Origin of the sequence: Pseudoalteromonas porphyrae (genome assembly GCF_001298125.1) — a bacterium.
In the GTDB taxonomy this organism is placed as follows: domain Bacteria; phylum Pseudomonadota; class Gammaproteobacteria; order Enterobacterales; family Alteromonadaceae; genus Pseudoalteromonas; species Pseudoalteromonas neustonica.
Genome location: NZ_LHPH01000011.1, coordinates 1 through 115343, shown reverse-complemented (window position 1 = coordinate 115343; position 115343 = coordinate 1). Strand labels below are relative to the sequence as shown.

At 40.2% G+C, this 115343-nt stretch carries 103 protein-coding genes and 2 tRNA genes; 36 read left to right on the top strand and 69 right to left on the bottom strand.

What is annotated here, in order from left to right:
• Positions 1 to 33 precede the first annotated feature (33 nt).
• From hemB to ADS77_RS11275, 11 genes are all read right to left on the bottom strand, one after another.
• Positions 34 to 1041: a porphobilinogen synthase gene (hemB, locus tag ADS77_RS11325; RefSeq protein ID WP_054205304.1), complete on the bottom strand. Its 1008-nt coding sequence runs from the start codon at positions 1039 to 1041 to the stop codon at positions 34 to 36.
• 9 nt (positions 1042 to 1050) lie between these two features.
• Entirely contained in the window at positions 1051 to 2907 is a 1857-nt protein-coding gene (locus ADS77_RS11320; protein WP_054454484.1) for a diguanylate cyclase, read from the bottom strand.
• 2 nt (positions 2908 to 2909) lie between these two features.
• Complete coding sequence (locus ADS77_RS11315; RefSeq protein ID WP_054454482.1) at positions 2910 to 3692, bottom strand: TatD family hydrolase; 783 nt, start codon at positions 3690 to 3692, stop codon at positions 2910 to 2912.
• Complete coding sequence (locus ADS77_RS11310; RefSeq protein ID WP_054454480.1) at positions 3692 to 4207, bottom strand: hypothetical protein; 516 nt, start codon at positions 4205 to 4207, stop codon at positions 3692 to 3694. Before ADS77_RS11310 ends, ADS77_RS11315 begins: the two co-directional genes overlap by 1 nt.
• A gap of 1 nt (position 4208) precedes the next feature.
• Positions 4209 to 4952, bottom strand: coding sequence for a twin-arginine translocase subunit TatC (gene tatC / locus ADS77_RS11305; RefSeq protein ID WP_054205300.1), 744 nt, complete (start codon positions 4950 to 4952; stop codon positions 4209 to 4211).
• A gap of 46 nt (positions 4953 to 4998) precedes the next feature.
• On the bottom strand, positions 4999 to 5331 hold the full coding sequence (tatB, locus tag ADS77_RS11300; RefSeq protein ID WP_054205299.1) for a Sec-independent protein translocase protein TatB: 333 nt from the start codon (positions 5329 to 5331) through the stop codon (positions 4999 to 5001).
• Between the two features lie 5 nt (positions 5332 to 5336).
• Positions 5337 to 5576: a Sec-independent protein translocase subunit TatA gene (tatA, locus tag ADS77_RS11295; protein ID WP_054205298.1), complete on the bottom strand. Its 240-nt coding sequence runs from the start codon at positions 5574 to 5576 to the stop codon at positions 5337 to 5339.
• Between the two features lie 80 nt (positions 5577 to 5656).
• Positions 5657 to 7267, bottom strand: a complete 1611-nt coding sequence (gene ubiB, locus ADS77_RS11290; RefSeq protein ID WP_054205297.1) for a ubiquinone biosynthesis regulatory protein kinase UbiB — start codon at positions 7265 to 7267, stop codon at positions 5657 to 5659.
• A 17-nt stretch (positions 7268 to 7284) separates the two neighbouring features.
• Complete coding sequence (locus ADS77_RS11285) at positions 7285 to 7890, bottom strand: SCP2 domain-containing protein (protein ID WP_054205321.1); 606 nt, start codon at positions 7888 to 7890, stop codon at positions 7285 to 7287.
• Between the two features lie 38 nt (positions 7891 to 7928).
• Positions 7929 to 8684 (bottom strand): bifunctional demethylmenaquinone methyltransferase/2-methoxy-6-polyprenyl-1,4-benzoquinol methylase UbiE, encoded by a 756-nt coding sequence (ubiE, locus tag ADS77_RS11280; RefSeq protein WP_054205296.1) that lies wholly within the window; start codon positions 8682 to 8684, stop codon positions 7929 to 7931.
• 103 nt (positions 8685 to 8787) lie between these two features.
• Positions 8788 to 9774 (bottom strand): GGDEF domain-containing protein, encoded by a 987-nt coding sequence (locus ADS77_RS11275; RefSeq protein ID WP_054205295.1) that lies wholly within the window; start codon positions 9772 to 9774, stop codon positions 8788 to 8790.
• A gap of 355 nt (positions 9775 to 10129) precedes the next feature.
• Between ADS77_RS11275 and ADS77_RS11270 the strand changes: the two genes are divergently transcribed.
• The gene (locus tag ADS77_RS11270) at positions 10130 to 11908 is read left to right on the top strand and encodes a DUF885 domain-containing protein (RefSeq protein ID WP_054454478.1); all 1779 of its coding nucleotides are present in this window, start codon (positions 10130 to 10132) and stop codon (positions 11906 to 11908) included.
• A 116-nt stretch (positions 11909 to 12024) separates the two neighbouring features.
• Positions 12025 to 13506 (top strand): FMN-binding glutamate synthase family protein, encoded by a 1482-nt coding sequence (locus tag ADS77_RS11265; RefSeq protein WP_054205293.1) that lies wholly within the window; start codon positions 12025 to 12027, stop codon positions 13504 to 13506.
• An 85-nt stretch (positions 13507 to 13591) separates the two neighbouring features.
• Here the strand turns inward: ADS77_RS11265 and mtnK are convergent, their stop codons facing one another.
• Entirely contained in the window at positions 13592 to 14809 is a 1218-nt protein-coding gene (gene mtnK / locus ADS77_RS11260; protein WP_054205292.1) for an S-methyl-5-thioribose kinase, read from the bottom strand.
• 134 nt (positions 14810 to 14943) lie between these two features.
• On the opposite strand from mtnK, the gene mtnA reads away from it, so the two are divergent.
• Positions 14944 to 15966 carry an S-methyl-5-thioribose-1-phosphate isomerase gene (gene mtnA, locus ADS77_RS11255; protein WP_054205291.1) on the top strand — a complete coding sequence of 341 codons (1023 nt, stop codon included), beginning with the start codon at positions 14944 to 14946 and terminating at the stop codon, positions 15964 to 15966.
• Here mtnA and ADS77_RS11250 read toward each other — a convergent pair.
• The 5 genes from ADS77_RS11250 to ADS77_RS11230 form a co-directional block, all read right to left on the bottom strand.
• Positions 15963 to 18128, bottom strand: coding sequence for a winged helix-turn-helix domain-containing protein (locus tag ADS77_RS11250; protein ID WP_054454476.1), 2166 nt, complete (start codon positions 18126 to 18128; stop codon positions 15963 to 15965). The two genes, mtnA and ADS77_RS11250, sit on opposite strands and share 4 nt — an antisense overlap.
• Positions 18129 to 18229: 101 nt before the next feature.
• A complete protein-coding gene (locus ADS77_RS11245; RefSeq protein WP_054205289.1) occupies positions 18230 to 18571 on the bottom strand; it encodes a gamma-glutamylcyclotransferase family protein in 342 nt (113 codons plus the stop codon).
• A 31-nt stretch (positions 18572 to 18602) separates the two neighbouring features.
• Positions 18603 to 19145, bottom strand: coding sequence for a 1,2-dihydroxy-3-keto-5-methylthiopentene dioxygenase (locus ADS77_RS11240; protein WP_054205288.1), 543 nt, complete (start codon positions 19143 to 19145; stop codon positions 18603 to 18605).
• The gene (gene mtnC / locus ADS77_RS11235; protein WP_054454474.1) at positions 19142 to 19828 is read right to left on the bottom strand and encodes an acireductone synthase; all 687 of its coding nucleotides are present in this window, start codon (positions 19826 to 19828) and stop codon (positions 19142 to 19144) included. The genes ADS77_RS11240 and mtnC overlap by 4 nt, the downstream gene beginning before the upstream one ends.
• Complete coding sequence (locus ADS77_RS11230) at positions 19825 to 20454, bottom strand: methylthioribulose 1-phosphate dehydratase (protein ID WP_054205286.1); 630 nt, start codon at positions 20452 to 20454, stop codon at positions 19825 to 19827. Before ADS77_RS11230 ends, mtnC begins: the two co-directional genes overlap by 4 nt.
• A gap of 98 nt (positions 20455 to 20552) precedes the next feature.
• Here ADS77_RS11230 and ADS77_RS11225 point away from each other — a divergent pair, with 98 nt between their 5' ends.
• Positions 20553 to 21695, top strand: a complete 1143-nt coding sequence (locus ADS77_RS11225; RefSeq protein ID WP_054454473.1) for a methionine aminotransferase — start codon at positions 20553 to 20555, stop codon at positions 21693 to 21695.
• Positions 21683 to 22459: an amidohydrolase gene (locus ADS77_RS11220; protein WP_054454471.1), complete on the top strand. Its 777-nt coding sequence runs from the start codon at positions 21683 to 21685 to the stop codon at positions 22457 to 22459. Before ADS77_RS11225 ends, ADS77_RS11220 begins: the two co-directional genes overlap by 13 nt.
• A gap of 222 nt (positions 22460 to 22681) precedes the next feature.
• On the opposite strand, the gene ADS77_RS22155 is transcribed toward ADS77_RS11220, so the two are convergent.
• From ADS77_RS22155 to ADS77_RS22510, 5 genes are all read right to left on the bottom strand, one after another.
• A complete protein-coding gene (locus ADS77_RS22155; protein ID WP_152960611.1) occupies positions 22682 to 22828 on the bottom strand; it encodes a maltose acetyltransferase domain-containing protein in 147 nt (48 codons plus the stop codon).
• 255 nt (positions 22829 to 23083) lie between these two features.
• A complete protein-coding gene (locus ADS77_RS11215) occupies positions 23084 to 23560 on the bottom strand; it encodes a hypothetical protein (protein ID WP_054454469.1) in 477 nt (158 codons plus the stop codon).
• A gap of 444 nt (positions 23561 to 24004) precedes the next feature.
• Positions 24005 to 24097, bottom strand: a tRNA-Ser gene (locus ADS77_RS11210).
• 52 nt (positions 24098 to 24149) lie between these two features.
• A tRNA-Ser gene (locus ADS77_RS11205) sits at positions 24150 to 24240 on the bottom strand.
• A 211-nt stretch (positions 24241 to 24451) separates the two neighbouring features.
• Positions 24452 to 24592: a hypothetical protein gene (locus ADS77_RS22510; RefSeq protein WP_200909646.1), complete on the bottom strand. Its 141-nt coding sequence runs from the start codon at positions 24590 to 24592 to the stop codon at positions 24452 to 24454.
• Positions 24593 to 24914: 322 nt separating this feature from the next.
• Between ADS77_RS22510 and ADS77_RS11200 the strand changes: the two genes are divergently transcribed.
• Positions 24915 to 25805 (top strand): diacylglycerol/lipid kinase family protein, encoded by an 891-nt coding sequence (locus ADS77_RS11200; protein ID WP_082355671.1) that lies wholly within the window; start codon positions 24915 to 24917, stop codon positions 25803 to 25805.
• Between the two features lie 59 nt (positions 25806 to 25864).
• Here ADS77_RS11200 and ADS77_RS11195 read toward each other — a convergent pair whose 3' ends face one another.
• Positions 25865 to 26794, bottom strand: coding sequence for a DMT family transporter (locus ADS77_RS11195; RefSeq protein WP_054454465.1), 930 nt, complete (start codon positions 26792 to 26794; stop codon positions 25865 to 25867).
• A 124-nt stretch (positions 26795 to 26918) separates the two neighbouring features.
• Here ADS77_RS11195 and ADS77_RS11190 point away from each other — a divergent pair, with 124 nt between their 5' ends.
• The gene (locus tag ADS77_RS11190; RefSeq protein ID WP_099458982.1) at positions 26919 to 28361 is read left to right on the top strand and encodes a PLP-dependent aminotransferase family protein; all 1443 of its coding nucleotides are present in this window, start codon (positions 26919 to 26921) and stop codon (positions 28359 to 28361) included.
• A gap of 56 nt (positions 28362 to 28417) precedes the next feature.
• On the opposite strand, the gene ADS77_RS11185 is transcribed toward ADS77_RS11190, so the two are convergent.
• Positions 28418 to 29215: a YggN family protein gene (locus ADS77_RS11185; protein ID WP_054454463.1), complete on the bottom strand. Its 798-nt coding sequence runs from the start codon at positions 29213 to 29215 to the stop codon at positions 28418 to 28420.
• A 398-nt stretch (positions 29216 to 29613) separates the two neighbouring features.
• Between ADS77_RS11185 and ADS77_RS11180 the strand changes: the two genes are divergently transcribed.
• Complete coding sequence (locus tag ADS77_RS11180) at positions 29614 to 29802, top strand: PA3496 family putative envelope integrity protein (protein WP_082355672.1); 189 nt, start codon at positions 29614 to 29616, stop codon at positions 29800 to 29802.
• Between the two features lie 42 nt (positions 29803 to 29844).
• Here the strand turns inward: ADS77_RS11180 and ADS77_RS11175 are convergent, their stop codons facing one another.
• Both ADS77_RS11175 and ADS77_RS11170 read right to left on the bottom strand, forming a co-directional pair.
• The gene (locus ADS77_RS11175; RefSeq protein ID WP_054454461.1) at positions 29845 to 30327 is read right to left on the bottom strand and encodes a glutathione peroxidase; all 483 of its coding nucleotides are present in this window, start codon (positions 30325 to 30327) and stop codon (positions 29845 to 29847) included.
• Positions 30328 to 30489: 162 nt separating this feature from the next.
• Entirely contained in the window at positions 30490 to 31359 is an 870-nt protein-coding gene (locus ADS77_RS11170) for a LysR family transcriptional regulator (RefSeq protein WP_054205277.1), read from the bottom strand.
• A gap of 158 nt (positions 31360 to 31517) precedes the next feature.
• Between ADS77_RS11170 and ADS77_RS11165 the strand changes: the two genes are divergently transcribed.
• Positions 31518 to 32672: an iron-containing alcohol dehydrogenase gene (locus tag ADS77_RS11165; RefSeq protein ID WP_054454460.1), complete on the top strand. Its 1155-nt coding sequence runs from the start codon at positions 31518 to 31520 to the stop codon at positions 32670 to 32672.
• A gap of 39 nt (positions 32673 to 32711) precedes the next feature.
• Here ADS77_RS11165 and ADS77_RS11160 read toward each other — a convergent pair whose 3' ends face one another.
• The 3 genes from ADS77_RS11160 to ADS77_RS11150 are packed head-to-tail and all read right to left on the bottom strand — an operon-like array spanning position 32712 to position 34575.
• Positions 32712 to 33011 (bottom strand): AzlD domain-containing protein, encoded by a 300-nt coding sequence (locus ADS77_RS11160; protein ID WP_054205275.1) that lies wholly within the window; start codon positions 33009 to 33011, stop codon positions 32712 to 32714.
• Positions 33008 to 33694 (bottom strand): AzlC family ABC transporter permease, encoded by a 687-nt coding sequence (locus ADS77_RS11155; RefSeq protein WP_054454501.1) that lies wholly within the window; start codon positions 33692 to 33694, stop codon positions 33008 to 33010. Before ADS77_RS11155 ends, ADS77_RS11160 begins: the two co-directional genes overlap by 4 nt.
• A gap of 29 nt (positions 33695 to 33723) precedes the next feature.
• Positions 33724 to 34575, bottom strand: coding sequence for an AraC family transcriptional regulator (locus ADS77_RS11150; protein ID WP_082355670.1), 852 nt, complete (start codon positions 34573 to 34575; stop codon positions 33724 to 33726).
• 172 nt (positions 34576 to 34747) lie between these two features.
• On the opposite strand from ADS77_RS11150, the gene ADS77_RS11145 reads away from it, so the two are divergent.
• Entirely contained in the window at positions 34748 to 35419 is a 672-nt protein-coding gene (locus tag ADS77_RS11145) for a cytochrome b/b6 domain-containing protein (protein ID WP_054454458.1), read from the top strand.
• Positions 35420 to 35483: 64 nt separating this feature from the next.
• Here the strand turns inward: ADS77_RS11145 and ADS77_RS11140 are convergent, their stop codons facing one another.
• Together ADS77_RS11140 and ADS77_RS11135 are read right to left on the bottom strand one after the other, a co-directional pair.
• Positions 35484 to 35936 (bottom strand): c-type cytochrome, encoded by a 453-nt coding sequence (locus tag ADS77_RS11140; protein ID WP_054205273.1) that lies wholly within the window; start codon positions 35934 to 35936, stop codon positions 35484 to 35486.
• A 139-nt stretch (positions 35937 to 36075) separates the two neighbouring features.
• Positions 36076 to 36546: a DUF2721 domain-containing protein gene (locus ADS77_RS11135; protein WP_054205272.1), complete on the bottom strand. Its 471-nt coding sequence runs from the start codon at positions 36544 to 36546 to the stop codon at positions 36076 to 36078.
• A 232-nt stretch (positions 36547 to 36778) separates the two neighbouring features.
• Between ADS77_RS11135 and ADS77_RS11130 the strand changes: the two genes are divergently transcribed.
• The 3 genes from ADS77_RS11130 to ADS77_RS11120 all read left to right on the top strand — a co-directional run bounded on the left by ADS77_RS11130 (position 36779) and on the right by ADS77_RS11120 (position 46557).
• Entirely contained in the window at positions 36779 to 40468 is a 3690-nt protein-coding gene (locus ADS77_RS11130; RefSeq protein WP_054454456.1) for a S8 family serine peptidase, read from the top strand.
• A 200-nt stretch (positions 40469 to 40668) separates the two neighbouring features.
• Entirely contained in the window at positions 40669 to 44160 is a 3492-nt protein-coding gene (locus tag ADS77_RS11125) for a S8 family serine peptidase (protein ID WP_054454454.1), read from the top strand.
• Between the two features lie 216 nt (positions 44161 to 44376).
• Entirely contained in the window at positions 44377 to 46557 is a 2181-nt protein-coding gene (locus ADS77_RS11120; protein WP_054454452.1) for a S9 family peptidase, read from the top strand.
• Positions 46558 to 46581: 24 nt separating this feature from the next.
• Here ADS77_RS11120 and ADS77_RS11115 read toward each other — a convergent pair whose 3' ends face one another.
• From ADS77_RS11115 to ADS77_RS11095, 5 genes are all read right to left on the bottom strand, one after another.
• Positions 46582 to 48063 carry a sensor histidine kinase gene (locus tag ADS77_RS11115; RefSeq protein ID WP_054454450.1) on the bottom strand — a complete coding sequence of 494 codons (1482 nt, stop codon included), beginning with the start codon at positions 48061 to 48063 and terminating at the stop codon, positions 46582 to 46584.
• A 67-nt stretch (positions 48064 to 48130) separates the two neighbouring features.
• On the bottom strand, positions 48131 to 48859 hold the full coding sequence (locus ADS77_RS11110; protein WP_054205267.1) for a response regulator transcription factor: 729 nt from the start codon (positions 48857 to 48859) through the stop codon (positions 48131 to 48133).
• Between the two features lie 71 nt (positions 48860 to 48930).
• Entirely contained in the window at positions 48931 to 49635 is a 705-nt protein-coding gene (locus ADS77_RS11105; protein WP_054454447.1) for a spondin domain-containing protein, read from the bottom strand.
• Between the two features lie 10 nt (positions 49636 to 49645).
• On the bottom strand, positions 49646 to 50347 hold the full coding sequence (locus tag ADS77_RS11100) for a spondin domain-containing protein (RefSeq protein WP_054454446.1): 702 nt from the start codon (positions 50345 to 50347) through the stop codon (positions 49646 to 49648).
• A gap of 100 nt (positions 50348 to 50447) precedes the next feature.
• Positions 50448 to 50978: a TlpA family protein disulfide reductase gene (locus ADS77_RS11095; protein ID WP_054454444.1), complete on the bottom strand. Its 531-nt coding sequence runs from the start codon at positions 50976 to 50978 to the stop codon at positions 50448 to 50450.
• Between the two features lie 89 nt (positions 50979 to 51067).
• On the opposite strand from ADS77_RS11095, the gene ADS77_RS11090 reads away from it, so the two are divergent.
• Both ADS77_RS11090 and ADS77_RS11085 read left to right on the top strand, forming a co-directional pair.
• Positions 51068 to 51439 (top strand): DUF4870 domain-containing protein, encoded by a 372-nt coding sequence (locus ADS77_RS11090; RefSeq protein WP_054205263.1) that lies wholly within the window; start codon positions 51068 to 51070, stop codon positions 51437 to 51439.
• 94 nt (positions 51440 to 51533) lie between these two features.
• Positions 51534 to 51968, top strand: coding sequence for a YqaA family protein (locus tag ADS77_RS11085; RefSeq protein WP_054454442.1), 435 nt, complete (start codon positions 51534 to 51536; stop codon positions 51966 to 51968).
• Here the strand turns inward: ADS77_RS11085 and folX are convergent.
• The 6 genes from folX to ADS77_RS11055 form a co-directional block, all read right to left on the bottom strand.
• On the bottom strand, positions 51965 to 52324 hold the full coding sequence (gene folX, locus ADS77_RS11080) for a dihydroneopterin triphosphate 2'-epimerase (RefSeq protein WP_054205261.1): 360 nt from the start codon (positions 52322 to 52324) through the stop codon (positions 51965 to 51967). The two genes, ADS77_RS11085 and folX, sit on opposite strands and share 4 nt — an antisense overlap.
• 4 nt (positions 52325 to 52328) lie before the next feature.
• The gene (gene folE / locus ADS77_RS11075; RefSeq protein WP_054205260.1) at positions 52329 to 52883 is read right to left on the bottom strand and encodes a GTP cyclohydrolase I FolE; all 555 of its coding nucleotides are present in this window, start codon (positions 52881 to 52883) and stop codon (positions 52329 to 52331) included.
• 25 nt (positions 52884 to 52908) lie between these two features.
• The gene (gene folM / locus ADS77_RS11070; RefSeq protein WP_054205259.1) at positions 52909 to 53628 is read right to left on the bottom strand and encodes a dihydromonapterin reductase; all 720 of its coding nucleotides are present in this window, start codon (positions 53626 to 53628) and stop codon (positions 52909 to 52911) included.
• Between the two features lie 240 nt (positions 53629 to 53868).
• On the bottom strand, positions 53869 to 54705 hold the full coding sequence (gene nadE, locus ADS77_RS11065; protein ID WP_054454440.1) for an ammonia-dependent NAD(+) synthetase: 837 nt from the start codon (positions 54703 to 54705) through the stop codon (positions 53869 to 53871).
• Between the two features lie 61 nt (positions 54706 to 54766).
• Positions 54767 to 55396, bottom strand: a complete 630-nt coding sequence (locus ADS77_RS11060) for a YceH family protein (RefSeq protein ID WP_054205257.1) — start codon at positions 55394 to 55396, stop codon at positions 54767 to 54769.
• A gap of 189 nt (positions 55397 to 55585) precedes the next feature.
• Positions 55586 to 58948: a response regulator gene (locus ADS77_RS11055; protein WP_054205256.1), complete on the bottom strand. Its 3363-nt coding sequence runs from the start codon at positions 58946 to 58948 to the stop codon at positions 55586 to 55588.
• A gap of 224 nt (positions 58949 to 59172) precedes the next feature.
• On the opposite strand from ADS77_RS11055, the gene ADS77_RS11050 reads away from it, so the two are divergent.
• A complete protein-coding gene (locus ADS77_RS11050; RefSeq protein ID WP_054205255.1) occupies positions 59173 to 61494 on the top strand; it encodes a penicillin acylase family protein in 2322 nt (773 codons plus the stop codon).
• Here the strand turns inward: ADS77_RS11050 and ADS77_RS11045 are convergent.
• Entirely contained in the window at positions 61476 to 62558 is a 1083-nt protein-coding gene (locus ADS77_RS11045) for a GGDEF domain-containing protein (protein WP_235575766.1), read from the bottom strand. The two genes, ADS77_RS11050 and ADS77_RS11045, sit on opposite strands and share 19 nt — an antisense overlap.
• 119 nt (positions 62559 to 62677) lie before the next feature.
• Here ADS77_RS11045 and ADS77_RS11040 point away from each other — a divergent pair, with 119 nt between their 5' ends.
• The 3 genes from ADS77_RS11040 to ADS77_RS11030 are packed head-to-tail and all read left to right on the top strand — an operon-like array spanning position 62678 to position 65437.
• Positions 62678 to 63526 (top strand): MBL fold metallo-hydrolase, encoded by an 849-nt coding sequence (locus tag ADS77_RS11040; protein WP_054205253.1) that lies wholly within the window; start codon positions 62678 to 62680, stop codon positions 63524 to 63526.
• A 57-nt stretch (positions 63527 to 63583) separates the two neighbouring features.
• The gene (locus ADS77_RS11035) at positions 63584 to 65116 is read left to right on the top strand and encodes a carbon-nitrogen hydrolase family protein (protein WP_054205252.1); all 1533 of its coding nucleotides are present in this window, start codon (positions 63584 to 63586) and stop codon (positions 65114 to 65116) included.
• Between the two features lie 3 nt (positions 65117 to 65119).
• On the top strand, positions 65120 to 65437 hold the full coding sequence (locus ADS77_RS11030; protein ID WP_054205251.1) for a DMT family transporter: 318 nt from the start codon (positions 65120 to 65122) through the stop codon (positions 65435 to 65437).
• Between the two features lie 65 nt (positions 65438 to 65502).
• On the opposite strand, the gene ADS77_RS11025 is transcribed toward ADS77_RS11030, so the two are convergent.
• The gene (locus ADS77_RS11025; RefSeq protein ID WP_200909645.1) at positions 65503 to 66384 is read right to left on the bottom strand and encodes a DMT family transporter; all 882 of its coding nucleotides are present in this window, start codon (positions 66382 to 66384) and stop codon (positions 65503 to 65505) included.
• A gap of 292 nt (positions 66385 to 66676) precedes the next feature.
• On the opposite strand from ADS77_RS11025, the gene ADS77_RS11020 reads away from it, so the two are divergent.
• Positions 66677 to 67060 (top strand): MAPEG family protein, encoded by a 384-nt coding sequence (locus ADS77_RS11020; protein ID WP_054454434.1) that lies wholly within the window; start codon positions 66677 to 66679, stop codon positions 67058 to 67060.
• A 127-nt stretch (positions 67061 to 67187) separates the two neighbouring features.
• Here ADS77_RS11020 and ADS77_RS11015 read toward each other — a convergent pair whose 3' ends face one another.
• From ADS77_RS11015 to ADS77_RS11005, 3 genes are all read right to left on the bottom strand, one after another.
• On the bottom strand, positions 67188 to 68399 hold the full coding sequence (locus ADS77_RS11015; protein ID WP_054454432.1) for a TonB family protein: 1212 nt from the start codon (positions 68397 to 68399) through the stop codon (positions 67188 to 67190).
• 9 nt (positions 68400 to 68408) lie between these two features.
• Positions 68409 to 68783 (bottom strand): BlaI/MecI/CopY family transcriptional regulator, encoded by a 375-nt coding sequence (locus ADS77_RS11010; protein ID WP_054205247.1) that lies wholly within the window; start codon positions 68781 to 68783, stop codon positions 68409 to 68411.
• An 81-nt stretch (positions 68784 to 68864) separates the two neighbouring features.
• The gene (locus ADS77_RS11005) at positions 68865 to 69557 is read right to left on the bottom strand and encodes a pseudouridine synthase (protein ID WP_054205246.1); all 693 of its coding nucleotides are present in this window, start codon (positions 69555 to 69557) and stop codon (positions 68865 to 68867) included.
• Between the two features lie 85 nt (positions 69558 to 69642).
• Here ADS77_RS11005 and ADS77_RS11000 point away from each other — a divergent pair, with 85 nt between their 5' ends.
• Complete coding sequence (locus ADS77_RS11000; RefSeq protein ID WP_054205245.1) at positions 69643 to 69948, top strand: DUF6482 family protein; 306 nt, start codon at positions 69643 to 69645, stop codon at positions 69946 to 69948.
• 341 nt (positions 69949 to 70289) lie between these two features.
• On the opposite strand, the gene ADS77_RS10995 is transcribed toward ADS77_RS11000, so the two are convergent.
• The 8 genes from ADS77_RS10995 to lptM form a co-directional block, all read right to left on the bottom strand.
• A complete protein-coding gene (locus ADS77_RS10995; RefSeq protein WP_054454430.1) occupies positions 70290 to 70649 on the bottom strand; it encodes a HopJ type III effector protein in 360 nt (119 codons plus the stop codon).
• Between the two features lie 12 nt (positions 70650 to 70661).
• Positions 70662 to 71783: a retroviral-like aspartic protease family protein gene (locus ADS77_RS10990; protein WP_054454428.1), complete on the bottom strand. Its 1122-nt coding sequence runs from the start codon at positions 71781 to 71783 to the stop codon at positions 70662 to 70664.
• A gap of 7 nt (positions 71784 to 71790) precedes the next feature.
• On the bottom strand, positions 71791 to 72513 hold the full coding sequence (locus ADS77_RS10985) for an HAD-IA family hydrolase (RefSeq protein ID WP_054205242.1): 723 nt from the start codon (positions 72511 to 72513) through the stop codon (positions 71791 to 71793).
• Positions 72514 to 72522: 9 nt separating this feature from the next.
• Positions 72523 to 73488 carry a tyrosine recombinase XerC gene (locus ADS77_RS10980; protein ID WP_054205241.1) on the bottom strand — a complete coding sequence of 322 codons (966 nt, stop codon included), beginning with the start codon at positions 73486 to 73488 and terminating at the stop codon, positions 72523 to 72525.
• Positions 73485 to 74114, bottom strand: coding sequence for a DUF484 family protein (locus tag ADS77_RS10975; protein WP_054205240.1), 630 nt, complete (start codon positions 74112 to 74114; stop codon positions 73485 to 73487). The genes ADS77_RS10980 and ADS77_RS10975 overlap by 4 nt, the downstream gene beginning before the upstream one ends.
• A complete protein-coding gene (gene dapF, locus ADS77_RS10970; protein WP_054205239.1) occupies positions 74111 to 74941 on the bottom strand; it encodes a diaminopimelate epimerase in 831 nt (276 codons plus the stop codon). Before dapF ends, ADS77_RS10975 begins: the two co-directional genes overlap by 4 nt.
• Positions 74942 to 75004: 63 nt before the next feature.
• The gene (gene lysA / locus ADS77_RS10965; RefSeq protein ID WP_054454426.1) at positions 75005 to 76258 is read right to left on the bottom strand and encodes a diaminopimelate decarboxylase; all 1254 of its coding nucleotides are present in this window, start codon (positions 76256 to 76258) and stop codon (positions 75005 to 75007) included.
• 3 nt (positions 76259 to 76261) lie between these two features.
• Positions 76262 to 76453 carry an LPS translocon maturation chaperone LptM gene (gene lptM, locus ADS77_RS10960; RefSeq protein WP_054454424.1) on the bottom strand — a complete coding sequence of 64 codons (192 nt, stop codon included), beginning with the start codon at positions 76451 to 76453 and terminating at the stop codon, positions 76262 to 76264.
• Positions 76454 to 76587: 134 nt separating this feature from the next.
• Between lptM and cyaY the strand changes: the two genes are divergently transcribed.
• The 8 genes from cyaY to add all read left to right on the top strand — a co-directional run bounded on the left by cyaY (position 76588) and on the right by add (position 86242).
• A complete protein-coding gene (gene cyaY, locus ADS77_RS10955) occupies positions 76588 to 76911 on the top strand; it encodes an iron donor protein CyaY (protein ID WP_054205236.1) in 324 nt (107 codons plus the stop codon).
• Positions 76908 to 77564 (top strand): alpha/beta hydrolase, encoded by a 657-nt coding sequence (locus ADS77_RS10950; RefSeq protein ID WP_054454422.1) that lies wholly within the window; start codon positions 76908 to 76910, stop codon positions 77562 to 77564. The genes cyaY and ADS77_RS10950 overlap by 4 nt, the downstream gene beginning before the upstream one ends.
• A 24-nt stretch (positions 77565 to 77588) precedes the next feature.
• Entirely contained in the window at positions 77589 to 78425 is an 837-nt protein-coding gene (locus tag ADS77_RS10945; protein WP_054205234.1) for a DUF2914 domain-containing protein, read from the top strand.
• Between the two features lie 50 nt (positions 78426 to 78475).
• The gene (gene hemC, locus ADS77_RS10940) at positions 78476 to 79414 is read left to right on the top strand and encodes a hydroxymethylbilane synthase (RefSeq protein ID WP_054454420.1); all 939 of its coding nucleotides are present in this window, start codon (positions 78476 to 78478) and stop codon (positions 79412 to 79414) included.
• Positions 79415 to 81262, top strand: a complete 1848-nt coding sequence (locus tag ADS77_RS10935) for a uroporphyrinogen-III synthase (protein WP_054454418.1) — start codon at positions 79415 to 79417, stop codon at positions 81260 to 81262.
• The gene (locus tag ADS77_RS10930) at positions 81259 to 82368 is read left to right on the top strand and encodes a heme biosynthesis HemY N-terminal domain-containing protein (protein ID WP_054205231.1); all 1110 of its coding nucleotides are present in this window, start codon (positions 81259 to 81261) and stop codon (positions 82366 to 82368) included. Before ADS77_RS10935 ends, ADS77_RS10930 begins: the two co-directional genes overlap by 4 nt.
• A 39-nt stretch (positions 82369 to 82407) precedes the next feature.
• On the top strand, positions 82408 to 85089 hold the full coding sequence (locus tag ADS77_RS10925; protein ID WP_054454416.1) for a CHASE domain-containing protein: 2682 nt from the start codon (positions 82408 to 82410) through the stop codon (positions 85087 to 85089).
• A gap of 151 nt (positions 85090 to 85240) precedes the next feature.
• Positions 85241 to 86242 carry an adenosine deaminase gene (gene add, locus ADS77_RS10920; RefSeq protein ID WP_054454413.1) on the top strand — a complete coding sequence of 334 codons (1002 nt, stop codon included), beginning with the start codon at positions 85241 to 85243 and terminating at the stop codon, positions 86240 to 86242.
• A gap of 16 nt (positions 86243 to 86258) precedes the next feature.
• Here add and ADS77_RS10915 read toward each other — a convergent pair whose 3' ends face one another.
• The 5 genes from ADS77_RS10915 to ubiD form a co-directional block, all read right to left on the bottom strand.
• The gene (locus ADS77_RS10915) at positions 86259 to 86672 is read right to left on the bottom strand and encodes a CBS domain-containing protein (protein WP_054454411.1); all 414 of its coding nucleotides are present in this window, start codon (positions 86670 to 86672) and stop codon (positions 86259 to 86261) included.
• Between the two features lie 119 nt (positions 86673 to 86791).
• A complete protein-coding gene (locus tag ADS77_RS10910) occupies positions 86792 to 87505 on the bottom strand; it encodes a helix-turn-helix transcriptional regulator (protein WP_054454409.1) in 714 nt (237 codons plus the stop codon).
• A 77-nt stretch (positions 87506 to 87582) separates the two neighbouring features.
• The gene (locus tag ADS77_RS10905; protein ID WP_054205226.1) at positions 87583 to 87903 is read right to left on the bottom strand and encodes a hypothetical protein; all 321 of its coding nucleotides are present in this window, start codon (positions 87901 to 87903) and stop codon (positions 87583 to 87585) included.
• A 126-nt stretch (positions 87904 to 88029) separates the two neighbouring features.
• A complete protein-coding gene (gene fre / locus ADS77_RS10900; protein ID WP_054205225.1) occupies positions 88030 to 88743 on the bottom strand; it encodes an NAD(P)H-flavin reductase in 714 nt (237 codons plus the stop codon).
• A 106-nt stretch (positions 88744 to 88849) separates the two neighbouring features.
• Positions 88850 to 90316, bottom strand: a complete 1467-nt coding sequence (ubiD, locus tag ADS77_RS10895) for a 4-hydroxy-3-polyprenylbenzoate decarboxylase (protein ID WP_054454407.1) — start codon at positions 90314 to 90316, stop codon at positions 88850 to 88852.
• 168 nt (positions 90317 to 90484) lie between these two features.
• Between ubiD and ADS77_RS10890 the strand changes: the two genes are divergently transcribed.
• On the top strand, positions 90485 to 93118 hold the full coding sequence (locus ADS77_RS10890; protein WP_235575764.1) for an EAL domain-containing protein: 2634 nt from the start codon (positions 90485 to 90487) through the stop codon (positions 93116 to 93118).
• On the opposite strand, the gene ADS77_RS10885 is transcribed toward ADS77_RS10890, so the two are convergent.
• Both ADS77_RS10885 and ADS77_RS10880 read right to left on the bottom strand, forming a co-directional pair.
• Positions 93108 to 95129 carry a methyl-accepting chemotaxis protein gene (locus ADS77_RS10885; RefSeq protein ID WP_054454405.1) on the bottom strand — a complete coding sequence of 674 codons (2022 nt, stop codon included), beginning with the start codon at positions 95127 to 95129 and terminating at the stop codon, positions 93108 to 93110. The genes ADS77_RS10890 and ADS77_RS10885 overlap by 11 nt on opposite strands.
• 76 nt (positions 95130 to 95205) lie before the next feature.
• Positions 95206 to 95493, bottom strand: a complete 288-nt coding sequence (locus ADS77_RS10880) for an MliC family protein (RefSeq protein ID WP_054205222.1) — start codon at positions 95491 to 95493, stop codon at positions 95206 to 95208.
• A 118-nt stretch (positions 95494 to 95611) separates the two neighbouring features.
• Here ADS77_RS10880 and ADS77_RS10875 point away from each other — a divergent pair, with 118 nt between their 5' ends.
• Both ADS77_RS10875 and ADS77_RS10870 read left to right on the top strand, forming a co-directional pair.
• Positions 95612 to 96532, top strand: a complete 921-nt coding sequence (locus ADS77_RS10875) for a DUF808 domain-containing protein (protein ID WP_054205221.1) — start codon at positions 95612 to 95614, stop codon at positions 96530 to 96532.
• A 469-nt stretch (positions 96533 to 97001) separates the two neighbouring features.
• Positions 97002 to 98960: an alpha/beta hydrolase family protein gene (locus ADS77_RS10870; RefSeq protein ID WP_054454403.1), complete on the top strand. Its 1959-nt coding sequence runs from the start codon at positions 97002 to 97004 to the stop codon at positions 98958 to 98960.
• Between the two features lie 48 nt (positions 98961 to 99008).
• Here the strand turns inward: ADS77_RS10870 and ADS77_RS10865 are convergent, their stop codons facing one another.
• From ADS77_RS10865 to ADS77_RS10855, 3 genes are all read right to left on the bottom strand, one after another.
• On the bottom strand, positions 99009 to 99950 hold the full coding sequence (locus tag ADS77_RS10865; protein WP_054454401.1) for a tetratricopeptide repeat protein: 942 nt from the start codon (positions 99948 to 99950) through the stop codon (positions 99009 to 99011).
• A gap of 84 nt (positions 99951 to 100034) precedes the next feature.
• A complete protein-coding gene (locus ADS77_RS10860; protein WP_054205218.1) occupies positions 100035 to 101432 on the bottom strand; it encodes a M20/M25/M40 family metallo-hydrolase in 1398 nt (465 codons plus the stop codon).
• Positions 101433 to 101561: 129 nt separating this feature from the next.
• Positions 101562 to 103640 (bottom strand): TonB-dependent siderophore receptor, encoded by a 2079-nt coding sequence (locus ADS77_RS10855; protein ID WP_054454399.1) that lies wholly within the window; start codon positions 103638 to 103640, stop codon positions 101562 to 101564.
• A 190-nt stretch (positions 103641 to 103830) separates the two neighbouring features.
• Here ADS77_RS10855 and dbpA point away from each other — a divergent pair, with 190 nt between their 5' ends.
• Positions 103831 to 105219 (top strand): ATP-dependent RNA helicase DbpA, encoded by a 1389-nt coding sequence (dbpA, locus tag ADS77_RS10850; protein ID WP_054205216.1) that lies wholly within the window; start codon positions 103831 to 103833, stop codon positions 105217 to 105219.
• A 3-nt stretch (positions 105220 to 105222) separates the two neighbouring features.
• Here dbpA and ADS77_RS10845 read toward each other — a convergent pair whose 3' ends face one another.
• Positions 105223 to 105819 (bottom strand): DNA-J related domain-containing protein, encoded by a 597-nt coding sequence (locus ADS77_RS10845; RefSeq protein WP_054454397.1) that lies wholly within the window; start codon positions 105817 to 105819, stop codon positions 105223 to 105225.
• 79 nt (positions 105820 to 105898) lie between these two features.
• Between ADS77_RS10845 and ADS77_RS10840 the strand changes: the two genes are divergently transcribed.
• On the top strand, positions 105899 to 108721 hold the full coding sequence (locus ADS77_RS10840; RefSeq protein WP_054454396.1) for an ATP-binding protein: 2823 nt from the start codon (positions 105899 to 105901) through the stop codon (positions 108719 to 108721).
• Here ADS77_RS10840 and ADS77_RS10835 read toward each other — a convergent pair.
• The 3 genes from ADS77_RS10835 to trxA all read right to left on the bottom strand — a co-directional run bounded on the left by ADS77_RS10835 (position 108718) and on the right by trxA (position 112096).
• Positions 108718 to 109977, bottom strand: coding sequence for a methyl-accepting chemotaxis protein (locus ADS77_RS10835; RefSeq protein ID WP_054205213.1), 1260 nt, complete (start codon positions 109975 to 109977; stop codon positions 108718 to 108720). The two genes, ADS77_RS10840 and ADS77_RS10835, sit on opposite strands and share 4 nt — an antisense overlap.
• A 353-nt stretch (positions 109978 to 110330) precedes the next feature.
• Positions 110331 to 111590, bottom strand: a complete 1260-nt coding sequence (gene rho / locus ADS77_RS10830; protein WP_054205212.1) for a transcription termination factor Rho — start codon at positions 111588 to 111590, stop codon at positions 110331 to 110333.
• Between the two features lie 179 nt (positions 111591 to 111769).
• Positions 111770 to 112096 carry a thioredoxin TrxA gene (trxA, locus tag ADS77_RS10825; protein WP_054205211.1) on the bottom strand — a complete coding sequence of 109 codons (327 nt, stop codon included), beginning with the start codon at positions 112094 to 112096 and terminating at the stop codon, positions 111770 to 111772.
• Positions 112097 to 112187: 91 nt separating this feature from the next.
• Between trxA and rhlB the strand changes: the two genes are divergently transcribed.
• Positions 112188 to 113465 (top strand): ATP-dependent RNA helicase RhlB, encoded by a 1278-nt coding sequence (gene rhlB, locus ADS77_RS10820; protein ID WP_054205210.1) that lies wholly within the window; start codon positions 112188 to 112190, stop codon positions 113463 to 113465.
• A 47-nt stretch (positions 113466 to 113512) separates the two neighbouring features.
• Positions 113513 to 115006 carry a guanosine-5'-triphosphate,3'-diphosphate diphosphatase gene (gene gppA / locus ADS77_RS10815; RefSeq protein WP_054454394.1) on the top strand — a complete coding sequence of 498 codons (1494 nt, stop codon included), beginning with the start codon at positions 113513 to 113515 and terminating at the stop codon, positions 115004 to 115006.
• The last annotated feature ends 337 nt before the right edge of the window (positions 115007 to 115343 follow it).

Genomic DNA, 115343 nt, shown 5'->3' with positions numbered 1-115343 from the left:
AGAGCGAGGGCTCACTCTTTTCAAAGGGAAAGCTTATTTTTTAAGCCACTGGGCTGCTTGTTTTGCGAAGTAGGTCAAAATACCATCAGCACCAGCACGTTTAAATGCCAGTAATGATTCCATTATGGTTGCCTCTTCAGCGAGCCAGCCGTTATCAATCGCTGCTTTGTGCATCGCGTACTCACCACTTACTTGATAAGCAAAAGTTGGCACACCAAACTCATCTTTTACGCGGCGCACAATGTCTAAATACGGCATACCAGGTTTTACCATGACCATATCAGCGCCTTCTTGCAGATCAAGGGCAACTTCACGGATAGCTTCATCTGAATTTGCAGGGTCCATTTGATAGGTTTTTTTATCTGCTCCTTTTAAATTCCCTGCTGAGCCAACTGCATCACGAAATGGGCCGTAGTAGCTAGACGCATATTTTGCAGAGTAAGCCATAATACGGGTATGAATAAAGCCATCCGCTTCGAGTGCTTCACGAATAGCGGCAATACGGCCATCCATCATGTCTGAAGGTGCAACTACATCGGCGCCAGCTTCTGCATGTGAAAGTGCTTGCTTAACAAGTATTTCAGTTGTGACATCGTTAATGACATAGCCTTCATCATCAATGATGCCGTCTTGGCCATGCACAGTGAATGGGTCAAGCGCTACATCGGTGATCACACCAAGCTCAGGGAACGCAGCTTTAAGTGCGCGTACAGTGCGTTGTGCAAGGCCATCATCGCTGTAGGCTTCTTCTGCGAGCAATGATTTTTTGTCTACAGGTGTAACGGGAAAAATGGCGACAGCAGGAATGCCTAATTCAACCAACTCTTTTGCTTCGTCTAGAAGTAAATCGATAGATAGGCGTTCAATGCCTGGCATTGACTCAATTGCTTCGCGGCGGTTCTCACCCTCAAGCACAAAGACAGGGTAAATTAAATCATTGACGCTGAGTTGATTTTCAGCCATAAGACGACGAGAAAAATCACTACGGCGCATTCTACGCATGCGTGTATAAGGGAAAAGGTCGAGACCTGATTGGGCCATTGTTTGCTCCTAGTCTAAAATTGGAAAGCTAACCACGCGATTTCTGCCACTTTGTTTTGCGTGATAAAGCGCTTTATCTGCACAATCAGTGAATAATCCCGGGTTATTTATATCTTCAGCGACGGCACAGTATACCCCCGCACTAATGGTAAATTTTATCTCTGTGCTTGCCACTTTTATCGCAGCATCCATGATTGCTTGGCGTACATTCTGCGCTATCTCAAGGGCACCATCGAGAGGTGTGTTTGGCAGTAATACAACAAATTCTTCACCACCATAGCGGGCGACTTCATCAAGCGGACGCTTTAGATGGCTTTTGATTATTTGTGCAACGGCTTGTATGGCCTGATCGCCGGTTAAATGTCCGTATGTGTCATTGATTTTTTTAAAGTGATCTATATCGAACATTATCACGCTCAGTGGGGTTTGTTCTCTGCGTGAGCGGCGTAAATCCATGACCAGTTTTTTATCGAAGTAGCGGCGGTTTTTTACTTGCGTGAGTGCATCTTCCATATTCATCTGTTCTAATGCGCGGTTTTTTTCTTCTAGCTCTCGCAAGGTAACTTGTAATTCAAAAGTACGTTCTTCTATGTTTGCTTCAAGATCTAAATGAGCCTGTTCTTGCAGCTCAATACGCTCTTGTAATAAGGCATCTTGCGCCTCGCTTTGGGCAATACGTGCTTGCTGAGAAGCAATTTGTGCATCACGTTCAATTAAAAAGTATTTAATGGTCGCAAAGCTTAAACTCAAAGCGCACACTAAAAAGCTGATAAACATGAAGGGCAGGCCGCGGGTATTAAAATCAAACAAACCAAAAACCACAATATTGAGATAAACCAGTGCGGCAAAAAATGAGATGGCACCACATAATAGGGCACTAGTTGGATGGCTGCGGCTTTGCTTTACGTCATATACGATTGCGGTGCAATGGATTAACATGATTAAAGAGCTAGCTATTAGGGTGTAACTTACTAATAAACTTGTTGGTAGTAGCCAGATAACCAGTAGGCTGCTTAATAATAAGTGATTGCTCCATCGTTGCAGAGACTGTATAGGAGACTTGTTAGATTGGCGCATGCGATTAAATAAAGGTTGGAACAAACCTGTTGTAATTATGAGCATGCAAGGAATAGCAAGTTGTTGTAAGCTCGGTATTGATGGGTGAAAATAGCGATAACCAAAGCCATACAAGTAAACGAGTTGCAACCATAAAGTAATTAATATACAGCCACTCAAGGCAAAATAGCTTTTTCGAGAAAAACCAAATAATACAAAACATGTAATAGCCAGAGATAGAACAAAACCAATTAACAACCCATACAACAGGTTAAATTTACTTTTATATTTTAGATATTCATCGTGCTGCCATACGCTAATTGGAACGCGAACACCGCCTTTAGTTTCAACCCGAAGAAATACTTCACTGCTGCTTAATGGTGGCAAGCTTAATTTAACCAGTAAAGATTCGTTCTTAATTTGGCGATTATCCAGCGGCAGTGCATCACCAATTTCTTTAAATAATAGAGTGCTACCTTTGTGATAATGAAACACAGTTACTTTATCAAGTAATGGGTTATCAATAGAGAGCAAAGCTGGTAATTCATAACTCTCAGCGTTAGTCATTATAAACTTAATCCAAACAGCGTGATTAGCAATGCCAAGGTTTAGGCTCTGTTGATTAAGTTGTTGCCATGATTTTGCGGGTAATAGTTTAGCTTGCTCAGGCGTGAGAGGCTGCTGTGTGTAAGCAAAAGAAATGTCTTGAAGGTGTTTAAAGTGTTTATCTAAAGTGATGCCTTTAGCGTGAGAAGCAACTGATATTAACAGCAGCGTAAAACCACCAAAAAACAACCAAGCACACTTCATTGCTAGCCCTTGCGGTTGAACAATTGTTGAAAATTAAGTGTAGTTTGCTCTGCAACGGCTGTAAATTCAATGTTTTTCAGTGACGCAATAGTTTGGCAAATATAAGGTAAAAAACAGGGCTCATTACGTCGAGATTTGGGCTTAGGTGTTATAGTGCGCGGTATAAGAAAAGGTGCATCTGTTTCAATTAATAATTTATCAAGTGGTATCAATGGCACTAGCTGCTGTAACTCTTTGCCTCTTCTTTCATCACATACCCAACCAGTGATCCCTATGTGTAAGCCTAGTGCTAAGTATTGCTCTAATGCCTGCTGATCACCGGTAAAGCAATGGAGTACACCACGAACAGAATACATTTTTAAAATAGCGAGCATATCCTCGCTAGCATCACGTTCATGTAGGTAAACAGGTAAATCAAGTTGTTCTGCTAGCGTTAATTGACGATGTAAAACTGAACGCTGAACATCCCGAGGTGAAAAATCACGATTATAATCTAAACCACACTCGCCAATAGCAACGACTTTCGAGTTTGCTGCTAAATGACGAAGTTGAGTCTCTAGCTGCTCATCGACAGATTTAGCATCATGCGGATGAACGCCCGCGGTAGCAAGCAGCTCATAATCTTGAGCTAACGTAAGTGCTTGTTGGCTGGTGCTAACATCGCATCCAATTAACAGCATTTGGCCAACATCATGCGCTTTCGCGCGTGTGATGATAGCTTCATGCTGAGCATCAAATTGGTGATTTGTGAGGTTTACACCCGCATCAATAAGCATTGTTGACATTAATTTGTTCGTTTAACGCGAATTGAACGATTATAACCTGCTTTTTTCAATAGGAATGAATTGAACATACCGCGTGTGATTTCGACTGTATCGTTAGCCCTCAGGCGTATGCTATCAGAGCCCACTTGACGCCATTGCTGGCCATTTTCCAAGTTAATGATTAATTCACCATACGGCGCTTCTTCTATGCTGCTAATCACTGCGGTAATTTCATCATCATTGTCTTTAGCCGCTTCTTTGTGCTCTAAGCCAAAATCTTCATTTTTTGCTTTTGCCGTATTTTTAGACTCAGCTATTGAGGCGGGTGCTGCGTCTTTTAACGATTGTGACGTTGTTACTGGTTTACTCAATGGTTTACCAGCCATGATATTGTCGTAGCAAAGTAAACGATTAAAGTCATTTTCAACAAAAGTACACGCTTGCAATGCTTGTAGATTAACTTCATTAGCATTAGCATTAGCATTAGCGATAGGGACACTTAACAGAGCTAATAATGGTAGTAGTTGTTTTTTCATTTTATTCCTTAGACTCATGTTGTTCAGGTTTAGCGGTGTAAAAAGTCGCTAAAATTAAACCAATTTCAAATAATACTAGCATCGGAAGCGCTAATAATGATTGCGAGAGTACGTCAGGTGGCGTTAAAAACATAGCAACGACAAATACACCAACGACAATATACGGTCGTTTTTCTTTTAAACTTTGCGTGGTTGTCGCACCACTCCAGCATAGCAGCATAATAGCGACTGGGATTTCAAAGGCGACGCCAAAAGCAAAGAATAACTTTAATGCAAAGCTCAAGTAACTGCTGATATCGGGTGCAAGTGTCATCATTTCGGGACCGGCACTGGTAAAAAAACCAAGAATAATCGGCAATACGATAAAATAACAAAATGCGATACCACCATAAAAAAGTATAATGCTTGATGCTAAAATAGGCATCAGCATACGTTTTTCATGTTGATACAAACCTGGTGCAATGAACCCCCAGATTTGATGTAATATCAGTGGTATAGAAGCAAATAAAGCAACAAATAAAGTTAATTTAAATGGTGCAAAAAATGGTGCCGTTACATCTGTTGCGATCATTGTTGCTGTACTTGGTAAGTGAGCAACTAATGGTGCAGCAACAAAGCTATAAATATCATTGGCAAAGTAAACGAGAGCAATAAAAAATAATAAAATAGTTAATAAAGCTTTCATTAGACGATTTCGTAACTCAATTAAATGACTCACGAAGCCAGATTGTGTTTGTTCAGCCATAACTTAACTCGCTACCAATGAGTAGACCAAAGACAACAAAAATAATTCACTTTTGTTCATCGTTACTCACTTTATTGTTTTGATCTGAAGATTCTTTTTTATAACTATGAGTGACAGAATCGGCCGCTTTTTGCAGTTCATCAACAGAACTTTTGAGCGCAGGACTTAAATCTTGCATACTTTGTTGCTCTGCTTTTTTTAAATTTTGATGCAGTTCGTGTACGCGAAGCTCTTCGTTAACTTCAGCTTTGACTGAGTTAGCTAATGATTTTATAGTTTTTATCCAGCGACTTACTGTGCGAATAGCAACGGGCAAGCGTTCAGGCCCCAGTACAACGAGCCCAACGATTAAAACAACAACAAGTTCCCACATGCCCATTTTAATTAAGCCTTATGGTCTTCTTTGCTTTTATCAATAGACTCTTTATTTTGAATGGGACTATTACTTTGTTCTATGTTATCAGTAGGTTTAGGTTGTTCTTCTTCAGATACTGCTTTTTTAAACCCTTTTACAGCATTCCCTAAATCACCACCAATTCCGCGTAATTTTTTTGTACCAAAAAGTAACACAATGATTGCCAAAACAATCAGTAATTGCCAAATACTAATACCGCCAAAACCCATGATGTTCTCCACTTAATTAAATACTGTGAATTAAAGTTATTGTATTGATTATACTCACCGAGCACTAAATAGCACTTAGTTTATGACGCATTGCGCCAAGCGAGGATAAAGCCACTTAGCGAGCAAACTGCTGCAATACTTGCTGCTATCATATCGTGCTGTAAATAGCATAGTCCCGACACTATCATTGCAGCTCCCGCAAATACACCAAGTAATAATGGCTTGTGCGACGGCTGAGTGATTGGAGTCTGTACTTGATACTGCTGTTGCTGCTTTAAATTATGGTAAATTAAATCAGGCAATTCGGGCATTTTTTCTGCCCAAAAAGGTAAATTTGCATATACCTGCTTAAGTACCGACCAAGGGCCGACTTGTTGCTTTACCCAGTCTTCTAAGAAGGGCTTTGCTGTTTTCCATAAATCTAATTGTGGATATAACTGACGCCCTAATCCTTCAACATACAGTAAGGTTTTTTGCAGTAGAACTAATTGGGGTTGAACTTGCATATTAAAGCGACGAGCTGTATTAAACAAGTTGACTAAAACGTGACCAAATGAGATTTCAGCTAATGGCTTATTAAAAATCGGCTCGCACACTGTACGAATCGCAAACTCAAACTCTTCAACGCTGGTATCCTTTGGAACCCACCCTGAGTCAACATGCAGCTGGGCGACTTGACGGTAGTCACGATTAAAAAAGGCAATAAAGTTCTCTGCAAGGTAACGTTTATCTTCTTTGTTTAAGGTGCCAACAATCCCGCAGTCGATCCCAATAAATTTGGGGTTTTCAGGCGTGTCGTATGATACAAACACGTTCCCTGGATGCATGTCAGCATGAAAAAAGCTATCACGGAATACTTGGGTGAAAAACACTTCCACGCCTCGTTCAGCTAGCAATTTCATATTGGTGTTTTGCGCAACTAATGCGTCAGTATCCGAAACTGGAATACCGTAAATACGCTCCATTACGAGTACATTAACACGACTGTAGTCACTGTAAACATAAGGGATATAAAGCGAATCTGAACCTTCAAAGTTACGCTTTAATTGAATAGCATTAGCGCCTTCACGCATTAAATCTAGTTCATCGAGTAAGGTTTTTTTATACTCTTTAACCACTTCTACAGGGCGTAATCTTTTTGCTTCATTTACTAATTTAGCCACGACTTTAGCAAATTGCTCCATCAAGGCTAGGTCGGCATCAATTTGGCCTTTTATATCTGGGCGAATTACTTTTATCACCACATCTTGCGGTTGTTGATGTTCATCGATTAAGGTCGCTGTGTGAACTTGTGCAATAGATGCAGAGGCTAAAGGAGTTTGTTCAAAGTCACTAAAGCATTCACTAATGTCATTGATCTCTAATGCTTCTTCAATGAGCTTTTGTGCTAATGCACTTTCAAAAGGGAGTACTTGATCTTGTAGGTGCGCAAGCTCTATTGCTATATCGAGCGGTAATAAATCGCGACGCGTAGAGAGCATTTGGCCAAACTTAATCCATACAGGGCCTAACTGTTGCAGCGCCAAGCGCAGTCGTAATCCAGCTGGTTTATCTGTGTGTTTGTTTTTAAGCCAGAACAAGCATGAGCGGCCAGCTTTAGCATACCAAGGTATTTTATTGGCAGGGATCAGTTCATCTAAACCATAGTTGAGTAGGGTTTGGGTGATGTAATATAACCGAGCAGCTGACACAAATAATCCTTACAGATTTAGTTAGATTGAAGTAATTGGTTTATACGCATTTCAAGCTGAGCAACTTGGCCTTTTAATTGGCGGGTGTGTTGTTTAAATTGTTCAAGCTCTATCGGGTGAATGGTGACCGCTAACTCATCTTGGCATAAATGAGTAATCGTATTGTTAAGCTTAAGCTGTGTTTTATCGCCTTGGCTTTTCAATTGCGTAATAAGCTGCCAAACTTGTTGTGCAGGGACATCACCAATATAACGAGAAAGGTGTTCAGGCCAGTCAATATCCATTGCAGCAAAAGCATTACTGTAGCCTTGAGCAATATTTAAATCACCTTGGAGATCGAGTTTGTCCTGGCGGATCAGCTGCGTCAACATCGCTGGATTTTGTAATGCCATTAAGGTATCGATATTAGCGCTGATCATGCAGTCATACAGTGTTTCTTTGGTATTGTATAAATGTAAATTTTGGCCGGTGAACACCACTACAAATTGTTGTTGCCAGTCACGTATATCAATTAATAAACGCTGTTGAGTGACAGGTTTTAGCTTGGCTATTAAAGTACTATCAAGCACTAGCGCTGTATTTAAAATACGCTCAACTACAGCGACTAGAAAATTCGTTAACATAACAGCACCTTTACCTTTTTCAGTGTCCAAGCTAGCGCTTAATATTTAAAACCACGATGTAACGCGACAATGCCACCAGTTAGATTTTGATACGTTGTTTGTTCAAAGCCGGCATCATTCATCATGGTTTTGAGTGTTTCTTGATCTGGATGCATGCGAATTGATTCAGCCAAATATTTGTATGATTCGCCGTCGTTAGCAACCAATTCACCCATTTTTGGTAGCAGGTTGAATGAGTAAAAATCATAGGCTTTATTGAGCAACTCATGTTCTGGTTTAGAAAACTCTAATACCAACAACCGACCACCTGGCTTTAAAATGCGGTACATTGAGCGCAGCGCTTTATTTTGATCGGTCACATTACGCAAACCAAATGCGATAGTAATTAAATCAAAGCTATTATCAGGGAAAGGCAGTGCTTCGGCATTCATTTGCACGTAGTCGATATTTCCTACAAGACCTAAGTTGTGCAGTTTTTCACGGCCTACTTTGAGCATCGATGAGTTAATGTCACCTAATACCACTTGGCCTGTATCACCAACGAGTTGGCTAAATTTAGCTGTTAAATCACCCGTGCCGCCGGCTAAATCAAGTACATAATGACCTTTACGTACACCAGAGCTGGCAATAGTTTGGCGTTTCCATAAACGATGAATACCAAAAGACATAAGATCATTCATTACGTCATATTTAGTCGCAACGGAGTGAAATACATCGGCGACCATGGAAGCTTTTTCGGTTTCGGCAACAGTTTTATAGCCAAAATGCGCGGTCTTTTCTGGATTCTCGTTCATGATTAATCTCTATCGTGGCAATAAAGACTAGTGTACTTGATTGTGACCGTGAGGTGCAATTTGAATATGGTTAAATTGTTCGCAGGTAACAACTTTATATGGTTTATTGACCAGCGATAAAGCTGCTTTGACCAAGAGATTTTGCTTTATATGCAGCATTCGATGCTTTGCGCGCTAATTTATTAAAATCTTTCTCGTCGTGATGCTTAGCAATACCAAGGGATAAACTAATTGGTGGAAGTTTAATACCATTTTTTGAGCTTACAAAGCGTAACTTCTCGACTCCATTGCGGACTTTTTCAGCTATAACATTGGCTGTTTCTGGGTCAATATCAGCAAGTAAAATGGTAAATGCATCTTTACCTGTACGTCCGGGTAAACCGCTTTCAAATACGTACTTTTGAATTTGTTTAGCAACTTTATTTAAAATAACTTCACCAATCATATCGCCGTAGTTATCAATAAAGTGATCTAAATTATCAATTTGAATGGCGATTGCACATACTGATTTGTTTTTACCTAACCATAATTGTGTTTGCTGGTTTAAGTAGTGGCGCTTATACAGACCAGTTTGGTGATCAGTGATGTGTTGTTTACGTAATTGTAGGAGTTGTTGCTGGGTTCTTTCTTGTAATCGTTTAGCTTTGATAAGCTCTCGCTTAAATTGCTTATGCTGTGTGAGTAAATGGGCAGTCTGTTTGCTTAGCGTCTCTAATGCTAAGCGGCTTTGCTTAACGTTATTTTCATCAAGTGAATGAACGCAGTCACTCACTTGGCTGGCAAAACGAATTATTTCTTTTTCAGTGGAGTGTGCTGAGCGCGACAATGAATTAATAACACCATCGACATTGCGAACCATGGAGGTTTCAGCTTTGTGAGCCTGATCGATGTAGTCAAAATAAAGTTGTTCGATATAAACAGAATCAATTATTTGCCCTTGGGCAATTGCGCGATCAATCGTTGTGCTTAGGTCGGAATTGACTTGGCTAACGAAAGTGTAAACTACCTGATAATTTAGAGGTGACGGCGGTAAACTATGATGTTCTAAAAAGATACATACCTTGGTCATTTTTTCTTGAGCAATAGCCATGGAATCATGGAACATCATTGTTTATACCAACTAAATACGCGTAACAGCTAAATTAAATAACTCAATCCATGAGACATCTGGGCTATCCTAGCATTTATTTCCTCAATACATTAATCTGTATCGAGTGAATTTAAAAGCTAAAAAACACAATTTAGAAGCAAAAGTTGCATTTTTGCTTTCCAATCGCTGATTTTCTCAACAATAGCACTAATGTAAAAAAATACTGATTAAGTACTAGGCAATAATTGCTGTTAATTTAGCCTTATTTTAAAGTCTCTTAGTCGCATTTTTTTGATTGTTTTAGTCTTACTGGGTTAGCTTAGCCTTACTATTAACGCCACAGAGCTCTAAAACTATGAAAAAACCACGCTCAAATATTTTCCATCACTCATTATTGAGCCTAGCTCTTGTGTGTTCGTTGAGTGCGTGTCAAATGACCGATATAAACAGCGACCAACAATTTACGGATGCCGCTGAAGCGATTGTTGACTATCGTAAAAGTATTAGCCCGTACAGTAACCCCGCAGGAGTAGATGGCTACTTATTGAGTAATTTATCAGCTGAGTTTCTTGAAAAAAAATACCAAGAAAATATTCAGCTATTAGCGCAATTAGACGCGATAGATAAAGATAAACTCAATGAAGAAAATCGAATAAACCTCACTATAATCCGCGCTCAAGTGCAAAACAGTGTCGATGAATATGTGTTTAATGCACACTACATGCCACTGACATCTGAATATGGTTTTCATTCGAGTTTGTCGTTTATGGTATCGCGCTCAGATTATAAGACAGCTGCTGACTACCAGCTTTACCTTAAACGTTTGCAGCAAGTTCCCCGCTTTTTTGAGCAAAATATTGGCTGGATGCGTAAAGGCTTGCAAGCTGGTTTAACACAACCGAAAGCCGTCTTAATCGGGTATCAAGACTCAATTAACGCCTACATTGTTGACGATGTAACGCAATCGGAATTTTATAAGCCATTTTTAACTAACACTGCCGGATTAAGTGATAATGAGTTTTCAGTTTTACAACGACAAGCCAAAAAAATAATTAAAGATCAGGTGATTGTCGCTTACAAGGGGTATTTAACGTTTTTTAATGAAGAGTATCAACCGGGTGCGCGTAGCGAAATAGGCATTTCAACTACACCAAATGGTGAGGCGTTTTATGCTAATCGCGCCAAGTATTACACCACCACAGATATGACGCCAAAAGAAATCCATGAGCTTGGTTTAAAAGAGGTTGCGCGTATCCGTGGTGAAATGTATGAGGTGATTAAACAAGTTGGTTTTGAAGGCACGTTTGCCGAATTTGTGCATTTTTTGCGTACGGATCCGCAATTTTACGCAACAACTCCCGAAGAGTTATTAAAAGAAGCATCGTTTATCGCTAAAAAAATGGATGCACAATTACCTAAACTATTTCATACCTTACCGCGTATGCCTTACGGTGTAGCCCCAGTACCTGCGAGTATTGCGCCAAAATATACAACCGGACGTTATTCTGGTTCAAGCCGTGACGATCAAGCCGGTTTTTATTGGGTAAACACCTATGCGCTGGATAAACGTCCTTTGTATGTATTAGAGGCGTTAACTTTGCACGAAGCAGTGCCAGGCCATCACTTACAAATATCGCTCAATGCAGAGTTAGAGTATTTACCAAGTTATCGCCGCGACGCTTACTTGTCAGCATTTGGTGAAGGCTGGGGTTTATACTCTGAATATTTAGGACTTGAGGCTGGTTTTTATCAAGACCCATATAGTAACTTTGGCCGTTTAACGTATGAAATGTGGCGTGCTGCACGTTTAGTTGTTGATACGGGTATGCATATGTATGGCTGGAGCCGTGAGCGTGCAATGAACTTTATGAGTGAAAATACGGCCCTGTCGTTACATAACGTTAAAACAGAAACTGACCGTTATATATCATGGCCAGCGCAAGCGTTATCTTACAAAATCGGTGAGTTAACCATTAAGCGTTTACGCCAAGAAACAGAGCAAGCACTAGGGCAGAACTTTGATATTCGTGAATTCCATCATCAAATACTTCGCCATGGTTCAGTCCCTCTGTCAGTTCTTGAGGAACAAATTCGTTTGTATATTCAAGCTGAATTAGCTAAACAGAAAAGCTAACCGTTATTCAGTGTAGGCCCAACAATTTGAAGTCCTAGGGTATAAAACTCTTTGCTTGAAATTTGATCTGCTTATATGCTCTTTGCTGGAATAAAATAACCAGCAAGGGGCGTTGGATGAGTGATTTTATAATTTTTAGTATAGATGTGTTTGCCAGTTTATTTATTGTGGCATTGGGTTTGTTTGTATTAGTGGTTATTTATTTTTATATTGCAGATGTAACTCAATCAAAACAAGCTATTAGGCGTAACTACCCGGTGATTGGCCGGTTTCGATATTTTTTTGAGCGCCAAGGCGAGTTTTTTCGTCAGTATTTCTTTGCCATGGATCGTGAGGAAATGCCTTTCAACCGTGCTGATCGCAGTTGGGTGTACAAAGCGGCTAAGAATGTTGACCGTACATCAGCGTTTGGTTCAACACAGAGTTTAGAAGTCACTGGTACAGTTATGTTTATGAACTGTGCGTTTCCTACCTTAGACGAAGAAGCCCTCGAGCCAAGCGCTGTAATAATTGGGCCTTATTGTACTGTACCTTATGCAACAAACTCCTTATTTAATATCTCAGGTATGAGTTTTGGTGCCTTATCTAAACCTGCAGTGCGTGCTTTATCAAAAGGTGCAAAGCTTGCAGGATGCTGGATGAATACAGGCGAAGGCGGTTTAAGCCCTTATCATTTAGAGGGGGGCGCAGATATAGTTTTCCAAATAGGCACGGCTAAGTATGGTGTGCGTGATGGGCAAGGCAATTTGAGCATTAAAAAGCTTCAAGAGATTGCGGCTTATGAGCAAGTTAAGATGTTTGAAATAAAAATGAGCCAAGGAGCAAAACCGGGCAAAGGAGGCATGCTACCCGGTAAAAAAGTTAATGCTGAAATTGCAGCTATTCGGGGCATTCCACAGGGGCAAGATTCAATCAGCCCAAATGGTCATCCAGAGGTTAAAAATCCGTCAGACTTACTTGATATGATTGCAAAAGTCCGTGAAACAACAGGTAAGCCTACCGGTTTTAAAGCCGTTATAGGCGCTTATGCATGGCTAGAAACCTTGTTTGCAGAAATAAACCATCGCGGTATCGAATCAGCGCCCGATTTTATTACTATCGATAGTGCTGATGGTGGCACCGGCGCGGCACCTCAACCTTTAATGGACTCGGTTGGATTACCCTTAAAAGAGAGTCTACCTTTAGTCGTTAGCATGCTTGAAAAACATGGCTTACGAGAGCGGGTTAAGGTGATTGCATCGGGTAAATTAATTGTGCCGTCAAAAGTGGCTTGGGCACTGGCGCTTGGCGCAGATTTTGTTGTTTCTGCACGTGGTCATATGTTTGCCCTGGGCTGTATTCAAGCATTGCAGTGCAATAAGGACACTTGCCCAACAGGTATAACAACACACGATGAACGCTTGCAGCGCGGCCTTGATGTAGCTGACAAGGCGCAGCGTGTCGCTAATTACAACAAGTATATTCATTATGGGGCGGGGTTAATTGCGCACTCATGTGGTGTATTTAGTGCTCGAGAACTCAGCCGTGAACATGTTCGGGTTGTGCAGGAAAATGGCTTATCAGAACCACTAGATAAAATGTATGAAAATTATCAGTAATTTAAAGGGGCTAGGTAATAGGGCCCGCCCAAAGTAGGTTGATAAAAAGGCACTTAATAAAGTGCCTTTTGCTATATTTATACACTTAATTTAGTTGGCTTATTAATAAAGAGAAAAATTCCTCTTTGTTATTGCAGGTATGGGCGTTGAGTACTAACTGCTCGCCCAGCGCTAAGGTGTGACGCTGTACATCTAAGCGGGCTTGTTCATCTTCAATACCATCAATATCGGCAACATGAGCCAAGCCAATCGTACGGCGAATAAGCTCAACACCACAGTAGCCAATAGCATCTTGCAAAACTTGTTGCATAAAGTGTTCAGCGTAGCCATTTGCTTGCAAATTCAAATCAGTACTTTGCTTTACAATTAGCGCAAGCCACTGTTGTTCAAATAAGCTATAGCTTTCTTGCAGGCAAGTCAGTAAGTGGCTGTGATAGTTGCGGCGAATAACAAACTCACTAATGCGGGCGTTTTGAGCGCAGTAATTTAATAATAAGTTGCCGATAAATGAGCCGATATCAAAGCCTATAGGGCCAAAAAAACCAAACTCAGGATCGATTATCTTAGTGGTGCTTTGATCTGCAAAAATGCTGCCGCTATGCATATCACCGTGGAGCAGAGTTTGCGGGCATGATAAAAATTGCGCTTTGAGTTTTGCGATTGCTAAATGTAGCGCAGCGTTACTTTGTAATTTACTCACCGTGCTTTGTAATTGTGCAGGGTAGTTATTTCGCTCATGCTCACGCAGAATATCGTTAAAAAATAAGTCTTCAGTAATTTGGCAAAGTTCAGGGTTGGTAAACTGAGTGACTTTCGCTTTTTTATCCTGAGCGGCTAAGTAAAAATCTGAATTATAAAATCCCGTATAACTTAAATAGCGGGCTACATGCTGGCCAAGCAATGGAAAGTGTTCTGCGTTAATTTGTGCGGTGCGTAAAATTTGTAAATGACCCAGATCTTCTAAAATAGTTAACGCTGATACGGGGTTATAATGCAATACATTGGCTGTGTGTTCAGGGCAAATAGCGCCATGATTAACTAACACTTCAGCTTCAATTCGTGCTCTATCAAGTGTTAATGGCCATGATTCTCCTACGCAGCGAGCATAAGGCAGTGCTTGTTTTAATATAACGCTGTTATTTTGCTCATCACTGATTCTAAATACTAAGTTTAAATTACCATCACCAAACTCATACGCAGTTAAAGTTTGATCTGGCTGAAAAAAATCATATCCCTCTTCTTTTACAAGATTTTTAATATAATCAATCGCATGCTGGGCATTAAACGCAAAGTATTTGGCCATCGGGCTTCTCTTATTAATTCAGGAACAATAGCATTCTATACCTTTAACCGTTTGGAAGTCTACACTTCCGCCTTGTGGGTTTTTAAAACTGATGTAAAATAGCAGCAGATTTTATATTGGTAGGTCCAACTCATATGCAAGATTTAATCGCTAGCAGCTTAAAATTCCAAAATAATACCTTAATGGTATTGGATCAGTATTTATTGCCCCATCAACAGGTGTGGCATGAATGCCGTGATGTAAAAACCATGAGAGAGCTAATTTTGAGTTTAAAAATTCGTGGTGCTCCATTGATTGGTTTAGGTGCTAGTTTATTAATTGCTTATTTGGCTGAACAAGACACAACCAAAGCTGTTTTAGCGCAAGCCATTGATGACCTTGAAGCTACGCGTCCCACCGCTGTTAATTTAATGCATTGCATGGCGAAACTAAGGGTGGCATTACAGCAGCAAGATTATGTAGCTGAAGTTATAAACACAGCAGTAAAGCTGTTCAACGAAGACATTGCTCTGTGCGAGAAAATGGCAACTCACGGAGCAAAACTCGTTAACAGTGGCGATAATATTCTGACTCATTGTAATACGGGAGCGTTAGCTACTGCAGGCATAGGCACTGCGCTTGGGGTGATTTATAAAGCGCAGCAGCGCCATGGTGACATTCATGTGTGGGTAGACGAAACTAGGCCATTGTTACAAGGTGGGCGGTTGACTGCATTTGAATTAGAGCGCTGGCAAATCCCTTATACTTTAATTTGCGACAACATGGCTGCAAGTTTAATGGCCGCGGGCAAAGTGGATAAAATTTTTGTGGGTGCAGACCGTATCGCCGCCAATGGCGATTTTGCAAATAAAGTAGGTACTTACAATTTAGCTGTGCTTGCGCACTTTCATGATATTGAATTTTATGTTGTTGCGCCGCTAACCACATTAGATATAAACACGGCGTGCGGCAAAGAGATAGAAATAGAGCAGCGTAATGGAGCAGAGGTACGCGGTGTCAGCGGCAGTTTTGGCGAGGCGCTTTGGGCACCGACTAACGCAAAAGTTTACAATCCAGCATTTGACGTAACGCCCGCAAAGCTTATCACGGGCTGGGTACTGGATACTGGAGTGTATAGCCAAGCCGATATTAAGCGAGGCGCTTTGAGGGGCTTTTAGTCATTTGGTTTATGCTCTGTGTAAAGTTCAATACTATTTGGGTTGTAGGTAGATACAAGTGAAATAGCTAACTTATCATTCTGGGCATTTAGCTTCATTACATAGTTTGTTGGCTTCATTTTTACTAAACTTTTAACATCTTGCATTGTATCTAAAGTCGTACTGTATATTTCTAAATCGGTTGCCACAAATAATGTTTTATCATTGCTTGCTATAGCCACTATAGAGGGTTTGATTGTCGTTAGTTTATCTGGTGTTGCAAATTCTTTATAAGTATTGGTTTGGCTATCAAGTATTAAAAATTGCGTGTTTTTTGTATGCACAATTAACTGATCGTCATCAAGCCAAGCAAGCGCAAGTGGAGTGTCGATGTCACTCATTACAGTGTTTTCATTATCAGTATTTAACAGCATTATTTGGTTGTTTTGATTAGTGGCATCCGTATAGATTATAGCCACTTTATTGTTACGCATTACAGCACTGTGAATATGGCCAGGCATCGTCCATTGTTTTATCACATGGTAATCAGTGGCATTCAAAATGGAGAGTTGATAACTACTTTTGTTGTAGCTCAATAAATGCGAGCTATTAGCATCAGCAGCTATAATTATATTATCAGTGCCTAACTGATCAGTAATGTTGATAAATTGGTTGCTCGTTTTTAACCAATGTTCGCGTTTATCGTGGTAATAAGCATCGGCAAAGTAGATATCACCATTTTTCAGTGCTACGCCCTCGCGCTCATGTTTATTTGCTGTGGCAATATGCTCCATGCTTGCCGTTTTAAAATCAAAGATATTGACATCTAAATCGTGTAAGTCGGTACTGATTAATATGGTTTGCTTATCAAGTGGGTATGCGTAATTTGCCGCTTTTACAGGGGCTTCAATCACTTGCCCTAGCTGCATAGTATCGAGCGAAAATGACTCAATTGTCGAATTAAAGCGGTTGTACCAAATTAGAGTGTTGTCATCTTTGTCATAGGTAGCCGCCCATGCTCTGTGGGTGTACGTCGTTAATAACTTCAACGAACTCCCATCAAGGTTAGCCATGTAAATCTCAGATTGGCTAACGTTATGGCGCTCAAAGATAATTCTATCGGGATTTGAGAGCGATGTTAATAAGTAGTCACCAGTACCTGTTATATTGGGTGTAGTAATACGCAGCTCCTCACCTGTTTTTTTATCATAGGCATAGAGTGCATTGAGGTGGGTAAGTCCACGATAGTTATTTCTACGAAATATTGCTGTATCGCCAATTTCCGTGTACTGAGTTAGTTCTTCACCCCCTGTAATGCTATACGGTAGGGGCATCTTTTTTATCTCTTTAGAAATAAAATTACTGGCTTGCCATTGCTGGCACTGGTATTTATTATTTTTCTTACACTTGATGTAAAATAATCGTTCACCATCACTTGACCAACCTTGAATATAAACTTTGCCAGCATCAATCAAATATTCTTTTTTACTGCCCAAGTCCATCACATACATGTTGCTTGTTTCGCTTGTTACGCTTGGTTTGGCAGTGGTAACCATATAAGCCAGCTTACTTTTATCAGGGGGAAGCAATAAGTTATAGTAACTTCCCTTATGCCAAGAAATAGTTTCAGCTTCTAAAGTAAGAAAAGGCATGGAGCTTTGTGTTTCATTGCTGGCAGATGGTTGCTCTTGATAAAACCAAAAAAGGCAAATCACTAAGAGCAGCAAGACCATAGTCCAAGGCCAATATACTTTTATCGGTGTTCTCGTCGGTTGCAGTGTTGGTGGAACTAAAGGGGTTATAATAGGTTTGGTTACCGCAAGTTCTGGTTCAGCGCTAATTGCGCTTGAGTTCACTGAAATAAATAAACTGTAGCCAGCTCGGTAATGAGTTTTGATACTCTGGCCGGGCTGTTTTGCTGACTTGAGGGCTTTTCTTAACTCAGAGATGGCGCGGTTAATAGCATTATCATCTACATGACTTTGTTGCCAAATATTTTCAGCAAGTTCTTGGCGAGGAATTATTCGTTCATTATGTTCAATAAAATAGCATAATAGTTTGAACAGTAGGGGTTCTAATTCCCTAACGTTATCACCGTCACTAATACTTTGCTGATCAATATTTAGTTGCCACTCGCCAACTAATATTAAGTTTCCTTGAGTGAGAAAACGCGCCAGCCCCATATCTAATCCTTTAATTATATATTGCTTTTATCACAAAGAATAATAACAGAAGTTGTTTGTCTTTAGGGTATTTTTGTTGGGTGTTTGTAAACTAATGTAAGCTATATTAGGCTTTTAGCTACATACACCCACGCATTAATACCGCTGCTAAATATCTCTTCAACTCGTACGTAATCATTAACTTCGTAGTTGTCTGCGTTGGCGAGTTCTTCTGCGGTGATAGTAAAAATGGTGCCGGTTACTGTATCTGTCGCCAGTCCTGTTTTAATTAATGCAGGATGAAACCGTTGGCCGCTGCTTTTCAGCACGGCGGCATCGGAGATCTCAACTTCACCTATTACGTAACCTTGTAGTGTATCGGCTTGGCCTTCAAGCAAACGGCCAAAGGTATCAAGCTGTACTTGCTCTAATTGCAGCGTACCGTATGAGAATAGCTTTTCCATTTTTAGCCTTTTGGTTTTAAATAACAGGTCGTTAATCTAATAACGGAAATTGCTTGGCAATCTCTGATTCTGTGCTTTGTGCAACCCAGCCCTCAGTGTTATTGAACAAACGAATCGCGGTAAACTCAGGATCGCTGCCCATATCAAACCAATGCGGCGTGAGTTCAGGGACTGAAATCAAGTCACCCTGTTGGCACAGCACTTGGTAAACTTTGTCGTTAATGTGTAGGCAAAACAACCCTTGGCCTTTCACAAAAAAGCGTACTTCATCTTCACTATGGGTGTGCTCAAATAAAAACTTAGCGCGTAAATCCGCCGCTGAGGGGTTACCTTTAGCCAATGAAATTACATCAACAGTTTGATAGCCCCCTTGTTGCTTTAGGCGCTCGATATCGGTGTTATAAGATGCAATGATCTCCTCATTATTAGTAGTGGCGGTGATCACTGCACTTGCTTGCCACTGCTCAAAACGTACACCGACCTTATTTAACTCTGCGGCTATCTCGTTGTTGTCATGACTTGTAAAAAGCGCATTTTCGCCATTACAGTCAGCAAAAATAGTTAATTGGCTCATGCTAAATACTCCGCTGTAAACTGGCTAAAATCGTTAATGTAATTATGTTCAACCGAGCAGGCTTGACCATCACGGATTAAGTGCAACGTATTTAGGCCTGCGGCTTTAGCTGCATCAAGCTCGCTAACCACATCGCTCAAAAATAACACTTCATTTGCGTCAAATGGCAGTTGCGTAATAATGCTTTCATACGATGATTGCTCTTGTTTTGCACCAACCTTGGTATCAAAGTAATCAGTAAATAGTGGGCGGATGTCACCAAAATCGGAGTATTGAAAAATCAAATGTTGTGCTTTTACTGAACCTGACGAATACACATAAAGCTGCTGACCTGCGAGTTTTTGCTGTTGTAAAAACTGGTAGGCATCAGGATATAAGTGACCAGTAAAATCACCATTTTCGTAACCCGCCTGCCAAATCAAACCTTGCAGTTGCTTAAGTGGGGTAATTTTTTTATCGTCGGCAACCCATTTGAGCAAGGTGCTAATAACCGTATCTATAGGGGCATCTGGCTGCTCGATAAATTCTTTTACGGCATTTAATTGTTCAGCTACGGCGTCTTGTTGCTGGTTTGCTTTTACAAATTCGGGTAACCGCGCAGCGGCATAAGGAAACAGCACTTCTTTAACAAATGAAATTCGGGTAATTGTGCCTTCAATATCAGTTAATAATGCCTTGATCATACTTTTGCCTCTGCTGAAATACCTTCTAATTTTAAACGCTCAAGCTCACAACTAAATAAAAACTCTAAGCCTTCTAAGTGGCGACGTACTTCACGAATATCACGCCCTACAACATATAGACCATGGCCGCGAATAAGCACTGCATACTCAATCGGCGTATGTAAGTGATGGTCACTTACTAATAAGCTTAGGCGATCAATATCTTGGTCGTTATCAAAAATAGGAATACTAAGTGTGTCTAAATGTGACGTATTGCCTGCAATTGACTTTTGCATTTCGTAGCCTTGTAAATCAAGGCTGTGGCCTTTAACTACCCGCGATAGTACCGTGGCTGCAACAGAGTGGGTATGCAATACAAAGTTAGCTGAAGGAATGAGTTTGTACATGCATAAATGCAGCTCTGTTTCGGCAGAAGGTTTGGCTGAACCCGCGCTGCGATCACCATTATGGTCTAACTGAATAAAGGTATGAGTACCGAGCTGACCTTTATCAAAGCCGCTGGCAGTTACAACAAATCCGGTGGTTGTACGAGCTGAAAAGTTGCCACCTGTTGCAGGAACCCAACCACGTTGACTGATCCATTTTCCTGCTTCTATAAGTTCTGAAATAGCGGTATTGTTATGCATATAATCCTCGAGCTACTAAAACGATTTAGACGGCTATACTTCTTTTATAAGCAATGATAGCATCGCTTTGGGCGCAAAACCATCATTAAGGGTAACCAGTGTTTGAAAGTAAATTGCCAAATTTAGGCACCAGTATTTTTAGTCAAATGACCACTTTAGCAAATCAATATGAAGCAATTAATTTATCGCAGGGTTTCCCTGAATTTGACGCGCCAGAGCTGCTAAAAAAACAGCTGAACCATTATGTATTAGAAGGAATGAATCAATATTCGCCTTCAAGTGGTGTGCCGCGACTACAGCAACAAATAGCTGAATTAGCACAGCGAAAATACGGTGCAGAAATTAATGCCGATCAGCAGGTAACCGTTACATCAGGCGCCACAGAGGCATTATTTGTTGCAATTCAAGCTATTGTACGTCGCGGCGATGAGGTCATTATATTTGACCCCGCTTATGACTCTTATCAACCGGCAATAGAGCTGGCAGGCGGTAAGTCGGTTAATATTGCGCTACATGCGCCAGATTATGTGATTGATTGGCAAGCTGTTGCCAGTGCCGTAAATAAAAACACCCGCGCAATAATTATAAATACCCCACATAATCCCAGTGGCAAAACATTAAAGCAGCAAGATATAAATGCCCTTAAAGCGATAGTTTCAGCGCATGATTTATATGTCATCAGCGATGAAGTATACGAGCACATTACCTTTGATGGGCAGCCTCACTTAAGTGTACTGCGTGATAATGCGCTATTTGCAAAAAGCTTTGTTATTTCAAGTTTCGGTAAAACATTTCACAGTACGGGTTGGAAAATGGGATATTGCATCGCACCAGCAAGCTTGGCTGTGGAGTTTCGTAAAATCCATCAATATGTGACCTTTTCAAGTTTTACGCCTGCACAACATGCATTAGCCGATATGTTAGAGCAACAAGGAGAGCATGTGGATGAGCTTAGTGAGTTTTATCAACAAAAACGCGATGTGCTCAGTAATGCTCTTAAAGGTAGCCGCTTTACTATTTTGCCCAGCGAAGGCACTTACTTTTTGCTACTCGATTACAGTGATGTGTCTGAGTTAAATGATGTTGAGTTTTGCCAATGGCTAGTTGAACAGGCGAGCGTTGCTGCTATCCCATTGAGTGTGTTTTATCAACAACCAAGTCACGATAAAGTAATTCGTTTGTGCTTTGCTAAAAGCGATGAAACTTTGCTGCAAGCTGCGGAGATTTTATGTCAACTTTAACGCTCGCTTTGGTGCAAACCTCGCTTAACTGGTTAGATAAAGCTGCTAACTTGGAAAATTTTGGCAATAAAATAGCTAATATAGATAAAGCGGTTGATCTTATTTTATTACCCGAAACGTTCGCCACCGGCTTTGCGATAAGCCTCGATTGCGCTGAACCGGAAAACGGTCAAGTACTTGCTTGGTTAATCGCGACAGCTAAATCGGCCAATGCAGTGGTTGCAGGCTCCGTATTAGTAGAGCAAGGTGACAAAAAAGCCAATCGTTTTTACTGGGTGTGGCCCAGTGGTGAGGTTAAGTTTTACGACAAACGCCACCTATTTTGTTTGGGTAAAGAAGGTGATTTTGTAAAAGCTGGGCAGCAGCGGCAAATATTCACCATTAATGGTTTTAGGGTTTTACCGCAAGTGTGTTATGACCTACGCTTCCCGGTTTTTCAACGTAATCGTAACGATTACGATGTGATGATAAATGTCGCCAATTGGCCCGCAGCAAGGCGTAATGTATGGGATACCCTATTAATGGCGCGTGCGATGGAAAACCAGTGCTATGTGGTTGGTGTGAACCGTGTGGGGGAAGATGGCAATGGCGTTGTGCATAATGGCGGCACTGCAGTGTATGATTTCAAAGGTGATGTGCTAGTCGCTGCAATAGACAATGAATCAGACATTGTAATTACCACTTTAAAGAAAGAGCCGCTTGAACTATTTAAGCAAAGTTTCCCCGCGCATTTAGATGCAGATGGGTTTAGTTTGCAAGATTAACCTGCGTTAACAACCAGGGCGACTATTTAGTTTTTATCGCCCTAATCACTTTGCAGGGATTACAACGGCCACCGAATTGGCCGGAATATCTTTTGTCACTACACTGCCTGCGCCAATCACACAATTATCGCCAAGCTCTATATTAAAACCAAAACCGCAATAAAACATCGGTTCAAGGTAGGCCTTACCTTTAAACTTTAATAAGGCACCAAGAATTTTAACTCACTCATACGGTGTTGTTGGATCGGCCAAATTAAACTGATGGCATACCAGTTTGGCGTGAGTTTGCGTGTTTGCTAGTTCTGGATCTGAGGCAATATAAGATAAGCCCAGCTGCATTTTTTCAAGTTCGGTCATGGTGTTAGTCATAGTTTCTAGTGCTTAAATTGAGTTATCTAAGCACACTAGCAAAAAGAAGTGGTAGGGCATAGTTTTCGTTATAAATGACGTATCTACAGAATCACGGTAGATACTACTTGTAGGCGAGTGGCTTACCACCGTGAATGTCATAAAGCTTGGAGAATTTATACTGAGATGCGAGTTAAACGTGGGGATGGGCTTGCTTACGTCCATGTAATCAATCGCGGGAGGCGCTTGCAGCGGTTAATCACTATAGTGAAATATTTAGTTATCAGATTTTTTATCTGAATTGTGATCATATGATTGGCAGAACATTTGAATTTCGTGATGCCCTTCATATAATTTAAATAACTCATCGCTTCCAGTTTGGTTAAAAAATTGTGAGAGGGTTATTTTGTCCTGCTCATATTCTATTAGTAACCAAAAGCCGTAAAAACCTTTAAACCAAAAATAATAGAATACTGCTGCAACAAAAAATATTAGATAGGCTGCTTTACCTACCTTCTTTTTATATTTTAAACAACTAAGGAACAACCAAATACAACTTAATATTGCTAAAATTAAGAATGCAGAAAAAGGAGTAATAACTACTTCAATGTTGTCCCAGTGAGAGCTTAGACAAGAAATATGTCTATCTGAAACTATTGTGTAAATTAAAGTAATTTTGAAAAGGAAGTACAATAATACAGTTGTAAAAACTGCATATAAAATACCACTTTCTTTGTCCTCTTTGTTACTCAACTTGTAGCCTTAGGAAATATTTTGGTGTTTCTGAAAAGAAAATGAGAACGATTTTTGAATTTGGTTTAAAAGTTGATGCGTTGTATTTGTTATTACATTACACAATTTAGCGGAAAGGAGCTAGAGTTTAGTTTTTTGACCGCACTGCGCGCGTTTAACTTTGTTCCCGATAAAGTTTGGTCGAACTCTGGTCGAGGGTTCTCACCCGCCTTCATTGGTGTAAAGGCCATAGTTATACAGAACGGGCTTTTCATACTGTTATTTAAGTCAAACGTGGGGATGGGCTTGCTTACGTCCATGTAATCAATCGCTTCGCGACGCTTGCAGCGGCCTAAAATGTTCCTGACATTTTATCGAACCCTAGTCGAGGATTCTCACCCTCCTTCATCGGTGTAAAGGTTACGGACATAAAAAAACCGCAATTAAGCGGTTTAATTTAATAAATGGCGGAGAAGGAGGGATTCGAACCCTCGATAGAGCTACAAACCCTATACTCCCTTAGCAGGGGAGCGCCTTCGGCCACTCGGCCACCTCTCCAGCGCATAAACTTTTCATTTTGATAGTCGAGTGAACCACCAAAAAGTAATAATGGTGGAGAGATAGGGATTTGAACCCTAGAGGGGCTATAAACCCCTGCCGGTTTTCAAGACCGGTGCATTCGACCACTCTGCCATCTCTCCGTTGACGCAAGATAATACTTAGGTGTGTGGGCTGTGTAAATAGGAAAAAGATCGTTTGCTGGTTTTTTGTTCTAAAAAGTGGTTTTTTTTTGAAATTAAGTGTTTTTGAGGTGTTTTAAGAAGGGGTTGCAGCAAACGAGGGAGCTAAATAAGTGTTTTCATTTAGTGGTTGGGTGTTTGCTGCACCGCTAAAGTAACCATGGTTGGGTGGTTACTTATATTGAACTGCGCCGCCAAGTGCTAGCTTTTTACCATAACGGTTAAGTTTAGCGAGCATTTTTGCTTTGCGATTGGCTGGTTTTACGGCAACATGCGTTGCTGCATTTTCATTTAATGTATTTACTGGGTTCATTACTTTGCTCCGGGTTATGTCTGTTTTGACAACAGGGCTATTCTGACGCTTAATTGCACAAAAATAAAACGATAAAAATTAGGGTGGTCAGATAGAAATAACTAATCCGAATATGTTTTTTTAACGTGCAGTTCAGATTTTATGATCTGTGATAACTGCATGGTTATGAAGGTTGGGTGGTGTTTTTGGTCTGTATTTAAAGGGTTTTAATTTTATTTTTTATTTTTTATGCATTGTGAAATAGAAAAAGTGACTAATTATTCAGATTAATTTATCTTTTGTTAATGTGTTTTTTTAAATAGGTGGGTAGATTGGTATTACGATGTTGATAATTATTAAACCAAGTACAAATAAAAATCATAAAAAAGTATGTGATTGGTTACTCCATGAGTGCAATCAACGACAAATAAGTACTGAAATAATATATACCACGGGAAATTTTCATCCAGATTGCAAAAAAATAACTCAACGCGCGGAATATTATCAACGTGCAGTGGTGGTTGGAGGGGATGGTACACTCAATTTAGCTGTTAATGCACTTGTGGGACTTTCGTGTTCGTTGGCGTTATTGCCATTAGGTACAGGGAATGATTTTTCACGAGGCTTTGGCTGCTCTGATAAAGAGTGGCGCACGGCGGTTTTTAGTCAAGGTGATGTCAAAATAGATGTTGGGCAAATAAATGACCGTTATTTTGTCAATATTGCAGGGGTTGGTTTTGACGCTCATGTTGTCAAAGCATTGCAGACAAAACCTGCTCGGTCCTCGCTTGGTTATAGCTTGGCAGGATTTAAATATCTATTAGGTTATAAAGGTACGCATATCACCAGTGATTTTTCAGGGCGTGAGTATGCGTATAAAAATCTAATCACTGTATTTGCGAACCATCGTTATTTTGGTGGTGGCTTGGCTATTGCACCTAAGGCACGATTGAACAGTGGTTACTTGGAATGCTATGCCATGCCTGCGCGTGGGTTGTTGGGCAACCTATATAGTTTTATGCGTTTATTACTACGCAATCACCATACAATGACAGGGCTTGAGTATCAACGCGTGACGGTTGCAACCATTAATACACCTAATTTACCTATTGAAGCCGATGGCGAGTTGATTGGTGTAACACCTGCTTCTATTCAAGTGCATCCACGAGCCCTACGTTTTTGTGTGCCAACGTGTACCTCTATACAGTTAGAGATAAAAAAAGTATGCAGTTAAAAATAAAAAAAGCGCCTAACAAGTAGGCGCTTTGGGGTTAGTTACGTTTAAAACGTATTCTAACCGGGGATGGAGCTTTTTTGCTGCAATGACCGCGCTGCAAAAAATGCTTTAATTCGTTTTGTTGGGGTTAGTACAATGGCGTTACCTACCAGCACTAAACTAAAGCCTATAAACGTATTCGTTTGCCAGATAAACCCTTCAAATAATGTGCTCAGTGCAACGGCAACTAAAGGAAATAATACAATCACATAACTGGCGCGTTCTGGGCCTATGTTTCTTAGTAATGCAAAGTAACAAGCAAATGCGATAACAGTGCCAAATACAGATAAATAAACTAATGAATACCAATAGCTTGCAGGTGCCGACAAGCTAAACTGAGCATCGCTAATAATGACGTAAAATAATAGCCCAATCGCGCTATATAGCATGCCCCACGCATTACCTTGCATAACACCTATTTGCTGGTGAGAATTGCGAACACTGACCATATTCCCTAATGAAGCCACAAAGGTACCACTTAGAGCAAGTAGTAACCCGACCAACACCCCGTTACTCAAGTCGAACTGCTGTAACTGTGGCCAAAACAAGCAAATGATGCCTAAAACACCTAAAATAGCGCCGCTGTAAATACGTTTGGCGATAGGTTTACCAAAGAATAAGCGGGTATTAATAATATTCATTATGAGCAGCATTGAAAAAGCAATGGATGTCATGGCTGACGTTAAGTAATTTTGTGCCCAGTAAAGAACCAAATAATTAAGTCCAAAATTACACAGCGCTAATAAAACAAAAAAACCATGGTCTCGGCGGGTGTAATTCATGGGGAGTTTTTTTACGCCCACCCACATCCACATCAAAATAGCTGCAAGGCTAAAGCGATAGAATAGCGAAACTTCAACGGCGATGTCACCTAATTGAAATTCAATAGCGAGCCAAGTAGAGCCCCAAATCAAAACGGTGAGAGTGTACAGCGCGATACTTTTCATGGCCTTGGTCCAAGTGTGAAGATGAAGTGTTCATTTTAGTTCGCTTCTGTATACTTAACATACACAGAAAACTATAAATGCAACCTATACAGATTTGGGGTGCTTTGAGTGAAAGGTAAATGCAATGTCGTTAGTGATCAGTAAAACTAATCATGATTTTTTATACCAGCAAGTCATGCAACTTGTTCGCGATTTAAGTGAGCAGGGCACACTGCTCCCTGGTGAGAAACTTCCTTCATTACGCAAAATGGCCGAAAAACTCAATGTGAGCATCCCGACTGTAAAATTGGCTTATCAGTCACTTGAGGCACAAGGTCTTGTTGAAGCGCGGGAAAAGTCTGGTTACTTTTTAAAAACAGTTAATACACAACTTGCTCGGCCTAAACGAGTAAAGCTGAGCCGCGCGCCTGTATCAGTTAATATGCAGGTGTTAATTGAGCAAGTATACGATGCCATCCATCAAGCGAATGTGGTGCCTTTTGGTATTGCAAACCCTGTTGCGGCAGCCCCAACCGATAAAATGCTTAGCCGGACCATGCGTCGGGTAATGTCGATTGCAGGGAGTCGTGCAATAAACTATGGGGCGATGGATGGTTTTGCGCCGCTTAAAAAGCAGTTGATCCATCGTTATTTAGATTTTGGTATTGGGGTTGATAGCCATGAATTAGTGATCACCAATGGCGCACAAGAGGCTCTAGCGATCGCGTTAAAATGTGCGACAATGCCGGGAGATGTGATTGCGATCGAGTCACCTTGTTATTTTGGGATCATTGAATTGATCGAGAGTTTAGGCCTTAAAGCACTGGAGATCCCGCTATGTCCTGATGATGGGATCTGGCTTGATGATCTGAACCAAGCTTTGCAAGATCACGATATTAAAGCCTGTGTGTTTTCAACTTCGATCAACAATCCGGTTGGCAGCTTTATGCCGGATCATAAGCGTAAACAATTAGTTGAGCTATTAGAATCACAAGATGTAGTGCTTATTGAAGATGATGTGTACGGCGATTTGCATTTTACTCCCGAGCGAGGCATACCTGCACAAGCGTATTCAAAAAAGGGGCTCGTGTTAACGTGTTCTTCGTTTTCAAAAACAGCGGCTCCGAGTTATCGTGTTGGTTGGTTAATTGCGGGAAAGTTTGCAGCGCGCGCAAGGCGTTATAAACGAGCACTAAGCTGCTCAACATCTTTAATTAATCAATGGACGTTATATGAGTTTGTGGCCAGTGGTGATTATGAGCGTAACTTAAAATTACTTAGGCAGCGTCTGCGTACCAATAAAGAGCGGATGATTTGGTGTTTGCAGCAAGCTTTTCCTGCCACTGCACGTATTAGTGATCCGCAAGGTGGCTGCGTGGTCTGGGTTGATTTAGGGCCAAGCTTTGACAGTATTAAGCTATTTCAACTCGCGCTAGAGAATGGTATTAGTATTACACCGGGTTATATATTTTCGGCAACGAATAAGTATCGCAGCTGTATACGGTTAAGTTATGGCTTGCCTTGGAATGAACGAGTCGAGCAAGCAATTATTAAACTTGGTGAGTTAATACATTTAGCTAAAAAGTAAAAAAGCAGCACGTTTAAAAGAGTGCTGCTAAAGGGATATCAAATTGTTATATGAGTTTAGTTGTTTTGTTTGTAGCTAAATAATTGATAATTTTTTAGCTCTGGTACTAATTTAACAAGTTGCTGCTCTTGCGCTGCAATCGTTGAAAAATTATCACATAATGCATCAGCACGTTTTTCCAGTGCGTTTGCTTGCAGTTCTACCTTTTCTTCTATTTGTGCACCCATATTTTCCATACGCTGTTCAAAGGCTTGCATATCGCCGCCGGCACCCATTAACTCAGACCCTAATGCCATCAAAATACTGCCCATTGATTGCATCATTGCTGATTCAACGGCACTTTCAATTTGTTCATCAAAATGGCTTTCAAAATTTTCGCCAAAGTCATTGAAACTTTGCTGGCCCATTACAAAGGCACCTTGTTGATAAAAGGTATTTTCTACCTCAACCTGAATCTCTGCCATTAGGTCATTAATACTGTCTAGACCTTGGATGTTAAATGCATTGGCGACTTCTTCAATTGCAACGCCGGCAATTTTTACACCTTCAAGTGCAATGTTAGCAACTTCAGGTAGCTGGCCTCGTAGGCTGTCTGAGTAGTCGCTGATTGCTTGACGCTGCTGCTCATCTAATGTCAATGTTTGGCCATCAACAATGAGCTCGCCATTGTTAGTGAAAGTCATGGTGTGATCGTTAGCGGTAAAAATTTCGAGTTCGTTTGGTTTAATGCGAACATCATTTTGAAACTCTACTTTGCACGAATCGCCGCTAAATGAAATATGCGAGTCGTTATCATTGTGCGCCATTGCCCCTGTGGCAATAAATAAAGAACCTACTAAAAGTAATTTTTTCATTTTTATATCCTGCTAATGTGTTGATTATAACGAATGCTTACTTAGTTGTTATCAAGTTTGATGCCAAAAAAAATTAATATTAATAATCATGTTGTTAGGGTCTTTTCTTTATTTTTTGATTGGTCTATTAAATGATAAAAAAACTAATTTTTAGTCAAAATGACTAAAAAATTTATAAGCATAAATAATGTTTATCGTTTCGATAAAAAAGTCTCACTTTCCAGAATTCAAATTTAACGCTATTTATTCACATTACTGACATAACATCATTTTAGAATGGGTTGTGGCTTTACTTTGGTGCGCTTCACTATGTTGAATAAGCGCACTGAACATTTTAATTTTACCAATGGCAGTGATAAAAATCCTACATTGGTCTCAAACACTTTATGGAGTGGGTTGTGGGTAAGACATTTAGTTACGATGCGCTAGATGACGCTTTTGTTGAAGACGAGTACGAAATGGTTGGGCGTAATCAACACGACAAGAATAAGCAAAAGGTGAAGAAAAAGTTGGAAGACTACCTGGAGCAAAAACGCTTGCGTAAAAACTTAGGTGATGATGACTTTGATGAGTACATGAATCACTAAGCAACAGTTTAAAATAAAGAGGCGTATGCCTCTTTATTGCTTTTAGTTTTTAAGTGCTTTAATGATCGTGCTTTCGATTTGTTGCGGCTTGGTAAAAGGAGCGAAACGTTTAATAGGTTCGCCATTGCGGCCGATTAAAAATTTTGTGAAATTCCATTTTATTTTACGACTCAAAAACCCTGGTAAGGCTGATTTTAAATGCCTAAACACGGGGTGTGCATGTTCGCCGTTTACATCTACTTTGCCCATCATCACAAAGTCAACGCCATAATTAATTAAACAGCCCTGCTCGATATCCTTAGCGTTTCCAGGTTCTTGTTGACCAAATTGATTACATGGAAAACCAATAATAACCAATCCTTGCTCGGCGTATTTTGCATGCAATTGTTGCAGGCCTTCGTATTGCGGTGTAAAGCCACATTTGCTGGCGGTATTAATAATTAAAACCACTTTGCCTTCAAGGTTGCTAAAATCAAATGTTTGGCCCTGTAAGTTTGTGGCTGAAAGTTGGTGAAAGTCGTTCATGATGCTCACTTTATTATTGTTGTTTGGTAAATTCTATCCTGAGTTGTGACAGACATACAGCTTAAATCTAGCTTTGCTCGATTTTTACTTAGCCCACTCGGTTACAAACCTCGCGCCGCGATTAAATCGCCTTTGGATTGAACGAATTTTAATCTGCAAAGGTCAACACGCCCTAAAACTTGTGAGTAAATATTCAATCAATAAACGTACTCTATACGGCATTAAATCTTTGCGTGGGTATACTAACCAAGATGCATTATCAGTGACTTGAAATTCATCAAGCAGCGTTACTAATTGGCCTTGTTGCACGTATTGTTCAACAATATCGCAAGCTAAGTGGGCAATCCCTAATCCACCCAATGTTGCACTGAGTAATGCGCGTGGATGATTACTGCGCCAGTTTCCAGTAATTTTTACTTCTTTGATTTCGCCATTAAAATTAAATCGCCAGCGTTTACCCATTGCCACTAAGCAATTATGTTTAGTGAGCTGGTGAGGTGTTGTAGGAGCGGGGTTTTGTTGTAAATAGTCAGGGCTTGCAACGAGCGTCATGATGCGAGGGCATAGTGGTCTCGCGATTAAATTCGAGTCTTGCATACGCCCAAAACGAATGGCTAAATCAAAACCTTCTTCTACGAGGTCAACGTTGCGATTATTAAAGTCCATATCGACTTCCACGTCAGGGTAGCGTTTTACGAATTCAACAATTTTGGGTGCTACATTAGTTGCGACAAATTCCCCCGCGCCGGTAATGCGAATAAGGCCTTTGGGTCTGCGTTGTTCGCCTTGTAATTGATTATTAGCGTCTATAAGTTCTTGTTTTATGGCTTTGAGTTTAACTGCGTATTCACGCCCTGCGTCAGTTAAGCTTATTTTACGGGTGGTACGTTGAAACAGCACTGAGCCTAAGCGGTTTTCTAATTGTTGTACTTGGCGACTAATATGAGATGTTGACACTTCCATAGCTTTTGCTGCATGGGTAAAGCTGCCATGTTCAACGACATGTAAAAATTCATCAAGGCCTTGCCACATATATTATGTTCTCAAAATATTAAGTAATTATAGTTTATATCATTCATTGTTGCAGCTGTGCAAAAGTGATTGCCTGATCTTAATCTTTAATTTAAACGTTAAAAGTCTACAATCATTTGGTCACCACGCATTATGCATAATCAATTAATGGAGCAAGCATGTTAAATTTTAGTTTTGCAAACCCAACAAAAATTCATTTTGGCGAACAACAAATCGCATTAATTAAAAGTGAGATCCCAACTGACGCAAAAGTACTGGTTACGTATGGCGGCGGCAGCATCAAAAAAAATGGTATTTATGAACAAGTAAGTAATGCGTTAAGTGAGCATACTTGGTTTGAATTTGCAGGTATCGAGCCAAACCCAAGTTATCAAACGTGCATGAAAGCGGTTGCTTTAGTTAAAGAGAAACAGATTGACTATATTTTAGCTGTTGGTGGCGGTTCTGTTATTGACGGCAGTAAATTTATTGCTGCAGCGGCAAATTATGAAGGTGAACCGTGGGATATTTTAGCTAAAGGTGGTGAAATTAAGTCAGCGATTTCGTTAGGTGTAGTGCTAACTTTGCCAGCAACGGGGTCTGAGTCAAATACCTTTAGTGTTGTATCTAACCTTGATAGTCATGACAAATTGCCATTTGCTAGCCCATTTGTACAACCGCAATTTGCTGTGCTTGACCCTGCAGTGACTTACTCATTGCCTAAACGCCAAGTAGCTAACGGTATTGTTGATGCGTTTGTTCATACTATGGAACAATACTTAACGTACGATGTAGACGCTAAGTTACAAGATCGTTTTGCTGAAGGTATTTTAATGACCTTACTTGAAGAAGGCCCAAAAGCATTCAGTGAGCCAGACAACTACAAAGTGCGCGCTAATATTATGTGGTCGGCAACGATGGCCTTAAATGGATTAATTGGTGCTGGTGTGCCGCAAGATTGGTCAACGCATATGCTAGGGCACGAAATGACGGCAGTGTATGGCCTTGATCATGCACAAACGTTAGCGATTGTATTGCCACGTATGATGGCTGAGCAAAAAGAAACGAAACGCGGTAAAATTTTACAATATGCACAACGTGTTTTAGGCCTTGATATTAGCGATGAAGATGCCGCTATTGAGCAAGCAATTGCTGCAACAGAGGCGTTTTTCCATAGTGTAAACATGCCAACTCGTCTAAGTGATTACAACTTAGGTGAAGAAGTGGCAGATAAAATTGTTAAGCAGCTTGAGCGCCACGGCATGACGGCGCTCGGTGAGCGAGAGCAAGTTACTCTTGAAAAGAGCCGTGCTGTTTTACTTGCCAGTGTTTAGCGCCAGTATCGGCAATTGAATTGGCGCATTGATTTGGCGCTAATTCAAAATTAAAAACAGGCCCATACCAGCCAGCGTTGTGTAGTAAATGTTATGCGTTTTATACGCGACAATAATTGCGACAACTGCAGCGCTGAGGTATGGGTTTTGCCAGTTTAGGTTAATACCATTATCTGTTACAAATACGATAGGCACCCAAATAGCAGTGAGCACTGCAGGGGCGCTAAAGCTTAAAAATTGCTGCATTTTTGGTCCGACTTTAAAGGGCAAAGCGCGGTGTAAAAATAAGTAACGGGTAAAAAAAGTAATACAGGCCATTAATAAAATAGTTGTCATCATGATTTAGGCGCCTGTTTTATATGTATTTGGCTATTTATGCGACTAATAACACGGCTAATAATATACCCCACGGTCATAGCACTCAGTGCAGCAACAACCAACCACAACTCAAACCCTTGGCTTTTTAAAACGCTAGCAACTATGCCTGCGGTTACAACCGTTGCTAAGGTTGCAAGGTTTTTTATGCCAGGAATAACCAGCGCTATAAATGTTGCGGCAATGGCAAAATCTAAACCGAGGGTGGTTAAATCGGGCAATAAACTCCCTGCTACAATGCCAATAAAAGTCCATAAATTCCACGCTATATAAAAACTAAATCCGGCACTTAGCGCATAGGTTAAACGCGTTTTTGTACGGTAGGCTTTGCGGTGGTGAGAAAATGCAAATAATTCATCAGTGAGTACAAAGCTTACAGGTAGGCGCCAACGCAAAGGTTGATCTATTACTTTGTGGCGTACCGCTAACCCATATAAAAAATGCCGTGAACTAATAATAAAAGTAGTAAATAAAATAGTTAATAACGGCGTATTACCAGCCATTAGTTCAATGGCAACCAGTTGCGCTGAGCCTGCAAAAACCAATAGTGACATAGCTTGTGTTTCGAGAGCTGTAAAACCATTCTGTACCGCTAACGATCCACATAAAATACCCCATGGGATCACCGCTAAACACAGCGGTAGCATATCTAAAAAACCTTTAAGTAATGCCTTTTTCACTGTGTATCCTTCGTTAATGAACTGCTAAATAGATTTCTATATTGGCCAGGCGTAATGCCAATGCGAGATTTAAAGTGATGATGTAAGTGACTTTGATCATGAAAGCCACATTCGTTTGCTGTTTGGCTGACATTTAAACCATGTTTTAACAATGTCTTTGCATGGCGAATACGGCGCTGTATTTGGTATGCATGAGGAGTTAAACCATATTGTTTTTTATATTGGCGAATAAAATGAAATGGACTCATGTGACTCAGGGCGGCTATTCGCTCAAGGCTTATCTCTTCACAGCAATATTCATCAAGGTATTGCTGTGCATGTGTAAGGTTTGCTTTGGGTTTTAGTTGTTTTAATTGTCGGTAATCTTGTTTAAATGACAGCATTAACTGAGTCATCACACTGTAAAATAAGCTTTCAGTGTGCAGTTGGTTATTATTTTTCACTGTAGTTGTTAAGCAATTAAGTAGTTGATTTAATTCGTGTGTAAGTGAGCGATTGTTGTAAACAGCAAAATCAAAATAAGGTGCGCCACAGCGAATACCTATTAACTCTTGAGAAAGTGCGTCAAATTGCTCTGGATGCGGATACATTGCTCTGTATGACCAGCCTGCTTCGGTTGCTGTTTGGCCATTATGAATTTGGTCGGCATTGACTAAAATAATACTATTTTTTGGTGCGATATGGTCACTGCCACTGCGATAAAACTTTTGCGCGCCGCAATCAATTAAACCAATGGTGTAGCCTTCATGGCTATGGCGTGAAAAATTCTGATGAGTAAAGCGTGCTTGTAAAGCCTCTAACCCGCCTAATTTCTCATGGTGATAAAAAGTTGATTGTTCATCTTTCATTGGCGCCGCTTTTGTTATTTTAGCTCTTATAGCTTTGAGTATATCTAAACCAATATACAAAGCTTGTAAAAAATTGCGCGTTATACCTGCGGTTATTCGCCGCGTTGAAATAGTCGTGTAAAGCAGTCTGTGGCATTATTATAGAGTATATATTTAAGAGGTAGTTATTACGATGGATGATCAAGTGGTTAAACGTATTAAAGTATGGGATGGGTTTATTCGTAGCTTTCACTGGCTACTCGTAATAGCAATTGCCACACTGTATTTTAGTGCTGAAGAAGGCATGATGGAACTGCATTTTATCGCAGGTTTTTTTACATTAGCGCTGCTGTTAACGCGTCTTATATGGGGCTTAATTGGTAGTAAAACGGCGAAGTTAAGTGCATTACTACATTCTCCTATTGCGGCAATCAAATCGTTTAAACAAACTAATGAGCCAGTGGGTCATGGTGCTGCGGGCAGTTATATGGTGCTCGCTTTTTTTGCATTGTTATTGGTGCAGTTAGTGAGTGGCTTAATGACCACGGACGATATTTTAACCGACGGACCATTGGTGCAATATGCCTCTAATAATGTGGTTGAGTGGGCGGGCTGGTTGCACCACACAAATTTCGACTTATTATTTTATGCGATTATTTTACACGTTGTGGCAATTGTTATTTACCGCATTAAAGGCAAAAGGTTAGTTAAAGCGATGGTCACCGGGTATACGGACAAAGAAGCAGGTAATGCAGAGGTTAAAGTAACCAAATCGCCTTGGTTAGCAATTGTTATTTTTGTTGTATTACTAGGTGGACTATTGATGACATGGGGCGCAGAGCCGCTAAGTTATTTAGTTAGTTAGCAATTAAAAAACAAAAATGGCGCTGATTGAGCGCCATTTTGTTTAAAGCTTATCGGTTCAAAGATTAATCTTTAAATGATGTGTGGCAATCTTTACAGCCTTTAGCCCAAGGACCAAACGCTTTGGCAATTAGCTTTTTATCACCAGATTGTGCAGCAACGGCTAGCTCATCAGCATATTGCTGAAATGCAGTTGCTTTTTTCATAAAGGTTTCGTTATCACTCCAAATTGCTGGAAGGGCAGATGTATCGCCTTTATCAGTGCCAGCGCCAAATGCTTCCCATGGCATTTTAGACAATGCTGCTGCATTATTTGCACGCTTTTGAAAGCGTTGTGCATCAAACTCTACTTTGCCTTTTAGCATGTCGCCCATATCACCAATTTGTACACGGATCATTGAAAATGCAGCTTGGCGATATTCAATCGCATCACTTGGCTCTTCAAATACAGATTCAGCTGATGCGCCCAGCGCTAATGTTGATAATACTGTGCCTAAAAATAGCTGTTTTAATTTCATTCCTTTCGCCCCTTAATTGTATTCATAGCGTTAACAACCGTTGTTGTATATCAGTAGGTCATATTATTCAAGTTTATTGCGGTTAAACTTAACTTAGCTTTAACCATTAAACTTAAGTTATCGTTTTTGATTCATATTTTTAGTCATTGATATCTATGTCGGCAAATATCATTCCTCTGCGCATACTGCGCGTGGCTAAGAATACTTCACCAAGGAGTGACATAAACGCACAAATCAGTAACGCCATGGCGCCGACAAAACAACTACCGATAGTGACTCCTAAATTAACTGCCTGAATATGCGATAAAAACAGCAGCATAACCACGGCACACACAAGTACAGCACTTAATACACTTAAACTAAATGCGATATGGATAAAGCGAGATCGTTTTAGTAGTGCTCTGAGCTCTGTGGTTAGCGAGGTATTAAATTCCTCATCGGTACTGACCTTCAATTTACGTTCAAGTTGGCGGGCTCTGTCAGTTATTCGTGCTAAACGATTTGATAATACGCCCAACGTTGCGGCAATACCTGTGATCAAAAATACCGGCGCTACAGCTGTCTGTATTACCTTAGCCATTGTTAATATATTGATAACTTCATTGTTCATTAGTTTCTCTTTTGGGTATTGTTGCGTTTGTGTTTACATTCATTTACAAGGGTGAATATTTAAAATTTCATTATAATCAGCGTTTTGAGATTTATTGTTTTGTTTGTAGAAACAAAGTGTAAACGGTAAGTAATAAAATAGTTGTTATTTACGACATTATGGTTTTATATTGTACATGACTTAAAGTCTCGAATAAAAACAATCATAACCATTATATATCCAGGGGAATACTATGAATTCTAATTCAATTAAGCGAACGGCGGTTGCTCTTGCTGTCGCAAGTGCTTTTTGCGCATCAGCTCATGCTAATAATTTTGAAAAATATAATCTGACGTCTCAAAAAAATGTCCAATCTACAGCTGGCGTAAAAAAAGAACAGGTTCGCGGCGAAGCATCTAGCTGGTTGATTAAACTGCATGCCCCTGCAACAGCTCAAGTAGTAAGTACTGACGTTTCAGCTGTTCGTACGCAAGCTTTAGTAGCGCAAACAAGTGTTGAGCAAGCTATTTCTTCTATGGATTTGCAGCTACAAGTCATTGCAAAAACGTCTACTCTAGTGAGTTCAATCGTCGTTAACGGTAATCAAGAAGACGTAGCACGTTTATTGAATAATCAACAAGTAGAGGCGATTTACCCAGTATATGATTACGAGCTAAGTGTTGCAGATAGCGCTGATTACATAATGGCGACACCATTAGTTGAAAGTGGTGTTGCATCAGGCCAAGGCATTAAAGTTGCTGTGCTTGATACTGGTGTTGATTATACCCACGCAGCATTTGGTGGGGCGGGCACTAAAGAAGCATATGATGCTGCAGTGGCAGATCCAGCAAGTGTTGATTGGCCGCAAGCGCAAATCAAAGGCGGCTATGACTATATAAATGATGATGCCGATCCAATCGATGTTAACACTAACCACGGTACACACGTTTCTAATTCAGTAAATGGTATTGCCCCAAATGTTGATCTTTACGTATATTCAGTATGTAACAGTGGTTGTCCTGGTTTAGCCCAGTTACTTGCTCTTGAAAATGCAATGGATCCGAATAAAGATGGTGACATTTCCGACCGTGTTGATGTTATTAACATGTCACTGGGTGGTGATTATGGTGACTTTGCAAATGACGCGGTAGGTCTATTTATTAATAAAGCGGTTAAACTAGGTACTAACGTTGTTATTTCAGCGGGTAATGACGGCGCATATCCATTTATTGTTGGCGGACCTAGTACATCTGAAAATGCACTGTCTGTAGGTGCAATGACTCACCCAACGGGCGACCAAGGTATCGGTAATGGCATGGTTGATGGTAAAGATGTCACCGTGCAACCAGCTAGTTTCGGTCCTCAAACAGCATTTAGTTTTGCCACGGGTGATATTGAGCTGGTTTACCCAGCTGAAAATCAAACTGCGTGTGTCGACTTTGCTGAGGGTATTGATTTTACAGGTAAAGGCGTGATTATTGACCGCGGTGGCTGTGCATTTACAACAAAAGTATTGGCAGCACAAGCTAAAGGCGCTGCATTTGTGATTATCGCCAATAATTCAGATGATGGTACACCGGCACCTATGGGGGGCTCTGATGCTGCCGTAACGATTCCATCAGTTGGTGTTAACTTAGAAACGGGTATGGCACTTAAAGAAGGGAAAGAATTTACCCTTGCTGTAGAGCGCCTTGTACTAGCTGGGGCAATTGCTGACTTTACATCACGTGGTCCTTCAATGGGTGGATTACTAAAACCTGAAATTACCGCTCCAGGTGTAAATATCATGACTGCTCACCCAGGTTTAGGTGATGGCTTGACAGGTGCTACTGGTACTTCATTCTCTGGCCCTATAACCGCTGGTGCGATGAGCCTTCTTAAAGAAGCACACCCAGAACGCAATGCATTTGAGCTTAAAGCGACATTAATGAATGCTGCTAATCTTGATGTAACAATGGAGCCTCGCGCAATTAATCCAGATGCCGAACTTGCGCCAATTAGTTATATCGGTGCTGGCTTGGTTGATGTTAAAAAAGCAGCTGAATTACCAGTTGCAGCCTGGGCTAAAGACACTAAACAAGCTGCGCTTTCGTTTGGTTTAGTTAATGCCGCTGAAATGGTAGAGCTGACTAAAACGGTTCAAGTGAAGAACTTCTCAAACGTTGATAAAGTTTATACACTTTCATTAGAACAGCGTTATGCAAATGATGTAGAGCGTAACTCGTTAACAATGCAATACCCTGCAACAATCACTGTGCCTGCAGGTCAAACAATGTCATTTGACGTAATGGCAAAAATTGATCCTTCAACCTTGCCAGAGTGGACATTGGATGCATCTAATGTTGGTTCTGAGGCTGTCACAGCAGATTTAACGAACCTTGAATTAGACGGTGCGCTTGTTTTCTCTGAAGGGGATATGAAAGCGTTCCACCTTGTGTATCACGTATTACCAAAAGCAAATGCACAGGTAACGGTAACACCTGAAATGACTGAGAAAGGTCCAATGCATAAATTGACAAATACCGGTGCGACAGTGCTTAAACCAGTATTTGCGCCAGTTGTAGCAACAGGTGAGGTTGATGAAGATCAGCGCTTTGATATTGTCGGTGGATCAATTGAAACATTCGCAGTTTCTACTGATATATGTGCAGACGGTTTTGTAACACTAACAACAATGATCTTCAATGAAGGTATTACTCACACATACGTGGGTGGGTTCATGGCTGATTTTGACTTAGATCAAGATGGCACTTATGACATCACGGTTCAAAATGGTAAAAACGAATGGTTTTCTGACGATGTAGAACCAGGAAGTGCACTTACCTTTACACATGGTTATGGTTCAGGCAGTGGTAATCTAAATAATATCTATCAAGTTATCGGTAATAATCATTTCACAATGCAAAGTTGTTTAGGTGCATTTGGTTTAACTGCTGAAAGCATCGATACAGTAACAGCCAATGTTCGCTTTAGAACAGAAGAAGCGACATGGACACCTATCGCGACGGGTTCTGGTGATACCGTAATGGGTACTTATACATTTAGAGACGCATCTAACGACGTGTTAGCAGCTGTGGTTGACAGTAATGAAAATCAAATCACTGAGTTGCAACCTGGCGAGTCAGGAACATTGATGAATGCAGGACAAGACTTTATGGTCCTGTCTAGTTCAGGTTCAGCACCTTTAGTTGCGACACCTCGCGCAGACAGTGGTACAGCACCAATGGTTACTGATGCAGCGTTCTCGGTTGATGAAAATACGGTAAATGGCACTGTTATCGGTATGCTTGAAGTAACATATGGCGCTGACTTAGCTAATCCAGTGTCGGAGTTCATTGTTTTAAGCTCTACTTCTACGGCTATATCTGTTTCAAAAATGGGTGAAGTTACTGTGATGAATCAAGATATGCTTAACTACGAAGCAGGTCTGATGATGGTTGAACTGGAAGTCGTTGCGACTGATACCGCTGGAAATATTTCTGAGTCGGCGATGGTTACTGTCACTATAAATAATATTGCAGATGAAGGCGCTGAAGTAACACCTGTTGTTGATGCAGAACAAAGTTTCTCTGTGCAAGAAAATGCAGCAGTGGATACTGTCATTGGTTCAGTAACAGCAACAGACCCTGATGCGGATGCGACACCAATTGCTAGTTATACTGTGACGGGCAGTGAGCTTGTAAGTATTTCAGCTACAGGTGAACTGAAAGTCGCAGGCAGTATTGACTATGAAGCAATAACTGAGATTAAAGTAATGGTAGTTGCGGTCGATTCCATGGGTCATACATCTGAAGCTGTGGAGGTCATTATTGCAGTGACACAAGACCCAGCCGAAGATGTTGTTGTACCAACACCAGAGAAGAAAAGTTCAGGTGGTTCACTTGCTTGGTTGACGTTATTTGCTGCGCCATTTGCATTTATGCGTCGTCGTAAGCAAAAATAATCTGGTTTTTATTAGGTAATATTTACCTGAATTAAAGCACCGCCAATTGGCGGTGTTTTTGTTTTAACCTGTAATCATAAGTAACGACTGTTACATTTATTGTTTAGATGTTGTTTTTTTGTTTATTGATGGTGTAGTATTCGGAACTGTCAGTTCCTTTTAAGGAACACTTAATAACAATAATCTCGTCTGGGGAATTTATGTCTAACAAGTTAATTACAAAAACAGCCTTATCTCTTGCTGTCTCATCAGCGTTAATGGCAACAGCTGTGAACGCACAAACAGTAAACAGCGTAGCTGCATTAAATAACTACACAACAACAGCTTATACAGCTGATAATGTGCAAGAGCAGTCACCTTCGGCTCACATGATTGTGTTAAATGCAACGACAGCTGCAGATTTGATGACACAAGGTATTTATCAAGCAGGTGATAGCCGCGCAACAATGGCGCAAATTGAGCAAGTACAATCAGAAGTAACACTTGAACTTAGCAGCTTTGATTTCGATGCAAAAATTATCGGTCGCACTAAAGTGTTAGCACCTACACTAATAGTAGAAGCAACTCCTGAAGCTTTAGCTAAAATTGCATTAGATCCACGAGTAGCGAAAGTGCTACCTATGTATGACTATGAATTACATGTAGCTGCATCGGCTGATTATTTAAATGCCTCTCCTTTAGTTAGCACTGGTGTAGTGACAGGTAAGGGTCAAACAGTTGCAGTATTAGATACTGGTATTGATTACACTCACAAAATCTTTGGTGGTGCTGGTACTGTCGAAGCTTATGACGCTGCACAAGCAGATCCTACATCAGTTGCATGGCCACAAGGTCAAGTGCAAGGTGGTTACGATTACGTGCGTGATGATGCCGATCCAATTGAAAATGATCCGGCTGAACCAACGGAGGCAAATGCACCTACAAGTCACGGTACTTCGGTTTCTCATTCTGTAACAGGTATAGCCCCAGAAGTTGAGCTTTATGTTTATTCAGTATGTGGTGGTGGGTGTTCTGGTGCAGCACAGGCGGCTGCTTTAGAATCTGCAATGGATCCAAATGGTGATGGCGATATTTCTGACCGTGTTGATGTAATAAATATGTCACTTGGTGGTGAGTTTGGTGGCACTTATATTGATGGTGGCGCACAGCTTCTTATCCAAAAAGCTGTAGATTTAGGTGTTAATGTTGTTATTTCAGCGGGTAATGATAGCGACCATCCTTTCCGTGTTGGTGGACCAAGTACTACGCCTAATGCTTTATCTGTAGGCGCGATGACGCACCCAACATTAGAATCAGACGTATTAAGTGGGACTGTTGATGGTGCCGAAGTTGAATTAGGTTCTGCAAGCTTCGGTGCGCAAGGTGAATTTACATTTGGTAGTGATGACGCTGAATTAGTTTACCCTGATGCAAATCAAAATGGTTGTGATGCATTTGCTGATGATGTTGACTTTACGGGCAAAGCGGTGGTTATTGACCGTGGCGGTTGTGGTTTCTCAGTTAAAGCATTAAATGCACAAAAGAAAGGTGCTGCGTTTGTTGTTTTAGCTAACAATGCGGCGGGTGCAGCTCCAGGAATGGCCGCAAGTCCAGGTGCTGAAGCAGTAACAATTCGTACTGTTTCTGTAACACAAGAAGTGGGAGTGTTGTTAAAAGAAAAATTAGCAGCAGGTGAGCAACCAGTTTATAGTTTTACTGGTAAAAAAGTAATTAAAGCTGGTGCAGTAGCTACTTTCTCTTCACGTGGTCCTTCTATGGATGGTCTATTAAAGCCAGAAATTACAGCGCCAGGTACAAGTATTATGGTTGCTGCGACAGGTACGCAAGATAAGTTGGCACCTGCTTCAGGTACTTCATTCTCAGGACCAATCACAGCGGGTGCCATTGCATTAGTACGTGAAGCGCACCCAGAGCGTAATGCGCTTGAGATTAAAGCAACATTGATGAACTCAGCAAACTTAAATGTTACAAATGAGCCAGTTAGCATAGCACCTGACAGCGAGTTGGCACCAATCAGTATGATCGGTGCAGGTCTAGTTGACGTTGAGAAGGCAGTTAACTTACCAGTAGCAGCATGGGTTGATAGTGTTGAATATAGCACTCAACAAGCAGCTTTATCATTTGGTCTTGAACGTTTCAGTGAAGTAACATCATTCACAAAAACTGTAACAGTTAAGAATTTTTCAAATAAAGCGAAGACATATAACTTACGTACAGAAGCACGCTATACGAACGATGAAGATAGTGGCGCGATTAGCTGGGATATCCCTGCGAGCGTAACAATCGTCCCAGGGCAAGTTAGTAAGTTTGATGTAACGTTAACTGTTGATCCAAGCAAATTACATGCATGGACACTTGATAATCCATTTAGTGCTGAAGATATTACAGCGCGCAGTCCAGCATTGACGCTAGCTGAGTTTGATGGTGCATTAGTATTTGATGATGTAGACGATGCAGATTCAGATCATGCTTTACACATTGTTTACCATGCACTACCGAAAGCGGCAACTGAACTAAGTCTTGCTTCAGAAGTTGTAGGTAATTCAATGCAGCTAATTGTTGAAAATACAGGTGCAACAACTGTCTCTACATTAGCTGAAAACATCGTAGCTGTAGGCGTTGAAAAGTCAGTAGAAGAAGCGCCATTTAACATTCTTTCTACGACATTCAATGCATTGGCTGCTTCAGGGTGTGAGTCAGGCGTATTGTTTACAGCGTCAATTCAATTGCGTGATGAGCTTACACATGTGTTCCAAGCTGGCTACCGTTTAGATATTGATACTAACAACGATGGCGCTTATGACTTTTTAGTGCAAAACTACAATGACCGCGGTCGTGCTACGGCAACTCCAGGTCGTGCAAGAACAGTAATTGGTACTATTGGTGCTGATGGCGTGGAAACCTTACAGTATGTAACACCTCTTTATCAGTCAGCTGGTGAAGATACTATTACTTTTTCAGCATGTAGTAACTTAATTGGCCTAACGCAAGATAACTTAGGTGATACGTTAAATATTAAAGCATCTGCTGGTTATGCATCATATAGAGGTGGTGTATATTATGAAACAGATAGTATCGTAGGGTCTACGCCGTTCAGTACTTCTGCACCTGTTAGCCTAACTACACTTGATGGTGAAAATACACCTGTTACTGAACTTGCTCCAGGTGAAAGAGCTGTCGTGAATGCAACAGCACCATTTGCATTTACATCTACATCATTAAAAGATGTAGTTAAGCTTGTTACTACTGCAGATCTAGCGGTTCCTAGCATTTCAGCTCCAACGCTTGAAAATGCGACGTTTAGCGTAGTTGAAAATTCTGAAAACGGTTTAGTTATTGGTACAATTGCTGTTGTTGAGTCAAATAAAGATTTAGCTATTTCAGAGTTTTACGTTAAATCTAAAACGCACCAAGGGTTTGATGTTAATAATGATGGTGAAGTTGTTGTTAGCAACAGTGAGATGATTGACTTTGAAACAGGCGTTCAATCAGCTGAATTAGTAGTTGTTGCTATTGATGTTCAAGGTAACGTATCAGCACCTGCACTTATCACAGTTAATATTACTGACCTCGATGAAAATGTTGTTGTTACACCGGTTCCAGAACCTAAGAAGAAAAGTTCAGGTTCTTTAGCTTGGTTAACTTTATTAGCGGCACCATTCGCATTTATGCGTCGTCGTAAACAAAAATAAGAAGTTATAATTAACAATTACTAATGAGTAATTGAGAATTAAAAAATAAAAGGGAGCTTAGGCTCCCTTTTTACATTCTGTTACAAAGCAATATAGTAAGTTCTCTGTAATCAGATATATTGCTTAAGGAATAAAAATAATAAGACCAATTCAATAGCAGTGAAGCTTAAAGAGCCTGCCTAATTGGTTTATATAACTTAAGGGAATTTATTTATTATGAAAGTTGTTCAATCTTTTGCGCTGGCAGCATTATCTTTGGCTGTACTAGCGGGGTGCAATAAAGCACCAGAGCAAAAAAATGCTAGTGAAGCTAGCGTATCTCAGGAAATTAATATGGCAGGTGTAACGGCGCCAGTGGCTAATAAAATACCATTTGCAATGGAAATTCATGGTGATACTCGTACCGATAATTATTATTGGATGCGTGATGATGAGCGAAAAGATCCGGCTGTTATTGCACATCTGAATGCTGAAAATACGTATACAGACGCAATGCTAGCACACACTAAAACGTTGCAGGCTACGCTGTTTGAAGAGTTAAAAGGGCGTATTCAAAAAGACGATGATTCAGTGCCTACTAAAAGTGGTGACTTTTATTATTCATCGCAAACGCGTGGTGAAAACGAGTACCCAACTTATGTTCGCAGTAGCGATGCTAAAGGTACTGATCAAAAAGTTATATTAGATGTAAATGAGCTTGCCAAAGATCACGATTATTATTCGGCTACAGGTTTGTCTGTAAGCCCAAATGGTAATTTGTTAGCGTACGGTGAGGACACGGTAAGTCGTCGTATTTACACTATTTTAGTGAAAGATTTAAACACGGGTAAATTACTAGAAGATAAGCTCGAAGGGACCGATGGCGATATTGTCTGGGCTAACGACAATAAGACCTTCTATTACATTAAAAAAGACTTACAAACGTTGCTTGGCTATCAGGTCTACCGCCATACCTTAGGTACGCCACAAGCACAAGATGAATTAGTGTACGAAGAGACAAATACCAGCTATTACACTGGCCTTGGTAAAAGTAAAGACAAGCAAGAAATTTATATTTGGCATGGCAGTACGAGTGCCTCAGGCGTCTCTGTGATTGATGCTAACGATGCCAAATCAAAACCAACACGCTTAATCGAACGCGAAGAAAACCTTGAGTATGACATTGCCAAACATGGCGATACTTATTATATCGTCACTAATCTTAACGCGGTGAATTTTCAGCTTATGACTGTGCACAAAGACAAAGCACATGATAAAGCGAATTGGCGAACGCTGATCCCGGCACGTGATGAGATTAAACTTGAAGGTATCGACTTGTTTGCCGATCACCTGGTGTATAAAGAGCGTGAAATGGGTCAGTCTCGTTTAACGATACGTAATTTAACATCTGGCGATGAGCAACAATTGAGCTTTAACGATAGCAGTTATATGATTCATGCTTACGGCAATAATGAATTAGATAGCCAAAGTTTGCGTGTATATTACGCCAGTATGACAACCCCTGGTTCAACGTATGATATTGACTTAAATAGCACCGCTAAAACACTGTTAAAACAACAACAAGTTATGGGGGATTTTGACGCAGATAACTACGCATCAGAGCGACTATTTATTACCGCACGTGATGGCGTAAAAGTACCCGTAAGTTTGGTTTATCGTAAAGATAAATTCAAAAAAGACGGTACTAACCCATTATTGCAATATGCTTATGGATCATATGGCGCAACAATGGACCCAAGTTTTTCAAGTGGTCGCTTGAGCTTGCTTGATCGTGGTTTTGTATTTGCAATTGCGCATATTCGTGGTTCTCAAATGCTTGGTCGCCCTTGGTATGAAGACGGCAAGCTACTAAATAAAAAGAATACCTTTAATGACTTTGTTGATGTTACCAAAGGCTTAGTTACTCAGCAGTATGGCAATGAAGAGCAAATTTTTGCTATGGGCGGCAGTGCGGGTGGATTATTAATGGGGGCTGTGGCAAATCAAGCGCCAGAGCTTTATCAAGGGATGGTAGCGGCTGTACCATTTGTTGATGTAGTTACGACGATGCTTGATGCAAGCTTGCCATTAACAACCAATGAATACGGCGAGTGGGGCAATCCAAACGACAAAGTATATTATGATTATATGCTGTCGTATTCTCCGTATGACCAAGTAAGTAAGCAAGCGTATCCAAATATGTTGGTTACTACTGGTTTACATGACTCGCAGGTGCAGTATTTTGAACCTGCAAAGTGGGTCGCGAAACTACGTGACTTTAAGACAGATGATAACAAACTCCTGTTTAAAATCGATATGGAAGCAGGTCATGGCGGTGCATCAGGGCGTTTTAAAAGCCTTGAAGACACGGCGCTTAATTATGCCTTTATGTTAGATCTAGCAGGTATTAAAAAGTAACGATTAATCAAGGCGTGACAGAGGTTACGCCTTAATTTTTTGCGGCAGATTAAATCGAAACTGAGTACCTTTGCCCAACTCACTTTGAACGTTAATCTCGCTGTTCATTAGTTGCAATAAGCCTTTGCAAATAGCTAAGCCTAAACCACCTTGTTGACGGCCCGCTTTATTTGAATTACTGGCTTGATAATGAGGTTCAAATATTGCCGTTAATTCATCTTGATTAATTCCAACGCCCGTATCACTAACATCCACATAAAGCTGCTCAGATCCTACATCCTGCACATGTACAATGATTTTTCCACCCCTAGGGGTATGGCGAATCGCATTATCAATTAAGTTACTTAAAACCCGCTCCAGTTTGGCGATGTCGGCAACGACGGTAAAATCGCAAATCGCGGGCTCAACACTTAAATTAATTTCTTTGTGATCGGCTGTTAAACAAAACTTAGCAACACAATCGTAAATTAGCTCACCTAAATTGAGGGTTTCTGGGTGAATTTTCACTTGGCCATTTTCTAAGTTTGCTAACTCAAATATTTGCTCTATTAATTGTTTTAGCTGCTGACAGTTATCACTAGAAACGTCAAGGTAGTGCTGACGCTCTTGCGTGCTTAATTGGCGATGAGGCTGGTTTAGCACCTCTAAAAACCCTTGCAATGATGCCAGCGGCGTACGCAGATCATGTGATAAATGAGTGAGTAATTCGCGGCGTTGCTTGTCGCTTTGTTCTAGGGCTTTGAATTGCTCATCAATGCGCGTGAGCATAGCTTGAATGCCTCTACCAAGATTATCTACTTCATTATTTTTATTTGAATAGGCAGATAGTTTGCTATCGGTTAAGCTGTAATTAGCGGCTTCAATAAGACTTACTCCGGCTGCTAACTTCTTAATTGGAGCGGTAAAAAAGCGGAATAAAACCAGCATTGCAACAAACAAAAATAACAAAGCTGCCGCTAACCAAAGTACAGCCAGCCACAGACTATCATTGGCTTTGATATTGTTAAGAGTGGTGTCATAGGCTTCTCCACCAATAATCACATATAAATAACCCTGCAATGAGTCTTGATTATAAACAGGTGCAACAGAAAATATTTTTTGTTTATTATTATCTCGCGGGTCATCGCCATATAAAGGCGTAATTGTTGGATCGGTAATTAATCGCTTTAATGGTGTGAGGTTTATATGGCTACGCTTTACTTTTCCTGGTTCGGCTGAGTAAGTGAGGATTTTTCCTTGTGGATCAACAAAATAAAATTCAAAAGCAGGGCCTAATAACATTAAAGTATGAAATAGGTTTTCAAGCGCTTTATAGTCATAAATACCCTGTTTTATGAGCGGGTTATCTTGTACTAAATGTTCCGCAAGTTGTAGATGTAAATTTTGCTCGCCATGATGCTGAGAAGTTTGTTCAAGTTGCTTACTCCAACCGTAAACAAGTGCGCAAATAAAACAAAAAATAACGACTAAAGACCATGCTAGTTTTTGATACAGAGATAAATTCATGTGATTTTCACCCGTTGCTTTTTGAGCTGTGTTATTTCGTTAATCAGTTAATCAGTTAATCAGTTAATCAGTTACTCAGTTGAGTCGGATTTAATTTATAGCCGACTCCCCAAACTGTTTCGATAAAAGGTGCTTGATGGTGTAGTTCAAGCTTAGCGCGTAATCGGTTAATATGAGAATTTACGGTATGCTCATAACCACTATGTTGATAACCCCATACTTTATCGAGTAATTGTTGGCGACTAAAAACATGGTTTGGGTGGCGAGCAAAGTAGGCGAGCAAATCAAATTCTGTGGCTGTGAGATTTAAAGCCCGCTCAGCGAGGTATACTTGGTGGCTAGAAAACTCAATATTCAACGATCCTAGCTGAATATTTTTTTCAGTCGCGATAGCTTCCTCAACACTAGGGTTTGCAGCAAGTATTTGGGCGCGGTGGCGTAATTGAGTTTTTATACGCGCTTGTAACTCACGTGCAAAAAAAGGCTTGCAGATATAATCATCAGCACCCATTTCAAGGCCAATGACTCGATCCATATCTGAGCTTAGCGCGGTGAGTAAAATAACCGACGTGGTGGGATAGTGCTCTTTAATTTTACGACACAAACTTAAGCCATCCATTTGTGGCAAATTAATATCGAGTAAAATTAAACCGTAAGGTTGTTTTGCTATTTTTTTTAGCGCTAACTCTGCGCTTTCTACATGTTCAATGTGTAAGTTAAGTGGTTCAAGCTGGGTAATAATTAATTGGCCGATAGCTCGATCGTCTTCAACGATTAATATTTTTTCATGGCGCATACAGTCATCCTAATGGAAAAAGCCCATCCATGAGCTCTAACTTCCCCCTAAACTGCTAGGCAGTTTAATGATTACTGTGTCCGTGTAATAACGATTTTAGCTAGCGGATTATCAAACTTGTGTTCGCTGTTTAAGGTGGAGCCAGACAGCCCGTCTTGTTGGCTTACAACACCTGGATGCATAGAAACAAGGTCTATATCGTCGCGTGCTTCATTAAACCCTTCACCCCCATCTGCAGGACCTGGAATTGAACCTTCTGCTTCTGAGTTTGCTTCAGTTCCTGCGTCATACGCGAATGTGAAGTGAGTTAATGCTTCGTCTACAGTTAATGCGGACACATCAATAGAGTTAAGACCGGTAAAACCATCATTTGTATTCACCATCATTGTCGCAAGTGATAATTTTAATTCTTCTAGGCTGCTGGTTGTGACTGTTAAGGTCGTTTGCGCGCCAGGGCCTACCGGTGCATCACCCGAGCTGGTAGCAATTGCAGAGGCAAAATTTAGTAACTCTGAATTATCACCCCCTTCAGCCATTAACTCTAATGCTGCTGATGAACTTTCACCTATTTGCCATAAGTTACCTTCATTGTGTGCGATGAGTGCAACAGGTGAGAACGGTTGCCCAGCGGTTAAGTTATTTACTTCTACACTAAATTGATAACTAACAGGTTCAGGAGTCGGCGGTGTAACGACTTCATTGTTATTTGAATCGCCACATGCAGCTAAACTCGCTCCAAGGGCAATAATAATTAAGCTTTTATTAAAACGTAACATAACAGCGCTCCTACTTAACCGTAACGGTGAGTTTCGCAACAGGGTTCAACCATCTATGCACTGTATTGCTTAAATCACTGGCACCAGCACTTAGATCGTCATCACCTAAATTACCTGCGTGAATATGTACATTCGTGTTGCTTTCGGTACTGGTTAAACCTGCCCCGCCAGTTCCTGCATTACCACCTGGAGCTGCTGGGATACCTGGTGTGCCCGGCGCGCCAGAACCCGCTACGACAAGTTCATCGTTTGCTTCAGTACCAGCATCATAACCATTTAAATAAACAGTGTAGGTACCTGCTTCTGTTGGGATTTTCCAGCTATCAAGACCAACAAAGCCATCATTGGTAGGCAGTAACATTGCAGTAACCGACAGGTAATCATTACCGTCGGTTGTCATAAGTGTAGTCATTGTTGATGTGGTCGGGGCTAATAACCCACCAGCTGGGTTAGCTGCCATATCACTGCCAGCGGCAGTTGCCTGTGCAACTAATGGATCAAGATTTCCGCCTTCAGCCATTGTTTGCAGTGCCGTTGATGCAGGCATTGCAACTTCAAATAAGTGCTCTTCGTTATTGTGTGCAGTAATTAAAATCGGCGTGAAGTGAATGCCTTGAGTAAGGTTAGTAAGTTTTAATTCAAGTTCTGCAGCCATAACTGATTGACTTGCTAGTACTGCAATTGCAGCGAGAGATAGGGTAGAAGCTTTCATTTTTAGTTCCTGTAATTGATGATTCGAGTACGAGTATCAAATACCGACATCATGAAAGCCTCACAAACTTATCACTTTTTTATCACAGTATAGTTAAACCTTACCAAACAACCTGTTGGAGGGTATTAGGATCTTCACCAATGAGTGTTTTTATTACTTTGTTATGCTCATCAAGTAAAATTAAGCGTGGGATCCCTTTATTTGCATATTGACTGTAAATGGCACGCTCAGGGTCGGCAATGAGTGAAAATTCAAGGTTATAATCTTGTGCAAATTGGGTAAGAGACTGTGTTGTTTCCTCTCGGCCTATGGCAATGATTTGTAGTTGAGTATCATTGATCAGTGGCGATGCTTGAATTTGCTTAATAACCCGCTGTGAGTCAGAGCACCATGTGGCAAATAAAATAACCAGCTTTTTATTATCACCTAGTTTCACTTCTTGATTATCAATATCAGTAAAGGTGTTTTGCTTAAAATGTTCACCTGCGTGGATGTAAGTTTGATAACCTTTGTCGTTAGTGGTTGCAGTGGCAGCTGGCATTTGCTCTGGTGTATGAGCATTATTACTACAGGCCGTTAAGGCAAAAGAGGTTAAACATAATGCAGCTATATGGCTTAATAGGGGTTTCATTTTAAGTTCCTTTTATTTATGTTGATTATAATCTAGACATTATGCCAGAAAACACTCAGGATAAAGGATAAATAAACAAGGAGATGATAATGGAAGATAATCAACAGGTTGAACCAGTTGTAACGACTAAAGATGAGCGTATGTGGGCGATGTTATGTCATTTGAGTGCGTTAACGGGGTTTATTGTGCCTATGGGTAGCATTATTGGCCCATTGATAGTGTGGTTAATAAAAAAAGATGAAATGCCACTTGTTGCTGAGCATGGTCGTAAATCATTAAACTTTCAAATTACGATGCTAATTGCTTATATTGTATGTTTTATTTTAATGTTCGCTGTAATTGGCGTTATCTTATTGCCTCTAGTGGCTATTTTTTCGTTCATTATGGTGGTTGTTGGCGCAATTAAAACCAATGATGGAAAAGAGTTTAATTATCCGCTGAGCTTAAATTTGATTAAGTAATTACATAGCTCACTCGTTATTTTAAGTTACTATTAGTCGTATTATAAAACCCAGCAAATTGCTGGGTTTTTATTTGCTTAATTTAAAGGTTGGCATGGCTTATATAACCCTATTTTTTACTGCGTTTTTTTCGGCAACTTTACTGCCCGGTTCATCGGAAGTGATACTAACGGCAATGGTTGCCAAAGGAGAGTATTTGCTTTGGTTATTATGGTTGTGCGCGACGCTTGGTAATGTATTAGGGAGTTGCGTAAATTATTGGTTAGGCACGCAAGTTATGCGTTTTAAGGAGCGTAAGTGGTTTCCTGTTTCGCAGGAAAATATTGATAAGGCTACAGCTCACTTTGAAAAATATGGTGTGTATAGCTTGTTGTTTGCATGGCTGCCCATTGTTGGCGATCCACTGACCGTTGTCGGGGGGATTTTTAAAGTACGCTGGTGGACATTTTTGTGGATTGTAAGTCTTGGCAAAGGCGCACGCTATCTAGTGGTGCTGGCCTTTGCCCTAGGTTTAGACACACTAATTTAGGCTTTAACCCAATCTAATGTCAGAGATACTGAGTCTGCAAAACGCAAAGCATGGGGTTTATCAACGCGTACTTTTGCGTAATTCACACTGCTGTGGCTATGACATACGGCTAATATCTCAGCAACGAGCTTTTCTAATAACAAAAAGTGCCCTTGCTCGACGATAGTGATTACTTCTTTTGTGATCACTTTATAATTTAGCGCTTGGTCGACTTCATCAGTTTCACAGGCTTCATCTGCAGGGTAGTGAATCTCAAGATTGATCACTACGTCTTGCTTCTTTTCACGTTCTTCTGGGTTAAAGCCAATAAACGTGCGTAATCGTAAATTGGTGACGTTAATAATCGCATTCGCCATGCTATTAGCCCTTTATTAGCTGTAAAAACTCATTGCGGGTTTTTGGATCGGCTCTAAAGTTACCCAGCATAACAGATGTTCGCATACTTGAGTTTTGCTTTTCAACACCGCGCATCATCATACACATGTGTTTTGCTTCAACAATAACACCAACACCCTTGGCGCCTGTTACTTCTTCAACGGCTTTGGCAATTTGGTGGGTAAGTTGTTCTTGAATTTGAAAACGACGTGCGTACATATCTACAATGCGCGCGAATTTAGACAAACCTAATACCTTACCGTTAGGAATGTAAGCAATATGACAACGCCCTACAAATGGCAGTAAATGATGCTCACACATAGAGTAAAGTTCAATATCTTGAATTAACACCATGTCATCCGCATCTGACGTAAATACGGCGTTATTAGTGATTTCATCTAATGTTTGACGATACCCTTTTGTTAAATACTCCATCGCTTTTGCTGCGCGTTTTGGTGTATCTAGTAAGCCTTCACGTTGTGGATCTTCGCCCACAGCACTAATAATTTCTTGGTAACTATTTTTTAATTCGTTATGCATAAATCTCTCAATCCTTTTAAATTATTTATTTTAAGTGTCGGCCACCATCAACAGGTAAGGAGCGCCCTGTGATGTAATGACTATTTAGTAATAATTCGACACTGTTAATTATTTCACCACAGCCTGGCTCAATACCCATTAGCGATTTTTTTAAGGTTTTAGCACGGTAATGTTCGTCGTCATCGTCATTAAAAATTATCAGCGATGGTGCAATGGCATTTACTTTTATATGTGGCGCATATTTAGCGGCAAATGATTTAGTTAAATTATGTAAAGCAGCTTTACTGGCAGCATAAGCTAAGTGTTTTGGACTGCCTGTTTCGACAACATAATCGGTTAGATGAATAATATCAGCGGGAGTATTATTTTTATTTTGATAAGCCAATAGTAGATCAGCACACTGCAAATTGATTAGGTATGGTGTTTTTGCATGAATGCGCATCATGTTATCAAAAAGTGCAGCGCTGTCAGGGTTGTTCGCTTCGCAGTCCCAGCTTGATGCATTATGAATGATCGCCTTTAAACTTGTTGTGTGGTGCTTCAATTCATTAATGAATGAGTAAATAGCATCATCCTGGCTAAAGTCAGCGTACAGGCATGTAGCGCCTTTACGCTCTAAATCATCAATAGACAAGTGACGAGTACGATAAGTGACGATGATGTCTTGTCCTGTCGCGAGCAAATGCTCTGCTAACGCCAAACCAATGCGTTGGCCTGCGCCTGTTATCAAAATGGGCGATGTCATAAAATTCAGTGTTCTCTGTTTAACGCTATATTTCAGTGCCATTAACTATAAACTAAATTACAGTAATATTTCACCTATAGCGTAAAGATGTATTTGATATACGTAAAAAATAATTACGGGGATCAGCCATTACACTTTAATCACTGGCAGTGAGTGTGTACAAAAGTAAAAACAGGGCAATTAATTCGTTTTCACTGCTATTAATTGCCCTTGAAGCCATGCTGGTTGAGTATTGATTGCTTAAAGCTCGTCGTAAACAGTTGGGATCGCTTGACGTTTATGTTGAGTACGCAGATAAATGGCGATGAGCTTTTCGTTTACGTCGTCACTTACATTTTTGCCTTCTAAAAAATCATCAATTTGTTCGTAGCTTAAACCTAACGCTTCTTCATCAGTAAGGCCTGGTCGATCACATTCTAAATCGGCTGTAGGTGCTTTATTTACGAGTAAGTCAGGCGCTCCTAATTGATGCGCTAACGCACGAACCTGACGTTTTGATAAGCCAAATAAAGGCGCTAAGTCACATGCACCATCACCAAACTTAGTGTAAAAACCGGTAATGTTTTCTGCGCTGTGGTCAGTGCCCACAACCAAGCCTTGACACAGTCCAGCAATTTCATATTGGGCAACCATGCGTTGGCGAGCTTTTACATTGCCTTTTATAAAGTCAATTTGTGCTTGCTCAGGCAGTGCTTCACCACAGCCAACAACAGCCTCAATCGCTTGGTCATGCATACCATCAGCGGCAGGTTTTATATTCACAGTCATGCGTTTACTTGGCTGAATGAACTCAACTGCAAGTTGTGCCTCATCTTCATCCGCTTGCACGCCATAGGGTAAGCGTACGGCAATAAATTGGTAGCGGTCTGTTTGTTGCTCGTTGTTCAATTCATCGACAGCAAGTTGACATAAACGCCCGCATGTTGAGGAATCCACACCGCCGCTAATACCCAACACTAGAGAGCGAGAGTGGGCGGCTATTAAGCGACTTTTAATGAAGTTAACACGACGAGTAATTTCGGTTGCTACGTTAATATTTGGCTGAACTTTCATTTCTGCCATGATCTGGGCGCGCATGCAGGGCTCCTAATTAAATATGCTGGTTGTCACTATTATAATGTAATTCAAAAGGGGGGATTTAAAGCCCCAAATGCAGTTTTATTTTTTGCAGTTCGCTTTTTAGCTCGTTTATTTCAGTAAGTAAATCATTCAGGTCATCACCTTTTAGTTCTGGTGAAATAGCTGCACTTGGTTGAATTTCAAGTGCACTTTGTTGATCGGCAAACAAATGACTGTAGCGGCTTTCTCGCTTACCCGGCTCGCGAGGGTGTTTAACAACATGCTCTGCGCCAATTAACTCATTAAGTGCAGCTTCAACCTCATTTACATTAGTAAACTCAGCTAAGCGGTTACTACGCGTTCGTAGTTCACCCGGTGTTTGTGGGCCTCGTAAAAGCAGTAAACAAATAATTGCACGTTGTTGTTCAGTCAGTTGCAGGCTACCAAATTCGGTATTGCAAAAACGGTGAGCGTATTTATTTACTCGCCCAGAAATACCCTCATCGGTTGTTACCAAGCGTTGTGTAGTAAGTTCATCAAGTGCATCTTGCACCTGTGCTTCACTTAGAGCGAGTACGGGGTCGCGATTCGATTTTTGATTACAGGCATTGGTCAATCCATTAAGTGAAAGTGGATAATGTTCGGGTGTTGTACTTTGTTTTTCAAGCAAACAACCAATGACTCGTTGTTGAATTGCGCTAAGTAGCATAATAAATGTTCTCTTTTTGTTACTTAACCTAAACTGGGGTTAAGATATTTATTAACACATTGATTTAATTATTTACTATCCTTTAAGCAGGCCTATTGCAAGTGAGTTCAACGCAGTTAGCGTTTAAAATAGCCGCAGGAGATAGCTTTATTATCCTGAATTAAAATTACTGACTCTGAGCTTACACGTTTATTGTTTGCCAAGCCATTGCTGTAGTTTGGGGTTAAGTGCGCCTGCATCGAGTGGTTTAGTTAAATAATCGTCCATTCCTGCTGTTAGGCACTTTTCTCTATCGCCTTGCATTGCATTTGCTGTTAAGGCAATGATCGTTATGTTTTTATAAAGCTCGCCGGCGTCCCCATTACGAATCGCTTGCGTCGCTTGGTAGCCATCCATTTCTGGCATCTGGCAATCCATTAATATCAATTGGTAGGGTTGTTTGACTCGCTCTTTTAACTGGTTAATAGCTTGCAAACCATTTTCAGCAATATCGAAATTAACACCCGCTTGTTTGAGTAGTGCAGAAGCGACTACTTGGTTGACTTTATTATCTTCAACAAGCAATAAGGTGGAAATATTTTCAGTGCCTTGGTTGGTTAGTTTAATATCAGTGATTGGCGAGCTATTACTAAGCTGTTGCTCAATAAACTTCTCATTTGCTAAAGAGTCAAATAAATCTGAAGGAGTCAGGGGTTTGAAAATCATGCAATCTACATTGATTTCTAGTTTGGCATCTTCTTGAGATAAGCTCATAGGCGCCATTAAGATAAGCTTGATTTTATGTTTGCTAATGTATGCTTTTAAGCGTTGGATATCATGATTATTTACTTGTTTAAAGTAATAATAGTCGAGCAAGATGGCGTCTGGATTTTTATGCTCCTCATTTATTATTTCAACCACTTGTGAATAATCATTAATGATTTCTGCTTCAGCTCCCCATGTCGTTAACTGTTTTTTTGCAATCGTGCTATTTAATGGGCAGTTTTCAATAATTAATATATGTTTATTTTTAATGATATGGCTTGGCAAGTCACTGGCTTTACTGAGCAATGGTTTTACTTTGATGGAGAATGTGAAAGTGCTTCCTTGTCCATGCACGCTGGTAACATTAATTTCTCCATCCATTAATTGGCATAGCTGCTTTACAATAGCTAAACCAAGGCCCGTACCACCATATTGGCGTGTAGTTGAGGTGTCAGCTTGAGTAAATGAATCAAATAAAGTGGCTTGTTTATTTAGTTTAATCCCAATTCCAGTATCAATAATAGAACAATGTAGGAAAGTTCCATCGGTGGTGTCTTTTAAGTCAGCAATCACAATAATTTCACCATCGGTGGTAAATTTTACTGCGTTGCCTAATAGATTATTAATAATTTGGCGTAATCTATTTGGATCACTAACGATCTTATTAACGTTTATTCGAGTGGCGTCTAAAATTAATTTAGTATTGTTTTGCTCTACCTTCAAGGCAAAAGATTCGACTACTTCACCGAGTAATTTAGGTAAATTAAAAGCCACTTCTTCTATATCTAATTTGCCTGCTTCAATTTTAGAAAAATCCAAAATGTCATTAATTATATTCAGCAGCGATTGTGCTGATGATTGTGCTAATTCAATATGATGCGCTTGTTGTTGATCAAGCACAGTTTGTTGCACAATATTAAGCATGCCTAATACACCATTCATTGGTGTGCGTATTTCATGACTCATACTGGCTAAAAACTCGCTTTTAGCAGCAACGGCTTGTTCAGCGGCCTCTTTAGCGGTTACTAATTTTTGCTCTGTTTCAATGCGTTGCTCACTAGAGTGTAAGCTGCCAATTAAAGCGGCAACTGCAATTAAAAAGCTTTCTTCGTTTCGTGACCACACGCGAGGATGTTGGCATTGTTCGGCGCACACAATGCCAATAGTCCCACTTCCGCCGGAAAGGCTGGCGATGAGCATTGATTGAATACCTAAAGGCGTTAAATAACTTTGACTCAGTGGGGCTGTAAGCTTATGACTTTTGGCATTTGAGGCATCGACGACTGCTTGTTTGTTTACCGCAATGAAAAAATCATGGAGCTCAGTGCTTTCCCATACTTGCAGCATCGAATGTTCATGTACATTTTTACCATGATAAGCAAAAGGAATTAGTTGGGTTTTAGATTCATTAAAAAGCCATATACTTGCGCGCTCAACAGTGAGCCCTTGGCAAATAGCCTGCGTGATAATATCTTTAGACTGTTTTAAATAGCCGGTTAAAACAGCATTATTAACGGTCAAAGATGCAAGAACTTCATTATGAAGTGCAATTTTACTGTTTTCTAGCTCAACAATTTTACGAGTATTAATATCTTGCAAGGATCCAAAAATACGCACACAACGCCCGTTACGAAACTCCGGTTCACCGTGAACTAACACCCAAATCGATTCACTTTCAGAGTTCATCACCTGGAGTTCAACCTCATAACTCTCGGCAAACTTAATTGCGCGCTCAATGAGTTTTTTTATCGTGTCTCTACTTTCACCTTGTTTAAAGTAATTAAGGTTTGTGGGCCAATCTGGTTGCTTATCCAACGGGTATTTAAAAATCTCTTTGGTCATATCAGACCAATAAACTTTTTGATTTTCAAGGCTAAATGACCATGCGCCGATTTTTGCAATATTACTCATGGTGATCAGCATTTTTTCACTTTGCTGCTGGCGGTTTAGCATTTTTAAGAAGAACATAAATGCCCATATTAACAATCCGCAAATGATTAATATGGCGAGCCTTAATGGCCAGATGGCTGAACCTGGAGGGGCCCAGCCTGCTTTAGGGGTGACATAAATTTCCCATTCCCCCCCTTGAAAGTTTAAATTAAATGCTAGCGGGTCGCGGGCCAATATTTCTGCTGACCCCCGAAAAAAAGCACCTTTAGTTCCTAACCCATTGCGGCCTTGTATGGCCACGTCATAATTTTTTTCAAGCTCATAAATGCCTGAATTTTTATAAATTTTTTCAATGTCTAGTACAACAGAAAGCAATCCCCAGAACAGTTGTTCTGGTGGGGTAAAAACAGGAACTCGGGCGATCAGTGCTTCACCGCCTTGTACTAAAGTCAGCGGCCCTGCCATCACTATTTGATTAGTGTCGCGAGCGCGAAGGGCATCTGCGCGTTGGTATTTATTTTTACGAAAATCTAAGCCAATGGCTTTTTCGTTACCTTTTAATGGGTAGGTCATGCGGATCACCATATCTGGCGCTCCACCTATATTGCGTAGTTCTGATGAGGTATCAAATAATGGTGCAGCAATTTGTGCAAAACGCTGCTGATCTAAATTGGGCTCCGCCGCTACAGCAACAGCTAAGCCTCGTACTAATTGGATATTAGAAACAAGCTTTGATTCTAGGCGCGTGCGATAGGTGCTAATTTCGGATAGGATAAGCAAGCGATGCGCATCTTTAGCGCGGCTATAACTTATTTGATCTAACACTAGGCTCGTAAGCACTATAAAAGTAAGTGACAACCAAAATGCCAGCTTAAACTTATATATTTGTTTGTGATCTTGTGTTTGTGACAACGGCATTAGTGATTAAGCTTTTTATGGTTAGACTGTTCAACTATAGTCAATTTATCACGGAAAGAAAAATAGTGTGGAAAAATTACACTATATGTTTTTATTCAGCTTTTTGGCTTGTTAGCTCATTTAAAGTCCTTCGTTTTGATTTGTTTCATTTTTCAATAAATGAACATTATTTTTTCATAAAAGTATGCTTAGAATAGGGCAACTCATTTGTAAGGATTACGTTCATGCTAAAAATTATTAAGTGGTTGGGACTAACAGTACTGATTTTAGGGCTTGCTGCTACCGGTATCATTTATGGTGCTCTGTCATTAAGCTTACCAACTCTTGATGGTAACGGACACAGCCATGAAGTCGGTAACAAAGTGACAATTTCCCGAGATGAATTAGGGCAAGCGGTGATTAATGCTAATAGCCGAAATGATGCTGCCTATGGTTTAGGTTTTGCGCATGGGCAGGATCGGTTTTTTCAAATGGATTTATTGCGCCGAAACGCAGCAGGAGAATTGAGTGAGCTATTTGGTGAGGCAGCTTTAGAGTTGGATAAAAAAATGCGTTTTCATCAATTGCGTAAACGTAGTGTCTCGATTGTTAAGCAGTTGCCAGCGGCTGATCAGCTATTGCTAAAAAGCTATGCTGCGGGTGTCAATGAAGGGTTAGCGCAAATAGGGTTTGCTAGTTTTGAATATATATTAACTGGCGCGGCTCAAAAACCGTGGCGCAGTGAAGATAGTTTACTGGTGATTTTTAGTATGTATTTGGATTTGCAAACGGCAACATTCGAACGAGATAAAGCGTTAATACAAATAGAGCAATTATATGGCGCAGAAATGGTGGCCTTTTTAACGCAGCCAAGTAAATTCCAAGCAGCACTAGATGGCAGTCTCCTTAGTCAATACATAGATGACATACCGCAGCTGCGAAAGCAAGATCCTGCAATACCAGATGCTTATGCATGGCAATCAATTGCAGTTAATCAAGAGCGTGGTAGTAATAACTGGGCGGTCACAGGGCAATTAACACAAACGGGTGCGGGTATGCTTTCTGACGATATGCATTTATCGATGGCGGTTCCTGTTATTTGGTATCGAGCTCAACTTAATTATGTAGTGTCGGGGCAAGCGACTCAAGTAACGGGGGTTTCTTTACCCGGCGCGCCGGCTATCGTGGTGGGAACTAATAATAAAATCGCCTGGGGTTTCACGAACGGTTACCTTGATACGGCTGATTGGGTTGCGCTTGATGCAGAGAGTAAAACTTGGCAAGTGACAGAGCAAATTAGGTTGCCTGATGGTACAACACAGCCCTATGAGCTTACGCTCAGTAATTATGGACCAGTGCGTGAAATTAGCGGTAAACGTTACGCATTAAGTTGGGTTGCACATCAATCTTATGCGGTTGATATGGATTTACTAAAACTCGAGCAGGCAGTTACGGTTGACGATGCGCTGACAATTGCAAGTGATGTGGGTATACCCGTACAAAACCTAATGGTGGTCGATAGTCAGGGGAATGCCGCATGGAAAAATATGGGGGCAATTCCTGGGCGTATTCAACCTAGTGAGCTCGCTGTGCAGGAAAGTGATTATTCAGCGCAGTGGCAGGATAATGAATTAATTAGGCCGGACGTTAAAAACCCTGAAAATGGTCGTTTATGGACGGGTAATTCTCGCGTTGTGTCAGCGCAAGATAATAAGCGTTTTGGTAATGGTGGTTATGCGCTTGGCGCACGTTCTAGTCAAATACGTGACCGGCTTAACGAAAAACAGCAGTTTACTGAAGCTGACTTTAATCAATTACAACATGATAATGAGGCGCGCTTTTTAAAGCCATGGCATACCTTGTTGCTTAGGCAGCTTAATCAAAATAGTCTTGAGAATAAGCGCTATATTAGCGCAGTTGAAAACTGGCAAGCGTGCGCATGTGCAGAGTCTATAGGGTACACTTTAGTAAGGCGCTATCGTGATGAAGTAATTAACATTGCCTTTAGTGCAATGCAGGCAAAGCTAAAAACCGAGGGTGGATCGCTGCGTTATATTAAGCGTGATTTAGAGCCTGCAATTTGGCAATTAATTGAGCAGCAGCCAAGCAGTTGGCTCAATCCTCAATTTAAAAGTTGGGATGCTCAATTAGTCGGTGCGTTTATTAAAACGATTGAAAATTTAACGCTGGAATTTGGCAGTGATATTCAAAATTGGCAATGGGGTAAGGTGAATGAATTAGTCATTGAACATCCGTTTTCAAAGCAGATCCCTCAATTAAGTAATTTATTAAATATGCCTAAAGCGGCAGGGTTTGGTGATAGTTTTATGCCAGCAGTGCAAGGGCCAAACTTTGGTGCTTCACAGCGATTTATAGCTCAACCAGGCCACCTAGATAAAGCAGTAATGGCTATTCCTGGAGGGCAATCTGGGCATCCGTTATCACCTTTTTATCGAGCGGGTTTCATGGGCTATATTGCAGCGGAACTCACGCCATTATTACCGCAAAAGCTGAACCATCAAATTGTAATAACACCTGTAAGTCTAAATTATACACCTATCATGTAGTCTTGTTCTGGTGTGGCGATGGTGGTCATATTTCTGCCATCGTTTTTACTTTTATAAAGTGCAGCATCGGCTTGTTGTAATGTTTTTTCTAATGATGCCAAAGGACGCCATTCTATTAAACCAAAACTCATAGTAATGGTTAGATTTGGTTTAATAGATAAAAGTGATAGCGCTTGTATGTGATTGCGTAATGCTTCAATACGTACAAAAGCATCCGCTTCATTAGTATTAGCGAGGACGATCAAGAACTCTTCGCCACCCCAGCGTACAATAATATCGGTTGAATTTAATTGGTTTGTTAGTGCGCTTGCAATAATCGTTAAGATAGCATCACCTTTATCATGCCCATAGGTGTCGTTGATCTGTTTAAACATATCTATATCAGCCATAACTACACAAATTTGGTTGTCGACCATGATGCTTTTTTGACGAGTTTCTATAATTAACTGTTTAGCAAAACGCCGGTTATATAATTTAGTAAGGTGATCTTTTGCTGCCATTTCAGTTAATTCAATACGCTGGGAAATCGAGATTTCTCTGATCAAGCTAAATGCATAAATCATGGGAAGCCCGGCGATAATAATATTAATAATATTAATGTAAGGTAAAAGTGATACATACGCATAGTTGTAAGTGACATCAGCAAAGAAAAAATACAATCCAGCAAAGGTAATTATTAATGTCATACTGTAAATAACAGCCTGCTTCAATTTAAGCTGATAATCAACTAACAGCATTGACGAAATGGTCCATAGATAAAATTGAAAACCGAGCTCTAATCCTAATGTTGCACATGCCAAAATCGAGTGTAATACCACTTCTATGCAAAATATTCGCAAGGCTAATGCATGCAACCTCTGGCTTATTAAAAAGATCCCAGAGCCCCAAGCAAGGACACTAAAAATATTGACAATTGCTAAAGTCAGAGCACCAATTTGCGCAAAAAATAATATCAGTAATACGTGGGTTGCTAAGGCAAAGTACGCCACTTTTTTGATAATTTGAAATTTCACTTGCTCAACGTCATCAAGACTTGCATGTAGGGGTTGTTCTGATGTTGTCAAAAGGGCTCCTAAATGTGAGTGAGTCATTTTAAAAGTATAGGAGATAAAAAATTAATTTGAGCGAAAATAATGAGCATAACGTTCTATATTTATCCTACATATAAAATAAGAGAACAATAATGAAAAAATTAATTCCGGTATTCATTACGTCAGCACTTTTAAGTTTAAGTTGTCATGCTGAACAAAGCGTTGTTAAAACACAAAAAATCAGTGAGCATGTGTATGTATTATTTGGCCAAGGTGGCAATATTGCTGCAAGTGTTGGTGACGATGGCATTTATATTGTTGATGACCAGTTTGCAACGTTATCTGAGCAGATCAAGCAATCGTTAACTGAATTAAAACCCGGCAGTGCTCAGTTTGTCATAAATACACACCATCACGGCGATCACACTGGGGGTAATGAAAACTTTGCGAAAGCGGGGGCTCATGTCATCGCACATAATAATGTACATAAGCGATTAACTGAAAAGCATGGTGTGGGCTCTGACTACTTACCGCGCATCAGTTTTAATGATGATTTAACGTTGCATTTCAATAACGAGCACGCCAAGCTCAAGCATTACCCTCATGCGCATACCGATGGCGATGCCGTTGTTTTTTTCGAATCAGAAAATATTGTGCACATGGGTGATATCTTCTTTAATACAGGTGGTTTACCATTTGTAGATGTAGACAGTGGTGGTAGTGTTGACGGCATATTAAATGCGGTTGACGATGTTTTACTAAGCATTAACGATAACACGCACATTATTCCTGGTCATGGGCCGCTAAGCAAGCGTTCAGAGCTGGTGGTATATCGTGACTTGGTTGCTAGAGCAAAAGCAATTATGCTCAATGCGATGAAAGATAATGCCAGTTTAGAACATGTACTAAAAGCGGATCCTCTTGCCCAGTTGAATATTGAATTTGCAGGGTGGTTACCAAAAGAGCGCGTTACTACACTGTTTTATCGAAGCTTAAAATAATAAATTTGGCCACTGCGGTGGCCACAAACTAATGTCCTACGCCTAAAGGAGTTGTGTATGCCGGCAGAAAAGACCCATCTAGAGATTTGTAACTTAACAAAAGAACAATATCCACAAATTAAAACATTGATGGACCAAGCCTATCCTGATTTAGGCGGGGCATGGCCTAGCCATACTATTTTTAGGTTGATAGACCAATTCCCAGAAGGTCAATTAGGTATGGTTGATGATGGTGTATTAGTAGGGATTGCGCTCAGTGTGCAAGTTGACTACACACGTTTTTCAAATCCACATACCTACGAAGATATTGTTGACGGTCATGATCGGGTATTTAGTGACCCCGATGGCGATGCGTTGTATGGGCTTGATGTTGTTATTTCATCAACTCACCGAGGTATGCGCTTAGGCCGCAGACTCTATGATGCACGTAAAGAATTGTGCCGTCAGTATAACTTACGAGCCATTTTAGCGGGCGGGCGTATTCCTCGTTATTACAATCACAGCGATGAAATGACACCAACAGAATATATCGCCAAGGTGGATCATAAGGAACTGTATGATCCTATATTGAGCTTTCAATTATCGAACGACTTTCAGGTTAAAAGATTGCTTAAAAAGTACCTGCCTGAAGATCAAAACTCGGTTGGTTATGCCACGTTGCTTGAGTGGAACAACATTATGTTTGAACCAACTGACACTGTACTCGAATCGACCAAATCGATAGTGCGAGTTGGTGCTGTGCAATGGCAAATGCGTAGTGTTGCATCGGTTGAGGAAATGCTCACGCAAGTTGAGTATTTTGTAGACACAGTATCTGATTACAAAAGTGACTTTATTTTATTCCCTGAATTTTTTAATGCTCCATTAATGGGGCTCAGCGAACAAAGAAATCAAACCGAAGCAATTCGTTATTTAGCTGAATACACAGAGACTTTTCGTGATGCGATGTCGCGAATGGCGATTGAATATAACGCCAATATAATTACCGGTTCAATGCCGCTTGCCGAAGGCGATAAAATTTATAATGTCAGCTATTTATGTCACCGTAGCGGTAAAATTGATGAGCAACGTAAAATTCATATTACCCCGCATGAGCAAAATGATTGGGTGATCCAAGGTGGCGATAAAATAGCGGTGTTTGAAACTGATGCAGGGCGTGTGGGTATTCAAATTTGTTACGATGTAGAGTTCCCTGAATTGTCGCGCATTTTAGCAAAGCAAGGGCTCGACATTCTGTTTGTACCATTTTGGACAGACACTAAAAACAGTTATTTACGTGTTCGCCATTGTGCACAGGCTCGCGCCATTGAAAACGAATGCTATGTAGTCATTGCAGGCTCTGTCGGCAATTTACCAGAAGTAGAAAGCCTAGATGTGCAATATTCGCAATCAGCCGTACTGACTCCGTCGGATTTTTCATTCCCACACGATGCGACGCTCAACGAGGCCACTCCCAATACTGAAATGCTGTTATTCAGTGATTTAGATATGGATAAGTTAAAGGTACTCCACAGCGAAGGCACCGTCCGTAACTTAAAAGATCGTCGTGAAGACTTATACGACGTTATTTTGAAAAAGAGAGATAGCTAAAAAATGGCATGGGTGTATTTAATTATCGCAGGCCTGCTTGAAATTGGTTGGCCTGTTGGATTGAAAATGTCACAAGAGGGTGAAAATCGTTGGTTGGGTATAGGTGTTGCCGTGGCGTTTATGGTTGCCAGTGGCTTTATGTTATGGCTGGCACAGCGTGATATTTCAATGGGGACATCCTACGCTGTATGGACTGGTATTGGCGCGGCCGGGACATTTATAGTGGGGATCCTTTTTTATAATGATGCCGCTACATTTGGCCGTATAGCCGGTGTATTAATGATTATCAGCGGTGTAATTACCTTAAAAATAAGTCATTAAGTGGAATAACTAAAAAATAAAAAGCGGCTACTTGGTGAGCCGCTTTTTATTTAAGTGGAAGTTATTTAATTGGTGGGCAACATTACCAATATCGCGGCAATAGCGATTAATACAAGCCCCGCGGTATCTTGGCGTTTTAAAGGCTGTTTGAGCCATAACACCGAGATCAACATGGTAAAGAAAACCTCTACCTGCCCCAGCGTTTTAACGTAGGGGACATGTTGTAAACTCATGGCACTAAACCAGCCAATTGATCCTATACAGCTAAAGAAGCTCACTAAGCTGACCATTCTTTTATAGCGCCACATTTGCTTTAATGTGTGCGGCTCTTTAATAGCTAAATACACAAATAACATAATACTTTGTAGGCTGATCACAAACAGTAAAACCCATGCTGCAGAGTGAGGAAATAATAGGCCCGAGTTTAAGCTTGCTTCACGCACCCACAACGAAGTAAGCGCAAAGCACGTGCCACAGGCAAGCCCAAGCAAGGCGGTGGTTAAATTAAACTGTTTAACTTTAGTAATACCGCTGAGTATCAATACAGCGATAGCGCCTAAAAACACCCCTAACCAACCGAGTAAACTCAGTGCAGAACCAAAAAACAGTACGCCTAGAATTGCGGCAACCAGCGCTTCACTTTTTGCAAGCCCAGCACCCACAGCATAATTGTTCATTTTAAATAGCTTAACCATTAAACCAGTAGCAATAATTTGCATCACACTTGCACCTACAATAAAGGCCCAAAAGGTATTATTAAATGAGGGCATAGCAGTCGGCTGGTATTGATAAAGTGAATAAAGATAAATCGCGGCAATAGGGCTGGCAACAATAAAGCGCGCTAATGTTACACCCGCTACACTCATATCATTACTTAATTTGCTTTGCAGTGCATTACGCCACGCTTGCATAAAGGCGGCTAAAAAAGTGAAAAATATCCAGATCATGATCGTTACAAAAAAATAGCAGTGAGAGGTAAGTTAACAGGCAGCGAAGTTTAAAGCGAGGGAGGATTACCGCTTATGAATATTCATCAACTGCGACAATATGCCACAGTTTCAAATACCTCACGCTGCGCTATAGTTATTGTGATGTTATTGCTAGCCGCGATTGCTTATATAAGCAATCGCGGCTTTTTTATTACTCGAATTGTGCCTTAAGTTATAACGAGTTGAGTTTAGCTGTGCTAAGTTAATTAAAATTTTAACTAACTTGAATTCAGGTTAACGAGGAATAACAATGACGACATTACTTATTTGCGCACTACTTGCTGTACTGATGCCTTACTTTGCTAAGGCTCCGGTGGCGTTCGCGATGAACAAACTCGATGGCTACGATAATAAACATCCGCGCGACCAGCAAACTAAGCTAACAGGGTTTGGCGCAAGAGCTTTAGCTGCACATCAAAACTGTTTTGAAGCTTTGGCGGTATTCGCAGTGGCTTTGGCGGTGGTGTTAGGGACAAACAGTGTTCATCAGGTAACCGAATTGCTCGCTATTACCCATATTATTGCACGTGTATTATATTGTGTTTTTTATTACTTAAATTTAGATGTATTACGTTCATTGGTGTGGTTTGTGGGCTTAGGTTCTGCCGTGGCAATGATTGCGGTCAGTATGTAATACGTTGATTAAAAAGCTGAGGTTACTTGGGCGTGTTGACCTTTCGTGATTGATTTTGCTGCAGTATAAACGCCAAAGCAAGCGGCTTAAACAAGGCGCTTGCTTTGGGGTCTTTGGGTACAAATGCTTACTTGGAAGCAACCGTAATTTTTTCTATTAAATCTTTTGATTTATAATCATCATTTATTGCAAAGTCTAACTGTACGAGCAAATCTTTAAAGCCTGAATCCGACGGCTTATATTCCCATTGTTTTAGCGCTTTTTTAGCTTCCTTATTGAATACACCGTCAGGGCTAGCACTGACAACCGATACATTAAGTGTTTTTCCTGTTGGGCTAATATCGTATTTTAATACTACTGAGCCACTTATACTTTGTTCGGCAGCTTGAGTAGGGTATTTTGGTTCAATACGGATAATTGGCGTGATTTTATCCACTTTTTTCATCCCATCAGGTTGTTTTGCAATAGCAAAGCTACTTAGCATTCCCGCAGCAAAAATCAGGAGTGCGCCTTTGGCAATAATTGAGCTACTACCAGTGTGTTTGATTTGATTGAGTCGTTGTAACATCGTGTTTTTATCTCCATAGTGTGAATATGCCATTAAGCCGGTGCGGGTATTTGCAGCACAGTTTACTAGCGCTTTACTGTATAAAATCCGTTGTTGGGTGGTTTTATTTTTGAGTACCTTTTCATCGCATGAAAGCTCTTGTAAACGCCTAAAGCTGATGTAGCCAAGCCATGCTAATGGGTTAAACCAAAACACCAAGGTGGTTGTTAATAGCAACATGTTGAATAAATTGTCGGCGCGTTTTATATGTACTTTTTCATGTTCTATGATCAGTGCTAATGACGCACTATCGACTTTTTGCATATAATCGGTTGGCATCACTAATTGAGTACGAAATAGGCCAATCACCATGGGGGTACTGACGACCTCACTTTGTAGTAACTGTATATTAGGATTGCTGATAGTCAGTTGTTCATCATTAAGCTTGGTTAGTCTTAATTGCTTGATAAAGCGCTGATGCGTCACAATCATAGCAATAAGCAATAGCCCAAGCACTACGTTATACAATAGTGCCCAGCTAATACTGAAATGAGTGTTCAGTGCTTGATTTGGGGTGATCAGCATCGTGCTTATAATCGAGTTTTGTAATGGCTTTAAATGCGCGGGTAAATTAACGAGCAGCAGTGCAACGGGTAGTAATAACCATAACTTATACACAAAATTTGCACTGAGCCACTTAAGCGAATAGCGCTCTAAAATGAGTAAACTGAATATGATTACACTGATTAATAATTGCTGTTCAATAAGCCAGTTAAAGGTAATTTCTAACATAGTAATCCCTTACTTTTGCTGTTTTTCCCACTCATCAATCACTTTTTTTAGCTCATTGATGTCTTGTTGAGAAAGTTGCTCGGATTTAGCAAAGCCGCTTACCAAAGGTGCAATACGGCCACTAAAAAAGCGTTCGATAAAGTTTTGGCTTTCTTTTAGTGTGTATTCAGCACGCTCCATACAAGGCGTGTAAATGTATTGGCGACCGTCTTTTTCAAAGCTCAGAGCGCCTTTTTTTACTAAGCGTCCGAGTAAAGTTTTAATGGTTTTTTCGTGCCATTGTTTTTCGTCACTTAAGCGTTCGATAATTTGGCTTGCTGTCGCAGGGTAGTTAACCCACAGGGCATCAAGCACTTCAAATTCTGCTTTAGATAACTCAATCATTAATATATTGCCTACAAGTGTAATCTTTAACAACAGATTACGCCTGTAATCATAATTTGCAACTAGTTTATGAAAAATAAATTAATTTTTTAAAATGTTAGATTTGTCTATTTTAAGGTGGGTGTTTTCAGTTAAGTTGAGAGTCGCTAAATTAAGGTCGGCAATTTGCTCACGGTATAAATCAACAACTTTATAGCCACAATAATGCGCCATTTTACGTATTTGTCGGTTAAGGCCTTGTTTTAAAATAATGCTAAATTGGTGCTCAGCTATTTTTTCAACTGTGCAAGGCAAGGTGATGTGCTTATCAACAGGCACCCCTTTTGCCATTGTTTGGCAAAATTTATCATCAAGTGGTTTATCAACAGTCACTAAATAACGCTTTGGCTGGTGGAAGTCAGGATGGATCAGTTGATTACAAAACTCGCCATCGTTAGTGAGTATTAGGAGGCCTCGGGAATCTTTATCAAGTCTGCCAATGGGGTAAACACGCGTACCACTAGGTAAATGGTGAATGAGGCTACTTGCATCATTTGGATTGAGTTTACAATCAATGCCAACGGGTTTGTTATAAGCAAAATAGGTTAACGCAGCACGCCCTTGAATTCGTTTGCCATCGATACGTATATTGTCGTTATCATCAACATGGTCAATATGGTTTGCTGGGCGGTTATTAACACTTACTATGCCTTCGTCAATTAAGCGAGAGGCTTGTTTGCGAGAGCAAACACCCGCATGAGCGATATATTTAGCAAGGCGAGTTTGTTCAGTCATTAATTAATTCATTTGGTTTTAAGTTGATCAAAGTATATCAAACCTGCGTACAGATAATTTAACCTAATACTAAAAAGGTCAGATCATGGCTATTAAATTATCAGAACTTAAAGATCATCAACCGTTACAAAAAGTCATTGTTCATTCATTGGAAATGGCGTTATACCAAGTATCAGTAATGATTAATAACGTTGAATATTATGTCACTGACGAAAAAGGTGAATTTATTCGAGGGCTGAGTCCATTGCATATTCAAAAGCGCCTTGATCATTTGAGCTACGCACAAATGGTGTTACGCCATACCAGTGCATACGATGAAATGTGTGGTCAAAGCGAAAAAACAGCGAGCAATATGTTAGAAGTTCCTTATGGTAAAAATCATTTATACTAAATTTGTTAGTAGCGCGAGACTATTCAATGTAGAACGCGCTATTAGGACGTGTTGACCTTTCGTGATTAATTTTGCAGCAGTATAAAGCCAGACATGCGTTGCCCAAAGGGTTCTTCCTAGGGGCGATTGACTGTTTGTTACCTACACGGATGTAGGTAAGGGGCGTGAGCAGGACGCGGAAGCTTTGCTCGGCTTTTACTTATTCTCACATGGATGTGAGCCAGTAGAATAACGCAGGAGCAGTTATCGAGCCCACTCGATTACAAACCTCGCGCCGCGATTAAATCGCCCCTAGATTGAACAAATTTCAATCCACAAAGATCAACACGCACTAGGGTATTTTAGGCTATTTCTGATAGCGGCTGCTGTTCAAAAGTGAGACCTAAAAACGGTGTTGCCTCTGGTGCCAACATAAAAGTACGAATGTTCATATGGTCGTTGTTATCCGGATTTTTCAAGACATCATCACGGTAAAATTCGCCAAAGCAATCTAAGGTGTTTTGTTTCGTTAGCTGATTGAGTTTGGCAAAAGCAAAAATTTTACATGAACCATTGTTTTCAGTTGCAGTGCTTTTCAGCCCATGATTATTAAATGCGCTAGGTGTAAATGTGTAATTTGCTTCGATCACGGCCATTGTATCTGCAAAAGCGATATTCTGTGGTTCGTCCGCTAGGCGACTTAAAAAGTCATTGAGTGTCATAGTTATCCTTAATTATTTAGCTAGCTCTAGCTGATTAGTTTGTTGGTTTATATTAAATTTAAACAATTGTAAAAAGTTCATACCAAGCAATCCATAGTCACTATGACTATCAATTACTAATACTTCAAAGTTCTCAATATATTGTTTGCCAATTAAAATGGAATCTACCTGATAGCGCTGCGCAATTGCTTGGCCGTTGGCAGTATTAACTCTTATGCTATCAATATAGTCTGGTATTGGTCGTAATGCTTGAAATACTGTATTGGGTATCACCGTATAGCTCGCGCCGGTGTCTATCATTAGCTCGGTATTGAATGAGCTATTGATTTGCATGTTTAATAAATAGTGCGCGCCGTATGATTTGAGTGAGATTAAATCTACACCACTTTGTGCATGTGTTATCTGCATTTGTAGTTCATCAACTTGTTTTTGTAGCGGGTGTTCCACTGCAAAGCGCTCTAAAGTTGATTGTGAGCTGGTTATATCATCGAGTTGATAATACGCATTTGCCAATGCGAGTAAGTAATGAGGATTGTCGTTATCATAATCAAGCCACACAGAAGTTTGAGAAACTATTTTTTGCCAAGCATGTTGTTTGCTCAACGTATTTATTTGTGCGAAGGTCAATTGCTGTAAGCGTTGTAAAATAACAGCTTGCTCACTCTCATTTGCGAATGAATTTAAAGAAAAAAACGCGACAATCGCTTGATGAATTTGCTGATTTTTAACTAAGTGCTCAGCATTAAGACGTAGCATTTTTATATCATAAGGGTACTTGTTTAAAAACGCTTGTAAAAAAGTATCTGCAACGGTGAGCTCATTATTTTTAAGCCAATTATCGAGCGTATCGAGCCAGTGAAAATAAAGGCGCTCAGCGTGTAAAGGGTGTGTGTTTTTTAGTTTTTGGTAGCTTGTAACCGCCTGAGAAAAACGCTGTTGCTGAAAATCAGCTGTGGCTTGTTCATATAGCGGATTGGTTTTGCTTTTATCATTTATCAAGGTGTTTTCGTGTGTTATTAACGTTGGCTTTGATGCTAATTGCACCTGCTCTTTTGGCCATAAAAAATAGCCATTTAAAGCGACTGAGGCCAATAATAACAGTGTGATGACTTTGACGTATAGCGTGCTTTGCATCCTGTTTTTATTGCCCTGATGCAGAATTAAGTAATTGCTTGAGAGCAAACACATTCGCAATTTCTATGTCAGGTAACCCCTTGTAAGCATAATTAATATGCTGATCGTTTAACCACACAGATTGGCAACCTGCATTATGAGCGCCGTGTACGTCAGAATCTAAGCTATCACCAATATGTAAAATTTGCTGTGGAGCGACATTTAAATACGCGCAAGCTTGCTCAAACATGGTTGGGTGTGGTTTGGCTTTTCCATGCATGCCAGCTTGTAATACGAGTTCAAACACTCCCTTTAAGTTAAACTGTTCAACATCAGCATTGCCATTTGTAATAGCAATTAAGCGATATTGCTTAGCTAGTTGGGAGAGTAATTCGAGTACCTGTTCACTGACGACAATATTGCTGCGCGCGTCAGTAAATGCTGTGTAGGCATTATTTACATGATATTCGAGTTCAGCATCTTGATAACCAATTTTACTTAACCCTAGCATAAGCGTGTGTTTACGCCATAGGGTTACATTATCAATTAAAGCGGGATTTGATTGAGCTGCTTGGTCACGGCATTGTTGCCAATAATGTCTACCTTGTGCTTGCCACTGAGTGAGTGAGTTTAAATAGTCAAACTGCGCCTGTACGGCGGCTTTAATGATGGGGCGATTGTTATACAAGGTATCGTCTAAGTCAAAACTAAGCACGGAAAAAGGGGAAATAGCACGATTAAAGCGGATCATAAAAGCTCCTTATTCTGGGTCTGTGCGCTTTTTGGCGCGAGGGTGCGTGTTATCGTACACTTTTGCTAAATGCTGAAAATCTAAATGAGTGTAAACTTGTGTTGCGGATAAGCTGCTATGCCCTAATAACTCTTGCACAGCGCGTAAGTCACCAGAAGATTCTAAAATATGAGATGCAAAAGAGTGGCGTAATTTATGCGGGTGGACTTGGCTACTTATGCCTTGCTTTATTCCCCATTCTTGCATGCGTGACCTAACGTGACGTGCTGATATTCGGCATTTTTTACTGCTAACAAATACCGCAATTTCGTCAGGATGAGCAAATTGAGGGCGTATTTTTAGCCATTTATTTAATGATTCTAATGCTTTACCGCCTACGGGTAATAAGCGTTCTTTACTGCCTTTACCCCGTACTAAAATTTCTTTGGCGCTGCGGTTTATATCTTGTAGGTTAGCACCAACTAACTCACTTATACGTAGGCCAGAAGAATACATTAATTCCATTATCGCTTGATCACGAATCGCAAGAGGGTCGTCATCTTGAATATCAAGTAACCGTGCCATTTGGTCTACATCAAGATTTTTAGGTAATGGCTTGGCAAATTTAGGGCCTTTAATTGCCTCTGCAGGGTTATGATAATGTGTTTGTTGGGCGATATTTTTAGCTTTTAAAAATTTATATAAACTACGAATGCAGCTGAGCTTTAAACTAATTGTACGCCCGCTCAGTTGCTTGCTTCTGAGCTGCATACTGTAGCGGCGAATATGTTCACCTTGTACGCTTGACCAATCATCGCATAGCTTACTGAAATACAACGCAGCAAAGTTCAGTTGCGTGGTGTATTGGGTGATCGTGTGTGGAGAGTATTGCCTTTCAAAACGCAGATAATCACTAAATGATTGAATAGGTGTGCGCCACTGGTCGCTTAATTGCTCATGCAATTCATCAACACTTGGCGGCTGCGGCTCGATCATGCCAGCTCAAGTTCCAGTAATCTCAATTGTAATGAGCGTACAAATTCAAGCACAAACAGGCTGTCTTTGGCGGGTTCAAAGTGGTTTGCATCATCACTGCCAAATGCCAAAATAGCCACTGGGTGTTTACTATTGCCAATTAAGTAAAGCGCAGTTGATTGTGTTTGTGGGCGGAACAGTAAATCGCGTTCTTGCTGGCTTACACGGCCAAGGTACGTACCATCGTTCATTAAGCGATGTGTAATTAAATCATCAAACTTAGTGTCATACTTAAGTAAATGGCATTCACTAATAGCCGCATTGGTACAAATAATATTACGTAAGTTTACTGCTAGCGTTTTAAAGTCATAATTAGTCCACAGTTGGCGGTGGCACTCACTAAATAAACTATAAATTTGCTCGTTTTCTTTTGCGTGTTCAATAAGTTCATCAATTTTGTGTTTTAACATTGCATTATGTTCACGCAATTGACGCTGCTGAATATGCACTAAAGAGGTGGCGCCTTGAGCATGCTGTTGCAATTCAAGTTGCGTTAACAGTGCTGGGTTTTGCAGTAAAAAATCAGGGTTTTCTAGCAAAAACTCACTAACTTGTTCATTTGTTAGTTTACTGGGAATGTTACTCATAAGGCAACTTGACCATCAAATACATGCTCCGCAGGGCCTGTCATACGCACTGGGTGACCTTCACCTTGCCAGCGAATTTGTAAACTTCCGCCTGGTAAGTCAACTTGCACTGTGGTGGCTAGCTTATTTTGAATTTGGCCAATGACCATCGCAGCACATGCGCCTGTACCACAGGCTAGTGTTTCGTTTACGCCGCGCTCCCACACTCTTAATTTAATGTGCTCTTCGTTTATTACTTGCATAAAACCTACATTTACGCGCTGCGGAAAGCGCTCGTGATTCTCAAGCAATGGTCCTAACGTGCTGACATCGGCTGTTACTATGTCGTCAACTTCTAATACGCAGTGAGGGTTGCCCATTGAGACCGCACCGCTAAAAACAGTGTGTTCTTGTGCACGAATAATATATGTCAGTTCACGTTTAGTGGCTTTAAGCGGGATTTTGCTTGGCTCAAAATTAGGGTGCCCCATATTAACGGTCACTTGGCCGTCTTTTTCGATATACAGGGTGAGGTTACCTGATTTTGTAGACACAGTAATTTTGTGTTTGTTGGTCAGGCCTTTCATCCGCACAAAGCGGGCGAAACAGCGGGCACCATTGCCACATTGCTCGACTTCATTGCCATCAGCATTAAAAATACGATAGTGAAAATCAAGATCGGGAGAATAGGGCGCTTCAACCATTAACAATTGGTCAAAGCCAATGCCGAAATGGCGATCGGCCAGTTTTTTTATTTGATCTCGTGACAAGAAAACGTTTTGTGTAATGTTATCAATTACAACAAAATCGTTGCCTAGGCCGTGCATTTTGGAAAAATTAACTAACATAGCGCTCTAATTCGGATTTGCTCTGCGCTAATCATGCCACAGAGCAGCCGTGTTACAAAAAGTTTATGGTAAAATTTTCTCGCCCTGCCATAAGCTTTCGACAGTTTCACGAGCGCGTATCAAATGGCTTTGTTCGCCATCAACCATAATTTCAGCTACGCGCGGGCGCGAGTTGTAATTTGAGCTCATTGTGAAACCATAAGCACCGGCACTACGTTGGGCAAGTAAATCCCCTTGTTGTAGTGCAAGCATGCGGTCTTTACCTAAAAAGTCACCTGTTTCACATACCGGCCCAACAATATCAAAGTTGTGTGTGGGGGTATCGTCATTGCGTGGCGTTACCGGCACAATATTTTGCCATGCTTGATATAACGCAGGGCGCAGCATATCGTTCATGCCCGCATCAACTATTGCAAAGAACTTATCTTGGTTTTGCTTAATAAACTCAACTTTTGTTACTAAAATCCCAGCATTGGCGGCAATGGCACGGCCGGGTTCAAAAATCAGCTCTAGGTGTTGGTAGTCAGTTAAACGGTCAGTGATATGAGCCACATATTCACTTGGATGTGGTGGTGTTTCACCATTGTATGGCACGCCTAAACCACCGCCAATATCTAAATGACTTAGCTCAATACCATTGGCTTTTAAGTCATTAATAAGGGCGAGTACTTTATCTAACGCTTCTAAAAATGGTTTTATTTCGGTGAGCTGCGAGCCAATATGGCAATCAACACCGGTGATTTTCAAACCAGGTAATGAAGCGGCATATTGATAAACGCTCACTGCAGTGAGAATATCAATACCGAATTTATTTTCTTTTAAGCCAGTTGAAATATAGGGATGAGTTTTTGCATCAATATCAGGATTAACACGAATCGAAATTGGCGCAACCAAATTAAGCTCACTGGCTACTTCAGATATACGGTCAAGTTCAGATACAGATTCAACATTAAAGCATTTAATTCCAAGCTTTAGCGCATAAGCAATTTCGTCAGCTGTTTTTGCAACCCCGGAAAAAACCACTTTACTGGCGTCACCACCCGCTTCAATAACACGGGCAAGCTCACCTTTAGAGACAATATCAAAACCAGAACCTAAGCGAGCCAATACATTTAATACTGCAATATTTGAATTAGCTTTAACGGCATAACACACTAAATTTTTATGGTTTTTAGCCGCTTGTGCAAACGCAAGGTAGTGACGTTCAAATGTTTTGCGTGAGTAAATATAACAAGGTGTACCATATTGTGCTGCTATGTCACTGACAGCGATGTCTTCGCCATGCAGCTGATTATTTTTATAGTCAAAAAAGTCCATTTGTTAGTCCTGTTTCGATTCGGTTGTTGGCGTGTCTTGGTTTGCTACTGATTCAGTTACTTGTTCTGTTTGATTTGGCTGCGTATTTTCTTCAGGCAAATACAGTGGTCCGCTTTGTCCGCAACCAGCTAAAGCGATAAGTAGTACACCAAGAGGGGAAAGTCGTTTTAATTTTTTAAGATGCATCTCTTTCATTAGATTAATCGTGTTGCTGGCTTTATAATCGCAGATTAACAGAATATCTAAAAAATGCAGCTATTCGCGGATGATTTTATTCCTGTTACACTAACCGTAAGCAAATTTATCCTACTGCCGTAAAGGAAATAATAATGACTGATCATGAATACCACCAATTAGCCGAAGCACTTATGTTCACAATTGAAGAGCAAGTGGATGACTGTGAAGCCGATCTTGATTATGAATCTGCACAAGGTATTTTGGAGATTATTTTTGCCGATCGCAGTAAAATTGTAATTAATAAGCAAGCACCATTACATCAAGTATGGGTTGCAACAAAATTTAATGGTCACCACTTTGAATTACGTGGCGATAAATGGATAGATAACCGCTCTGGTGCTGAATTTTGGCAGTTTATGAATGAAGCAACAACTCGTCAAGCCGGCCAACCTGTACAATGGCAGTCTGAATTATGAGTTTAGAGTTTGTTGAATATCCAGCTAAAGCAAAGCATCAAGCAACGATTATTTGGTTACATGGCCTAGGCGATTCTGGTGATGGTTTTTTACCGGTCGCACCTCAACTTTCACTTCCTGATGATTTAGGCGTACGCTTTGTATTTCCACATGCGCCGGTGCAACCCGTCACTATTAATGGTGGCATGGAAATGCGCTCGTGGTATGACATTAAATCAATGGATCTTGATAAACGTGCGGATGAAACTGGGGTACGGGAATCTGCCGCCAAAGTTGAAGCGTTGATCAGCCATGAGATTGAAAAAGGTATTCCAGCAGATAAAATAATATTGGCTGGTTTTTCTCAGGGCGGTGTTGTTTCACTGCATTTAGCTCCACGTTTAGAGCAAAAGCTTGCAGGAGTAATGGCACTTTCAACGTATATGTGCGTGCCAGAGAAATTAACCGCAGAAGCAAAACATACAGACTTAACTGTATTTATGGCTCATGGAAGCCAAGATCAGGTTGTGCCTTACGGCGCGGGTCGTCATGCGTTTGACATATTATCAGCGCATAACATGGATGTAAGTTGGCAAGAATACCCAATGGGCCATCAGGTTTGTGGGGAAGAACTAGCGGCTATTCGCCAATGGTTAATTGCTCGCTTAAGTTAATAGTGTTGAGTAACCGAGGCTAAAATGAAACAAAAAATAGTAATTACAGCAAATATGAGGCGTGCAGAACCAAGTGCACCGTCAGTAACCTATCAATGGCATTGGAAACGCATTGCCACTGTAACTTTACTGGGTTTATTTGCATTAGTTGTTTTTACTTATAGCCTATTGGGCTCGGTTAATGCTGAGCAAAATGATCTGCCTAATGTGTCAAATGACGTACCGATATTAGTTTCTACGAAGGGTGCTGATGAAGATCTCCCTTTCGTTACGCCTATAATTGAACAAAGTGATGATGTGCAGGTTGAGCCTGCGCTAATTACAAATAACTCGATGGCTGAGATTGAACATGCCATCGATTTACAGAGCGCTAATAACGATGAGTCAGAACTAAGTGAAACAACAGCACTGAATATTGAAGCTGACATTACGACAGTATCAGATGAGACTGATTCAACAGTCGCTCAGCCAAAAAGTTTTGCCAGTACCGCCCATGTTGCAAGTGTTGCGTTGGGTGCAAAAATAGATACAGACAAAGTAAGCCGAGCAGTATTGACGCGTGATGTAGTGGGGCGCGAGCCTGTTAATGTCTTAAAAGCGGATATTCGAATTGGTGAATTTGTTGATACTATAGCTTTTTTTAGTGAGCTTAAAAATTTACAAGGGCAAAAAGTGACCCATGTTTGGCGTTATGAAAACGAAATAATGGCCAGTATTGAACTTGATGTCACATCACCGCGTTATCGTACTTATTCAAAGAAGCATATTTTATCAGAGCAACTTGGCCACTGGCGTGTTGACGTGATTGATCAGCAAGGTCACTTATTAGCACAAAAAGAATTTCGTATATTAGCCAGATAAACGCTGCAGCGCAGGGCTAAGTAAAGAACATAAATTGGATACTTTTTATTATGACAAACACAAATAAACTCGTTCGTATAGCAACCCGAAAAAGCGCCTTAGCACTTTGGCAGGCAGAATTTGTAAAAGCGCAACTTGAGCATTTTCATAAAGACATTACTGTTGAGCTCGTGCCGATGTCGACTCAAGGGGATATTATTTTAGATACACCTCTGGCTAAAATTGGTGGAAAAGGGTTATTTGTTAAAGAGCTTGAACAAGCTATGTTAGATGGCCGTGCTGATATTGCCGTGCATTCAATGAAAGATGTGCCTGTAGATTTTCCAGAAGGTTTAGCGCTGCACACGATTTGTGAGCGTGAAGACCCGCGCGATGCGTTTGTGTCCAATACATACGCTGATATTGCGCAGTTACCACAAGGTGCAATTGTGGGTACTTCAAGCTTGCGTCGTCAGTGTCAAATTCGTGCGTTGCGCCCGGATCTAGAGATTCGTGATCTACGCGGTAATGTAAATACCCGTTTAGCAAAGCTTGATGACGGCCAATACGATGCGATAATTTTAGCCGCGGCTGGCTTGATTCGTCTTGACATGCATGAGCGTATTAAAGCGTTTATTGAGCCTGAAGTATCGCTACCGGCCAATGGACAAGGGGCTGTTGGTATTGAGTGTCGTATTGATGACGAGGCTACCAAAGCATTGCTTGCACCACTTGAGCACAGTGAAACGCGTATTCGCGTGAATGCTGAGCGTGCTATGAATCGTCGTTTAGAAGGAGGTTGTCAAGTTCCTATTGGTGCCTATGCTTTAGTTGATGGCGAACAGGTTCATCTTCGTGGCTTAGTGGGTGCTATCGATGGCAGTGAAATACTACGCGCTGACATTAGCGGTAACACGATTGATGCAGAAGCGTTGGGCGTGCAATTAGCTGAGCAATTACTAGCATTAGGTGCAGATAAAATTTTAGCTGACGTATACCGAGACGCATAAATGTCACATATCCTGATAACTCGCCCAGAGGGAAAAGGCGCTGACCTTGCAGAAAAGCTGCTGCAAGGGGGTTATCAGGCGACCTTATTTCCAGTTTTAACACTTGATTACTTCACACTACAAAGCGCTCAATTAACCCCTTTGTTGAACGCAGATAAAATTATTTTTATCTCCCAAGATGCGGTCAAAGCTTTATTAGCACTTAAACCAGATATAAACACCAAAGCGCAGTTTTACGCTGTAGGTGAAAAAACCGCAGAGGCCATTTGGCAAGGGTTTGGTGTGCGTGCCGCGGTGCCTAAGCAGCATGATTCGGAAGGTTTACTTGCATTACAGTCGCTGCAACAGATTGACGGGCAAAATATTGTGCTTGTTAAGGGGAAAGATGGTCGTCCTACAATAGCTAAAATATTAAAGCAGCGCAGTGCTTTTTTAAATAACTTAGTGATTTATCAGCGAGCCCCAATCGAAGGGGAACCAAGCAACTGGCTAGACCACTGGCAAAGCCTTAATGTTAAAGGTATAGTCATTACTAGTAATGCGGCGGTTGATGCTATTTTTAATCAACTTCCTTTAAAACAACTAGAATGGTTAAGACAGTGCCAGTTTTATGTTGCTAGCAGTCGTATTTGTGAACACCTCAAGCTACAACATGTAAATTCGGAAAATATTCACATTGCTGCAGGTGCGAGCGATAGCGCTATGTTTACCTGCATCAGTCAAGGTAATACTATGAGCGAACATGCAAAGCCAACAACACTGGCAGCTGAAGTAAAAACAGCATCATCAACTAATCAAACAGCAAAGTCAGCGGCAACTTCTCCAGCTGCTAAAAAAGAACCCATGATGAACCAAAATAATAAACAAAAAATAAGTAAAACAGGCAGCTTAGCGTTGCTTATCTCGCTAATTGTTGCATCGGGTGTGGGTTATCAATTTTATCAAAAATTTAATACAGAGCAGCAAGCCAATCAATTAGTTACTCAGCTATCTGCTGACAATCAATTATTGAGTAAAGAATTGCAAGCAGTGAAAGCAGCGCAGCAAACACTGCAACAAGCGTTATTTAATAGTGAGCAAAAAGTAGCTGCTAGTTTGGCTGAGAATGCGGATAATACAGCTAAGCAACTAGAGAGTGCATTGCAACGTGCTCAGCAACAAGCATACAGCCTTAATCCGCACGAAGTCACAAGTTTACAACGCATGGCCGAGTTTAAGTTATGGGCTGAGAAAGATTATAAAGGTGCAGCCGCAGTGCTGGCGCGATTAGATGCTTTGCTAGCAGAGCATCCAGGAACCGGTGCTATTCGCCAAGCAATTCATAGTGATATGCAAGCGCTTAGTATCGTAAAACCGATCCCTGCTGAAGCGATTTATTTACAACTTCACGGTGTGTTAGAACAAATAGATAAGTTAGATTTTAATGCGGTGGCGTTACCACAAGTAGCAATTACGACGAAGCAAGATGCTTTGAGTGAAGATGTCAGTGACTGGCAACAAAACGTAGCTAAAACATGGGAACAGCTGCAAGATAATTTTATTAAAATTCGTCAACGTGAAGATATTGCAATTGAGCCTTTATTAACAGAGCAAGAGCGTCATTTAATTAAGCAGCGTTTAAGTCTGTATTTATCTCAAGCGCAAGATGCACTTTTAACTAAACAAGCAAGTATATATTTTACCGCTTTAAATCAAGCTCATGTATTAGTGAGTGATTACTTTAAGCAAGATGATCCACATACACAAAGTGTACTTAAAACATTGGCAGGCTTAAATAAAGAGTCACTAAACTTTAGCCCTGAAATCACTTTGAAAAGTACTGAGCAGGTCAAGGAGTGGGCACAATGATACGCATTATTTTGGTTATTTTAGCCATTGCAATTTTGCTTGCTGTATCACCCTTGTTAATCGGTGAAGTTGGCTATGTACTTATCTCGTTTAATCACACTACATTAGAGGGCTCAATTGTTGCTTTTTGTGCGGCATTTTTAGTTATTGCACTTGGACTGTATGTTACTTATAAACTCATTCGCTATGTTTGGTCTTTATACAGTAATACTCGTCATCGCTTTTTTGCTCGCAGTGAAGAGCGCAAGCAAGCAGCCATTGAACAAGGTATTTGGAGTTTAATTAACAGCGATAGTGAGCAGTTAGAGCTTGCGCTGGAAAACAATAGTGTGGCAGATAATTGGCATGATGTACGCTATGCTTTATTAGCCAAAGCCGCTTTGCAAAAAAGTGAGATAAATAAAGCAATTACCTTACTTGAGAAAATTTCAGCAGAAAATCAATTAAAAGCAGCTAAACTTTGGTTAGCCACAGGCGATTGCAGTACGGTGACTGGTGATTTAAAAGCATTAGCAGAAGCTAAAAAAGCAACTGCATTAGAGCTGAAAATGTACGCGGAAGTGTTAGTTCAACAACAAAAGTGGACGGCTCTTGAGCAATTTATGCCACGTTTATTAAGTAAACAAGCATTAACCGATACACAGTGGTCGTCATTATTCACAGCTTATTTTATGGCACAGCCGCACTCGCAGTTAATTGATAAATATCAACAGCTCTCAAAAAGCTTGAAAGTAAAAGCGCATATGGCTTATTTATCTGTGATGGCAAAAGTAGGGCGTTTAAATGAAATTGAGCTAACTTTATTAAAAATGCTTAAAAAATCAGAGCAACATAATGATCTTGCCAAAGTATTAAACGTTTCTGCACCGGGAGATGCGCTGAAATTACAGGCGAGCTTACAAGATACGCTGAAAAAAGAACCAGATAATCAAGACTTATTACTATCGCTAGCGTGTTTAGCGAATGCACATGGCGAATACGAGCTTGCTGCACGTGTATTTGATAAGGCGTTAAACCCTGAAAACAGTAAAGATTACTTAGCACAAGCTCAGCTTAGTTATAGTAAAAGTGCACAGCCACAAAAAGCGCTGGATCTTTACCTATAATCTAAATAGGCTTATATCGGCATAGGAGCGCCAGAGCATATGAAGAATATATTTACTCTGACTGTTAGCCTTGCTTTTGCTTATTTTACGACTGGTTTTTTTAGTAATTTATTATTGGCTGTTGATGGATATGCTGTTGCTTCATGGCCGCCATCGGGTATCGCTTTAGCTGGTTTTTTATTATGTGGGCGCCGAGCTTTAGCGGGGATTTTGCTCGGTGCACTGCTTACTAATCTTGCTCACCTTGATCGTGTTGTTGATATATTACATTGGCAAGTATTCCTTCAGGCTTTAATAGTTTCTTTAGCTGCAACTTTTCAGGCGTGGTTTGGTAGCTACCTCATTGTAAATGTAATTAAAGCCCCTTTAGATTTATCATCTTTAAAACGCAGCGTTCATAGCTTAATTGTTGCAGGCCCTATTTGTTGTGTTATTGCAGCGTCAATAGGCACTACACTGTTGGTTTATAATCAGGTTATTCCTGCCCATGTCGCCGTTGATAATTTTATAGCATGGTGGATTGGCGACAGTATAGGGGTGTTGATTTTTACACCGCTAATATTGGCAGCGTTCAATTATTCACAAATGCGCCATCGACTACAGGTTATTCTCCCTTCGTTATTTATCTATATGGTGATTAGCCTGAGTTTTTACGCTGCGGCTAGTGTCAAAAAAGAAAAAAACATTCAAAAACAAAGTGCTAAGATTGCTGCTGTGCAATCTGAAATCAATCATAAAATATCTGAAATAACAGGGCATTTGACTCTTCTCGCTACCTTTTTTGCCAGTAGTGATGGGGTTAATTACCAAGAGTTTAAGCGCTTCACTTCAAAGCAGTTGGATTATAGCCATGAAATTTTAGCATTTGAATGGGTACCGCGTGTTACTAAAGCCGAGCTAACCCAATACCAACAGGGTATTCAGCTTGAAGGGGTTGATGATTTTTATATTAAAGAAAAGTCATCAGGACAAAGCTGGCAGCCTGTCTCAATGCGAGATGAGTACTACCCTGTGCAATATGCCCATCCAATAGTAGGAAATGAGGTTGTACTTGGGTTTGATTTGGCTTCCAATGAGCAGCGATATGATGCGTTAATGATGTCAAAAGCATTGAATGAATTGGTAATAAGTGAACCTATAGGGTTAGTCCAAAGTAATGCTGATGGTAATGGTGTATTGTTTTTCTTCCCTGTGTTTGGAGACTTAGATACTCAGGGTGATTTTAAAGGGTTTGTTGTTGGGGTGGTGAGTTTATCGCGCTTATCTCAATCGTTATGGTTTAATCATGACAGTAAAATAAGCGCCCATTTTTACGATGTAACAGATGAGAATGATCAGCAATTAATTTATCAAACTCAAAGTGCGAATGTTGAATTGCTAAACGAGTATCAACTTTTACTTGGAAAGCGTATTTGGCAAGTGCAGCTATTTGAGCCTAAATCAAAAACATCATGGGTCATGTATTGGCTTGCACAAATAGTGGGTATGTTATTTGTTTGGTTGTTAATTACCTTCTTGATATCAGTAACGGGTACTAATATTCAGGTGAGGGAGCAAGTCGCTCAGCAAACACGGATTTTACGTCAAGAAAAACAAAAAGCAGATGAAGCGAGTCAAATCAAAAGCCAATTTTTAGCGAACATGAGTCATGAAGTACGCACACCAATAAACGGTATTAAAGGTTTGCATTATTTAGCGTTGCAACAGCAAGATTGGCAACAAGGTCGCCGTTACATAGAACAAGCTGATGGTGCACTTAGCGTGCTTTTGAGGGTGCTGAATGATGTGCTCGACTATTCAAAAATGGAAGCCGATAAGCTTGATTTAGCACAAGAACCCATAAAGGTTAATCACCTTATTGATGAGGTTATGAACTTAGTGCAATTTGAGGCGGATATTAAAGCACTCAACTTGCAGTTGGAGTTAGATCGTGGCGCACAATTACAGATAGATACCGATCCAATTCGGCTAAAGCAAGTGTTATTAAACTTACTAAATAATGCCATTAAGTTTACCGCAGCAGGGACTATCACATTAAAAATATGGCAAAGTGAGAGCGTTACTTATTTTAGTGTGAATGACACAGGCATAGGTATTAACGACAATGCTCAACAGCAATTATTCCAACCGTTTGCACAAGCTGACAGTTCTACTTCACGCCAGTATGGTGGTACAGGCTTAGGCTTAAGTATTTGCAAGAAGCTGGTTGAGTTAATGGGAGGGGCAATAGGCCTGGAAAGTAAACAAGGGCTGGGCTCTACATTTACTTTTACTTTGCCACGCATTTCACCGCTAGCAAAAACAGAGCAGTTAGAAACACGCTTCAACGATATAGATACAAGCAGCTTATCGTTTGTTGATTTTAAAATATTATTAGTAGAAGACAACCCCCTAAACCAACATGTTGCAACTGCAATATTAAAAACAAAAGGGTGCGTTGCGGATATTGCTAATGATGGTTTTGAGGCGATTGAAAAAGTGTCACAGACACCTTATGACCTAGTTCTTATGGATATTCAAATGCCTAATATGGATGGTTTACAAGCGACTAAGGTTATTCGTAATGAGCTATTTATGAGCGAGTTGCCTATTATTGGCTTATCAGCAAATGCGCATGATGAGGATGCGAAAAAAGCATTAGCAACAGGTATGGACGACTACTTAACTAAACCAATTGATGCTGATAAATTATTTAAAACGATGTGGCATTATTTACAATAAGTGTATAAAGAGTTTTTGGCATTTATTTTAAATGTTTTCATCTTTGTCATGCAGACAAATGACCTCAATAAAGAAAACAAAATCATCTAAACTTGAATTACCTATTTAAGTGCGTATGATCCGCGCAAATTTAACTGACTGAGTGCTAATTATGATTAATAAAAAACTCCCTTTGCTAGATATCCATCGCCATTTAGACGGTAATGTTCGTGCGCAAACTATTCTTGATTTGGGCCGTCAGTTCAATATCAAATTACCCGCCGATAATGTGGCGGCGCTAATACCGCATGTGCAAGTCATTGATCCAGAACCAAACCTAATGGCCTTTTTGCAAAAATTAGATTGGGGTGTCGCCGTACTGGGTGATTATGATGCCTGTCGTCGTATTGCAATTGAAAACATTGAAGATGCACAAGCGCAAGGTTTAGATTATGTTGAGCTTCGTTTTAGCCCTTATTATATGGCGCAAAGCCAAGGGCTGCATCCGCAAGGCGTTGTAGAAGCCGTGGTTGATGGTATAAAAAGTGCCACTCAAAGCAGCAGTGTTAAAGCTAATTTAATTGGCATTATGTCACGTACTTATGGCACCAAAATTTGTCAACAAGAGCTTGATGCGTTGCTTGCATTTAAAAATGATTTAGTGGCTGTAGATTTAGCCGGTGATGAAATTGGTTTTCCGGGAGAGCTATTTGTTGATCACTTTAAACAGGTCCGAAATGCCTACCTAGCCGCTACTATTCATGCGGGCGAAGCACTTGGTGCTGCAAGTATTTGGCAAGCAATTAATGAGCTTGGAGCAGAGCGTATTGGCCATGGTGTAAAAGCGATTGAAGATGTAAAGCTAATGGACTACCTGCGAGATAATCGCATAGGCATTGAATCATGCTTAACCAGTAATGTGCAAACGAGTACCGTTGCTAGCTTAGATGTGCATCCACTGAAACGCTTTTTAGATCATGGTATTTTAGCGTGTATTAATACGGATGATCCTGCTGTTGAAGGCATTGAAATTGAGCATGAATATGCAGTTGCCGCACCAGCGGCTGGTCTGACGCAAGCTGACATGGAAAAAGCGCAAGTAAATGCACTCGAGATAGCCTATTTGAGTGATGCTGAAAAGCAACAGTTAAAACAGAGTGCCGCTGCTAAATAGCAGCGACGTACGCCACCTAATGTTCTTTTTGACAGCTTAAGTAGTTGTCAAAAAGAGCTTTAAGAATATCGCTTCGGCCAATCATACCAATCACCGTTGTGCCCTCTACAACAGGGTAATTTTTTGGCTTTCCCGTTTTCATTTGTTCGGCTAGTTCAATAATATTGGTATCACCGCTGACGGTAACCACATCAGTTTGCATCAGCTGAGCTACTTTGACTACGCCATCACAAAAATAACTATTTTGCATTAATGGCTTTAGTAGTTCTTGTTCAGAAATAAAACCTACTAAACACTTATCCTCATTAAATACAGGTGCCCCCATCAGTTTGAGTTTTTGTAATTCTGAAATCGCCGTAGTCATTTCAGTTTCAGGTGTGATATTGGGTAGTTTGCGTTGCATAAAATCTTTTACTTTTGTATTTAACATTTGGGTCTCTCCCCGTTAATGACTTGTACAAAGTATGGTTAATGAATGGGTTTTTGGGAAATTGTTTATGTTGATTGCTCTGATAGGTTAAAACAATCAGATCACCAGTTGTTGGTAATTTATTTATTTTCCGGGCAATCAATATCAACGTGGTATTTTGCTTTAACTAACTCAATATAGTGTGAGAGACTTTTGTGTGAACTGGTGTTGAATGTATTCGCTAGTGAGGTAATGCTTTGGATGCGATCTAAGCGAAATTCACGATAGTCATTACGTAATTGGCAGTGAGCGATGAGCGTCCATTTTGCGCCCCAATATACGAGCCCAAGAGGATCTACAATGCGGTGGCTTGGCTGCTGGTTAACATCTAGGTAATGAAATTCAATACAGGTTTTATTGGTAATAGCTTTACGAAGTTGCAATGTAATTTCTTGATGGGTTTTATCATGGTTAAAGGCCGATACTAAATAAGGTAATTCTTCGACTTGCTGTTTTAGCTTTTCAGGCAATACGGCATTTATTTTAGCTATTGCAGCTTGGGCTTTGGCAGCTAATTGTGGGTCAGTCCATGCACTCACCATTTTACTACCTAGTAGAAGCGCTTGTAATTCTTCTAATGTAAACATCATTGGGGGAAGATCGTAGTGTGTTATTAGGTAACCCACCCCCGTATCACCTTCAATGGGCACGCCAGAACTTTGAAGGTGTTGAATATCGCGATAAATGGTTCGTTGAGATACTTGCAGTCGGTTAGCAAGTTCATTTGCAGTAACCGCAAAGCGGCGACCTTTTAGCATATTTACTAATTGAAACAGCCGCTCTGATTTATGCACGAACGTATCCTTTATCGTTTAAGTTAATGTATTTAAGCGGATTTTTGGGAAGTAATTTAACTCAGACTTTAGGTAGCTCAACTTTGCTGGCAAGCTGTTTGGCTTAATACTTCGTAATGGGTTAATTGTACACTTTGTTTTTCAATTAATGCTGCAAATTGTTGGCACTGCTCGTTTTCAAAAAACATATCACTCACTCGTTTCGCATCTGCGGGAGTCGCAAAGTATATAACATCAATATATTGCTGGGTTTCTGCTTGTTTAGCAAGTGAGCGATAAAACACTCCTGGTTGCTTGTCGATAAAGTTTTGGAAGGTATTATTGGCGATATGAAATTGTGCCAAATCTGTGTCGTTATTTAGTTTAAAAGTGATAACTTCGATTACGTTAGTGGTCATAATTGTGCTCCTTGTTTAAGAGCGAACAGTAAACCATAATGTATTGTCAGGGAGTGTCAGTAGCCAGCTTAATTATATCAATTTGGTGCAATTGAAATAATTAAGCTGGCTATAATGGATTTTTTATTACTTAATAAACGCGAATGCGTCAGCGTACATGTTTTCGCGGATTGCACCATGAGCAATAAAATCATCTCGTACGATGCCAATCATGTCAAAACGCCCTGCCATGTAAATATCATATGGCGAAAGGGAGGCAATATCGCTCATCACGGCTTTATGTACGTAGCCAGTATGGCCTGTCCAGCTGACTGTTGGGTTTTCAACGACAGGGATAAAAGTAAAGTTTTCTCGGCTATTAGCCCACGTTTGCATTTCAGTGTGTGCATATAAAGCCGATTCTTCACGTACACCCCAGTAAAATAAAACAGGGCGGTCACAACCAATTTCGCTTAAATGATCAGCCATTGATTTTGCGTATGAAAAACCAGTGCCGCCAGCGAGTAAAATAATCGGGCGTTCGCATTGTAGGCGTAGTTGCGAAATACCTAAGCCCGTTTCAATGGTTACTTTGGTATTGTTAGTGTGTGCATCACGTAAATGTTCAAGGGTTTGCATGGCGTATGAGTCAACTGCAGATGCGCCAATATGTAATTCAAGCTCGTCACACTGTGAAGGACGGCTAGCAATTGAAAATGCACGCTTGTCTTTCTCACCAAGCACAACTTGTAAGTATTGGCCTGCTTCAAATTTAACACTTTCAATTGGTTTTAAAATAACTTTGTGAACAAATTCAGTTAATGGGCTGATAGCAACAACGTCAGCATGTAATGTTTGCATGGTTTACCTTTTAGCACTGTTTGCAGATACGCATTCGAATTTCTCAATTCTAGCATATCTGCACAGGGGTTTTATAGACTGTTAATTCATCAGTTAGATGATCAAACTATAGAATATCAAGACTTTGCCAAATATCATCAACACGGTCTTTAGTGGCTTGGTCCATAACGATAGGTTCACCCCATTCTCGCGTTGTTTCACCAGGCCATTTGTTGGTTGCATCCATACCCATTTTAGAACCAAGTCCGGAAACAGGTGATGCAAAATCTAAATAGTCAATCGGTGTATTTTCAATTAAAGTTGTATCACGAGCGGGATCCATGCGTGTTGTAATAGCCCAAATTACGTCGTTCCAGTCTCGGGCATTGACGTCGTCATCACACACGATTACAAACTTAGTGTACATAAATTGACGTAAAAACGACCATACACCCATCATTACTCGTTTAGCATGGCCAGGGTATTGTTTTTTCATGGTCACGACAGCCATGCGGTATGAGCAACCTTCAGGCGGTAAGTAAAAATCGACAATCTCAGGAAATTGCTTTTGTAAGATTGGTACGAATACTTCGTTTAGTGCAACGCCTAGAATTGCAGGTTCATCTGGTGGACGGCCGGTAAAAGTACTGTGGTAAATTGGATCTTTGCGATGCGTCATATGCGTGACGGTCATAACTGGAAATTCATCCACTTCATTGTAGTAACCAGTGTGATCGCCATAAGGACCTTCTGGCGCTACTTCACCAGGCATGATATAGCCTTCCAATATGATTTCAGCACTGGCAGGCACTTGTAGATCATTTGATATCGACTTAACTACTTCTGTTTTGCTACCACGAAGTAAGCCAGCAAATGCGTATTCACTTAGGGTGTCAGGTACAGGCGTTACTGCACCTAAAATTGTAGCAGGATCTGCGCCAAGTGCGACTGATACAGGGTAAGGTTCGCCAGGGTTTTCTTTACACCATTCTTGAAAATCAAGTGCGCCGCCACGGTGTGAAAGCCAGCGCATGATTATTTTGTTTTTACCAAGTAATTGTTGGCGGTAAATACCTAAGTTTTGACGCTTTTTGTAAGGTCCTTTGGTGACGGTTAAGCCCCAAGTGATAAGGGGAGCTACATCGCCAGGCCAGCAATGTTGGATTGGCAGTTTAGTTAAATCTACCTCATCGCCTTCAAGGATAATTTGTTGGCAAGGTGCTTTTTTTACTTCTTTGGCTGGCATATTAAGTACTTGCTTAAATACCGGAATTTGCCCTAGCGCTTCTTTAATGCCTTTTGGTGGTTCTGGCTCTTTTAGGAATGCCAGTAGTTTACCAACTTCACGAAGCTCACTAACATCATCTTTACCCATGCCCATAGCAACACGTTTAGGTGTGCCAAATAGGTTGGCTAAAACAGGCATCGAATGCCCTTTGGGGTTTTCAAACAGTAAAGCTGGGCCTTGAGCTCGCAGCGTGCGATCGGCTATTTCGGTCATTTCTAGGTAAGGGTCAATTTCTTGGTGAATACGTTTAAGCTCACCTTTTTCTTCTAGTAATTTGATAAAATCACGGAGATCTTTATATTTCATTGTCGGCTGCTTTAAGGCTTAAATTAGAATCATTATACTTGAGTCATTTTTATTAGCGAGTTTACTCGGCTTTGTTTATGCTACATTATTATTTTTCATTTATTGCCTTTCTCACATTAAAGTTTCATTGGGCTATAGTTATACTTTAGATAAGAAAGGGGGGTTCACTTGCGCAAAACTTTTATTGATAAGGTATTAATTTTAAAAGTAATTATTTTTATGGCCTGCCTTCATTGTCGTACGGGTATTGCTGCCGATGATTTATCCACTATTATTTCCCCGGCTCTTTTTAAAAACCACAGTGCTATTATGTTAATTATTGACCCTGAGTCAGGTGATATTGTTCAAGCAAATGATGCCGCGGCCTTATTTTATGGTTTCAATGTAAGTGAGCTGGAAAAAAAATCTATTCAGCAAATTAATATTTTTACTAACGAGCAGGTGGCACAAGAGCGTGCAGCTGCACGTACTGAAGGTCGTAATTATTTTGTTTTTAAACATCGTTTAGCAAGCGGTGATATGCGTACTGTCAGTGTCTATTCAACCCCCTTTAATGTTAATGGTAAAACACAGCTGTTGTCGGTGATTCATGATATCTCTTCACAACGAAGCTTAGAAAAAGAGTTATGGCGTTACCAAGAAAACCTCGAAGAGCTAATTCGTATACAAATAGGTGAAATAGAAAAGAAGCAAAGTGATCAGCTTTTACTAGCGATTATTTCAATTGCTTTACTATGCGTACTATTACTAATTTTAAGTGTACTGGCAACACGATTACGAAGAGCAAAGCGAGCAGCGCAGCAAGATAGCTCTAAGCTGCAAGCTATTTTTGATAGTATTGATGACTTACTTATTTTTGCTGAACCGAACCAACGTATTTCTGCTGCAAATAAAAAAGCACAACAAATACTAACCGCTAAAATGCCACTTTTTGGTCGTTTTATGTATGAGTTTGAGGTGAGCCAAACACTATCTAGCGATGCAATTAATGAGCATGAATATAAAGGTGCAGAAGGAAATTTTTGGGGGGAATATACCTGTACGAAAGTGGTTGATAATGATGCTCGTCACTTGGGAAGCATTCATTTTATACATGATATTTCAGAGCGTATAGCCACGCGACGTCAACAACGTTTAGCGAGTACTGTTTTTGCGACTACTAATGAGGGAGTGTTTGTTTCCAATGGCAAAAACGAAATCATTATGGTGAATCGTGCTTTTATAAATATTACAGGTTACTCACAAGATGATGCCTTAGGGAAAACGCCAAGTTTACTTAACTCTGGCCGACATAATAGTGAGTTTTTCAAAGCGATGTATTTGCAATTAAATACACAAGGGCAGTGGGAAGGTGAAATATGGAACCGACGTAAAGATGGTTGTATTTACCCTTGCTGGCTGAGTATTGCAGTCGTTTTTGATGATACAAAAAATATAGAAATGTTTGTGGCAATTCTAAACGACATTAGCTTACGCAAAGAAAATGAACAAGAAATGTGGCTGCAAACTAATTTAGACACGTTAACAGGCTTGCCAAATAGGCAGCACTTTTATAATAAGGTTGATCAGCAAATGTTGCATGCTCAAGCAGAGCAAAAACGCTTAGCTATTTGCTTTATTGATTTAGATCGATTTAAAAGTGTGAATGATACCCTCGGACATGCAACGGGAGACTTATTATTATTAGAGGCGTCAAAACGAATAAAGGCGTGTATGAGTAGTGGTAACCTTGTTGCGCGCTTGGGGGGGGATGAGTTTTCTCTCCTGCTGACGAACATCAATACTGTTAATCAAATTGAACATATTGCGTTAAAAGTACTTAATGCTTTGAACTCACCTTTTGTAATCGCAGAGCATGAAGTATTTGTTTCGGGCAGTATGGGTATAACGCTTTACCCTGATGATGGCTTGGAGCGTAAAATTCTTATTCGCAATGCAGATAGTGCAATGTATAAAGCGAAAGAAAAGGGGCGAAATTGTTTTGAGTTCTTTACACCAGGCATGCATGAACAGGCACAAGCTCGCAGTCAGCTTGAGGGGGCGTTACACAAAGCGCTCAGTAACAATGAGTTTACGATTCATTATCAACCAATTATAAGTATTGATGGTGAAAGGCTCGGTTGCGAAGCTCTACTGCGTTGGTATAACCCAGAATTAGGTCATGTTTCGCCTGCTGATTTTATCCCTATTTGTGAAGAGCTAGGCTTGATAGTGCCGATTGGCGCATGGGTATTGCGTGAAGCATGTCAGCAAGCCAGTAACTGGTGTTGTAAGCTCGATGGTAACTTCTTTATTACGGTTAACTTCTCTAGTGTGCAGTTTGTCCGACAGAATGTATCTGAATTAGTTAAAGAGTGCTTGGCTGAAACAGGACTCGCAGCAGAGTGTTTAAGTCTTGAAATTACTGAAACAGTGCTTGCAGATAGTAGTGATACAACATTAAAGCAATTACAAGCAATTCGCGCCCAAGGCGTTGGTTTAGCAATAGATGACTTTGGGACCGGCTACTCTTCTTTAAGCTATTTAAAGCGCTTTCCGTTAACTAAGCTCAAAATTGATCGCGAGTTTATAAAAGAACTACCTGATAACACTGAAGATTGTGCTTTGGTCAGTGCCATTATTTCCATGGCAAATAATTTAAAACTAAAAGTGATTGCGGAAGGGGTTGAAACCCAAGAGCAAGAGGATTTTCTACGCAATTTAAATTGCGATTACATACAAGGGTTTTTATATAGTAAGGGCTTACCGAATGATGAATTTGAGTTGTTTTTAGAAGCGAATAGCTCGCACATTAAAATTTAAACCTTTCAACAGCACTTGCTAAAGAGTGAGCTAGTTGGTTTACATTCTCACTTTGGCTGGCTAAAGTGTTGGCGTGGTTAGCATTATTTTGTGCTTGTATAGTTACTTTAGCCATGATTTGTTTAATATCATTACTGTTATCAAGTTGATGGTGTGAAGAGTTAGCTATTTGCTGACTCATTTGGTTAATTGTGGCTAAGGTACTTTTTATTTTATCGACTGCTTGGTTTAGCTCACTGCTGTTTGTTACGCATTGTTGTGCTTGTTGTTGGCCATCGTTGATTTCATGATGGGCAGAACTGGCTTGATGTTGTAACGTTTGGATCATGGTATGGATTTCGCTCGTTGAACTTTGCGTTCGCGCAGCAAGAGAGCGAACTTCGTCGGCCACAACTGCGAAACCGCGGCCATTTTCACCCGCTCGGGCGGCTTCAATCGCAGCATTGAGGGCAAGTAAATTAGTTTGCTCGGCAATACTGCTAATAGTATCTACAATTGCGCCAATTAATTGGGTGTGTTGCGTGAGCTCTTCTGTACAAAGTACCGCTTGATCAAGGCGAGTAAGTAGCGCTTCAATTCGCTGGCTATTCCTATCAGCAATTTGGTTTACGTCATTAGCAAATTGCGAAGCATTGGCTATTTCATTAGAGGTAATATCAGCTTGTTCACATACTGTTTGAGAATTGTTTAGCATATTTTCGGCAAGTGATGTCGCGTCTGCGATTCGTGTAAGTTGCTGCTGTGCTGCAAGAGTCATTTGCTGCCCTTGTTCGCTGGTGCTAATTGCTGATTGGTCCAAAGTATGTGCATTGTCGCTGATATCAACGAGCAATTTACTTAAATCATCACTGAGCCGATTAATATTATTTAATAATGCGCCGAACTCATCATCACTGCGTGGGTGAGTACGTCTTGATAAATCTCCTGATGCTATTCTGGATAGCGCTTTATTTACCGCATTTAAGGGTTTAAGCATTGATCTTGTAGTCAGCACAGAGATCAAAGCTGCAAATGAAATCAGTATGAGGCTAATAATTACAGCCAATGTAGAGCCTGTACTTATTGTTGACTTTGCATCGTTTTGTAAGGCTGTAAAGCGTTGATCAGCAAGTTGAGTAAGTTGGATTATTAGTTGTTCGGTATCTTGAAATTGTTGCTGAAAATCTGTGAATGTTTTTTCGGCTAAAATGCGATTAGTAAGCATTGTATTTTGCTGCTGGTAAATGGTAGCTAGTTGTTCATTAACGTCAGCCATTTGAGCTGTAAGAGACGTAAAGTTTGCTGCATTGTGTAGTTCACTGGCTTGTTGCTGTAAATAGGTAAAGTTTGAGCGAATATTATCAAGTAAAAAATCGGTGTCTTGTTGGTGCTCGCTAAGCACTTTTAGTGAACTAATGTACTTAATACTTTTTACATTACTGGCAAGAGTGAAAAGTAGATCATCTATTCGAGTTGCAGTACCCACGATTGAATCCAATAATCGCTGTTGTTGACTGGTTACTTCTAAAAGCTCTAAATCAAGTAGCGCGTTACTTAAAGTAGCGAGATTCTCTGTATAAAAACTGCTTGATTTTTCGACAGCAATGCCAGCGTCTAAGCCAGATTTTTTTGCACTGAACATGCTGGAGCTAGTCCCAGCGAGGTTTGTATAGCTATTACCTATAAGTGATAGTAGCGATTGCATTTTTGGCTGATCTTGTAGCTGTTGCTGCAGTTGAGAGAGCTTTTCGTTTAGCTTTTTTTGCTCAGCTATTGTGCGTTGCTGCTCTTGCTGTAATTTTACTACTGTACTTTGGCTATACGCGACGGCATTAAATTTAGTGATCGACAGCAGTGATAGTTGCAGTGCCTTACTTTGCTGCTGCACAGGGACTGCGAGCGTTTCAATATCTGAGTTCGCGATGCTAATTTTGCCAAGAGACCAATAAAAAAAGCTACTACTGGCTAGCATCAGCAGACCAATTGCGGAAAATGCAAATACCACTTTATATTTTATTGCAATTGTTTGCATAGCACACTCATAAATACAGGCTAAATAATGAGTGTAGCAGTCTTTTTATAAAATATAAGGATGAGAGGATATTGAGTTATTGTAAATTGCAGTGGTATTTATTGCCATCGATAATCAGCATAGCCTCTTTGCCTTTAGTCCAAAATAGCACGTTTTCGTTGGTGTATTTTACGCCTGATGCACTGCGTTGCCTTATTAGTTGATATTGGTGTTTATTGTAATCAAGCGTTGCAGACTCTTCATCTTGGTTGGTTATGGTTGCGTTGAGTTTGCTATCACATGTAAATGTATCAATATTCTCCTGCTGTGTGCAGGCGCTGAGTGTGATTAATAAGCTCGTAGTCAATAGTAGTGCTTTATACATAAAAGGTATCCTTGAGTTATGGTATTTGCACAGCATAGCAAACGAAAATTAACCGTTGGTGAAAGTGTCGCTTTACGCTATGTTAAAATCAAATAATTTTAAAATTTAAGGAACAAGGATGGCAGGCACAAACCTTTTAACATTGCTTGATGATATAACTGCGCTATTGGATGATATAGCTACTATGAGCAAGGTTGCGACTAAAAAAACGGCGGGTGTGCTCGGTGATGATCTAGCCTTAAACGCACAGCAAGTGACAGGGGTAAGTGCAGATCGAGAATTACCCGTTGTATGGGCTGTTGCTAAAGGCTCATTTTTAAATAAAACCATGTTAGTTCCTGCGGCATTGTTGATCAGTGTGTGGCTGCCGTGGTTGATAACGCCTTTATTAATGATTGGTGGTCTTTTTTTATGTTTTGAAGGTGCTGAAAAGTTAGTGGAGAAAGCTTTTCCTGCGGCTAAATCTAATGATCATAATGAGGCGGCAGATATTGATTTAGTTGAATATGAAAAACAAAAGATAAAAGGGGCAATCCGGACAGATTTTATTTTATCAGCAGAAATAATAGTAATTACTCTTGGGACTGTTGCGGGAGCGAGTTTACTTAATCAGGCACTTGTACTAAGTGTAATTGCCGTACTGATGACGATAGGTGTATATGGTCTCGTTGCTGGGATAGTAAAACTGGATGATGCCGGATTATATTTGCTTAAACAAGCCCAGCAAACAGGTAATCGCTTTAAAGAAATATTAGGTAAGGGTTTACTAGCGGCTGCCCCACGTTTAATGCAGTTTTTGGCTTTTGCAGGCACTGTGGCTATGTTTTTGGTGGGGGGCGGTATTTTAGTGCACGGTATTAGTATACTTCATCATTGGCAACTAACTGTTACTGATTATGGTTTATCGCATTTAGGAAGTGTTGGAGAGGTAATTGCGCCGCTTTTGTTTGATGGTACTTTAGGTTTGTTGGCTGGTGCGATGATTGTGCTAATACATCATATTATGGTGAGGTTTATAGCAAAAAAGCCGACAACTTAACTTTGTTGGCAAAGTGTTAGAGTATTATTAAATTGATTGGTGGTACTTAATGTTTATGTGTAGAGTTCGCTTGATTACCTAACGATGTATTTTATTTAGCACGAAATCAAGGGTAAGTATCGTTTCGTTTATCTGCTCATGGGTATCAATACTTAACACTGTTAGTAAGTTTTTCAGTAACTAGAAATGGATCGATCACTCGTCAATTATCTTCAGTGTTAAGCTGTGATGGCCAATTAATTTTGTAGTGATTCTAATTGGCATTTTTAATCCATTATAGGTTTGAGTTTCTGGTCATGTTGATTGCTCTTCTGTTTGGCTTAGTTTACGTTATAAACCTCTGCAGTTTTATTCGACTATTACGACATACTAATGCTGGTAGTAAATAAATCGTTTCTAAGAGGGGTTTTGTGTTGGTATGATAGGTAATGTTGTGTTTTTTTAATAATAATATCAAAAAGGAATTGCCGTGAAAAAGTGGCTGTTAGTATTAATTTTTTTTATAGCACAGTTTAGTGTTAGTAGTTATGCAAGTACAAAGTCGCTTTCTATAGAAAGCTTCAGTAAAAGCAGTGAATATAGTCAAGTTAAGCTTTCACCTGATGGTCGTTATATATCTGTTATTAGTAAGCCTGAGGGAAAGAGTATATTAGTTATCCTCAACGCTAAAAACTTTCAGGTTAGCCATGCCGTGAGATTTCCAGATAATGCACAAGTGGGTGCTTATAGCTGGGTTAGCGATGAGCGAATAGTGCTTCAAAAAGAATATTTAAAAGGATGGCAAGATCATCCTCAGTATCATGGTGAATTATTTGCTGTAAATGCTGATGGTTCCCGAGGGAAGTACCTAGTTGGCTATCAAGGGGAGATGCAAACAGGCTCTCGTTTGAAAAAGGCGACGCCTCTTTACGGTACTTCTTACTTGTTAGACCCATTAGTTTTTGATGAACGTAAAATGTTAATAGTGACTTATCCGTGGTCTTCTAGTAGTGAGCCGTTTACTGTGGTTTATGAGGTTGATTTGTTTTCTGGTCACCGTCGAAAGGTAGCACGTTCACCTTCTCGAATGGCACAATTTTTAACAGATCATAAAGGTAATGTGCGTATAGCCGTCTCAACGGATGATTATATAAGTTCAACAATTTATACTCGCGCAAAGTCTGGGGGAGAATGGCAAGAACTTGATTTAGGTAGTTTGGTTTACGGTGATGTGCAGCTACACGCTTTTGATAGCACGGGCAGTTCAATTTATGTAACCGCGTCAGTGAGTGGTGAGGCTGCTGGTTTGTACAAGCTCAACTTAAAAACCAAAGCAATGGAATTGATTCATAAAGAAGAAGGTGTATCGCCAAAGAAGATCTGGGTGGATGAAACATCAAAAGAGCTATTCGCCATTGAAAGTGAGTTAAATTATCCAACGTATGCTTTTATTGATAGTGAGTCAAAGAAGAGTGTGCACTTAAAGTCATTACTTGCAGCGTTGGAGGGGAATCAAGTGCAACTTGTTAGTAGCACTGAAGATGGCAATACCAATATCATTATTGCATCAAGTGACCGAAATCCTGGTGACTATTATATGTTTAATGCACAAGCTAACAAGCTACGTTATTTATTTTCAGCACGTAGTTGGCTAAAGCCTGAATTAATGGCTGAAACAAGACCAATTAGCTACACCAGCCGCGACGGTTTAACTATTCATGGCTATTTAACACTCCCTAACAATACGACAGAGAAAAACTTGCCTCTGGTTGTTATGCCTCATGGTGGCCCTCATGGTCCGCGCGATTGGTGGGGGTTTGATCCCGATGCACAGCTGTTAGCCAATCGCGGTATGGCGGTATTAAAAGTGAATTTTAGAGGTTCGGGTGGTTTTGGTCGTAACTTTGAGCATGCAGGGCATAGAAAGTGGGGAGCTGAGATCCAGTACGATATTATTGATGGCGTAAAACACCTAATTGAGCAGGGAACTGTTGATAAAAATAACATGTGTATTATGGGGGCCAGTTTTGGTGGTTACTCAGCCTTGCAAAGTGCGATTATAGAGCCTGATATGTTTAAGTGTGCTATCGGTGTTGTTGGTGTTTACGATTTACCACTGATGTTTGATGAAGGCGATGTGGCAGAGCGTGAGAGTGGTCAGCGTTACCTTAAAAATGTACTTGGCACTGATGAAGCCCAACTAAAGGCCTTCTCCCCAAGCTACAATATCGATAAGTTAAAAGCACCTGTGTTAATTGTACATGGTGGGGAAGATGAGCGAGCACCTATTGAACAAGCTGAATCACTTGTGGCCGCGCTTAAAAAAGCGAATCATCCTTATGTTTACGAGTTATTAGAAGATGAAGGGCATGGGTTTTACAAGCCAGAGCATCGCACTCGTTATTATAAGCAGGTGTTGGCATTTTTAGACCAGCATTTAACCTTGTAAAAATATGATCTTTATAATTAAAATGGCAAGCTTATAGCTTGCCATTTTTTATTTGCAGCTATTCTCTTGGCATAGCTCTTTGAGTTGCACTTTTGCTTTATGGTTATTTTGTTGTGCGGCTTGCTGATACCAATAGATAGCTTGAGTTATATCTTTTGTTACACCTTCACCATCACGATACATTTGCGCAGTATTAAGTTGTCCCCACTGAGAACCTTCCTTACTGGCGAGCAAAAAGCTTTCAAATGCATCTTCAAATAAGCCATCTTTATAATATACGATCCCTTGCTGATTATTCTTATTGAGCTTTACACCTTCATATAAGGGTTTTGGTGTCGGTGGAAACATAACAAACCCACCATATAAACTGTATGCGTATGGGCGAAGTACATTATAAATAGCACCGTCATCGTATAAGCGCTTTACTTCCTTGCGGGGTAAGGTCAGTGTCTTTGATGAAAAGTAATCTTTTTGCACTAATAAGCTAGTGCGCATTGCCATTGTGATTGCTCTATCGCGTTTGTAACGATAATTGCTGATTTGAAAGGTAATAAACTTTTCATCGAACTCGAGTACTTGTGCCACTTTCAAATTTTCTGGACGTAATGGTTCATGCGAAAACTTGTCAGCTTTTACTAAATAGGTATCAAATGCTTGAGGTGAATCTAGAATCATTTTCTTTGTTGTGAGTTCCTCAAGATGTTGTGCGTAAAAATATATACATAAACATATCAGTAAGAGTGAGCCTGCAAAATACTTTACTAATGACAGTTGCTCTAACAATGGCAATTTGATGATTGACACAGGTGCGCTGTGGTGGCAATTAGCACATTGGTATTTATATCGCCATGCCAGTGGCAGGATAGGTAGGATAGTAAAACGTAAAAAGCGACTATGGTTTTTTAATTGATAGTCATTGCTGTTGCACTGTGGGCAGGTTTTTGTTTTGCTGAAGAATGACAGTGAGTTGCTGGTATTAAAAAGTAGCATGTAGTCCTTGGTCCCTTCCTTGTTTTACATAAGTTAAAACAAGGAAGGTGAGAAGCAAAGCTGCAAACTGTAAGAAAATATGTATTATTTTGCAGGTTTTGGTTTGATTGTTGTTCTAGCATCAGCAGCCATAAAAGCAAACACAGCATAAGCGGCCGTATTTTGCTTCAGTTTTTCAGGGTCTACTTTATCAAGTGTGTCATCAGCCGTGTGGTGGTAATCAAAATAATCGGTACCATCTTGGTGTAAATCAAAAATAGGTGCGCTGGTGGCATTTTTCAATGGAATTAAGTCAGGTCCACCGTTAGCGGTATTTTTTGCAATGTATTGAACATTGAGTGGGGCAAGTTGTTTAGCAATAGCACGCACCACTGGGAGTGACTGCGCAGATACATTTGACTCAAAGCCATATACTACATCAGCCCCAAAATCAGATTCAGCTGCGGCAACAATATTATCAAGCTCTTTAGCATGTTGCTTAAAGTAGGCTTTAGCACCCCATAACCCCAGTTCTTCGGCGGCAAATAATACCACGCGGATACTACGCTTAGGACGCTTTATTTCGCTAATATGTTTTGCTGCTGCCATTGTTAATGCAACACCTGCACCATCATCGAGCGCACCAGTGCCTAAATCCCACGAATCTAGATGACCGCCAATAAGTACATATTGTTCAGGGTTTTGGGTACCATTGAATTGGCCTATCACATTAAAGCCAGTACCTTGACCACGATCTTCATTTTGCACATTGATATTTACAGTAACGTTTTTGCCCAGCGCAATGAGGCGAGCAATTTGGTCGGCATCAGGGTTGGCAATTGTTACGTTAGGGATTTTTGTTACACCGTCTTTATAGTGGCTACCACCAGTATGTGCAAAACGGTGATGTGCAGTACTGACTGAGCGCATCATATAACCAATTGCACCTTTTTTAGCGGCTTCAACAGAGCCAGTTGAGCGTGCACGAACGGCAGGGCCATAACCATTACCATCAATGTCGCGGTTCATACGGTAGTTAATATAAGCAATTTTACCCTTCAAGCTATTTGCTGGGGCTGCGATCAACTCATCAAGGGTTTCAAATAATATAACTTCAGCAGTAATACCGTCTTTTGGTGTGCTCACACTATGACCAAGTGCGGTTAAATGTAGTGTTTGTTCACTCGGGGTAAGAATTTTACCGCTTTCACTGAAGCGGCGCCATTCAGGGAACGTGGCTTCTTCTAGCCATACTTTATCAAAACCCAGCGCTTGAAATTTCTCTTGTGCCCATGCAACGGCTTTTTTATCATTTTCTGTACCAGGAAGACGTGGGCCTATCTCAGTAGTAAGAGATTCCAGTAATTGATAGCTTAAGTCACTGTTGCTAGCATTTGTTCTGAGCTCTGCTACTTGCTTAAGTTGTTGAGCTGTAAACTCAGGCTCTGCTGCACTTACCAAAAAGCTGCTAGCAAGCAGAACCCCTGTGATGATTTTTTTCATTATTGACCTTGGCTTGTTAGATATTTACCGACTATTTAACCATTAAATGACCGACTTAAAAAATATAATAAGATAAAAAGTAAAAAGCCCGCAGTTTAACGTGCGGGCTTTTTAAAATTACTAACTAATTTAGAAATTAAACTGCGCTGCTAAACGTAAGCTAGTGCCTTCGCCGACCGTTACATTGTTTGTACCACCACCGCCAAGGTAGTTGGTATCAAATAAGTTTTCAACGTTAAGGCGTAAGTTAATATCGGTGTTACTCATAACAAATTTATAAGTTGCACCCACATCTACACGCGTATAAGCGTCTTTGGTAATTGTATTTTTACTATCAGCAAAGCGATCCCCTTCATAAAAAGCACCAGCATTGAACGCAATCGCATCGTTTAATTCGTAGCGAGTCCAAAGTGATGCAGACCATTTTGGTGCATCTGCAGGGCGTTTACCTTGTAATTTAGCATCGCGCTCGTAATTTGCATCTAAATACATGGTTGATGCCATCACAAATAGGCGATCAGTTACCGCCCTTTGTGCTGCAAGTTCAAAGCCTTTATGACGTTGTTCACCAATTTGAGTGGTAATAGTTGTAATATCGCCAATAGCGACAGGTAAATCTTCAGTAACGAGCGTGCCTGTTTTGCTAATGTCGAAAAGTGCACTGCTAAGCATTAAGCGATCATCAAACAATTGCCATTTAATGCCTACTTCTCTTTGCTCAGAGGTAACCGCATCAATCTTCATACCATCATTAATATCATTTTGATTATTAATAGTTTCGTTTTGAGGTTCAAATCCTTCAGAGTAACTAGTATATATCGTCGCTGATTCATTGGGGTGATATAGCACGCCGAATTTAGGTAAGAAAGATTCGTTATTTCTACCTTTCCTCGTTTGTTTATCGTAACGACCACCAAGTGAAACTTGCCACTGTGGTGAGAAAGTAATTAAATCTTGTATATAAATACCGTAGTAATCGTATTCAGTTTCGCTTGTTCTATCTGGTGTTTTATAGCTTATATCAGGTCGAGCAGGCTCATTTTGACCAGCAGTGAAGTTAAAAGAGTCTGCAGAGGTAAGTAATTGGCGGTAAAAGTAGTCAAGTGAATTAGCACCAATTAAAAACTGATGTTCAATGCCCGCAGTTTCAAATTCACCGATAAAATCAACGAATGCGGTGGTAAACTGCCAATCATCATAGCGATCGTACGGGTTTGATTTATAACTGTTTGTTGCCTCATTAAAACTACTTTTACTTGGTGAAGATTCAAAACGTTGGCGTTCAAACGTCTGTTCGTTATAACCAAGATTTACTTGCCAGTTGTCAGATAAAAACACATTAAAATCAATGCCTAGGTTTTCAACTGTAATATCAGTAAATGCCCAAAACATATCGCGAATTGTTTTATCATCACCAATTACATTGGTATTTTCATCAATCCATGCGCCTGTATCTAGGCCTGCTTTATCATCTGTACGATCATAATGTACACGTACTAATGCATTATCACTGATATCGTAATCAACCACGAAAGCACCTAAAAAACGGTCGCGTTCGCGGTTTTCGCCATTTTGGTATTCACGCCAGTACTGCACATCTTGTTTTACTAAAATACCACGGGCGCGTAAATCTTCAGCATCAGTGAGCGCACCTGCGGCATCGACCATAAAACGTGTAGAACCATGCTGGTCGACATCGCCACCTACATTAAAAATTGTTTGTGCAGTTGGCTTTTTTGTCACCATATTAACCAAGCCGCCAGGACCTGATTGACCATATAAAATACTTGATGGTCCTTTAATAACTTCTACTTGCTGTAAAATCTCAATCGGCTGTTGATAGTGAGACCAATGCTGATGACCATCACGTAAGTAACCTGTTGATGAACTTAACCCAAAGCCACGTAAATTAAATACTTCGCGGTTACGTTGTTGTGAGCCAGCGGTTAGGCTGGCATCGTTTGTTAATACTTCGCCCAGTGTTGTGGCTAATTGTTCATTCACAATTGTGTCAGTGATGACGGTGACTGATTGTGCGGTTTCAAGCAATGAAGCTGATGTGCGCATAGCGCCTTTTGCATGGTCTACTTTATAGTCATTGAAGTAAGTACCTTTAACTTCAATTTTTTCTATGTTTTCATTCGTAGTTGAGGCGTGTGCAGCGGTTACAGAGGTAAGCAGTGCAAGATAAAGCGGGCTAAGTTTCATTAAATGGTTCCGGCTGAGTGAGGTAAAAAGCGATGCGGTTCTTAATGAAAATAGATTTTATTTACAATACCTTTATTGATTAATTTATAATAAAGGCCTTAATGGTTGCTATGGCTGATTTCTGCTATCATTAGCGCAACTAGAGGCAGGGCTATTCCTTGCTAATTTATTTTTTGTTTCGGGATTTATTGTGACTGCTACTGCTTTTTCATCACTCGCTTTACCATCAGGTTTGGTTGATAACTTATCTACTTTAGGTTACGCCCACATGACTGCTGTACAAGCTCAAAGTCTTCCTCCAGTACTTGAAGGTAAAGATATTATTGCACAAGCTAAAACGGGGTCAGGTAAAACTGCGGCGTTTAGTTTGGGTGTATTGGCCAAGCTTAATGTTAAGCGCTTTCGTATTCAATCTTTGGTGCTTTGCCCAACGCGTGAATTAGCGGAGCAAGTTGCTGTTGAAATGCGTAAATTAGCACGCGGCATTCATAACATTAAAATACTCACCTTATGTGGTGGTGTATCGATTGGACCGCAAATAGGCTCGCTTGAACACGGCGCGCATATTATTGTTGGTACGCCAGGGCGTGTTGATGATCATATCCGCAAAGGTACGTTACGTTTAGACGACGTAGAAACTTTAGTGCTTGATGAAGCAGATCAAATGCTTGATATGGGCTTTCAAGATACGTTAGATGCAATTATCGAGCGTATACCAAAACAACGTCAAACATTACTATTTAGTGCTACTTTCCCGCGCGCTATTGAAGCAATCGCTAAACGGGTGTTAAGTAACCCTGTAATGGTGAAAGTTGAAGAAGAGCAAGAAAAAAGCACTATCAAACAGTACTTCTATAAAATGGATAATAACAAACAACGTTTTAATACATTAAAATTGTTGTTGTTAAAGTTTCAGCCAGAAAGCTGTGTGGTGTTTTGTAATACCAAAGTTGAAACTCAACAAGTATGTGACGATCTAGCTGATGAAGGGTTTAGTGCAGTTTCATTGCATGGTGATTTAGAGCAGCGAGATCGAGAGCGTACACTTATCCATTTTTCGAATAAAAGCGCGTCAATATTAGTGGCTACAGACGTTGCAGCGCGTGGTTTGGATATTGACGACATGGATATGGTAATTAACTATCACCTTGCTCATGACCCACAAACGCATGTACATCGTATTGGTCGTACTGGCCGTGCGGGTAAAAAAGGTATTGCGTGTTCTATTTACGGTGATGCAGAGCAGTTTAAAGTGGCGCAAATTGGTGACCACTATGAATGCGACTTTTTACCAGAGCAATTACCACCATTTAGCTTACTAGAAAAACCGCCTTACAAGCCTGAAATGGTGACACTGATGATTGATTCAGGTAAAAAGCAGAAGGTCCGTGCAGGTGATATTTTAGGAGCACTAACAGGTAAAGATGGTGTTGCAGGGCGTCAAGTTGGTAAAATTAATGTACTTGATAACGTAGCATTTGTAGCCGTTGAGCGTAACTCTTCAAAACCTGCACTACGTAAATTGACCGAAGGTAATATTAAAGGCCGTAAAATTCGCGCTCGTCGCTTAACGCGTTAATAATTACCCGTTACATATTGTTGAGCAGCTACTCTTTAGCTGCTCGTATTCACTCTTCAATTGTTTAAATTTATCTGCATTGCCGTGTGTTTTATCCGGATGGTATTGTATTGCTAGCTGTCGCCAGCGTTTTTGCACATCTTTTATCTTACTTTGCGGTGGTAATTGCCAGCGTTTTAAAAGCAGTTCTCGGGTTGTTATATCTACTTTTAATGTCGAACCAGTCTTAGTTGTGAAGCTATGCCAAAAGCTATTTAATAACTTTTCTATTTCAACACTGGATGTCTCAAAATTATTCCAGTCAAGGTAGTAAATACGTAGCGGATCAGTTGCATCTAATGCTGAGTGATTAGATGGCGCAGTGATTAATTCAATATGTAAACTGGATATCAGTAATTGCTGCGTTGGCAATACTTGCTGTTGAAGCTGATACAAAGCGTTCATGATTAAAAAGTTACGTTTAAATAAGTCACGTTCAGGAAGAGAGTCTAAATTATTAATGACACCACGGTCTTTTAATTTCAATGCTAAAGTATGAACCATCCACACTTGCTTTGTTAAAATCAATTCAAAAATCTCATCAATCAGAGGGTTAAGCATTGTTTGCAATCTAGTAATTAGTGTATCTTTGACAAACTATCACAGCTTTCACGGCTACAAAAGTTTCAAGGATATAATTATGCCGAGCCAGTTGAAACGCTCATTGCTTATTGGCCTCATGGTCTACATCAGTGTTTTTGCAGTATCGAGTTTTGCAAAGCAACAAAGCAGTATGTTAGAGCAGTTTGATTTGGCTGAAAATTGGCCTCAAAAACAGTTGTTGGCTAGTGAGTTATTATCTTCAGTGCAGCTATCAGATAAACAAAAAAATGCTATTTATTCTGAAATGGCTAAAAATGCTTTTGAAATAAGCGATTACACTCAAGCGCTTCATTACTATAAATTATTGGAGCAAGGCAGCGATTTTAATGATTTACCTGAGTTGCATTTTAGAGCTGTAAAAATGCAGGGTGTGGTGCTGTATTACCAAGGTTTGATGCAACAAGCCGTTATTGATTATAGTCGAGCATTAAGTCTTGCCGTTCGTTTAAATAGCCCTTTAAAACAAGCTAATTTATTGAGTAATATAGGATTATCATATTTCGATATGTATAATATGGAACTAGCCCTTGATTACTATCAGCAAGCTAAAGTTATTTATGAGCAAGATGGCAGTGCACAAGATCAAGCCGACATTTTGCATAATATTGCAGGGGTTTATATTCGTTTATCTCGGTATGATTCAGCATTGGAAATATACCGCAAAGTACTAAGTGTATTTCAAGCGTTGGGCGATGAAGATGGTGTTGCTCAAGTGCACGGTAATATGGGCGTTGCATATGATGAGTCGGGTCAAAATCAACTAGCTCTGCATTACTACCAGTTGGCTTTACGTTATTACCAAAGTACCAATAATGCCTTTCAACTATCTACAAGACATAATAATTTAGCCAACATTAATTTAAAAATAAACGAACTGGATGCTGCATATTATCACTCAAATGCCGCACAAGGATATGCACGACAAATTGATAATAAACAGCTGTTATTAGCCGCTTTGCATGTGTTAGCAAAAATACAGTTGGTCAAAGGTGATATTGATGCTGCAAAGAAAAATTTAGAGCAATCAATAGCGCTGGCGAAACAATACAAAGATGAAATGCGCTTAAGAGATGGCTTAGGAATTGAAGCGTTGTTAAGTGCAAGCTTAGGTGATTTTGGACGAGCGATGCACTTACATGACAAATTTGTAGAGTATCAACGTAGTATGACAAGCGAGGAAATAATTAAAGCCCTAAATGTGTTTCAATCTCAATTTGAATCCAATAAATTGAATCAGGAGATTCAAGATCTGAAGCAAACTAGTCGATTACAAGAGTTAGAGATAGCAAAGCGCTCACAACTCACTATTTTGTTGGCGATAGTATTCGTACTGGTTTTGATCTGCAGTGTTGCTTTATATCGCCGTACAATTGAAAGAAAAGCTAAAGTACAACTAGAAGAGAAAGTTGAAAAGCGTACGCAAGAGTTACGATCTGTTGCTCAAAAATTACAGTCAGCAAATGAAGTGAAAAGCCAATTTTTAGCAAATATTAGCCATGAGATCCGCACTCCTCTAACAGCTATTTTGGGGCAAACTGATGATTTATTAAATGGTTTATATGACACGGAGCAATTAGGTACGGAGTTACTGGTAATTAAAAAGCACAGTGATCATCTCAAAGAGCTCATTAATGATGTGCTTGATCTCAGTAAGATAGAAGCAAATCGTTTAGAGCTGAGTGTTTGTGATTTTGATTTAGTGCAGTTGGTAATGGATGTGTATTCAATGTCTAGTTTGCAAGCGAGAAGCAAGGGTTTGACGCTTACATTGGATAATCAAATTGGTGAGCAGTACTGGGTTAAGCTAGATTTGATGCGAGTAAAGCAAATTTTAATCAACTTACTTAGTAATGCAGTTAAGTTTACTCAACAAGGCTCGGTTACATTACGCATCAATGAAACCGCTTTGGGCGTCCAGTTTGCAGTAATAGATACAGGTATCGGTATTCAGGCTGAGCAGTTAAAGATAGTTTTTGAGTGTTTCCAACAAGGGGATAACACAATCAGTCGACGCTTTGGTGGCTCGGGGCTTGGTTTAAGTTTATCACAACAGTTAGCTATGATGATGGGGGGTTATATCAATGCACAAAGTGAATACGGTAAAGGCAGTGAATTTATGCTTTATTTGCCATGTAAACAATATCTACCAGGCATACCAGTTTCATCATTACCAGTAACCACTACAGCGAAAACATTGGCTGGGAAGGTATTACTTGCTGAAGACCATCCGGATAACCGTCGCTTAATTACACGCTTCTTAAACACCTTAGGGCTAGATGTTATTGCTGTAAGCAATGGTGAAGAAGCTGTTGAACAATGCCTTAGTGAATTTCCCGACGTAGTTTTACTAGATATACAAATGCCAATAATGGATGGCTTAACAGCCTTCGATTTGCTAGAGAAGTGTGGTTTTAATAAACCGGTTTTTGCACTGACAGCCAATGCAATGAGCCATGAAATTGCAGATTATCTGGCCTTAGGTTTTTCGGGGTATTTAAGTAAACCCCTAGATAAAGAAGATTTTTACACTAAACTTAGCGAGCACTTAAGTGTGTTACCAGCTTCAAAAGAAATGGCTATCGATATCGATGTTAGTGATCTAATCAGAAGTTTTGTAGCCAGCTTTGATGATGAAGTAAATGCATTAAAAGATCACTATCAGCAAGGTGACCTGTCTGCTTTGCAACAAGATAGTCATCGGATCCTTGGTGCAGCACAAATGTTCGCATTAGATAGTGTCATTCAACCAGCATTATTATTGGATAAGGCATTGTTAAACAGTACCGAAGCCGAAAATAATACAGGGTTAACAGAATTAGTTGAGTCATTAATCCATGAGTTAGAGCAGTTTAAGGTTTAGAATAACTCTATATCATTTGTTGGTGCGGTCGTGTTTTGGTTGCTACTGGAGGTGTTTTCGTTGCGTCTAGCGCTATCATTACGTTGAGTGTTATCAATAATGCCCTCGCTAACATGAAATAACCCCAACTTTTCATGTAGGCTTTTTGCTAAATTTCGAAGATCTTCACTGGAAACCGATTGGATCAATGTGCTCGAAAGTGCATCCGAATTTAGCTCCACCATTGCTTCAATGTTTGACTGGGCTTCATCGGACATTATTTTTTGTTGAGCAACTTGATGGTTAATTTTTTCTGATAGTGCGTTGATGGCCAGCATAGCTTGTTCAATGGTATTAATCTCGTTACTTGTTGCATGCGATAGCTTAACGGTTTGTTGTGCTTCAGTTAGTGCATTGCGCATCAAAGTGTCAGCACGATCAGTGCTTTCTTGAATTTTCCCCACCATAGTACGAACCTCTTGTGTGGAATTACTTGTTCGTGCTGCTAAATTACGTACTTCATCAGCGACAACAGCGAAGCCTCGGCCTTGCTCGCCAGCACGGGCCGCTTCAATTGCAGCATTGAGAGCTAGTAGATTTGTTTGTTCTGCAATTGCATTTATTACTTCAATCACTGAGCCTATATTATCGCTGTCTTGTTTTAAGACTTTCATATGTTCACTTGTTTGCTCTATATTTGTAGCTAATTTTGATAAGCTTGCTTGGCTATTATCGCTATCAATACGCGTCTGTTGAACTGATTGAGTTGCAGAGGCGACAGAGGTGTAAATAAGTTCAACATCACCTTCTAGCTCTCTGGATATACGTATAGTGTGCTCTATAGTTGTGGCTAATTCTTCACCATGTGCATGTTGAATACTGGCTTTTTGGGTCATTGAAGCATAAGTATCTCGTAATGCATCTGCCATAGGGAGTAAGCGCGATGAAGTACAATATATCTCATGAAACATATGCTCTATGGTGGTTAAACTTGCATTGAGTGCAAAGCATGATTTTGGGGTGATATTAGGTTTTTCGTCAAAACGAAAAGTGAAATTTATATAATCACTGGTGATTAAATTTTCGACTAGGTTATCTAAGTGCGGAGTTGGTAACACAACATTTTTATAAATGAGTAAGGTCGTGCCATTACCTACCATTATTATAAATAATAAGCTCAAAAGTGCAGAGAGTTGTAGGTCAAAAAAGTAGCATATTAGACACGTACCAAGTATTAAAAAGCCAGTTAGAATTAAAATACTTTTAGTTATTGTCATCCGTTACACCTTAAGATCTTAATTTTGTCAGATAAAATAATGTATTTAATCGCCCCTAGGAAGAACTCTTTGGGCAGCGCATGTTTGGCATTTATACTGCATTATCGCCTATTTATGGGGAATAACCACACACCATAGGCGCTGCCCTGCCTAAATACCAAGCACACCGCTGCAAAATTAATCACGAAAGGTCAACACGCCCTAGCAGAGCAGCAATCATTTCATATGATTTTATTTTGCATACTAATTAAGTTATAGAGTAAAGCATAGAGTAAGACAAATAATCATTGGTAGGTTGGTAAATAAGAGAAAAAAAAGCCCGTTTTAAACGGGCTTTTTTAATATGAATAGTTTTACTGACGTCTCATTGAGTCAAAAAATTCATCATTGGTTTTGCTCATAGAAAGTTTATCAATTAAAAATTCCATAGCATCAATTTCAGACATTTCATGTACGATTTTACGTAAAATCCACATTTTTTGTAGTTCATCTGTCTTCGTCAGTAATTCTTCACGACGAGTACCTGAACGATTGAAGTCAATTGCAGGGAATACACGCTTTTCAGCAATCTTACGATTTAAGTGCAGTTCCATATTACCGGTACCTTTAAACTCTTCGTAGATAACTTCATCCATCTTAGAGCCGGTATCGATAAGGGCAGTTGCGATAATTGTTAAACTACCACCTTCTTCAACGTTACGTGCAGCGCCAAAGAAACGCTTTGGCTTGTGCAATGCGTTAGCATCAACACCACCGGTGAGTACCTTACCTGATGAAGGAATTACGGTGTTATAAGCACGCGCTAAACGAGTGATTGAATCTAGTAAGATGATGACATCTTTTTTATGTTCAACTAAACGTTTTGCTTTTTCAATTACCATTTCAGCAACTTGAACGTGACGGCTCGCAGGCTCATCGAACGTAGATGCAATTACTTCGCCTTTTACAAGACGCTGCATCTCAGTTACTTCTTCTGGACGCTCATCGATTAGTAATACCATCAACGTTGCATCAGGGTGATTATGGGTAATTGATTGCGCGATATTTTGCAGTAGCATTGTTTTACCCGCTTTTGGCGGTGCTACTAATAAACCACGTTGACCACGGCCGATAGGTGAGGCTAAATCAAGTACTCGAGCAGTAATATCTTCAGTACTACCATTACCACGCTCCATACGTAAACGTTCGTTAGCATGAAGTGGTGTTAGATTTTCAAAAAGAATTTTAGTGCGAGAATTTTCTGGTCTATCAAAATTTACTTCGTTTACTTTTAGTAGTGCAAAGTAACGTTCACCGTCTTTAGGTGGACGTATGAGACCCATTATAGAGTCACCAGTACGCATACTAAAACGACGAATTTGGCTAGGTGATATATAAATGTCATCAGGACCAGCAAGGTAAGAGGCTTCTGATGATCTTAAGAAACCAAAACCATCCTGTAAGATTTCTAGTACACCACCGCCAAAAATGTTCTCTCCACTTTTGGCGTGGGCTTTAAGGATAGCAAAGATTATATCTTGCTTTCTTAAGCGGGCTACGTTTTCGAGCCCCATGGACTCAGCTAAGTCTACAAGCTCTTTAATCGACTTGTCTTTTAATTCGCGTAAATGCATATTGGTGGGTTCTTTATTACAGTTATCATGCTCATATAATCGATATTAATTAATGAGAGAGGTTCGTTGGTAAACTAAGGATTAGTTGGCTTTATAAACTAGCAGCTCACTGGCGTAGCGTCCAGTCTTTATACAAAAAAAATCTAAAAAAGGGCATTTGCCCTTTTTTAGATTCAATATTAGATGTTATTTTCTAAAAACTCAATTAACTGAGTTTTAGATAATGCACCAACTTTAGTTGCTGCAACTTGGCCATCTTTAAAAAGTAATAATGTAGGGATACCACGAATACCGAACTTAGGTGGTGTGCCAGCATTCTGATCGATATTTAATTTACCGATAACAACACGGCCGTCAAATTCGTCAGCTACTTCATTAAGAATAGGGGCGATCATTTTACAAGGTCCGCACCATTCTGCCCAAAAATCAACCAGTACAGGTTTGTCTGATTGTAGTACGTCAGCTTCAAAGCCATCGTCAGTTAATTGAATTATTTTCTCGCTCATTGCGCTCTCCGATAAGTTAGGCGAATTTATTTAATGCGTATTTAAACACTCTTGTTTCTTATTGCAAGTTTAAACGTTATGCTTAAACGCTATGACTAAGACACATTTGACCGATAAAAAGTTTTCAGACTTTGCTATTGCACCGGAAGTGGTTGCCGGGTTAACCGAAAGTGGGTTTGAATATTGCACACCCATTCAAGCTAAATGCCTACCTTTTATTTGTGATGGCCGTGATATTGCGGGTCAAGCACAAACAGGTACAGGCAAAACGTTGGCGTTTTTAACAGCCACGTGCCATCGGTTATTACAATCTAGCAAAGCACCTAGTAAACATCCAAGAGCCCTGATCATGGCCCCAACTCGGGAGCTTGCGATTCAGATCCACAAAGATGCAAAAATTTTAGCGCCACACTGTAATCTTAACTTAGGTTTAGTATATGGTGGCGAAGATTACGAAAAACAACGTGCACAGTTAGAAAAAGGCGTTGATATTTTAATTGGCACCACAGGGCGCTTAATCGATTTATATAAACAAGGGTGTTATACCCTCAATGAAATCGAAGTAGTGGTACTTGATGAAGCCGATCGTATGTTTGATTTGGGCTTTATTAAAGATATTCGTTACATGTTTCGCCGTATGCCGGATACATCGCAACGCCTTAATTTATTGTTTTCTGCAACACTTTCATATCGTGTTCAAGAGCTGGCGTTTGAGCACATGACAAACCCAGAGCATGTACAAGTTGAGCCAGATGTAAAAACGGGCAAGCGAATCAGTGAAGAGTTATTTCAGCCATCTCAAGAAGACAAAGTTAAGCTGTTATTAACCTTGATTGAAGAAGAATGGCCTGAAAAAGCGATTGTTTTTGCTAATACCAAGCATAGTTGTGAAACAGTGTACGCATGGTTAAAAGAAGATGGACATCGTGTTGGTATGCTTACCGGTGATGTAAATCAGAAAAAGCGCCAATCAATTTTAGCGCAGTTCACTAAAGGTGATCTAGATTTTCTAGTAGCAACGGATGTTGCAGCACGAGGATTACATATCCCTGAAGTGAGTCATGTATTTAACTTTGACTTACCAGATGATTGTGAAGATTACGTACATCGTATTGGTCGTACTGGTCGTGCAGGCGCATCAGGTAAAGCGATTAGTTTTGCATGTGAACAATACGCGTACAACCTTCATGAAATTGAAGAATATATAGAACATAGCATTCCTTTATCGCATTACGATAAAAGTGCATTGCTTGATGATTTAACAAAACCTACTATTCAAAGAAAGCGTAACTATTCAACAGGTCCTCGTAATCGTAATAATAACAGCGGACGTAGACCTAATAATAATTACCAAAAAGCACGGTCGTAATTACGACCGTCATTATAGTCGTAGTAGTAACTAGAGGTTTTTGAACGGTGGGGCAACTTAAACCGCAAAAAAATGTTTACGCAGTAATTGATTTGGGATCAAATAGCTTTCATATGCTGATTGCTAAATCAATTGCTGGCGGCTTACAAACCATAGGCCGGGTTAAACGCAAAGTCAGATTAGCTGCTGGGCTTAATGACGATAATTTACTGAGCACGCAAGCAATGCAGCGAGGCTGGGAATGTCTTGCCTTATTTGCTGAGCGTCTACAGGATATCCCTAAAAAAAATATTACAATTGTTGCCACAGCTACTTTACGCTTAGCAACAAATGCTGATGTATTTAGAATTAAAGCAGAGCAAATTCTTGGCCATAAAATTAACGTTATCAGTGGTGAGTTAGAGGCGCGAACTATTTACAAAGGTGTCGCGCATACTTCTTCTTGTAGTGGTCGTCAGTTAGTGATCGATATTGGCGGTGCGAGCACTGAAGTTGTAATTGGTAAAGGTTTTGATGCACTGCATTATAAAAGCCTAAATATGGGTTGCGTTACCTACCTTGAACGCTACTTCAAAGATTGTCAGCTAAATGAAATCAATTTTAATGCAGCAATAAAAGCCGCGCGTCTCGTGATTGATGAAATAGCATCTGATTATAAGAGCGCTGGGTGGGAAATTGCCTCTGGGGCTTCTGGTACAGTGCAAGCGATCCAAGAAATTATGGTCGCGCAATCTTTAGATGAATTACTGAGTCTAGACAAACTCAATGCTATTAAAGAGCAATCAATTACCTATAAAACTATTGCCGCATTAGATTTGCCAGGCTTAAGTGAAGAACGCAGATTAGTCTTTGTTTCTGGGCTAGCAATTTTGATTGCTTTATTTGAGTCGCTTGAAATTGACAAAATGGGACTTGCCGGAGGAGCACTCCGAGAAGGCGTCTTGTATAGCATGATCCCTGAGTTTCATAACCATAACATTCGTAAGCGTACTATTGATGGTTTAATGGCGCGTTATCATGTAGACCAAAAACAAGCTAATCGTGTAGCAGATCTTTCCAGCCAGCTAGCGCTTCAAGTTAGTGAGCAATGGACACTACTAGATACAAGCGGATTGCCTTTGCTCAAAGCGATTGCACAATTACATGAAATTGGATTATTAATAGAGTACAAGCAATATCAGCAACACACCGCTTATATTCTTGAAAATACTGAGATGCCAGGGTTCTCACAATCAGAACATAAGATAATAGTGGCGACTGCAAATGCACATCGTTCGGATCTGCAAAAAAATGGTTTTGATTATTTAGGTTGTCATGCCCAGTTAACTCAATACGTAACACGTTTAATAAGAATTGCAGTGATTCTATCAATGCGTCGTCAAGATGATGTGCTACCAAAACTTACCTTAATTGCTAATAATGAGGCTTTAACACTATCATTTGAAAATGATTGGTTAAAAGCACACCCTTTAATGGCAAGTGAGCTTCAACAAGAGTCTAAACAGCAAGAAAAGGCAGGTTGGAAGTTTATAGTTAAGTAGATAAAAGGGCTATAAAGCCCTTTTATAGTATTAAAAACCGCCTTTCTGTACTAATTTCACTCGAACAACCAATTAAATCAAAAAAGTTCAAAAAAAGTGTTGATCTGTTTTTGGATCTCCCTATAATGCGACCCCACTGAGACGGGAAACGCCAACGCATAGCGAGGCACGGACTTATCAGAGAGTTAAATAAAACTTCGGTTTTAAATATTCCAAAAGAAAATTTAAAACAAAGTGTTGACTCGAAAAATAAAGGGTGTATTATTCGCATCCCTTGAGTCGCTAAAGCGAATCAAAACGTTCTTTAACAATATAAAGCAATCATCTGTGTGGGCAC

Coding starts and splice junctions, on each gene's coding strand:
- tatB (WP_054205299.1), bottom strand. CDS start 5,331: ATGGGCATGTGGGAACTTGTTGTTGTTTTAATCGTTGGGCTCGTTGTA.
- ADS77_RS10935 (WP_054454418.1), top strand. CDS start 79,415: ATGTCACATATCCTGATAACTCGCCCAGAGGGAAAAGGCGCTGACCTT.
- ADS77_RS11320 (WP_054454484.1), bottom strand. CDS start 2,907: ATGAAGTGTGCTTGGTTGTTTTTTGGTGGTTTTACGCTGCTGTTAATA.
- tatC (WP_054205300.1), bottom strand. CDS start 4,952: ATGGCTGAACAAACACAATCTGGCTTCGTGAGTCATTTAATTGAGTTA.
- ADS77_RS11150 (WP_082355670.1), bottom strand. CDS start 34,575: ATGAAAGATGAACAATCAACTTTTTATCACCATGAGAAATTAGGCGGG.
- ADS77_RS11315 (WP_054454482.1), bottom strand. CDS start 3,692: ATGTCAACAATGCTTATTGATGCGGGTGTAAACCTCACAAATCACCAA.
- ubiE (WP_054205296.1), bottom strand. CDS start 8,684: ATGAACGAGAATCCAGAAAAGACCGCGCATTTTGGCTATAAAACTGTT.
- ADS77_RS11140 (WP_054205273.1), bottom strand. CDS start 35,936: ATGAAATTAAAACAGCTATTTTTAGGCACAGTATTATCAACATTAGCG.
- ADS77_RS10950 (WP_054454422.1), top strand. CDS start 76,908: ATGAGTTTAGAGTTTGTTGAATATCCAGCTAAAGCAAAGCATCAAGCA.
- ADS77_RS11005 (WP_054205246.1), bottom strand. CDS start 69,557: ATGACTGAACAAACTCGCCTTGCTAAATATATCGCTCATGCGGGTGTT.
- rhlB (WP_054205210.1), top strand. CDS start 112,188: ATGACTAAGACACATTTGACCGATAAAAAGTTTTCAGACTTTGCTATT.
- ADS77_RS10925 (WP_054454416.1), top strand. CDS start 82,408: ATGAAGAATATATTTACTCTGACTGTTAGCCTTGCTTTTGCTTATTTT.
- ADS77_RS11125 (WP_054454454.1), top strand. CDS start 40,669: ATGTCTAACAAGTTAATTACAAAAACAGCCTTATCTCTTGCTGTCTCA.
- ADS77_RS11310 (WP_054454480.1), bottom strand. CDS start 4,207: ATGAAAAAACAACTACTACCATTATTAGCTCTGTTAAGTGTCCCTATC.
- ADS77_RS11130 (WP_054454456.1), top strand. CDS start 36,779: ATGAATTCTAATTCAATTAAGCGAACGGCGGTTGCTCTTGCTGTCGCA.
- ADS77_RS11000 (WP_054205245.1), top strand. CDS start 69,643: ATGGCTATTAAATTATCAGAACTTAAAGATCATCAACCGTTACAAAAA.
- rho (WP_054205212.1), bottom strand. CDS start 111,590: ATGCATTTACGCGAATTAAAAGACAAGTCGATTAAAGAGCTTGTAGAC.
- hemC (WP_054454420.1), top strand. CDS start 78,476: ATGACAAACACAAATAAACTCGTTCGTATAGCAACCCGAAAAAGCGCC.
- ADS77_RS10880 (WP_054205222.1), bottom strand. CDS start 95,493: ATGTATAAAGCACTACTATTGACTACGAGCTTATTAATCACACTCAGC.
- ADS77_RS11040 (WP_054205253.1), top strand. CDS start 62,678: ATGAAAAAATTAATTCCGGTATTCATTACGTCAGCACTTTTAAGTTTA.
- ADS77_RS11250 (WP_054454476.1), bottom strand. CDS start 18,128: ATGGGGCTGGCGCGTTTTCTCACTCAAGGAAACTTAATATTAGTTGGC.
- ADS77_RS11025 (WP_200909645.1), bottom strand. CDS start 66,384: ATGATCTGGATATTTTTCACTTTTTTAGCCGCCTTTATGCAAGCGTGG.
- ADS77_RS11015 (WP_054454432.1), bottom strand. CDS start 68,399: ATGTTAGAAATTACCTTTAACTGGCTTATTGAACAGCAATTATTAATC.
- mtnA (WP_054205291.1), top strand. CDS start 14,944: ATGCAAGATTTAATCGCTAGCAGCTTAAAATTCCAAAATAATACCTTA.
- ubiD (WP_054454407.1), bottom strand. CDS start 90,316: ATGAAATATAAAGATCTCCGTGATTTTATCAAATTACTAGAAGAAAAA.
- ADS77_RS11185 (WP_054454463.1), bottom strand. CDS start 29,215: ATGAAAAAATTACTTTTAGTAGGTTCTTTATTTATTGCCACAGGGGCA.
- ADS77_RS11275 (WP_054205295.1), bottom strand. CDS start 9,774: ATGGCTATTGCTCAAGAAAAAATGACCAAGGTATGTATCTTTTTAGAA.
- ADS77_RS10885 (WP_054454405.1), bottom strand. CDS start 95,129: ATGCAAACAATTGCAATAAAATATAAAGTGGTATTTGCATTTTCCGCA.
- ADS77_RS11110 (WP_054205267.1), bottom strand. CDS start 48,859: ATGCGCCATGAAAAAATATTAATCGTTGAAGACGATCGAGCTATCGGC.
- ADS77_RS11265 (WP_054205293.1), top strand. CDS start 12,025: ATGAGTGATTTTATAATTTTTAGTATAGATGTGTTTGCCAGTTTATTT.
- folE (WP_054205260.1), bottom strand. CDS start 52,883: ATGCATAACGAATTAAAAAATAGTTACCAAGAAATTATTAGTGCTGTG.
- ADS77_RS10860 (WP_054205218.1), bottom strand. CDS start 101,432: ATGAAAAAAATCATCACAGGGGTTCTGCTTGCTAGCAGCTTTTTGGTA.
- ADS77_RS10980 (WP_054205241.1), bottom strand. CDS start 73,488: ATGATCGAGCCGCAGCCGCCAAGTGTTGATGAATTGCATGAGCAATTA.
- tatA (WP_054205298.1), bottom strand. CDS start 5,576: ATGGGTTTTGGCGGTATTAGTATTTGGCAATTACTGATTGTTTTGGCA.
- ADS77_RS11285 (WP_054205321.1), bottom strand. CDS start 7,890: ATGTTAACGAATTTTCTAGTCGCTGTAGTTGAGCGTATTTTAAATACA.
- ADS77_RS11035 (WP_054205252.1), top strand. CDS start 63,584: ATGCCGGCAGAAAAGACCCATCTAGAGATTTGTAACTTAACAAAAGAA.
- ADS77_RS10915 (WP_054454411.1), bottom strand. CDS start 86,672: ATGTTAAATACAAAAGTAAAAGATTTTATGCAACGCAAACTACCCAAT.
- fre (WP_054205225.1), bottom strand. CDS start 88,743: ATGCAAACATTACATGCTGACGTTGTTGCTATCAGCCCATTAACTGAA.
- ADS77_RS10905 (WP_054205226.1), bottom strand. CDS start 87,903: ATGACCACTAACGTAATCGAAGTTATCACTTTTAAACTAAATAACGAC.
- ADS77_RS10995 (WP_054454430.1), bottom strand. CDS start 70,649: ATGACACTCAATGACTTTTTAAGTCGCCTAGCGGACGAACCACAGAAT.
- nadE (WP_054454440.1), bottom strand. CDS start 54,705: ATGCGCGCCCAGATCATGGCAGAAATGAAAGTTCAGCCAAATATTAAC.
- ADS77_RS11175 (WP_054454461.1), bottom strand. CDS start 30,327: ATGAACGACTTTCACCAACTTTCAGCCACAAACTTACAGGGCCAAACA.
- ADS77_RS11115 (WP_054454450.1), bottom strand. CDS start 48,063: ATGAATTTATCTCTGTATCAAAAACTAGCATGGTCTTTAGTCGTTATT.
- ADS77_RS11245 (WP_054205289.1), bottom strand. CDS start 18,571: ATGGAAAAGCTATTCTCATACGGTACGCTGCAATTAGAGCAAGTACAG.
- ADS77_RS11170 (WP_054205277.1), bottom strand. CDS start 31,359: ATGTGGCAAGGCCTTGATGAATTTTTACATGTCGTTGAACATGGCAGC.
- ADS77_RS11100 (WP_054454446.1), bottom strand. CDS start 50,347: ATGAAAGCTTCTACCCTATCTCTCGCTGCAATTGCAGTACTAGCAAGT.
- ADS77_RS22155 (WP_152960611.1), bottom strand. CDS start 22,828: ATGACTAACACCATGACCGAACTTGAAAAAATGCAGCTGGGCTTATCT.
- ADS77_RS11240 (WP_054205288.1), bottom strand. CDS start 19,145: ATGAGCCAATTAACTATTTTTGCTGACTGTAATGGCGAAAATGCGCTT.
- lptM (WP_054454424.1), bottom strand. CDS start 76,453: ATGAAAGAGATGCATCTTAAAAAATTAAAACGACTTTCCCCTCTTGGT.
- mtnK (WP_054205292.1), bottom strand. CDS start 14,809: ATGGCCAAATACTTTGCGTTTAATGCCCAGCATGCGATTGATTATATT.
- ADS77_RS10985 (WP_054205242.1), bottom strand. CDS start 72,513: ATGATCCGCTTTAATCGTGCTATTTCCCCTTTTTCCGTGCTTAGTTTT.
- ADS77_RS11220 (WP_054454471.1), top strand. CDS start 21,683: ATGTCAACTTTAACGCTCGCTTTGGTGCAAACCTCGCTTAACTGGTTA.
- ADS77_RS11190 (WP_099458982.1), top strand. CDS start 26,919: ATGTCGTTAGTGATCAGTAAAACTAATCATGATTTTTTATACCAGCAA.
- cyaY (WP_054205236.1), top strand. CDS start 76,588: ATGACTGATCATGAATACCACCAATTAGCCGAAGCACTTATGTTCACA.
- folM (WP_054205259.1), bottom strand. CDS start 53,628: ATGACATCGCCCATTTTGATAACAGGCGCAGGCCAACGCATTGGTTTG.
- ADS77_RS11270 (WP_054454478.1), top strand. CDS start 10,130: ATGAAAAAACCACGCTCAAATATTTTCCATCACTCATTATTGAGCCTA.
- lysA (WP_054454426.1), bottom strand. CDS start 76,258: ATGGACTTTTTTGACTATAAAAATAATCAGCTGCATGGCGAAGACATC.
- ADS77_RS11155 (WP_054454501.1), bottom strand. CDS start 33,694: ATGCTACCGCTGTGTTTAGCGGTGATCCCATGGGGTATTTTATGTGGA.
- ADS77_RS11095 (WP_054454444.1), bottom strand. CDS start 50,978: ATGAAACCCCTATTAAGCCATATAGCTGCATTATGTTTAACCTCTTTT.
- ADS77_RS11060 (WP_054205257.1), bottom strand. CDS start 55,396: ATGCTACTTAGCGCAATTCAACAACGAGTCATTGGTTGTTTGCTTGAA.
- ADS77_RS11120 (WP_054454452.1), top strand. CDS start 44,377: ATGAAAGTTGTTCAATCTTTTGCGCTGGCAGCATTATCTTTGGCTGTA.
- ADS77_RS10945 (WP_054205234.1), top strand. CDS start 77,589: ATGAAACAAAAAATAGTAATTACAGCAAATATGAGGCGTGCAGAACCA.
- ADS77_RS11030 (WP_054205251.1), top strand. CDS start 65,120: ATGGCATGGGTGTATTTAATTATCGCAGGCCTGCTTGAAATTGGTTGG.
- ADS77_RS11230 (WP_054205286.1), bottom strand. CDS start 20,454: ATGCATAACAATACCGCTATTTCAGAACTTATAGAAGCAGGAAAATGG.
- ADS77_RS11145 (WP_054454458.1), top strand. CDS start 34,748: ATGGATGATCAAGTGGTTAAACGTATTAAAGTATGGGATGGGTTTATT.
- ADS77_RS11160 (WP_054205275.1), bottom strand. CDS start 33,011: ATGATGACAACTATTTTATTAATGGCCTGTATTACTTTTTTTACCCGT.
- folX (WP_054205261.1), bottom strand. CDS start 52,324: ATGGCGAATGCGATTATTAACGTCACCAATTTACGATTACGCACGTTT.
- ADS77_RS10840 (WP_054454396.1), top strand. CDS start 105,899: ATGCCGAGCCAGTTGAAACGCTCATTGCTTATTGGCCTCATGGTCTAC.
- ADS77_RS11020 (WP_054454434.1), top strand. CDS start 66,677: ATGACGACATTACTTATTTGCGCACTACTTGCTGTACTGATGCCTTAC.
- ADS77_RS10990 (WP_054454428.1), bottom strand. CDS start 71,783: ATGCAAAGCACGCTATACGTCAAAGTCATCACACTGTTATTATTGGCC.
- ADS77_RS11195 (WP_054454465.1), bottom strand. CDS start 26,794: ATGAAAAGTATCGCGCTGTACACTCTCACCGTTTTGATTTGGGGCTCT.
- trxA (WP_054205211.1), bottom strand. CDS start 112,096: ATGAGCGAGAAAATAATTCAATTAACTGACGATGGCTTTGAAGCTGAC.
- add (WP_054454413.1), top strand. CDS start 85,241: ATGATTAATAAAAAACTCCCTTTGCTAGATATCCATCGCCATTTAGAC.
- dapF (WP_054205239.1), bottom strand. CDS start 74,941: ATGTTAGTTAATTTTTCCAAAATGCACGGCCTAGGCAACGATTTTGTT.
- ADS77_RS11135 (WP_054205272.1), bottom strand. CDS start 36,546: ATGAACAATGAAGTTATCAATATATTAACAATGGCTAAGGTAATACAG.
- ADS77_RS10855 (WP_054454399.1), bottom strand. CDS start 103,640: ATGAAACTTAGCCCGCTTTATCTTGCACTGCTTACCTCTGTAACCGCT.
- ADS77_RS10930 (WP_054205231.1), top strand. CDS start 81,259: ATGATACGCATTATTTTGGTTATTTTAGCCATTGCAATTTTGCTTGCT.
- ADS77_RS10865 (WP_054454401.1), bottom strand. CDS start 99,950: ATGCTACTTTTTAATACCAGCAACTCACTGTCATTCTTCAGCAAAACA.
- ADS77_RS10845 (WP_054454397.1), bottom strand. CDS start 105,819: ATGCTTAACCCTCTGATTGATGAGATTTTTGAATTGATTTTAACAAAG.
- ADS77_RS22510 (WP_200909646.1), bottom strand. CDS start 24,592: ATGAACCCAGTAAATACATTAAATGAAAATGCAGCAACGCATGTTGCC.
- ADS77_RS11105 (WP_054454447.1), bottom strand. CDS start 49,635: ATGTTACGTTTTAATAAAAGCTTAATTATTATTGCCCTTGGAGCGAGT.
- ADS77_RS10975 (WP_054205240.1), bottom strand. CDS start 74,114: ATGAGTAACATTCCCAGTAAACTAACAAATGAACAAGTTAGTGAGTTT.
- ADS77_RS11165 (WP_054454460.1), top strand. CDS start 31,518: ATGTTAAATTTTAGTTTTGCAAACCCAACAAAAATTCATTTTGGCGAA.
- ADS77_RS11085 (WP_054454442.1), top strand. CDS start 51,534: ATGGCTTATATAACCCTATTTTTTACTGCGTTTTTTTCGGCAACTTTA.
- ADS77_RS10875 (WP_054205221.1), top strand. CDS start 95,612: ATGGCAGGCACAAACCTTTTAACATTGCTTGATGATATAACTGCGCTA.
- ADS77_RS11010 (WP_054205247.1), bottom strand. CDS start 68,783: ATGATTGAGTTATCTAAAGCAGAATTTGAAGTGCTTGATGCCCTGTGG.
- hemB (WP_054205304.1), bottom strand. CDS start 1,041: ATGGCCCAATCAGGTCTCGACCTTTTCCCTTATACACGCATGCGTAGA.
- ADS77_RS10835 (WP_054205213.1), bottom strand. CDS start 109,977: ATGACAATAACTAAAAGTATTTTAATTCTAACTGGCTTTTTAATACTT.
- ADS77_RS11090 (WP_054205263.1), top strand. CDS start 51,068: ATGGAAGATAATCAACAGGTTGAACCAGTTGTAACGACTAAAGATGAG.
- ADS77_RS11055 (WP_054205256.1), bottom strand. CDS start 58,948: ATGCCGTTGTCACAAACACAAGATCACAAACAAATATATAAGTTTAAG.
- mtnC (WP_054454474.1), bottom strand. CDS start 19,828: ATGATCAAGGCATTATTAACTGATATTGAAGGCACAATTACCCGAATT.
- ADS77_RS11050 (WP_054205255.1), top strand. CDS start 59,173: ATGCTAAAAATTATTAAGTGGTTGGGACTAACAGTACTGATTTTAGGG.
- ADS77_RS11200 (WP_082355671.1), top strand. CDS start 24,915: ATGTTGATAATTATTAAACCAAGTACAAATAAAAATCATAAAAAAGTA.